General features: G+C 30.3%; 100 protein-coding genes (1 of these 100 only partly in view). 48 read left to right on the top strand and 52 right to left on the bottom strand.

Annotation, left to right across the window (positions count from 1 at the left end):
- Nucleotides 1–119: 119 nt before the first annotated feature.
- Genes Q0997_RS05440 through Q0997_RS05455 form a run of 4 tightly spaced genes read left to right on the top strand, consistent with a single transcriptional unit; the run spans nt 120 to nt 4,615 of the window.
- On the top strand, nt 120–1,589 hold the full coding sequence (locus Q0997_RS05440) for a M28 family peptidase (protein WP_299885730.1): 1,470 nt from the start codon (nt 120–122) through the stop codon (nt 1,587–1,589).
- Between the two features lie 5 nt (nt 1,590–1,594).
- Nucleotides 1,595–2,563: a pyridoxal-phosphate dependent enzyme gene (locus Q0997_RS05445; protein WP_299885733.1), complete on the top strand. Its 969-nt coding sequence runs from the start codon at nt 1,595–1,597 to the stop codon at nt 2,561–2,563.
- Entirely contained in the window at nt 2,544–3,491 is a 948-nt protein-coding gene (locus tag Q0997_RS05450) for a hypothetical protein (protein WP_299885736.1), read from the top strand. The genes Q0997_RS05445 and Q0997_RS05450 overlap by 20 nt, the downstream gene beginning before the upstream one ends.
- A gap of 5 nt (nt 3,492–3,496) precedes the next feature.
- Nucleotides 3,497–4,615 carry an aminotransferase class I/II-fold pyridoxal phosphate-dependent enzyme gene (locus tag Q0997_RS05455; RefSeq protein ID WP_299885739.1) on the top strand — a complete coding sequence of 373 codons (1,119 nt, stop codon included), beginning with the start codon at nt 3,497–3,499 and terminating at the stop codon, nt 4,613–4,615.
- Between the two features lie 379 nt (nt 4,616–4,994).
- Here Q0997_RS05455 and Q0997_RS05460 read toward each other — a convergent pair whose 3' ends face one another.
- Nucleotides 4,995–5,477, bottom strand: coding sequence for a hypothetical protein (locus Q0997_RS05460; RefSeq protein ID WP_299885742.1), 483 nt, complete (start codon nt 5,475–5,477; stop codon nt 4,995–4,997).
- A gap of 97 nt (nt 5,478–5,574) precedes the next feature.
- Here Q0997_RS05460 and Q0997_RS05465 point away from each other — a divergent pair, with 97 nt between their 5' ends.
- Together Q0997_RS05465 and Q0997_RS05470 are read left to right on the top strand one after the other, a co-directional pair.
- Nucleotides 5,575–5,748 carry a Lacal_2735 family protein gene (locus tag Q0997_RS05465; RefSeq protein WP_367180202.1) on the top strand — a complete coding sequence of 58 codons (174 nt, stop codon included), beginning with the start codon at nt 5,575–5,577 and terminating at the stop codon, nt 5,746–5,748.
- Between the two features lie 29 nt (nt 5,749–5,777).
- Nucleotides 5,778–6,893 carry an SDR family oxidoreductase gene (locus tag Q0997_RS05470; RefSeq protein ID WP_299885745.1) on the top strand — a complete coding sequence of 372 codons (1,116 nt, stop codon included), beginning with the start codon at nt 5,778–5,780 and terminating at the stop codon, nt 6,891–6,893.
- On the opposite strand, the gene Q0997_RS05475 is transcribed toward Q0997_RS05470, so the two are convergent.
- From Q0997_RS05475 to Q0997_RS05485, 3 genes are all read right to left on the bottom strand, one after another.
- Complete coding sequence (locus tag Q0997_RS05475) at nt 6,890–7,672, bottom strand: alpha/beta hydrolase (RefSeq protein ID WP_299885748.1); 783 nt, start codon at nt 7,670–7,672, stop codon at nt 6,890–6,892. The two genes, Q0997_RS05470 and Q0997_RS05475, sit on opposite strands and share 4 nt — an antisense overlap.
- Nucleotides 7,673–7,728: 56 nt before the next feature.
- Nucleotides 7,729–10,935: a two-component regulator propeller domain-containing protein gene (locus Q0997_RS05480; protein WP_299885750.1), complete on the bottom strand. Its 3,207-nt coding sequence runs from the start codon at nt 10,933–10,935 to the stop codon at nt 7,729–7,731.
- Nucleotides 10,936–11,022: 87 nt separating this feature from the next.
- Nucleotides 11,023–12,162 (bottom strand): cysteine desulfurase family protein, encoded by a 1,140-nt coding sequence (locus tag Q0997_RS05485; RefSeq protein WP_299885753.1) that lies wholly within the window; start codon nt 12,160–12,162, stop codon nt 11,023–11,025.
- A 136-nt stretch (nt 12,163–12,298) separates the two neighbouring features.
- On the opposite strand from Q0997_RS05485, the gene Q0997_RS05490 reads away from it, so the two are divergent.
- On the top strand, nt 12,299–13,249 hold the full coding sequence (locus Q0997_RS05490) for a hypothetical protein (protein WP_299885756.1): 951 nt from the start codon (nt 12,299–12,301) through the stop codon (nt 13,247–13,249).
- Here the strand turns inward: Q0997_RS05490 and Q0997_RS05495 are convergent.
- Complete coding sequence (locus Q0997_RS05495; RefSeq protein ID WP_299885759.1) at nt 13,246–13,809, bottom strand: Smr/MutS family protein; 564 nt, start codon at nt 13,807–13,809, stop codon at nt 13,246–13,248. The genes Q0997_RS05490 and Q0997_RS05495 overlap by 4 nt on opposite strands.
- The gene (locus tag Q0997_RS05500; protein WP_299885761.1) at nt 13,806–14,072 is read right to left on the bottom strand and encodes a hypothetical protein; all 267 of its coding nucleotides are present in this window, start codon (nt 14,070–14,072) and stop codon (nt 13,806–13,808) included. Before Q0997_RS05500 ends, Q0997_RS05495 begins: the two co-directional genes overlap by 4 nt.
- Nucleotides 14,073–14,212: 140 nt before the next feature.
- Here Q0997_RS05500 and Q0997_RS05505 point away from each other — a divergent pair, with 140 nt between their 5' ends.
- The 3 genes from Q0997_RS05505 (at nt 14,213) to Q0997_RS05515 (ending at nt 16,740) form a co-directional block, all read left to right on the top strand.
- The gene (locus tag Q0997_RS05505; RefSeq protein WP_299885764.1) at nt 14,213–16,015 is read left to right on the top strand and encodes a T9SS type A sorting domain-containing protein; all 1,803 of its coding nucleotides are present in this window, start codon (nt 14,213–14,215) and stop codon (nt 16,013–16,015) included.
- A 117-nt stretch (nt 16,016–16,132) separates the two neighbouring features.
- Entirely contained in the window at nt 16,133–16,399 is a 267-nt protein-coding gene (locus Q0997_RS05510; protein WP_367180206.1) for a DUF2752 domain-containing protein, read from the top strand.
- Nucleotides 16,400–16,410: 11 nt separating this feature from the next.
- Nucleotides 16,411–16,740, top strand: coding sequence for a CCC motif membrane protein (locus Q0997_RS05515; RefSeq protein ID WP_299885769.1), 330 nt, complete (start codon nt 16,411–16,413; stop codon nt 16,738–16,740).
- Nucleotides 16,741–16,833: 93 nt separating this feature from the next.
- On the opposite strand, the gene rocD is transcribed toward Q0997_RS05515, so the two are convergent.
- The 4 genes from rocD to Q0997_RS05535 all read right to left on the bottom strand — a co-directional run bounded on the left by rocD (nt 16,834) and on the right by Q0997_RS05535 (nt 19,654).
- The gene (gene rocD, locus Q0997_RS05520) at nt 16,834–18,075 is read right to left on the bottom strand and encodes an ornithine--oxo-acid transaminase (RefSeq protein WP_299885772.1); all 1,242 of its coding nucleotides are present in this window, start codon (nt 18,073–18,075) and stop codon (nt 16,834–16,836) included.
- Nucleotides 18,076–18,213: 138 nt separating this feature from the next.
- Nucleotides 18,214–18,600, bottom strand: coding sequence for a DUF6768 family protein (locus Q0997_RS05525; protein ID WP_299885775.1), 387 nt, complete (start codon nt 18,598–18,600; stop codon nt 18,214–18,216).
- The gene (locus Q0997_RS05530) at nt 18,590–19,141 is read right to left on the bottom strand and encodes an RNA polymerase sigma factor (protein WP_299885778.1); all 552 of its coding nucleotides are present in this window, start codon (nt 19,139–19,141) and stop codon (nt 18,590–18,592) included. The genes Q0997_RS05525 and Q0997_RS05530 overlap by 11 nt, the downstream gene beginning before the upstream one ends.
- Nucleotides 19,142–19,177: 36 nt before the next feature.
- Nucleotides 19,178–19,654, bottom strand: a complete 477-nt coding sequence (locus Q0997_RS05535) for a hypothetical protein (RefSeq protein WP_299885780.1) — start codon at nt 19,652–19,654, stop codon at nt 19,178–19,180.
- Between the two features lie 118 nt (nt 19,655–19,772).
- Between Q0997_RS05535 and rlmD the strand changes: the two genes are divergently transcribed.
- From rlmD to Q0997_RS05555, 4 genes are read left to right on the top strand one after another with little or no spacing between them, the layout of a single operon-like run.
- Nucleotides 19,773–21,185, top strand: coding sequence for a 23S rRNA (uracil(1939)-C(5))-methyltransferase RlmD (gene rlmD / locus Q0997_RS05540; protein ID WP_299885783.1), 1,413 nt, complete (start codon nt 19,773–19,775; stop codon nt 21,183–21,185).
- A 6-nt stretch (nt 21,186–21,191) separates the two neighbouring features.
- Nucleotides 21,192–21,707, top strand: coding sequence for a DUF6452 family protein (locus Q0997_RS05545; RefSeq protein WP_299885786.1), 516 nt, complete (start codon nt 21,192–21,194; stop codon nt 21,705–21,707).
- On the top strand, nt 21,673–22,392 hold the full coding sequence (locus tag Q0997_RS05550) for a DUF6048 family protein (RefSeq protein ID WP_299885788.1): 720 nt from the start codon (nt 21,673–21,675) through the stop codon (nt 22,390–22,392). Before Q0997_RS05545 ends, Q0997_RS05550 begins: the two co-directional genes overlap by 35 nt.
- A gap of 2 nt (nt 22,393–22,394) precedes the next feature.
- Nucleotides 22,395–22,922 carry a DinB family protein gene (locus tag Q0997_RS05555; RefSeq protein WP_299885791.1) on the top strand — a complete coding sequence of 176 codons (528 nt, stop codon included), beginning with the start codon at nt 22,395–22,397 and terminating at the stop codon, nt 22,920–22,922.
- Here the strand turns inward: Q0997_RS05555 and Q0997_RS05560 are convergent.
- From Q0997_RS05560 to Q0997_RS05570, 3 genes are read right to left on the bottom strand one after another with little or no spacing between them, the layout of a single operon-like run.
- Nucleotides 22,919–24,007, bottom strand: coding sequence for an acyltransferase (locus tag Q0997_RS05560; protein ID WP_299885793.1), 1,089 nt, complete (start codon nt 24,005–24,007; stop codon nt 22,919–22,921). The genes Q0997_RS05555 and Q0997_RS05560 overlap by 4 nt on opposite strands.
- Before the next feature lie 26 nt (nt 24,008–24,033).
- The gene (locus tag Q0997_RS05565) at nt 24,034–25,617 is read right to left on the bottom strand and encodes a sulfatase-like hydrolase/transferase (protein ID WP_299885796.1); all 1,584 of its coding nucleotides are present in this window, start codon (nt 25,615–25,617) and stop codon (nt 24,034–24,036) included.
- A gap of 60 nt (nt 25,618–25,677) precedes the next feature.
- Nucleotides 25,678–26,838: a THUMP domain-containing protein gene (locus Q0997_RS05570; RefSeq protein ID WP_299885798.1), complete on the bottom strand. Its 1,161-nt coding sequence runs from the start codon at nt 26,836–26,838 to the stop codon at nt 25,678–25,680.
- A 90-nt stretch (nt 26,839–26,928) separates the two neighbouring features.
- Between Q0997_RS05570 and Q0997_RS05575 the strand changes: the two genes are divergently transcribed.
- From Q0997_RS05575 to Q0997_RS05585, 3 genes are read left to right on the top strand one after another with little or no spacing between them, the layout of a single operon-like run.
- Nucleotides 26,929–27,660, top strand: coding sequence for a bifunctional 2-polyprenyl-6-hydroxyphenol methylase/3-demethylubiquinol 3-O-methyltransferase UbiG (locus Q0997_RS05575; RefSeq protein ID WP_299885801.1), 732 nt, complete (start codon nt 26,929–26,931; stop codon nt 27,658–27,660).
- Between the two features lies 1 nt (nt 27,661).
- Complete coding sequence (locus Q0997_RS05580) at nt 27,662–28,333, top strand: ZIP family metal transporter (RefSeq protein WP_299885803.1); 672 nt, start codon at nt 27,662–27,664, stop codon at nt 28,331–28,333.
- Entirely contained in the window at nt 28,333–28,761 is a 429-nt protein-coding gene (locus Q0997_RS05585; RefSeq protein ID WP_299885806.1) for a DUF4268 domain-containing protein, read from the top strand. The genes Q0997_RS05580 and Q0997_RS05585 overlap by 1 nt, the downstream gene beginning before the upstream one ends.
- A 57-nt stretch (nt 28,762–28,818) precedes the next feature.
- Here Q0997_RS05585 and Q0997_RS05590 read toward each other — a convergent pair whose 3' ends face one another.
- Entirely contained in the window at nt 28,819–30,309 is a 1,491-nt protein-coding gene (locus Q0997_RS05590; protein WP_299885809.1) for a PLP-dependent aminotransferase family protein, read from the bottom strand.
- Nucleotides 30,310–30,389: 80 nt separating this feature from the next.
- On the opposite strand from Q0997_RS05590, the gene Q0997_RS05595 reads away from it, so the two are divergent.
- The 4 genes from Q0997_RS05595 (at nt 30,390) to Q0997_RS05610 (ending at nt 33,444) form a co-directional block, all read left to right on the top strand.
- Nucleotides 30,390–30,908, top strand: a complete 519-nt coding sequence (locus tag Q0997_RS05595; RefSeq protein WP_299885812.1) for a DinB family protein — start codon at nt 30,390–30,392, stop codon at nt 30,906–30,908.
- Nucleotide 30,909: 1 nt separating this feature from the next.
- The gene (locus tag Q0997_RS05600; protein ID WP_299885815.1) at nt 30,910–31,200 is read left to right on the top strand and encodes a DUF1272 domain-containing protein; all 291 of its coding nucleotides are present in this window, start codon (nt 30,910–30,912) and stop codon (nt 31,198–31,200) included.
- Nucleotides 31,201–31,334: 134 nt separating this feature from the next.
- Nucleotides 31,335–31,997, top strand: a complete 663-nt coding sequence (locus Q0997_RS05605; protein ID WP_299885818.1) for a pyridoxamine 5'-phosphate oxidase family protein — start codon at nt 31,335–31,337, stop codon at nt 31,995–31,997.
- Nucleotides 31,998–32,115: 118 nt separating this feature from the next.
- Complete coding sequence (locus Q0997_RS05610; protein ID WP_299885821.1) at nt 32,116–33,444, top strand: serine hydrolase; 1,329 nt, start codon at nt 32,116–32,118, stop codon at nt 33,442–33,444.
- On the opposite strand, the gene Q0997_RS05615 is transcribed toward Q0997_RS05610, so the two are convergent.
- Both Q0997_RS05615 and Q0997_RS05620 read right to left on the bottom strand, forming a co-directional pair.
- On the bottom strand, nt 33,441–34,067 hold the full coding sequence (locus Q0997_RS05615; protein WP_299885824.1) for a hemolysin III family protein: 627 nt from the start codon (nt 34,065–34,067) through the stop codon (nt 33,441–33,443). The genes Q0997_RS05610 and Q0997_RS05615 overlap by 4 nt on opposite strands.
- Entirely contained in the window at nt 34,068–34,742 is a 675-nt protein-coding gene (locus Q0997_RS05620) for a DUF4294 domain-containing protein (RefSeq protein ID WP_299885827.1), read from the bottom strand.
- Between the two features lie 122 nt (nt 34,743–34,864).
- Here Q0997_RS05620 and Q0997_RS05625 point away from each other — a divergent pair, with 122 nt between their 5' ends.
- Nucleotides 34,865–35,953: a M42 family metallopeptidase gene (locus Q0997_RS05625; RefSeq protein ID WP_299885830.1), complete on the top strand. Its 1,089-nt coding sequence runs from the start codon at nt 34,865–34,867 to the stop codon at nt 35,951–35,953.
- 83 nt (nt 35,954–36,036) lie between these two features.
- Nucleotides 36,037–37,200 (top strand): aminotransferase class V-fold PLP-dependent enzyme, encoded by a 1,164-nt coding sequence (locus Q0997_RS05630; RefSeq protein ID WP_299885833.1) that lies wholly within the window; start codon nt 36,037–36,039, stop codon nt 37,198–37,200.
- A 6-nt stretch (nt 37,201–37,206) separates the two neighbouring features.
- On the opposite strand, the gene Q0997_RS05635 is transcribed toward Q0997_RS05630, so the two are convergent.
- Complete coding sequence (locus Q0997_RS05635; protein WP_299885835.1) at nt 37,207–38,214, bottom strand: hypothetical protein; 1,008 nt, start codon at nt 38,212–38,214, stop codon at nt 37,207–37,209.
- 198 nt (nt 38,215–38,412) lie between these two features.
- Nucleotides 38,413–40,281: a hypothetical protein gene (locus Q0997_RS05640; RefSeq protein ID WP_299885838.1), complete on the bottom strand. Its 1,869-nt coding sequence runs from the start codon at nt 40,279–40,281 to the stop codon at nt 38,413–38,415.
- 176 nt (nt 40,282–40,457) lie between these two features.
- On the opposite strand from Q0997_RS05640, the gene Q0997_RS05645 reads away from it, so the two are divergent.
- From Q0997_RS05645 to Q0997_RS05655, 3 genes are read left to right on the top strand one after another with little or no spacing between them, the layout of a single operon-like run.
- A complete protein-coding gene (locus Q0997_RS05645) occupies nt 40,458–41,009 on the top strand; it encodes an NUDIX domain-containing protein (RefSeq protein WP_299885841.1) in 552 nt (183 codons plus the stop codon).
- A gap of 18 nt (nt 41,010–41,027) precedes the next feature.
- The gene (locus Q0997_RS05650) at nt 41,028–41,726 is read left to right on the top strand and encodes a PrsW family glutamic-type intramembrane protease (RefSeq protein ID WP_299885844.1); all 699 of its coding nucleotides are present in this window, start codon (nt 41,028–41,030) and stop codon (nt 41,724–41,726) included.
- A 39-nt stretch (nt 41,727–41,765) separates the two neighbouring features.
- Nucleotides 41,766–42,395 (top strand): hypothetical protein, encoded by a 630-nt coding sequence (locus Q0997_RS05655; RefSeq protein ID WP_299885847.1) that lies wholly within the window; start codon nt 41,766–41,768, stop codon nt 42,393–42,395.
- Nucleotides 42,396–42,399: 4 nt separating this feature from the next.
- Here the strand turns inward: Q0997_RS05655 and Q0997_RS05660 are convergent, their stop codons facing one another.
- From Q0997_RS05660 to Q0997_RS05670, 3 genes are all read right to left on the bottom strand, one after another.
- Nucleotides 42,400–43,023, bottom strand: a complete 624-nt coding sequence (locus Q0997_RS05660) for a MarC family NAAT transporter (RefSeq protein ID WP_299885849.1) — start codon at nt 43,021–43,023, stop codon at nt 42,400–42,402.
- Between the two features lie 111 nt (nt 43,024–43,134).
- Entirely contained in the window at nt 43,135–44,910 is a 1,776-nt protein-coding gene (locus tag Q0997_RS05665; RefSeq protein ID WP_299885852.1) for an ABC transporter ATP-binding protein, read from the bottom strand.
- A gap of 20 nt (nt 44,911–44,930) precedes the next feature.
- Nucleotides 44,931–45,374, bottom strand: coding sequence for a DinB family protein (locus Q0997_RS05670; protein ID WP_299885854.1), 444 nt, complete (start codon nt 45,372–45,374; stop codon nt 44,931–44,933).
- Between the two features lie 60 nt (nt 45,375–45,434).
- Here Q0997_RS05670 and Q0997_RS05675 point away from each other — a divergent pair, with 60 nt between their 5' ends.
- On the top strand, nt 45,435–46,637 hold the full coding sequence (locus tag Q0997_RS05675) for a multidrug effflux MFS transporter (RefSeq protein ID WP_299885856.1): 1,203 nt from the start codon (nt 45,435–45,437) through the stop codon (nt 46,635–46,637).
- On the opposite strand, the gene Q0997_RS05680 is transcribed toward Q0997_RS05675, so the two are convergent.
- The 12 genes from Q0997_RS05680 to Q0997_RS05735 all read right to left on the bottom strand — a co-directional run bounded on the left by Q0997_RS05680 (nt 46,634) and on the right by Q0997_RS05735 (nt 61,821).
- Nucleotides 46,634–47,095, bottom strand: a complete 462-nt coding sequence (locus Q0997_RS05680; RefSeq protein WP_299885859.1) for a phage tail protein — start codon at nt 47,093–47,095, stop codon at nt 46,634–46,636. The two genes, Q0997_RS05675 and Q0997_RS05680, sit on opposite strands and share 4 nt — an antisense overlap.
- A 15-nt stretch (nt 47,096–47,110) precedes the next feature.
- On the bottom strand, nt 47,111–48,682 hold the full coding sequence (locus Q0997_RS05685; RefSeq protein WP_299885862.1) for a phage tail sheath C-terminal domain-containing protein: 1,572 nt from the start codon (nt 48,680–48,682) through the stop codon (nt 47,111–47,113).
- A 113-nt stretch (nt 48,683–48,795) separates the two neighbouring features.
- Nucleotides 48,796–49,323 carry a GNAT family protein gene (locus Q0997_RS05690; RefSeq protein ID WP_299885864.1) on the bottom strand — a complete coding sequence of 176 codons (528 nt, stop codon included), beginning with the start codon at nt 49,321–49,323 and terminating at the stop codon, nt 48,796–48,798.
- Between the two features lie 279 nt (nt 49,324–49,602).
- The gene (locus Q0997_RS05695; protein ID WP_299885867.1) at nt 49,603–49,902 is read right to left on the bottom strand and encodes a GIY-YIG nuclease family protein; all 300 of its coding nucleotides are present in this window, start codon (nt 49,900–49,902) and stop codon (nt 49,603–49,605) included.
- A 368-nt stretch (nt 49,903–50,270) separates the two neighbouring features.
- Nucleotides 50,271–50,570 (bottom strand): GIY-YIG nuclease family protein, encoded by a 300-nt coding sequence (locus Q0997_RS05700; RefSeq protein ID WP_299885870.1) that lies wholly within the window; start codon nt 50,568–50,570, stop codon nt 50,271–50,273.
- A 208-nt stretch (nt 50,571–50,778) separates the two neighbouring features.
- Nucleotides 50,779–51,849, bottom strand: a complete 1,071-nt coding sequence (locus tag Q0997_RS05705; RefSeq protein WP_299885873.1) for a proline iminopeptidase-family hydrolase — start codon at nt 51,847–51,849, stop codon at nt 50,779–50,781.
- Between the two features lie 43 nt (nt 51,850–51,892).
- Nucleotides 51,893–52,885, bottom strand: a complete 993-nt coding sequence (locus Q0997_RS05710) for a PD-(D/E)XK nuclease family protein (RefSeq protein ID WP_299885876.1) — start codon at nt 52,883–52,885, stop codon at nt 51,893–51,895.
- A complete protein-coding gene (locus Q0997_RS05715) occupies nt 52,882–53,871 on the bottom strand; it encodes a hypothetical protein (protein WP_299885879.1) in 990 nt (329 codons plus the stop codon). The genes Q0997_RS05710 and Q0997_RS05715 overlap by 4 nt, the downstream gene beginning before the upstream one ends.
- Nucleotides 53,868–55,805, bottom strand: a complete 1,938-nt coding sequence (locus tag Q0997_RS05720) for an AAA family ATPase (RefSeq protein ID WP_299885882.1) — start codon at nt 55,803–55,805, stop codon at nt 53,868–53,870. Before Q0997_RS05720 ends, Q0997_RS05715 begins: the two co-directional genes overlap by 4 nt.
- Nucleotides 55,802–57,124, bottom strand: coding sequence for a restriction endonuclease subunit S (locus tag Q0997_RS05725; RefSeq protein WP_299885885.1), 1,323 nt, complete (start codon nt 57,122–57,124; stop codon nt 55,802–55,804). The genes Q0997_RS05720 and Q0997_RS05725 overlap by 4 nt, the downstream gene beginning before the upstream one ends.
- Nucleotides 57,114–58,745, bottom strand: coding sequence for a class I SAM-dependent DNA methyltransferase (locus Q0997_RS05730; RefSeq protein ID WP_299885888.1), 1,632 nt, complete (start codon nt 58,743–58,745; stop codon nt 57,114–57,116). Before Q0997_RS05730 ends, Q0997_RS05725 begins: the two co-directional genes overlap by 11 nt.
- Before the next feature lie 7 nt (nt 58,746–58,752).
- Nucleotides 58,753–61,821: a type I restriction endonuclease gene (locus Q0997_RS05735; protein ID WP_299885890.1), complete on the bottom strand. Its 3,069-nt coding sequence runs from the start codon at nt 61,819–61,821 to the stop codon at nt 58,753–58,755.
- 307 nt (nt 61,822–62,128) lie between these two features.
- Between Q0997_RS05735 and msrB the strand changes: the two genes are divergently transcribed.
- The 7 genes from msrB to Q0997_RS05770 all read left to right on the top strand — a co-directional run bounded on the left by msrB (nt 62,129) and on the right by Q0997_RS05770 (nt 66,593).
- On the top strand, nt 62,129–62,593 hold the full coding sequence (gene msrB, locus Q0997_RS05740; protein WP_299885893.1) for a peptide-methionine (R)-S-oxide reductase MsrB: 465 nt from the start codon (nt 62,129–62,131) through the stop codon (nt 62,591–62,593).
- Nucleotides 62,583–63,122 carry a peptide-methionine (S)-S-oxide reductase MsrA gene (msrA, locus tag Q0997_RS05745; protein ID WP_299885896.1) on the top strand — a complete coding sequence of 180 codons (540 nt, stop codon included), beginning with the start codon at nt 62,583–62,585 and terminating at the stop codon, nt 63,120–63,122. The genes msrB and msrA overlap by 11 nt, the downstream gene beginning before the upstream one ends.
- 105 nt (nt 63,123–63,227) lie before the next feature.
- Nucleotides 63,228–63,716 (top strand): peroxiredoxin, encoded by a 489-nt coding sequence (locus Q0997_RS05750; RefSeq protein WP_299885899.1) that lies wholly within the window; start codon nt 63,228–63,230, stop codon nt 63,714–63,716.
- A 3-nt stretch (nt 63,717–63,719) separates the two neighbouring features.
- Complete coding sequence (locus Q0997_RS05755; RefSeq protein WP_299885901.1) at nt 63,720–64,247, top strand: N-acetyltransferase; 528 nt, start codon at nt 63,720–63,722, stop codon at nt 64,245–64,247.
- A 15-nt stretch (nt 64,248–64,262) separates the two neighbouring features.
- A complete protein-coding gene (locus tag Q0997_RS05760) occupies nt 64,263–65,825 on the top strand; it encodes a YdiU family protein (RefSeq protein ID WP_299885904.1) in 1,563 nt (520 codons plus the stop codon).
- Nucleotides 65,825–66,316: a peptide-methionine (S)-S-oxide reductase gene (locus Q0997_RS05765; RefSeq protein WP_299885907.1), complete on the top strand. Its 492-nt coding sequence runs from the start codon at nt 65,825–65,827 to the stop codon at nt 66,314–66,316. The genes Q0997_RS05760 and Q0997_RS05765 overlap by 1 nt, the downstream gene beginning before the upstream one ends.
- A 10-nt stretch (nt 66,317–66,326) precedes the next feature.
- Nucleotides 66,327–66,593: a hypothetical protein gene (locus Q0997_RS05770; RefSeq protein WP_299885910.1), complete on the top strand. Its 267-nt coding sequence runs from the start codon at nt 66,327–66,329 to the stop codon at nt 66,591–66,593.
- A 97-nt stretch (nt 66,594–66,690) separates the two neighbouring features.
- Here Q0997_RS05770 and Q0997_RS05775 read toward each other — a convergent pair whose 3' ends face one another.
- Nucleotides 66,691–69,021, bottom strand: a complete 2,331-nt coding sequence (locus Q0997_RS05775; RefSeq protein WP_299885913.1) for a hypothetical protein — start codon at nt 69,019–69,021, stop codon at nt 66,691–66,693.
- A gap of 293 nt (nt 69,022–69,314) precedes the next feature.
- Here Q0997_RS05775 and Q0997_RS05780 point away from each other — a divergent pair, with 293 nt between their 5' ends.
- Nucleotides 69,315–70,622 carry a patatin-like phospholipase family protein gene (locus Q0997_RS05780; protein WP_299885916.1) on the top strand — a complete coding sequence of 436 codons (1,308 nt, stop codon included), beginning with the start codon at nt 69,315–69,317 and terminating at the stop codon, nt 70,620–70,622.
- On the opposite strand, the gene Q0997_RS05785 is transcribed toward Q0997_RS05780, so the two are convergent.
- The 4 genes from Q0997_RS05785 to Q0997_RS05800 all read right to left on the bottom strand — a co-directional run bounded on the left by Q0997_RS05785 (nt 70,615) and on the right by Q0997_RS05800 (nt 78,687).
- Complete coding sequence (locus Q0997_RS05785) at nt 70,615–71,349, bottom strand: acyl-CoA desaturase (RefSeq protein WP_299885919.1); 735 nt, start codon at nt 71,347–71,349, stop codon at nt 70,615–70,617. The two genes, Q0997_RS05780 and Q0997_RS05785, sit on opposite strands and share 8 nt — an antisense overlap.
- 57 nt (nt 71,350–71,406) lie before the next feature.
- Nucleotides 71,407–71,979 carry a Crp/Fnr family transcriptional regulator gene (locus tag Q0997_RS05790; protein WP_299885921.1) on the bottom strand — a complete coding sequence of 191 codons (573 nt, stop codon included), beginning with the start codon at nt 71,977–71,979 and terminating at the stop codon, nt 71,407–71,409.
- 111 nt (nt 71,980–72,090) lie between these two features.
- The gene (locus Q0997_RS05795; RefSeq protein ID WP_299885924.1) at nt 72,091–77,061 is read right to left on the bottom strand and encodes a glycosyl hydrolase family 18 protein; all 4,971 of its coding nucleotides are present in this window, start codon (nt 77,059–77,061) and stop codon (nt 72,091–72,093) included.
- Between the two features lie 282 nt (nt 77,062–77,343).
- Complete coding sequence (locus Q0997_RS05800) at nt 77,344–78,687, bottom strand: serine hydrolase (RefSeq protein WP_299885927.1); 1,344 nt, start codon at nt 78,685–78,687, stop codon at nt 77,344–77,346.
- Between the two features lie 205 nt (nt 78,688–78,892).
- Between Q0997_RS05800 and Q0997_RS05805 the strand changes: the two genes are divergently transcribed.
- Both Q0997_RS05805 and Q0997_RS05810 read left to right on the top strand, forming a co-directional pair.
- A complete protein-coding gene (locus tag Q0997_RS05805; RefSeq protein ID WP_299885930.1) occupies nt 78,893–80,812 on the top strand; it encodes a transglutaminase family protein in 1,920 nt (639 codons plus the stop codon).
- A 12-nt stretch (nt 80,813–80,824) separates the two neighbouring features.
- The gene (locus Q0997_RS05810) at nt 80,825–83,026 is read left to right on the top strand and encodes a hypothetical protein (RefSeq protein WP_299885933.1); all 2,202 of its coding nucleotides are present in this window, start codon (nt 80,825–80,827) and stop codon (nt 83,024–83,026) included.
- A gap of 84 nt (nt 83,027–83,110) precedes the next feature.
- On the opposite strand, the gene Q0997_RS05815 is transcribed toward Q0997_RS05810, so the two are convergent.
- Both Q0997_RS05815 and Q0997_RS05820 read right to left on the bottom strand, forming a co-directional pair.
- On the bottom strand, nt 83,111–87,283 hold the full coding sequence (locus Q0997_RS05815; protein ID WP_299885936.1) for a GEVED domain-containing protein: 4,173 nt from the start codon (nt 87,281–87,283) through the stop codon (nt 83,111–83,113).
- A 189-nt stretch (nt 87,284–87,472) separates the two neighbouring features.
- The gene (locus Q0997_RS05820) at nt 87,473–88,840 is read right to left on the bottom strand and encodes a sodium:alanine symporter family protein (protein ID WP_299885939.1); all 1,368 of its coding nucleotides are present in this window, start codon (nt 88,838–88,840) and stop codon (nt 87,473–87,475) included.
- Nucleotides 88,841–89,015: 175 nt separating this feature from the next.
- Between Q0997_RS05820 and Q0997_RS05825 the strand changes: the two genes are divergently transcribed.
- Both Q0997_RS05825 and Q0997_RS05830 read left to right on the top strand, forming a co-directional pair.
- Nucleotides 89,016–91,328, top strand: a complete 2,313-nt coding sequence (locus Q0997_RS05825; RefSeq protein ID WP_299885942.1) for a M43 family zinc metalloprotease — start codon at nt 89,016–89,018, stop codon at nt 91,326–91,328.
- Between the two features lie 234 nt (nt 91,329–91,562).
- Entirely contained in the window at nt 91,563–94,613 is a 3,051-nt protein-coding gene (locus Q0997_RS05830; RefSeq protein WP_299885945.1) for a reprolysin-like metallopeptidase, read from the top strand.
- 75 nt (nt 94,614–94,688) lie between these two features.
- Here the strand turns inward: Q0997_RS05830 and Q0997_RS05835 are convergent, their stop codons facing one another.
- Both Q0997_RS05835 and Q0997_RS05840 read right to left on the bottom strand, forming a co-directional pair.
- The gene (locus Q0997_RS05835) at nt 94,689–95,642 is read right to left on the bottom strand and encodes a phosphoribosylaminoimidazolesuccinocarboxamide synthase (RefSeq protein ID WP_299885948.1); all 954 of its coding nucleotides are present in this window, start codon (nt 95,640–95,642) and stop codon (nt 94,689–94,691) included.
- Between the two features lie 76 nt (nt 95,643–95,718).
- The gene (locus Q0997_RS05840; protein WP_299885951.1) at nt 95,719–96,672 is read right to left on the bottom strand and encodes a PhoH family protein; all 954 of its coding nucleotides are present in this window, start codon (nt 96,670–96,672) and stop codon (nt 95,719–95,721) included.
- Between the two features lie 121 nt (nt 96,673–96,793).
- On the opposite strand from Q0997_RS05840, the gene Q0997_RS05845 reads away from it, so the two are divergent.
- From Q0997_RS05845 to dnaN, 5 genes are all read left to right on the top strand, one after another.
- A complete protein-coding gene (locus tag Q0997_RS05845) occupies nt 96,794–97,627 on the top strand; it encodes an SAM-dependent chlorinase/fluorinase (RefSeq protein ID WP_299885954.1) in 834 nt (277 codons plus the stop codon).
- 3 nt (nt 97,628–97,630) lie between these two features.
- A complete protein-coding gene (locus Q0997_RS05850) occupies nt 97,631–97,927 on the top strand; it encodes a putative quinol monooxygenase (protein WP_299885958.1) in 297 nt (98 codons plus the stop codon).
- A 25-nt stretch (nt 97,928–97,952) separates the two neighbouring features.
- Nucleotides 97,953–98,357 (top strand): hypothetical protein, encoded by a 405-nt coding sequence (locus tag Q0997_RS05855; RefSeq protein WP_299885961.1) that lies wholly within the window; start codon nt 97,953–97,955, stop codon nt 98,355–98,357.
- Entirely contained in the window at nt 98,357–100,756 is a 2,400-nt protein-coding gene (gene gldG / locus Q0997_RS05860; protein ID WP_299885964.1) for a gliding motility-associated ABC transporter substrate-binding protein GldG, read from the top strand. Before Q0997_RS05855 ends, gldG begins: the two co-directional genes overlap by 1 nt.
- A gap of 215 nt (nt 100,757–100,971) precedes the next feature.
- Nucleotides 100,972–102,090: a DNA polymerase III subunit beta gene (gene dnaN / locus Q0997_RS05865; protein WP_299885967.1), complete on the top strand. Its 1,119-nt coding sequence runs from the start codon at nt 100,972–100,974 to the stop codon at nt 102,088–102,090.
- 87 nt (nt 102,091–102,177) lie between these two features.
- Here dnaN and Q0997_RS05870 read toward each other — a convergent pair whose 3' ends face one another.
- The 6 genes from Q0997_RS05870 to Q0997_RS05895 form a co-directional block, all read right to left on the bottom strand.
- Complete coding sequence (locus Q0997_RS05870) at nt 102,178–102,516, bottom strand: DUF4870 domain-containing protein (RefSeq protein WP_299885970.1); 339 nt, start codon at nt 102,514–102,516, stop codon at nt 102,178–102,180.
- 332 nt (nt 102,517–102,848) lie between these two features.
- The gene (locus Q0997_RS05875) at nt 102,849–103,265 is read right to left on the bottom strand and encodes a DUF6691 family protein (protein ID WP_299885973.1); all 417 of its coding nucleotides are present in this window, start codon (nt 103,263–103,265) and stop codon (nt 102,849–102,851) included.
- Between the two features lie 4 nt (nt 103,266–103,269).
- Nucleotides 103,270–103,824, bottom strand: coding sequence for a YeeE/YedE thiosulfate transporter family protein (locus tag Q0997_RS05880; protein WP_299885976.1), 555 nt, complete (start codon nt 103,822–103,824; stop codon nt 103,270–103,272).
- A gap of 12 nt (nt 103,825–103,836) precedes the next feature.
- Nucleotides 103,837–105,252 carry an MBL fold metallo-hydrolase gene (locus Q0997_RS05885; protein WP_299885979.1) on the bottom strand — a complete coding sequence of 472 codons (1,416 nt, stop codon included), beginning with the start codon at nt 105,250–105,252 and terminating at the stop codon, nt 103,837–103,839.
- A gap of 78 nt (nt 105,253–105,330) precedes the next feature.
- A complete protein-coding gene (locus tag Q0997_RS05890) occupies nt 105,331–106,134 on the bottom strand; it encodes a sulfite exporter TauE/SafE family protein (protein WP_299886394.1) in 804 nt (267 codons plus the stop codon).
- 56 nt (nt 106,135–106,190) lie between these two features.
- Nucleotides 106,191–106,823 (bottom strand): Crp/Fnr family transcriptional regulator, encoded by a 633-nt coding sequence (locus Q0997_RS05895; protein ID WP_299885982.1) that lies wholly within the window; start codon nt 106,821–106,823, stop codon nt 106,191–106,193.
- A 199-nt stretch (nt 106,824–107,022) separates the two neighbouring features.
- On the opposite strand from Q0997_RS05895, the gene Q0997_RS05900 reads away from it, so the two are divergent.
- The 3 genes from Q0997_RS05900 (at nt 107,023) to Q0997_RS05910 (ending at nt 112,084) form a co-directional block, all read left to right on the top strand.
- Nucleotides 107,023–107,445: a response regulator gene (locus tag Q0997_RS05900; protein WP_299885985.1), complete on the top strand. Its 423-nt coding sequence runs from the start codon at nt 107,023–107,025 to the stop codon at nt 107,443–107,445.
- A 98-nt stretch (nt 107,446–107,543) separates the two neighbouring features.
- Entirely contained in the window at nt 107,544–110,255 is a 2,712-nt protein-coding gene (locus Q0997_RS05905) for a TonB-dependent receptor (RefSeq protein WP_299885988.1), read from the top strand.
- Nucleotides 110,255–112,084 (top strand): YfiR/HmsC family protein, encoded by a 1,830-nt coding sequence (locus Q0997_RS05910; RefSeq protein ID WP_299885991.1) that lies wholly within the window; start codon nt 110,255–110,257, stop codon nt 112,082–112,084. Before Q0997_RS05905 ends, Q0997_RS05910 begins: the two co-directional genes overlap by 1 nt.
- 6 nt (nt 112,085–112,090) lie before the next feature.
- Here Q0997_RS05910 and Q0997_RS05915 read toward each other — a convergent pair whose 3' ends face one another.
- Nucleotides 112,091–112,867: a zinc-dependent peptidase gene (locus tag Q0997_RS05915; protein WP_299885994.1), complete on the bottom strand. Its 777-nt coding sequence runs from the start codon at nt 112,865–112,867 to the stop codon at nt 112,091–112,093.
- A 110-nt stretch (nt 112,868–112,977) separates the two neighbouring features.
- Between Q0997_RS05915 and Q0997_RS05920 the strand changes: the two genes are divergently transcribed.
- Complete coding sequence (locus Q0997_RS05920; protein ID WP_299885997.1) at nt 112,978–113,634, top strand: HAD family phosphatase; 657 nt, start codon at nt 112,978–112,980, stop codon at nt 113,632–113,634.
- Between the two features lie 22 nt (nt 113,635–113,656).
- On the opposite strand, the gene Q0997_RS05925 is transcribed toward Q0997_RS05920, so the two are convergent.
- From Q0997_RS05925 to Q0997_RS05935, 3 genes are all read right to left on the bottom strand, one after another.
- Complete coding sequence (locus Q0997_RS05925; protein ID WP_299886000.1) at nt 113,657–113,920, bottom strand: hypothetical protein; 264 nt, start codon at nt 113,918–113,920, stop codon at nt 113,657–113,659.
- 322 nt (nt 113,921–114,242) lie between these two features.
- Nucleotides 114,243–115,244 carry a type I phosphomannose isomerase catalytic subunit gene (locus Q0997_RS05930; RefSeq protein ID WP_299886003.1) on the bottom strand — a complete coding sequence of 334 codons (1,002 nt, stop codon included), beginning with the start codon at nt 115,242–115,244 and terminating at the stop codon, nt 114,243–114,245.
- Between the two features lie 11 nt (nt 115,245–115,255).
- Nucleotides 115,256–115,343, bottom strand: partial view of a glycosyltransferase gene (locus Q0997_RS05935; protein WP_299886006.1) — the end only. The gene runs 407 nt beyond the window's last position; 88 of the gene's 495 nt are visible here — the last part of the coding sequence; its start codon lies beyond the right edge, outside the window — the gene reads right to left on this strand; it ends in the stop codon at nt 115,256–115,258.

Consider the following 115,343-nt stretch of genomic DNA (forward strand, 5'->3'; position numbering starts at 1 on the left):
TTGGAAAAATAAGAGAATGTCTTACGGAAACCTCCGTATACCTTAAAATCAATTCAATTTGATTTTGGTATACGGAGGTTTTTTTATTTAAAATATTATAATACTATAACACAAAGATTATGAAGAAAACAAGTATCATTTTAGGTATAATATTTATTATTATACTATCTATTATATTTTTCTTTCCAGAGGTTTTATATAATAGCGCTTTTGGTCAAAATGTATTACTAAAAATGGAAGGCGACCAAGTTGCAAAGTTCTATTTTAAGGAAAATCAAGTAGAAAAAGACACCATATATATGAAAGGGGTAATATATTCTAACACTTTAGAAGATATCTCTAAGGTTTTTAAAGCAAATCCAACAATTACTACATTAGTTATGGAAGAAGTACCTGGTTCTTTAGATGACGAGGTTAACCTTGCTGCTTCTCAAGAGATTAGAAAACATAATATTAATACTTACATTCCCGAAAATGGAATGGTTGCTTCTGGAGGAACAGATATGTTTTTAGCGGGTAAAAATCGTGCTGCTCATTCTACAGCTAAACTAGGAGTTCATTCATGGTCTGGAGGAGACCAGGCAGCATTAGATTTCCCAAAAGATCATAAAGAACACAAAAAGTATTTAGCCTATTATAAGGAAATGGATATTCCATTAGATTTTTATTGGTATACCTTAGAAGCAGCTCCAGCAGATAATATTCATTGGATGACTATAGAAGAAATTGAAAAATATAAGGTCTTAACGACTAATTCTTTTTCAGAACTTCTAGATATCCAAAAACGACTTGCCTCTAATGCTTTTAAAGGACGTGGAACTGGCGACAATAAAGAGGCTCAAGATTTAATTAAAAATTACTTTAATAAAATTGGTTTAGAGAAATTAAACGATAGTTACATAACTCCTTTCACTTTCGAAGATGAAAACACTAAAAAAGAAAGAGAAGGCGTTAATATTATTGGCCATCTAAGAGGCAGAACTTTTCCTAATAAATATATCGTTATTGGTGCTCATTATGACCATTTAGGGATTATAAATGACACTATCTATAATGGTGCAGATGATAATGCATCTGGAACTTCTGCATTATTGTATTTAGCAAACTATTTTACAAAAAACCAACCCGAACATTCTATCGTTTTTGCTGCTTTTGATGCGGAAGAACTAGGATTACATGGTTCAAAATCATTTGTAAAAGAACCTTATATACCATTAAAAGATATTAAACTATACATTAATTTTGATATGATAAGTCGGAATTTAAATAATGAAATTTATGTTGTTGGTACTTATCCATATCCTCAATTTAAAACCGCTATTGCCACTGTTGCAGAAAAAAGCTCTCTAGTTGTTTCATATGGACATGATAATCCTAATGATAAAACAAAAGATTATTGGATGTATTCATCAGATAATGGTCCTTTTTTCGAAAGAGGAATTCCTAATATTACGTTTAGTGAAGAAGATCATCCAGATTATCATAAAGCTACAGATGATTTCGAAGTAACAAATCCTGAGTTTTATATTAATTCAGTGAAGCTTATAAAAGCATTTATTAAAACAATAGATCAAAAATTTCCAAATTGAATACCATGATATCGCAAAAAGATATTGAAATAACATATAATAATATTAAAGATGGTATTAATAAAACACCTTTAATGTTTTCTCCAGAATTAAGTAAAATCTCTGGAGCTAATGTGTATTTAAAAATGGAAAGCTTACAACGTACAGGATCATTTAAAATACGAGGTGTATTAAGCAAGTTAAATTCTATTAATCAAAAAGAATCTAATAAGCCATTTGTTGCAGCTTCAACAGGAAATCATGCAGCAGCTTTTGGATATGCTTCAAAAAAAAATGGCTTTAAAGGCATTTTGTTTCTTCCAGAAAGAACAAGTACAGTAAAAATAAAATCACTAGAAGAATACCCTATAGAAAAGAGAATCTATGGAAAAAACAGCATGGAAACTGAGATTAAAGCTACTAATTATGCAAATGAAATTGGAGGTGTTTTAATTCATCCATATAATGATATAGAAATAATAAAAGGACAAGGCACTATTGCCCTTGAAATAAAAGAACAACTCCCTGAAGTTAATACAATTATGGCACCTATTGGTGGTGGTGGATTAATTTCAGGAATTGCATCTTATTATTCCAATAATGATACTATTACTATAGTAGGTTGTCAACCAGTTAATGCTTCAGAAATGTATCATTCTATAAAAAAAGGAGCTATTGTCACGCCTAGTAATTTAAAAACTATTTCTGATGCTACGGCAGGTGGAATACAACCCAATGCTATAACATTTGACATTTGCAAAAACTTGATTTCAAACTTTGAACTTATTACAGAAGAAAATATAAAAAAAGCATTAGCATTTATTATAAAAAAGCATCAAATTATTATTGAGCCAGCTTGTGCACTTACAGTATCTCCGTTATTAACATCAAAAAAATATAGAGGACAAAATGTAGTTTTAGTAATTACAGGAAAAAAAATAAACAGCAATTTACTAACAGAAATCTCACATAATTATGGTCACTATTATTCATAAAAAAGAAATAGAACAACTCATACAAGATATTGATGTTGTTGAAGCTATGGAAAAAGGTTTTGTTGCATATAGCAATGGAAATACTATTGTTCCTCCTGTTGGTGAATTGCTTTTTAAAGAACCCAAAGGAGAAACTCATATTAAATATGGCTACATTAAAAATGATGAGTATTATGTAATTAAAGTTGCTTCTGGATTTTATGATAATCCAAAACTGGGTATAGCATCCAGCCAAGGATTAATGCTACTCTTTAGCCAAAAAACTGGGCAACCAATCGCTTTCTTATTAGATGAAGGCCATCTTACAGATATTAGAACAGCAGCTGCTGGTGCATTAGCAGCAAAATATTTTGCTCCAAAAAAGATAAAGGCCATTGGTATTATAGGGACTGGTATTCAAGCAAAATTACAATTACAATACCTACAGCAACATACACCATGCAAAACGGTATGGGTTTGGGGTAGAAACGTTAAAAACATAGAGAAATTTAAGTCCAATTTGGATCATGACTTTAATATACAAATTGCAAAAAATCCGGCAGAAGTTGCTGCGCATTCTAATTTGATTGTTACCACTACTCCATCAGAAACTCCATTATTATCTTCTAAAGACATTTTACCAGGAACACATATTACGGCCGTAGGGTCCGACACTTCTAAAAAACAAGAGCTTACAAGTAATTTAGTTGCCAAAGCACATATTCTTATTGTAGATAGCATTTCGCAAAGCAAAAGCCGAGGAGAAATATATAGAGCAGTAAAAAACGGCAAATTATTACCTGAAAAAGTCTTAGAACTTGGTAATGCTATCCAAGACATATCTATACAACGAACTAGCGAACAACAAATTAGTATTGTGGACTTAACGGGAGTTGCTGTACAAGACATAATGATAGCAAAAGCTATCTATACAAACTTTAAAAAATAAATATTATGAATATTCCAATTTTTGAACTAGAAAGAGTACAATCTTTATTTGAAAACACTGTAGATTATAATTTAACAGAAAGCGGTTTTCACCCATATACATTAAATGAATTATTAGATAAATCTCAAATAGAGACACTTACAAATACCGTTTTAGGCTATGGACAAACTAATGGTTCTATCCCTTTACGAAAAAGAATTAGTGCTATGTATAATGGTGTAAATGAAGAAAACGTATTAGTTACTAATGGATCTTCAGAGGCAAACTTTATTGCTTGTCATATACTTTTAGAAAAAGGAGACGATGTTGTTATGATGGTTCCAAATTATATGCAAATATGGGGAATTGCAGAAGAAATGGGTTGTTTCCCTAAAGCTTTTCATTTAAAAGAAGAAGAACAATGGAAACCGGATTTAGCACAGCTAAAGTCTTTAGTAACACCAAATACTAAAATGATAGCACTTTGCAATCCAAATAATCCAACTGGTTATACTTTATCCAGTGAAGAAATGCAAGAAATAGTAGCCATAGCAAAAAGTGTTGGTGCATGGATTTATTGTGATGAAGTCTATAGAGGTGCCGAATTAAACGGAAAGACTATTGAAAGTTTTATAGGCATGTACGATAAAGTTATGGTTAATGGAGGCTTATCTAAAGCCTATGCATTACCAGGTTTGCGCTTAGGTTGGCTTATTGGTCCAGAAAAACATATTGCAGATACATGGGCTTATCATGACTATACTTCTATAACTGCTGGAATTATGAGCCATTATATAGGTGAGATAGCATTAAGACCAGAGAAAAGACAAGACATTTTAAATCGCAATAGGACTATGCTTAATGAAAACTTAATTGCTGTTAAAACTTGGTTAGATCAATATGGTGATTTATTTGAATATACTGAACCAAAAGCTGGAGGAATGCTCTTTATAAAATATAATTTAGACATAAACTCTACTGAATTAGCAGAATGGTTAAGAACAGAAAAAAGTGTGTTTATCTTGGCAGGAGATTGTTATGGTATGGATTACCATTTTAGAATTGGCATTGGAGAACGTAAAACATACATATTAGAAGGTTTAGAACGCGTAAAACAGGCGTTAAAAGAACGGTTTAATTTGTAATTTATACATGTAATTTACTATCTCAATAACAATTACCTTTTTATTCTGAAAATAGCATCACGTAATTTTTAATATTATGTGATGATTAGGGATTAACCTTTTAATTTTATCGCATTAGTTATTAGCTTTTTTATTATTAATATTAGATAACTTAGCCAATAAAAAAGCGGCTATAGTCATAACTAAACCTCTTAATAAGACATCAACATAACTCCAACTAAAATTAATGTAAGAGTGCGCTTTCACCGTTCTAAAGAAAAGCTAAAGAATATACTTTATAAAATATCTAATGATAAAGACATTTTTGAGTTTGGACTTGGTAGTTGTGACAGAGTAACTGAAACTGTTATGAAGCAGATAAAATAACTTATCTTATAGATTAATAAAAATTATATAATCTGGCCATACTTCTTCTTCTCTTTCTCTCTCTTCTTAACGCTCGTCGTTTTTCTCTTTTTAACTTTCTTGCAGCTACTTTTTCCTCTGACGGTATAAAAATAGAAGCTACATATGTAACTCCATTTACAATGGCAATGCTTAAATAATGTGGTATCGCAAAAAAACCTTCAAAAATATCACCAAAAGTATTACCATACTTATCTGTACAAGCTTGTCCTATATATGATTTTTTCCACCAATGTCTTGTTGCTTTGCCTGCTATACCATCTTGAGCAACTTCTACTCCTGTTATATAAACACATTTTAAATGATGCCAAGGTGTGCATTTATTCACCTGTTTTATGCCTCGATTAAATGTATTAATCGTATCATTTTTCGCAATATTAACTAAAGGTTTTTGTCCAAATACTGAAACAGTATTTAAAACATAAATCATAATTGAATATAGTATTATTCGTTTCACAGGTTATCTCTTTGGTCTTAGTATAGTTAAAAGACTTACAATTAACAAAACCTTAAATAAATTATTCCTTATTCTAATATAATTTTGTAAAAAAAAGATGATGTTTGGATTATTTAAAACAAAAAGTAAACTTGATAAGCTACATGAAGAGTATAAAAAACTCTTAGAAGAATCATATAAACTGTCTACAAAAAATAGAACAGAAAGCGATATAAAGCAAGCTGAAGCTCAAGCAATTTTAGATCAAATAGAAGTTTTACAGCAAAGTTAATTGTAACTTTGTCAAACAAAACTTAAACTATGAATTGTTTACTTACTGGTGGTACTGGAATTGTAGGAAGTCACATTATATTCGACTGGCTCAAAAAAGCTTTTATAGATAAAACAGTAAACCATTTGTTTGTACTCATTCGTGATAATGAAACAACGGCTCAAGAGCGTTTATTGTCTATTTTAAAAGCGCCTTCACGTCCAGAATACCTTAATGCCTTTAGTATTGAAGATTGCCTAAAAAAAATCACGGTAATTACTGGAGATTTAATATCTGTTAGTAAAACAATTTTAAATAAGTATGACTTTGATACTGTTATACATTGTGCTGGTTCTACAAACCTATCTAATGCTAATAAAACAGAAGATAAAGTACAAGAACAAAACGTAAAAGCAACTAAACAGTTATTAACTAATCTTCCTAAGCAAGTTAATCGATTTTTATATATAAGCACAGCTTATTCATTTGGAATTCAAGAACATAAAGTAAAAGACACTATTGCAGAATATGATGTATCGTCTTTTAGAAACCCTTATGAGAAATCTAAATTTGAAGCTGAACAATTTGTAAAGAAAACATGCGAGAATCTTAATATTTCTGCTCAAATATTAAGACCTAGTATTATTTGTGGACGTTTAATTGATGCGCCTTTTTATGAAACACCAAAGTTTGATGTTTTTTATTCTTGGCCTATATTCTTAGACAAATATGCTAAGAAATTTAAAGATGTTTTTAGAATTTGGATTGATAAGGATAGTGGACTTAATATAGTACCTGTAGATTTTGTATCGAAAGCAATTTTATATGCTGCTGAACATCCAGAAATTAAAGAACTTAATATTGTAAATCCAAAACAAATACTTCATAAAGAATATGTAGGCAATGTTTTAGAATCTTTTGCAATTAAGGATTATCAATACATTACTAAAAAACCAAGTAATTTAAATTCTTTCGAACAATTGTACTATAAGACTATTGGCTCTGTTTTTGAAAAATACGTCTCAATTCCAGATTTACAATTTGATGCACAGTTAATACTAAAATTAATTAATCAATTAAAATTAGATACCACTTTAGGTGTACATGACAATTTTATGAACTTGATAAATTTTTCGGTAGAGAAAAAATTTAGAAAGAGTTATTAAGTAATTGCTTTAATAAACTTTATAGTTTCTGTATTAAATAAATCTGGCTGCTCTACATTAACAACATGACCGCAATTTTTGACTACAAATAGCTTAGATTCTATGTGTTTAGAAACAATGCTTTTTATAGATGGCAAAAATAAATGATCTTGTTCTCCCATAACATATAACGTAGGTATTTTAATGTCTTTAGCTCTAAAAAAACGTAACAACGGATTAATTTCAGATGTTAATTTAAACCAACGAACAAACTCCTTTTGATATAATTTCTTAGCCTCATTTACAAACAATAATCGTGACTTTTTATGGTTTTTCTTTGGCATTATAACAAATGCAAAAAACTTATATAATAGCATATATGGCACCACAGATTTAAAAATAACACCCAATTTCATTAATACTTGCGATCTAAAATTAAGTTTCATAATGGCACCACCCATAATCATACTTTTTACTCTATTGGAATGTTTTTCTGCTAAGTTTCTAATTAGAATAGTACCCAAAGAAATACCAACAAAATGTGATTTTTCTATCTTTAAATGATTAATGACTTCTAAAATATCATTAGTAATCGAATCGAAAGTATATTTTGAATTAAAAGCATCTTTAAGAGCGGGTTTACTATTACCATGACCACGCAAATCTAATACTAAGACATTAAATTGCGATCCAAAACTACGTATTTGTTTATACCAAATAGATGAACTTCCTCCTGCTCCATGAACAAAAGTAACCCATTCTGTAGCTGTTTTATGTATATATGTTGTATAGTTTAACACTATTTATTTTTTTAACGAAATTACTATATTATAATCATAAACTAACTAAGAAAACGTTAAACTGGAAATTGAAAAGTAATTGTAGTGCCTTTTCCAATTTTGCTATTTACATTAATTGCCCCATTAAGCTCTTCAGACAGTTCTTTACATAGTATTAATCCTAATCCTGTACCTAATTCTCCAGATGTTCCTTCCTTCCATAAAACTGTATTATTAGAAAACAATGTTTTTTGTTGACTTTCATCCATACCAACACCAGAATCTATTACAGATATACTATACATTCCATTACTTATTTTATTTTCAACCTTAATTTCTCCATTTTCAGGTGTAAATTTAATAGCATTATATATTAGGTTTCTTAAGATAAATCTAATAATATTTTCATCATTTTTTAATTGACAATTATTATTAATCGCATTAACTAATTTAAGGTTTTTCTTTGCTGCTTTAGATTCAAATAAACTATATAATTCATCAACTATATTATTCAATGCAACATCTGCTTTCCCTATATTAACATTAGTTATTTGGTATTTAGCCCAAACCAATAAGTTATCTAATAATGCTTGTACTTTGCTTAATTCTTTTTGTATTAATCCAGTATACTCAGACATTTCATCTTCTGTAATCGCTTCATTTGTGTCTTCAAAAATCACCAATAAAGTTCCTAAATTTAATAAAGGAGATTTCATATCATGAGATACTATCGATAGAATTCTGTCTTTTAATTCATTTAGATCCTTTAATTTTTCATTAGCTTCTATAGTTTTTTCGTTGGCCTCTGCTAATGCAATATTTTTTGTTTTAATTATTTTTGTACGTGCTTCTACTTTATGTTCTAATTCAATATTTCTTTTCTTAGCTGTATTTAATTTTATTTTATAGTAACTAAAAACGGAAAGTAGTATAAATAATAAAGTTCCAGCTCTAAAATACCAACTCATATACCATGGTCCTGTTACTTTAAATTTAAAACTCGAGTAATTATTATTCCATATAGCATTACTATTAGTAGATTTTATTCTTAACTCATAATTTTTAGGTTGTAAATTGGTGAATTCTAAATACCTAATTTCACCCATTTCTCGCCATTGATTATCTTGACCAACTAATTGGTAAGCATATTTAATATTGCTAACATTATTTGCATTAATAACAGCGTAGTTTAGTAATAATCTATTTTTATATGGTACAATGACACTTTTAGAATTAAGATTATATATACTATCTTCTACCTTTATACGTGTAATTACAACCTTAGGAAAGGTACTCTCTTTTTTTATATCCTTAGGATTAAAAAACGTGACCCCATTTTTACCTCCAAAATACATGGTACCATCATTAGTTTGTGTATAGGCTTCTAGATTATAGTCATCACTTGCTAAACCATCTGCTGTGGTATAATTTTGAAACGTTTTATTTTTTGGATTAAATTGAGATATACCATTATTAGAACTAATCCAATAATTATTTTTATAATCCTTAAGCATTCCCATTGTAGAATTATTTGAAAGTCCATCTTTTTCTGTATAGTTTTCAAACTTATCTGTCTTATAAAAAAACTTATTTATGCCGCCTCCAAGTGTTGTTACCCAATAAAAACTACTATCTGGTTCTTTGTATATATGTAAAGGCTTATGATTATTTAAGCTAAAAGACTTCTTAGTGTCAGGAAGAAACCGTTTAAATGTTTTTGTATTTTTATCATAGGAATTTATGCCACCACCATAAGTACAAATCCAAATAAGACCATCTTCTCCCTGAAAAAAAGAGGTTATATGGTCGTCACTAATAGAATTTATATTGTCTTTTTCATGAACAATAGATATAAAATCATCGGTTTCTGGCCTGTAAATATTAATTCCACCACCATAAGTACCAATCCATAGTTTTCCATCTTCATCTTCAAACAAAGCTGTTATAATATTATGATTAATACTATTAATGGTATTAGAATTAGGTAAGTAACGTCTAAACGTTTCTGTTGTTTTGTCAAATTTATTTAATCCGCCACCCCAAGTACCAACCCAAAGTGTATTATTACTGTCTTCAAAAATAATACGAACCCAATCATGGCTTATTGACGATGAATTATTCTCATTATGTCTATAGTGTTTAAAACGTTTTGTTTTAGGATTATACTTATTTAAACCACCGCCAAAAGTTCCCATCCATAATATTTGATCCTTTGTTTTGTATATACAATAGACATTATTGTTACTTAATGTATTATCATCTTTTACATTATTTTTAATTGCATAAAAAGGAGTTGTAATTAATTTATTAAAACCTTTAGTGTATAAACCAACATAAAGTTCATTACTATTTCCAAAAAAGAGGCTACTCACATCATTGTCAAATAATGAGTTAGAATCAAATGGATTCGTTTTGTAATGAAAAAAAACAGCGCTCGTTTTTGAATAATACGCTAAACCTTCAGTAGCACTACCTATCCATATTCTTCCATTCTTATCTTCTGCAATTGTTTTTATTTTATTTCCAGAATCATACAAGTATTTTTCTTTATTATTCTTAAAGTTTATCGTCGTTTTAGATTTTGTATTATAAAGTAGTAAGCCATCTGTATCGGTACCAAGCCAAATATATCCTTTAGTATCACAAAGTAAACTCCATATTGTTTCACTTGGTATGATATTAGATTGTAATAAACTGTTGGAATTTAATCGATTACTATCTATAACGAAAACACCTAAATTCTCTGTAGCAATCCATAAGTTTTTCGTATTGTCCTCAGAAATCGCGCTTATTTTTGCGTTTTTTGGAATTAAGTCTACATTAGAAAAAGTTTTTGTTTCTTCATTAAATAAAAACAATCCTTCGCCTTCTGTACCAACATAAAAACGTTTATTTGAATCTTCAAAAAGAGCTTTTATAGAAAGTGTTCCTAAAGATGCTGTTGTTTCTCTAATAAAATAATTCTTAAAATTATCTTGTTCTCTATTATATTTACTTAATCCTGCTTTAGTACCAAACCATAATGTTTTGTCTTTACGTTCATAAATAGACCAAACGGAATTATCTGGTATAGAATTAATATTATCAAAATCATTTATATAAGATGTAAATTCATAACCATCAAATCTATTAATACCACCAAAATTTGCAATCCAGAGATAATTCTCCGAGTCTTGGAAAATAAAGTTAACACTACTCTGGTTTAGCCCATCTTGCTTACCATAATGAATAAATTTTTGAGATAATTGTTGCCCTGTTACTTTAATACTAAGTAACAGAAACAAACCAATATAAGAGTGGTTTTAATGTATTAACATGTTTTGAAAAGGCTATCAATCTATATACAATTTACAATTTGTAAGAGACTTATACTATAAAAATTCTTTTAATACTTCAATAACATAATCTATTTCTTCTTTCGTATTATACTTACTAAATGAAAATCGTATTGAAGGTTTTTTCATATTCTCTTCACTTAAAATTTCTGCTAAAACATGTGAGCCTTTTGTACTTCCGCTTTGACATGCACTTCCTTTAGAACAAGCGATACCTTTTAAATCTAATTGAAATAATAAAATAGATGCTTTTTCTGGAGCAACAGGAAGACAAACGCTTAACACAGTATAACTACTTTTTTCTAAATCTGCACTACTGCCATTATAAGATACTCCTGGAAAAGTTTCTGATAATGATTTTATAAAATACTTTTTTAATTCTTTTATGTATGTGCTTTCTGTTTCTAAATTATCGAAAGATTGTTTTAATGCTTCTTCTAAACCTACAATATTATGAATAGATTCTGTTCCTGCTCTATAACCACGTTCTTGTTCACCTCCATAAATTAATGGTTTTAGTCCTGAATTTTTTCTAATAAAAGAAAAACCAATTCCTTTTGGCCCATGAAATTTATGAGCACTTACTGCCATAAAATCAATATTTATATCCTGAAGATCAATTTCATAATGACCAAAAGATTGTACAGTATCGCTATGAAATAAGCTTTTGTTTGCCTTACATAAGTCACCTACTCTTTTAATATCTAAAAGGTTTCCTATTTCGTTATTTACATGCATTAAACTAACTAACTTCTTTTCAGGAGTCGATAATAAGTCTTCTAGATGTGTATAATTTACATGTCCTTCACTATCTAAATCTACATATTCAACAATAACATTATATTCTTTTTCTAATTGTTCTACCGTATGTAGCACTGCATGGTGTTCAATACGTGACGTTATTATTTTTTTTACACCTAAATCTCTTACTGCACTTCTAAGTGCTAAATTATCTGCTTCGGTACCTCCAGATGTAAAAACGATTTCCCCAGATGAAACGTTTAAATATTTGGCAACTGTTTTTCTTGTATTTTCAATTAGCGATTTAGCAGATCGTCCAAAACTATGTGTAGATGAAGGATTACCATAATATTCTCTCATTACGTCTGTCATACGCGTAACAACTTCTTCTCTTAATTGTGTAGTCGCAGCACTATCAAAATATATAGACTTCATTATTTATAAATATTAATCAAAAAGCCTATTATATCTGGCTTTAAGGCAGTAAAAATAAGTGAAATAAAATTAATTCCTTTAAGCTACGTTATCATTTATACAATTCTATTATTTTTGCTTGAAAATATACTATTCTATGAAAAACATTTTGTCCCTTTTTGTTATAGGTTTAATTCTATTTTCATGTAATGATGGTGATATTATTACAGAAGAACTTGAATTTGATGCAACATTTGATACTTGTGGAGAATTATTAGTATTTAATACTAAAACCGATCCTAATGAGTCTTTATCACTAGAAATCAACTCTCCAGTTACAACATTAGAAAGTTTATTTTTAACAGAAGTTGATGCTACTAATCCGCTTTTAGTAAATCTAGTTAATGTAGAAGAAAGTATTACTATAGGTACTATTAATAGATTTAATTACAGAACTTATGATGCCAATCCAGCTAATATTTTTTGTAACGATGTACCGGCTTCTGGTATAAATATTACCCAAGATTATACCGCAAGTGGCGGAACTGCTACTTTTACAATTAATTTAATTGAAGATGATAATGATGGTATTCCTGCAGAACTTGAAGATATTAATGGAGATGGGAATTTAGATAATGATGATACAGATGGTGATGGTTTACCTAATTATCTAGATGATGATGATGATGGTGATAATGTAAAAACAATAACCGAGCAACCAAACTATACTGAAGCTGACGGATTATCACTAGCTCAAAACTCTGATGCTACCTTGGCAAATCCTGATAACATACCAGATTATTTAGATCCTGATGATGATGGTGATGGTATTCTTACTATAAAGGAAGTAAGTGCTATTGATGATTTAAATCCTACAGATGATATTACAGATAACAATATTGGTCCAGATTATTTAAATGAAATGATAACAACTTCTTTTGAGGTTGTTACATATTCTAGCCATACTATCTCTCAAACTTTCGAATTACAATTAGTAATTACAGATTTATCATTACCTGTATTAAATCAAGATTTTTTAAATTTTGGACTACTTGAAAATGCAACAGGCATTAATCAATTTACAAGGGAAGTAACGCCTACATTCTAACCGTTAGGTTTTATACTTTGTAGTATATAAACTTCTGTAGCGCCTTGTCCATATTTTCTATAATCGGCATCGTAGAATTTAACATTGTTATAGCGACCAAAAAGGTATTGCAATTCTAATTTTAATGTGCCTTCGCCTACTCCATGAATAAATACAATTTTTTGTATTTTCTTTTTCATAGCAAACTCTAGCTTATGCCTTGCTGTATCTAACTGTAATGTTTTTTTATCGTGACTACTCATACCGCGTTCAGACTTTACCAGCTGATGGATATGCAAATCGACTTCCATTGTTGGTTGATAACGTTCTTTGGGTTTAATTTTTGGTTGCGTTCTACGTTTTTCAGATGTTTTTTCTGAAACAACTTGATTTATACTTTTATTAGAAAAGGCTTCCCGTTTCAAGGTATTATCTTCTTTCTTTACTATTTCTGAAGTACTAAAATGCAATTCGAAACCATTTGTATCTTCTATAGTAATAATATCACCAGAAACTTTAATAATTTCCCCTGATAAATCTTCATCTAATACAAAAACGATATCTCCAATTTTAAAACTCATTCTTCTTCTCCAGTAAAATAATTCTCTTTTTCTGACTTAATTGTCTTACTTGGTATTTTAGCATTTAATCTAAAACCACCAAACATCAAAAATGCTATTCCAAGTATTAAAAGCCATACATTTTGTTCTGTTTCTGCGTTAGCATATATAGCAATTGCTCCTCCAAAAATAATGGATAGATAACTTATAATATTCTTATTTTTCATTATAGCAAAATTAATAAAGATTACTATTAATCTTGTTAAATAGACTTTTAAAATCATAATATTTAGTATTTATCATTTTTTTTTGAAAAACATAAAACATAATAGCGTAAAATGAGTATATATTTGTCATTGTAAAACCGTAAATAAAATTATATATTTGCTTAGCCCAACATTTTAATATTTAAACACTTAACCCTATGAAAGCTTACTTCTCTCTCTTTGTCTTTCTTTTTTTATTAAATACTTCTTTCGCGCAATTAACAGTAAGAAATGATGCCTTCATTTATGCTACAAACGAAGTTGTTTATGTTGAAGATGAAGTAAATTTAGAAGAAGCAGATGCCTCTTTTTATTTAAGAGATGATGCTCAATTAATTCAAGGTAGTGGTACAACAGGAAACTCTGGGATAGGAAAATTAAGTGTTTTTCAAAGTGGAACTGTACATAATTGGGCATATAACTTTTGGGGATCACCTGTTGGAAATGTAGATATAAATAGTAATGGCAATAGTGATTTTAGGCCAAATACCAATTTTTATGATTGGACTGGTAATGCAGATCCTGCATTGCATCAAATTACTAGTACTGCAGCTTCTTTTACTACTGGAAATAATGGTACAACTAGCCCTTTAGTAATTTCTAGTAGATGGTTATATGCCTATAATGCTGGTGTTGATTATTATGATTGGGGACATATTGGTAACTCAGGAAATTTACCAACTGGTTATGGTTTTACTATGAAAGGTTCTACAGGCATAACAAATCAATTATATGATTTTAGAGGCAAGCCAAATTCAGGAACTATTTCTATTTCTGTTACGGCTTCTACAACAACATTAGCGGGTAATCCATATCCATCTGCTATTGACACAGCTGCTTTTATTCATGATACTAACAATAGTCCTTTAATGCAAGGTACTTTATTATTTTGGGATCATGATTTAAGTGTAAACTCACATGTTACTACAAATTATATTGGAGGTTATGCTCAATATACTATTAGTGCCGATGGAATGACAGAATCGTTTACAGATGCAATATATTCTGCACCAGATGCTAATGCTTTTCCTTCTGGTATAGGTACAACATCTACATCTGGAAAAAGAGTATATAGATACTTACCTATAGGTCAAGGTTTTTTTATTGAAGGTGTTACTGCTGGTAATGTACAGTTTAAAAACGCTCATAGAGTTTTTTATAAGCAGTCTGATTTAAATAGCGAGTTTTTTAGAACTGAAAATCAAAATAACTCTTCACAAAATAATAATAGCACTATTGTTGAATTTAATTATAATGAATTAGGATATCAAATTGTTGAAGCGCCATATAAACGCTTTAGGTTAAATATTAACTTTGATAATGCTTACACTAGACAATTATTACATAATTTTCATCCAGATGCTACAGATGATTTTGATTATGGTTTAGAGTCTAATAACTCTGAACCTGCTTCTAATGATGCATATTATATTTTAGGAGATATGCCTTATATTACTCAAGCTCATGATTTCGATATAGATTTAAAAATACCATTAGTAGTAAAAGTTGAACAAAATATGCCTATAGAAATGCATTTATTTGATGTTCAGAATTTTGGTGATCAAGATATTTACATACATGATTTAACAACAGATCTTTATTATAATTTAATAGAACAAAATTTCCAAATATTATTGGACGCAGGAGTTCATGATAATAGATTTGAAATTACATTTAAAAATGGTAGTACATTAAGTATTTCTGAATTTGAAAATAGTGATTTCTCCATTTTTCAAAATAATACACTAGCCCAATTAGTTGTTTCTAATCCAAATAAATTAGCTATTAAATCTATACAATTAATTGATGTTGCTGGAAAACAAATTATAAATAAAGTAGATCTAACTGAAGAAACTAGATATGAATTCTCAACTAAAAACTTAAGTGATGGTGTTTATATAGTTAGTGTTTCTTTAGAAAACAACGAAGTACAAAACAAAAAAATAATAGTATCTAACTAACTACTAATAATTATTACTTTTTAAAAAGCTTGCTATTGCTTAAAACTGCCTTTTTTTTGTATTCTATTTTATACTTTTGCTCATAAATTAATATAGATGAGTTTATTTGAAAATTACATGTTACCCTGTATAAACAAAACTCTTTTTGGGTTTGAATGTATGGGTTGTGGTTTACAAAGAAGTTTATATAGTTTATATCAAGGCCATTTTATTGAAGCATTTAAAATGTATCCCGCAATTTATACGCTCATTCCATTAGGTTTATTAGTATTACTATCTTTTTTTTACAAATTTAAAAACATGAATAAAATTATAAATGGATTAGCAATAGCTTCTATATTAATAATTATTATTAGTTTTATAATCAAACAATTTATCTTATAGAAACTAACAAAATGAAAAAACAACTCAATCCAACTTTAGTTTATGTATTATCCATTTTAGGCTTTGTATGCTGCTGTTTAGGAGGTGCATTTTTATCTGTTCCTGCCTATTTTATAGCTGCAAATAAAGTTAAAGATGCTCAGCTTAATCCAGAGGATTATGAAGGGGATTTACAAGCCATGAAAACAGCAAAAACTGTTGCATTGATTTCTGCAATAATAGGCGTATTAGTATTAATTAGAATTATATATGTTCTAAGTACTAATGATTGGGATGAACTGCAAAAAGTATGGGAAGATGCCATGGAACAAGCAAGGCAACAGCAAGAAGCTCAGAATTAATATAATATTACTATATAAAAAGGCGACCAACATTGGTCGCCTTTTTTGTTAATTATAGCTATCTAATAATTTGATAGTGTAATTCAAAACGATTTATTCAAATTGTTTCAATGTTTTTATAATAATAGAAACACAATCTAATAATTGTTCTTTAGTCATTACTAAAGGTGGCGCAAAACGAATAATATTTCCATGTGTTGGTTTAGCTAATAACCCGTTATCACGAAGCGCTAAACATATATTCCATGCAGTATCACTTTCTTCTGTATCATTTATTAAAATAGCATTTAAAAGACCTTTTCCTCTTACTGCATTAACAATAGATGTTGTTTCAATAAATTTAGATAATTCAGATCTAAATAATTCACCTAATACCTGAGCATTTTCGGCTAGGTTTTCATCTTTAATTACTTCTAAAGCAGCAATACCAACAGCAGCAGCTACTGGGTTTCCACCATAAGTACTTCCATGATTCCCTGGCTTAATAACATTCATGACATTATCGTTAGCTAATACTGCAGACACAGGATACGCACCTCCTGAAAGCGCTTTTCCTAAAATTAATATATCTGCTTTCACCTCTTCATGATCAATAGCTAGCATACGTCCTGTTCTAGCTATTCCAGTTTGCACTTCATCTGCAATAAACAATACATTATGTTTTTCACATAATGCTTTAGCAGCAGTTAAATAACCTTCGCTTGGTACATAAACACCAGCTTCCCCTTGAATAGGTTCTACTAAAAAACCAGCAATATTTTTACTACTAGTTAAGGCATCTTCTAAAGCAGTTAAATTATCATATTCAATTTTAATAAATCCTTTAGTGTAAGGACCAAAGTTTTTACGAGCTATTGGATCATTTGAAAACGATATAATAGTTGTTGTTCTTCCGTGAAAGTTATTTTCACATACTATAATTTCTGCTTCATTCTCGTCTATTCCTTTTACTTCGTAAGCCCATTTTCTACATAATTTTAAAGCAGTCTCTACAGCTTCTGCACCAGTATTCATTGGTAATAACTTATCGAAATTGAAGGTTTCTGTTGCAAACTTTTCAAATTTCCCAAGCATATCATTATAAAATGCTCTAGAAGTTAATGTTAATGTTTGCGATTGATTTGTCATTGCCCCTACAATTTTTGGATGACAATGCCCTTGGTTTACAGCTGAGTAAGCTGATAGGAAATCATAATATTGTTTTCCTTCTACGTCCCATACATGAACGCCTTCTCCTCTACTTAATACTACTGGTAACGGATGATAATTATGTGCTCCGTACTTGTTTTCTAAATCCATCGCTTCTTGCGATGTTAAATGTGTTAAAACAGCCATTTTAAATGTGTTTAATTGTGAATAAAAAAGCCATTCCTTCTCTACCTTTATCCTTTCGAAGACTCGAAAATTCAGCGTGGGAGAGAAATCATCCCTAAGAACTCGCAAATTACTAAATATAAATGTTGATTTAAAATGTTAATCGGACATTTTTCCTGCCAATGACGAAACTTGTAATTCTAAACGTTTCATTTCTCTTAATATAGCATTCTTATCCATTTGCATCCATGCAAAAACTTTTAACATGCTTACACCAATTAAAAACACTAGAGCTCCTAGTCCCCATTTAATTAATTCGTTAGTGATATCGGTATTAAAAAATTGCACTGTACAGTATATAAATAAGATAAAGAATACCACAGTTACCAAATTCATTAAAATTAGCAGCCATTTATTTTTTCCTTTAAAAAGCCCAAAAATCATTCCTATTACTCCTTGTTCGTCTAGATTATCATAAAACTTTGCTTCTTCTTGACTTAAAGTTTCTTTTATTAACTTGTCTATTTCTTCGATATTATTTTTCATCATTATAATTTTTTAATTGTTTTTTTAATTCCTCTCTTGCATGAAATAATCTTGATTTTACTGTACCTAACGAAGTTTCCATTATTCTAGCAATTTCTTTTAAAGAATAGCTTTCTATATAAAAAAGCTTAATAGTATCTTTTTGCTGTTGTGATAATAAATTAATTGCATTTAATAACTTCTTTTTTATTTCTGTTTTGTCAGTATACGTTTCATTAAAACTGCTTTGGTTTCTTGCATACACGTTAAGCCTTTCTATTTCTTTATTTCTTGACTTTATACTATCTAATGCCTTATAATAAACAATACGTAACGCCCAGCTAGCAAAACTATTTTCGTTATTTAAATCATTAATCTTTGTAATAATAGTCTTCCAACTATCTTGAGCGATATCTTTTGCTAAATCTGAATCTTTTACTATAAAATAAGCCTTTTCACAAAAAACTAAATGCCACCTTTTAATTAAAATTGTTAATGCTTTTTTGTTTCCTAGTTTATAGGACTCAATTAAATCTGCATCATTGTTTTTTTTTGTTTTCAAAGTATTATTTATAAGTTTAGTATATAACTATATTATTCATTTATAAAGAAAACGCAGTACACGAACCCAAAGATTGTAAGGTGTTATTTTCTTTTCTAATGAATAATAGCTTTCAACCTTATCAAAAGCATCTTCAATTAAAGCATCATGTAACCATCTTATTACTATTAACCATAACAATGTTGCTTTTTTGTAGGTAGTCATTTTAATTTCATGTATTATCTCTGTTTTATTTTCATGAATTGAATTAATTGCTAGTTGGTGCGTTCCTACAAATCCTTCAGGGCTTATAAATTGAAATGTTATACCTTGATTATTGTTATCAATAATTTTATAACGTATTCTTCCATGGCCTCCTTTACTACCAACCTTAATTCCATCTTCAAATCGTATCGCTGGCCATTGTTCATATGGCCAAATGGCATCATCTTTTGTAGATAGTGTTTTTAATAAACAGGATACTTTTTCTATTGGTTCATTAATTTTACGCCTATGAATATTTACTACTCTCATACTATAAAGACATAAAAAAGTAAAAAAGGTTCATTTTATTTCTATAAAAATGAAAATCTAATTAAAGATAATTCAAATTCCCTGTCTTTTATTTGATGCTATTATTATTTTTGCACTTATGTCGAGAAGTAAAAAAAGAAAACAATTATTTACTAATTTAGAAGTAATTGATGCAGCAGCTAAAGGAAAAACTGTTGCAAAAGCACCAGATGGGAAAGTCGTTTTTTTGCCAAATGCTGTTCCTGGTGATATTGTAGATGTACAGACCTTTAAAAAGCGAAAAGCGTATTATGAAGGTAAAGCTACTCAATTTCATAAATTATCTGATAAACGTACAACACCAGCTTGTGAACACTTTGGTACTTGTGGTGGTTGTAAATGGCAAAATATGGCTTACGAGCATCAGTTATTTTATAAACAAAAAGAAGTTACTAATAATTTAATTCGCATTGGCCATATAGAATTACCAGAAGTGACTCCTATTTTAGCTTCTAGAGAGCACTATTTTTATAGAAACAAAATGGAGTTCTCTTTTAGTGATAGCCGCTGGCTTACTCTAGAAGAAATACAAAGTGATAAAGATTTAGGTGATAAAAATGCATTAGGTTTTCATATACCTGGTATGTGGGATAAAATTTTAGACCTTAACAAATGTCATTTACAGGCAGATCCTTCTAATGCAATACGTAATAGTGTAAAACAATTTGCTATTACTAATGAATTGGAGTTTTTTAATACCAGAAATCAAACAGGTTTATTAAGAACTTTAATGATTAGAACATCTTCTACAGGAGATATTATGGTATTGATTCAGTTTTTTAAAGAGGACAAACAAAAACGTGAATTATTATTAGATTATATAGCTGAAACTTTTCCTGAAATTACGTCTTTACAATATGTTATTAATGGAAAAGCTAATGATACTATTTATGATCAAGAGGTGATTTGTTACAAAGGAAACGATCATATTTTTGAAGAAATGGAAGGCTTGAAATTTAAAATTAACGCAAAGTCATTTTATCAAACTAATTCTGAACAAGCTTACGAATTATATAAGTTAACACGAGAATTTGCAAACTTAAAAGGTAACGAATTAGTATACGATTTATATACTGGAACTGGAACAATAGCTCAATTTGTTGCAAAAAAAGCTAAAAAAGTTGTTGGTGTTGAAGCTGTTCCAGATGCAATAACTGCTGCTAAAGAAAATGCACAATTTAACGGTATTGAAAACGTTGAGTTCTTTGTTGGGGATATGAAAAACGTTTTTAATCAAGACTTTATTAATACTCATGGACAACCAGATGTTATTATTACAGATCCTCCAAGAGACGGTATGCACAAAGACGTTGTTAAACAAATATTAAACATTGCTCCAGAAAAAGTAGTTTACGTAAGTTGCAATAGTGCTACACAAGCTCGTGATTTAGAATTAATGGATAATATGTATAAAGTAACTAGAGTTCAAGCTGTAGATATGTTCCCGCAAACATTTCACGTAGAGAATATTGTACTTTTAGAAAAACGTTAATTAATTATGAAGAAAAAACTAATCTTATTATTTGTTTTTTGCCTCACACTAAGTTGCGAACGTGACGATATCTGTGCAGAGAGCACTCCAACAACTCCTAGATTAATAATGGACTTTTTAGATTTATCAAATTCTGACAACCCAAAAAGTGTTGCAAATTTTAGAGTAGAAGACGCAGACGATTCTACAAGGTTTTTACCAGATTACTCTGGATCTGGTGCTGCTACTAGTGTTATTTTACCTCTAAAAACTAATGAAAATAGTACACAATTTGTTCTATATAATGGTTATACAACAGATAGTGATGGCAATGTTACTGGAGGAAACCCAGATACAATAACTATTGAATATGGTACTGAAGAGGTTTATGTCTCAAGAGCTTGTGGGTTTAAAACCATATTTAAAAATGTAGAAGTCACTATAGAGACCGATAGTGATAATTGGATACAACTTATTCAACCTGTTAATGCAAACCAATCTATTGAAGATGAAACAACAACACATTTTAACCTATTACATTAGTAGTATTTTTAGTCTATTACTATGTTGTACTTCAATTTCTGCTCAAGAAGATACAACTGTTACAGATTCTACTAAAACAAAACAAAAATACGGTATTCGTATTGGTGTAGATGCTAGTAAATTATTAAGATCTTTTATTGATGATGACTATCAAGGTTTTGAATTAAATGGAGATTATAGGCTAACTAAAAATTTATATTTAGCAGCAGAAATTGGTAATGAAGAAAAAACAACAACCAACGATTTTTTAAATGTTACAGCAAAAGGCTCTTATCTAAAAGCTGGAGTAGATTATAATTTATATGATAATTGGCTTGGCATGGAAAACATGATTTATAGTGGATTTAGAGTTGGTACTAGTACATTTTCTCAAACATTAAATAATTTTTCTGTTTATGCGCAAGATCAATTTTGGCAACCTCAATTTAGTTCTAATGAAATTATAGAAACTAAAGGCTTATCTTCTGTCTGGATAGAACTACAAATGGGTATTAAAGCAGAAGTTCTCAATAATTTATTTCTAGGCCTTAACTTTCAATTAAAAGGAAACATTTCACAAGATCAACCAGTAAATTACGAAAATCTTTATATCCCAGGTTTTAACAAAACATTTGATAGTGGACGTATTGGAGTTGGATATGGTTACACAATTTCTTACCTTATTCCTATATTTAAAAAGGGATAATAATGCATAAAGAGGCTATAATTGAAAAATTAGAGAGCGTTCATAATGATTTAAGTCTGTGGTTAGAAAAACACGATGAAGAAAAATGGACTATTGGTCCGGAAGGAAAATGGACAACTGGTCAACATGTAATGCATTTATTACAAAGCATAAAAATGCTTAATAATGCTATGAGTATGCCTAAATTTATATTAAGATATAAATTTGGCAAAGCTAATAGAGCTATTAGAGATTTCGATACTGTCGTTTCAAGATACAATGAACGCTTATCTCAAGTTAGCAGTGATGCAATCTTCTCTCCTTCTAAAAATATGAAAGCACCAACTTTAAAAGATAAAGCTTACATCATAGATCGTATTATAGCAGAAAATAAAAAACTACAACATAAAACTAAAAAGTGGAGTGATAAACATTTAGACACTTATATACTACCACATCCTTTAATGGGAAAAATGCCTGTAAGAGAAATAGTAATGTGGACATCACATCATGTAAATCATCATTTAAACACTCTTAAAGAAAAGTATTAACGCTTATTTTTAATAAGTTTATATTTATTAACGATTTTAAAATAATACCGTTCTATTTCTCTAGTCAGCATAGCAATTAAATACGTTATTACTGTAAATATTAATAAATAGATATAATGATAAATATCATGATCTGCTTTATTAGCCATACCAATCCATGGTGTTCTTAAAAAACCATGAACAGCAAAAATATAATAAGACAAACCTCCAGTAAATAGTAAAAACTGTTTAAAATACTTTGGGCTTTTATATTTTTTAAGAAAAGTGTACAGAGCTAAAACTATTATTATAAATGTCATATAAGACAAATACCAGAAATATAAATTATAAAGACCAAGTACAAAAAGCACGATAGATAAAGGTACAAGCCATACAAATTGTTTATTTATTATTGGAGCATATTGAGCGTATAACATACCAAAAATAAAAATTGGCAAATGCCCAACAAAAATAGAATACAGGCTAAAATTTTGATATGATAAATAATCATTTAAACAAAAGATTAATATAAGGGCTATAAATGCAACAAATAATAAATTATAAATACTTCTTTTAAATAAGTTTATAAGAATAGGAAAACAAAAGTATAACTGAACAATCAAAGAGTAAAACCAAAATGGTCCATTTAAAACAAACATTTTACCGGGAATAAAATTGGCCAACAACGTGAATCTTAAAAAGAAATCTATAGCTGTAGCTTGCGTAAATTCTACCCTAAAAATTAAATACTTGTAAACAAATAAACCAATTAGAGCTATTGTAAAAACAGGATATAATCGTGATAGTCTTTTAACTATAAAACTTTTAAAATTAATCTCTTTGTTTATATAAGACTTCGTTAAACCATAACCGCTTAGAAATATAAAGAGATGTAATGCTATAAAAGGTGCTATATAAATAAATATATACCTAGGTGTGTTTAAAGGATCATTAATTAAACCAGAAATAAAGTTATTAGCTGGTTCTTCTCTATAATAAAATTCATTCTCTCCTAACATTGGAGCTATCCAATGCAGAAAATTATGACAGAACACAAAAATTATAGCAATACCCTTTAATAATGTTGAATCTGTTTTAGATAACATACTTAATATTTTTTATTTAATAAATGTTACTTCCATCTATCGTAATCTAGACTATCTTTAATCCAGCGTTTTCGTTCTTTAAAATTAATATTAAAGAGACTTCTTGATTTATCATTACCAATAAAGTCAACATTGATAATATCTGAAAAACTATAGATAAAATCTTCTGCATTATATTTTCTATTAGAATAGTTTGTTAGTGTATCTATCCTAGAATTTTTAAGTTTATATTTATCAGAAAACCAAGCAATAAAAGGGATATCGAACATTGGTTTTGAGCCTTTATGTCTATGGTGTCCAACAAAATCTATAGTATCATAGACTTCATCTCCATGATCTGAAAAATAAACAACAAAACTATTTTTATGTTGCTTTTTAACTAAATTAATAATTTCACTAATTACATAATCATTATAACGAATGGCATTATCGTATTCGTTTACTAAACGTTTTGACTTATCTGTTTTAAATTTAGTTCGTTCATTTACCCCTTTAAAGTAATTATAAGACTCAGGATAACGTTTTTTATATGTTCTATGTGTTCCAATTAAGTGGACAAAAACTAGTTTTCTTTTGCCCTTAGAAGTAATTACCTTTTCAATTTCGGGAATAAGACTTTCGTCGTAAATAGTACTAAAATAATTATCTGTAGCTAGAAACTGTTGTTGTTTTGCAGCCGTAGCAATTATTGTAGGTGTACTTTCTGTAAAGCCTACAGGTTGCTGATTTGAAATCCAATACGTATCATAATTTGCCGCATTAGCTAATTGTACAACAGAGAAATTATTTTCTGCTTTTGGATTTTTATTATTAGACAGTGTTAATGCTTTTTCAAGAGATAAAATAGTCATAACGTCTGGAGCAATCACATCATTAAAAACATACAACTCCTCTTTCATTTTTGATAGTAACGGGTTTGTTTTTCTATTATAATTATACAATCCCATATGCCATCTAGACGTCGCTTCTCCAATAATTACAATACCTATTTGCTCTTCTTTGGTTTGAGATGTAATTTTTATATCATTATTTATAGATTGCGCTAAATGTTCTTTGTAATAGTCCTTTGCGATATTATAGTCCTTAATAGATTCAGAAAGTTTTAAAACTATACTTTGTTCACTAAACGAGCGCCTTAGCATATAACCTGAAACTAAAATTAGGCCAATCAAACTAATTTGAAATGCTCTATTAGTAATACTAAAATCTAAAAAATTAAATGCTTTTTCTTTAAGTAAGGATTTAATTATTAGATAAATACATATAGAAAAACATAACATAAGAATAACTATAAAAGAGAAATTAAAATAACTCTTAAAAAACTCTGAGCTTTCTGTGGCATTTGTTTCAAAAATCACAAAAATAGATGACGCTGTAGGTTTAGTATCAAAAGTGTAATAGAAAAACAGCTTAAATGCTATAAATAAAGCTAACAACCATTGGAAAAAAACTAATAATATAGACTTTAATTTATACGATTTAACCAGTAAAATAAAACTTATACAAATAACTGTTATACAAAAAATAGCACCTAACTCTCTATAAAACGAATCTGTTTCAGAAACTAAAAAATAGCCTAAAGTAAAAAATAATAGTAACGGAAAACTCATGATTAGAGTTAAACGTAACAGCGACTTTATATGGTTTTTAATATCTTTAATCAAAAGCTTTTAATTATTCATATACTTCCCTTTTTTACTTCCTGCATACATTTCGTATTTAACTAAACGTGATTCTAACTTAGCGTTCATTAGTTTTATTTTACGAGAAGGTCTTAAACCTACATGTTTTATTGCTTCTAGATTTGAAGTAATAAACCATGCATTAGTATTTGGGTAACCTTGTTTTAAAGTATCTCCAATAGCTTTATAAAAGCTTTCCATTTCTATATCCAAACGTTCTCCATATGGTGGATTAAAAACCATATGTAACTTACTGTCACCTCCTTTTTGGGTTTTAAAGAAATCTTCATGTTTGATAGTTACAAACTCATCTAAATGTGCATTTTTTAAATTGTCTTTAGCTTTTGCTACTGCACTTGGTGATTTATCGAATCCTAATAATTTATGATGAAAATCTCTAGTTTTCTTTAACAGCGATTCTTCAATTTTTTCAAATAACTCAACATCCCAATCTGTCCAACGTTCAAAAGCAAACTCCTTTCTCATTAAATTTGGAGGTATATTACAGGCTATCATTGCTGCTTCAGCTAAAAGTGTTCCACTACCACACATTGGATCCATAAAATCACTCTGCCCATCCCAACCAGACAGCATAATTAAACCTGCAGCTAAGACTTCATTTATTGGTGCGATATTAGTTGCAGTTTTGTAACCACGTCTATGCAAAGATTCTCCAGAAGTATCTAAAGAAATAGTACAAACAGAACGATCTATATGTACATTAATTTTTAAATCAGGAAAACGTAAATCTACATTTGGTCGTTCGCCAGTTTCATCTCTAAATTTATCGACAATAGCATCTTTTACCTTTAAAGCAGTATATTGAGAATGCGTAAAGACTTTAGAATGTACTGTTGCATCAACAGCTAATGTCCCGGAAGACTTCATATATTTCTTCCAGTTCATTCTATAAACATTAGTGTACAAATCTTTTTCGCTACTTACTCGAAAAGTCTTTATAGGTTTTAAAATTTTTATAGCTGTACGCAACCCTAAATTTGCTTTGTACATAAACCCTTTATCACCAACAAAACTAACATTTCGCACACCTGTTTTTACATCTTGCGCACCTAATTGTGTAAGCTCTTTAGCTAACAACTCTTCAAAACCAAATAAGGTTTTGGCAACCATTTTGAAATTATCTTCCATTATTTTCGTCCAATAGAAAGCAAAAATACTCTATTTTTGCTCTAATTCGATACTAACTAATTTGAGATTCTCATTTTCGTGAGAAAAATTATGACAAAAGATAATACAACGTGGTATGCTTCGTGGTTTGATACCCCTTTTTACCATATTTTATATAAAGATAGAGATTATGCTGAAGCCGAAAACTTTATGACTAATCTAACAAACTACTTAAACATTCCTGAGCACGGTAAAATTTTAGATTTAGCTTGTGGTAAAGGAAGACATTCTGTATACCTTAATACACTAGGCTATAATGTTACTGGTGTAGATCTTTCTGAAAATAGCATTACCCATGCTAAACAATTTGAGAACAACAATTTACACTTTAAAGTACATAACATGTGTAAACCATTCCCAGATCAATTTGATGCAGTTTTTAATTTGTTTACAAGCTTTGGTTACTTTGATAATCTTGAAGATAATTTAAATACTATAAAAGCTATTAAAGCCGATTTAAATGATACTGGTTTTGGAGTTATAGACTTCATGAACAGCGAGTATATTATCGATAATTTAGTTGCCGAAGATATAAAAACTGTAGAAGGCATTAATTTTCACCAAAAGCGTCGTGTAGAAAATGGTTTTATAATAAAAGATATCTCTTTTGAAACTCAAGGTAAAACATATAATTTTCAAGAACGTGTTAGAGCATTTACATTACAAGATTTCGAAACACTTTTCGAACAAGCTGGAGTACATTTAATTGATGTGTTTGGTGACTATAAACTAAGTAAATACATAAAAAAACAGAGCGAACGTTTAATACTTATATTTAAATAATATGCAAAATATAGTACTTCCAATACTATCTGTCGTTTTAGGTTATCTAGTTGTTTTAGTATTAAAACCAAAGCAAAATAAAAATTTAAAACTGCTCTTAGCCTTTAGTGGTGCCTTTTTATTATCTATAACTGTATTTAGCTTCTTACCAGAAGTTTATAGTACCGATAATAATCATATTGGGATTTTTATTATGATGGGTATTTTATTACAAATCATTTTAGAATTCTTTTCTAAAGGTGCAGAACATGGACATGTACACATAGATAAAGAGGCAGTAGTTTTTCCTTGGTTATTATTTATAAGTTTAAGTATACATAGTGTTTTAGAAGGTGTTCCTATTCATGCTCACGATAGTTTAATTTATGGTATTATTATACATAAACTACCTGTAGCCATTATTTTAGCAACATTTTTTTCAGCCTCAAAAATGAGTAAAACCAAATCCCTACTGTTTCTTTTACTATTTGCTTTAATGACGCCTTTAGGCGTATTTTTATCTACAAATTTTTCTATAATAGAAACTTATTTCACAGAAATATCTGCAGTAGTTATTGGTATCTTTTTACATATTTCTACAACCATTTTATTTGAAAGTAATGAAGGTCATAAATTTAATATCACTAAACTATTAACTATAGTTATTGCTATAGTTTTAGCCTATTTTATATAATGTTTTCAAGAGAAGAATCTAAACAAATAAAACAACTATTCTGGACAAGTTTTGGCAAATCCTTTCCACGAAAATGGATTAAATATGATACCAAGATAAAAGGCTTTAGTTTTAAATTTCATTTTGATAATAAAGTCGCTTTAGTGGCTTTAGATTTAGAAGACAGCTTGGAAAATCGTATTCGATACTGGGAAAAATTACAATCACTTAAAACCATTTTAAAAGATGACTTTTTACCCGAAGCTATTTTTGAAGAAGAATACTTTTTAGACAATGGTAAAGAACTCTCAAGAATCTATGTCCAATTAGAAGAAAAAGTAAATATCCATAACAAAAACCATTGGCAACAAGTAATGGAGTTCTTTAATAAAAACATGAGTTTATTTGAAGCTTTTTTTACTGAATATGAAGATGTTATAAAATTATAACTATTAATTAAAAGCTGGCTAAAACAAATCTTAAACAGATTTACTCTCTTTATTTTATTATAATATTTTCAGCATTTTAACATCATTAAAAGCTTTCTTAAATCTATTTATTAATTCATAAATTTCTTCATCATTATATGCTGCAAAACCAATTCTTATATAATTATGGTTAAGTTTAGCACTGTCATAGCGTTGCCAATCTCCAATTTCTAATTTATATTCTTTTGCAATTTCTGCTATAGTTTCCCAACAGTAATTTGAATTCAATTTTACCCAAACTGCCATGCCTCCTTTTGGAATTTCAAATTGAAAAAAAGAACCTAATTCCGCTTTTAAAAGCTTACAAAATAAATCACGCCGTTGCTTGTAAATTTTTAACACTTTACGAATATGCCTATCCAAATCTCCAGATTTTATAAAACTTGCAAATGTTAATTCTAATAGCGCATCTCCTTGTCTATCTATAAAACCCCTTAATTTAGATGCTTCATCTACAAACTCTGTAGAAGCAATTAAATATCCTATTCTATAAACTGGAGCAATAGTTTTGCAAATAGAGCCAATATATATTACGTTTCCATTTGTATCATGGCTTGCTAATGGCAAAATAGGTGCGTGATTATAATTAAAATCGTAATCGTAATCATCTTCAATAATTGCAAAATTATATTGTTTTGCAAGATTTAAAAGATGAATTCTTCTTTTAGCCGAAAGTGTTACAGTTGTAGGATGATGGTGGTGAGAAGTTACATATACTGCCTTAATTTGTTGGTGCTTACATAAGTTTTCAATATCATCTGTTACAATCCCATTTTTATCAACCATAACGCGTACTAATTTTGCGTGTTGATTTAAAAAAGTGGAATCTGCAGACTCATAATTAGTATTTCCTACAATAATAATATCATCTTTTTGAAGTAATAATTGAGCCGACAACCAAATCCCCATTTGACTCCCTCGAGTAATCAAAACATTGTCTTTACTAATATTCAAGCCTCTAGTTGAGTTTAAATAATTAGCTAAAACGTTTCGTAAAGTAGCATTTCCATATGTAGAACCATAAGATAAATAATCAAATATGTTCTTTTTTGCTGAAATTCTTCTGTACGTTCTTGCTATTTCATTAATTGGTGTTAATCTACTATCTGAAACCCCATCGTTTAAATATATAAAGTCATCATTCTTTTTTGTGAGTTTTTTAGATAAAATACTATTCTTATAAAAAGAAAACCCAGTACTTTTCTTTAAACCAATAACTTTTGAAGAATTTATTTTTTGTTGCTGCAGTATTGGTAAATTACGAAGTACAAAAGTTCCTTTCTTGGGAATACTTTCTACCCAACCTTGTAGTAATAATTCTTCATAACAAGCAACAATTGTTTTTCTGTGAACATTTAAATCCTTAGCTAAAATTCTACTACCTGGAAGTTTCGTATTTGGTGCTAAAGTTTGATTTTTAATACATTGAATAATCTGGTTAGATAATTGTAAATACAATGCCTGATTGCTCTTTCTATCAAATTTAATACTAGTTTTAAACGGAAACATCTGGACTACTTAATATATCTATTCTGGATTATTATAACAGTCCATAAATATAGTATTTTTGAGTTATAAAAACAGGAGAAATGACAAAATCGGACTTAAAATCATCGGAATTTGACGAGTATTATTTAAGATATATTGACAAACTATCTAGTAAAACTGAGTTAAGAAAAGGCTTTGAATATGGAAAAAACACTACCATTAATTTCTTTAAATCAATCCCAAATGAGAAGTTAACATACCGCTATCAATCTAATAAATGGAGCATAAAAGAAGTACTTCAACATTTAATAGATACAGAACGTATTTTTATGTATCGTTGCTTTAGAATTGCTAGGAGAGATACAACTGCCTTGTCAGGATATAATCAAGACATATATATTAATCCTTCTAATGCAAATAATAAATCAATAGATAGTTTATTGAGTGAGTTTACAATAAATCGCAATAATTCCATTTCGTTATTAAATAGCTTAACAGATGAAAATTTATCTTTTATAGGAAACTCTAATAATTCAAAGATGTCTGCGAGAGCTGCCGCTTTTACTATTTTAGGTCATGATATTTGGCATATGGAAGTAATACAAAATAAATATTTATAATATGTTAGACTTAAGACCCAATTGCGAGCATTGTAATAAAGATTTGCCAAACACATCTACCGATGCAATGATTTGTTCTTTTGAATGTACTTATTGCAAAGTATGTGCTCTTGAAATCTTTGAAAATGTATGCCCAAGTTGTGCTGGAAATTTTGTTGAACGTCCCATTAGACCACAAAAAGAAATTGAAAAAAATCCAGCATCAACGAAGCAAATATTTAAACCAAAAAATTTAGAGAAAGCTAAATTACATTCAGATAAATTTAAAAATATTGCGCCAGAAAAAAGGTAATTAGAATTCGTCGTTATAATAAGTTACATCTATAAAAAAGATCTATAAGTTTAGATTGGCAAATGTTAGTGAATTAAATTCCTTAGTCAATATAAAAACATATGAAAATATAGTTTTCTCAAAAAAACATAAACATGCAAGACTATTCAAAATCGAAATTAAACAGAATAAAACGTGGGCAAAACAGAGCGACTTACGATGTTGAAAAAATAAACACCATTTTAGATGCTGGTTTTATTGGTTACGTAAGCTATATATATCAAGATAGATCTATAACACTCCCAATGGCATATGGCAGGAAAGGCAATAAAATTTATTTACATGGTTCTCAAGCCAATAGAATGTTACTCGCTTTATTAAAAGTAAAAAAAATGAGTATGACTGTAATGCATTTAGACGCTTTAGTATTAGCGCGTTCTGGTTTACACCATTCAGTAAATTATCGATCTGCAACTTTGTTTGGTTCTGTAAAGAAAATAGAAAACCCTAAAGCAAAAGACGCGGCTCTTCTCTGTTTTATGGAACATATGATGAAAGGTCGTTGGGAAGGAATTAGACCAATGCATCAAAAGGAATTAGATAGAACTCTAGTTTTAGAAATGACTATTGAAACTGCTTCTGCAAAAATTAGAGATGTTGGTGTTGCAGACGAACCAGAAGATTACGATTTAAACGTTTGGGCTGGTATAGTTCCTATAAAGCAAATAGCAGAATACCCAATTTCGGATGAAGGCATACCTCAAAAAATGAAAATCCCAAAACATGTTTTAGATTATTACCAACAAAAAAAAGGATAAAATTCAACTAAGTTCAAAAATTCACATCGTAATAAATAGAAATTGCTACCTAAGCACAAGTCATTAGAACTTGTGCTTTTTTTAATACATTTATACTCTATAAATGACAAAAATATTTATGAAACAAACACTTATTATTTTCTTATACGCTATTTCTTTTTTTTCTTGTAAAGAAGAAAAGAATAAAATAGCAGAGCATCAATTAACAACAGAAAACTTAAAAGAAAATATAGATGATTATTTTTCTGCACTTAATACTATTGGTAAATTTAACGGAGTCATTTATGCTTCAAAAAATAATGCAAAAATCATTAGTAAGGCATATAATTTAAAGCCTAATAACAATAGTAGTACTTATGTTTCTACAGAAAGTCAATTTGACATTCATTCTGTTTCTAAATTAATGGCTCATTATTTAATAGAAAAATTTGAACTTGAAGGCAAAGTTAAAAAGACTCAAACACTTAATGATTTTATTCCAAGTTTTCCAAATGGAGAAAAAATAACTATAGATATGTTGTTACATCATACTTCTGGTTTACCTAGAAGTTTTGATAACATTGAAGGTGATGAAATAAATTTAACCTCTAAACAAATCATTGCATATACAAAAAAGCAAAAACTAATATTTGCCCCAGGTACAGCTTCGCAATATTCTAATGTTGGCTATGAGCTTGTATATTATATTATTCAAGAGATTTCTAATAAAACCTTTGCTCAATGTTTAACCGATGAGTTATTCAAACCATTAAAAATGAAAAATTCTGGAGCGCATTTTTATACTAAAGAAAAGAACATTAAACATTTGGCTAAAAATCATGAAAAACAAGATACATTAATTACACAGGTAGATAATATTTTAAAAGATGAATTAAAAACTGCTAGAATATTCTCTACAGTCAATGATTTAAATATATTCTTAAATCACATTAATAAAGAACCTTATGCTTCATTACTAAAAACCAAAGACAATGTTATTGAAAAAAGTGGCGGTTCAGATGGCATTAGAGTTGAAATCTATACCAACCTTGAATATAATTACAACTATATATTATTAGCTAATTATGAAGAAATACCTTTTCAACAAACGGTAATTGATTTCACTAAAATATTAGAAAATAAGCCATACGATATTCCTAAAGAATTAAATAGACAGCCAATAGACCTTCAATTAAATATAATAGAAAAGTATATAGGTAGTTATTCTTTTGCAGATATGGGCAATCTAGAATTAACTTTTAAAGTTGAGGACGGGAATTTGGTTGTTTATCAAGATGGAGAAAACATTGCTATACTTAAAGCTGAAACAGAAAACACTTTTTTTGATGATCCAAAAGAACCAGAATCATTTGAATTTATTGATGATAAAAATGGGAGTTTTAATGTATTAATGGGTTGGAAAGGAGTAAAACTAAAAGGATTAAGAAATAATACTAAAAAGTTTTAAACCACATAAAAGTAAACCATAAAAAAGTGGAATACGGCACCAGCTAAAACAAAAATATGCCAAATAACATGATTATAGGGTATTTTTTCAATAGCGTAAAAAACAACACCAAGTGTATAAGCTATACCTCCAGCCATTAATAACCAAATGCCTCCAGTTTCCATTACTGTATTTAAAGCAGTATAATCTAAAATAACCAACCAACCCATAACTAAATAAAGTAGCACTGAGAGGAACTCAAATTTACCTGTAAAAAAAAGCTTTAATAAAATACCAAATAAAGCAATACTCCATACGGCATAAAACAATGGCCAGCCCAAACTTTGCTCTAAAGTGATGAGTGTTATTGGTGAATAAGTACCTGCAATTAAAAAATAGATGTTTATATGATCTGCAATACGAAAGTAATGTTTGTACTTTTCATTATCTACATAATGATATAAGGCAGAGGCCAGAAACAATAAAATAAAGGTAATACCATAAGTAACAACGCTAAAAAAACTCCATTCTGTTTTACTAGTATCTTTTAAAATAAGTAGTATTAGACCTATAATACCAAATACAGCTCCAAAAGCATGCGTTATTGCATTCCATTTTTCTTCAAATGCAGTTTGCTTACGCATTTATTCCTTCTTTTTATTAATCCACTTATTAGTAAGTTCATAAAAATCAAAGTCTACAACAGATTTTTGGCGTTTTAATAAACCATCTTGAAAATTACGCTGTAAAATGTCTTCAATCAAGTAATCTTCTTTTACATTTTCAGGATCAAACTCACGTTTTAAACTTATATTAAATAGTTTCGCTGTATTATTAAACCAAAAGGCTCGCCACCCATTTCGTAAGTTTTTAATTAACTCAAAAGTTGTTTTTCCAGTTTGACGATGCACAAGCTTTACCAAAATCTGTCCTTCTGTTCTTGTTAGCTTTTTTAATTCAGCAGAAAACTCTTCTTCAATATACTTTTGTATTTTCTTAGCGTATTTCTTTTTCTTTCGTTTGCTATCTAAAGACTCTAATCTTTCGGTTAAAGATTCCAATCTTTCTGCAGCTAATTTAGCATAAGGGTATACTTTTAGTGTTTTTCGTCTTAAAATTAAATACGTCCTTCTGTCTTGTTTATTTGCAAACTTAAGTTTATGCATAACCATAACTTCTTCTAAATCTATCGCTTCACGAGGAATAGAATCTCCTTCAATAATCATATACTCTACATGAGTAGAGTCTTGTTCTATTTCTTGTGTCTGTCCGAAAACAAGCATCGGAAAAACGATTAAAAAAGATAATATATACTTCATATAAAAAGTTACGCTAAAATCGTTCCAAAAGTTTTGTATTATAATAACAAAATTAGCAATTATGTTATTGCTAACTATTAAATAAGTGTGAATATTGTTATTTTAGTGAAAAAATATAAATAATGGCAAAAAAAAGCATCTTAAACAAAAAGTCAATGGACTTTTTAGAAAAATACCTAAATAATGCATCTCCAACTGGTTATGAATGGGACGGACAGAAAATATGGATGGATTACTTGAAACCATATGTTGATGAATTTATGACTGATACTTATGGCACTGCAGTTGGTGTTATTAATCCTAAAGCAAAATATAAAGTAGTCATTGAAGGGCATGCAGATGAAATTTCGTGGTATGTTAATTACATTAGTGATAAAGGCCTAATATATGTAGTAAGAAATGGTGGTAGTGACCATCAAATTGCACCAAGTAAAGTGGTTAATATTCACACTAAAAAAGGTATTGTTAAAGGTGTATTTGGATGGCCTGCAATACATACTAGAAATCGTGCTAAAGAAGAACCTCCAAAGCCAAATAACATATTTATTGACTGTGGTTGTAAAACTAAAGAAGAAGTAGAAAAACTTGGTGTACATATTGGATGTGTTATTACCTATCCAGATGAGTTCCATATACTAAACAAAAACAATTTTGTTTGTAGAGCATTGGATAACCGTATGGGTGGTTTTATGATTGCCGAAGTAGCGCGTTTACTAAAAGAAAATAAGAAGACATTACCATTTGGACTATATGTAACAAATGCAGTACAAGAGGAAATTGGATTACGTGGTGCAGAAATGATTACACATACTATACAGCCAAATGTGGCTATTGTAACAGATGTAACGCATGACACCACTACTCCAATGATTGATATGAAAGTACAAGGAGAAGCAGAAATTGGTAAAGGTCCTGTAATTGCATATGCACCAGCTGTACAACAAAAGTTACGTGATTTAATAACTGATACGGCCGAAGAAAAGAAAATCCCGTTTCAACGTGCTGCACTATCTAGAGCTACTGGTACAGATACAGATGCGTTTGCATACAGTAATGGCGGTGTTGCTTCTGCATTAATCTCATTACCGCTTCGCTACATGCATACTACCGTAGAAACAGTACACAGAGAAGATGTAGAAAATGTTATTAAATTAATTTATGAAACATTATTGAAGATTGAAGACGGAGAAACGTTTTCTTATTTTAAATAATTAATTAAGCTAAATTAGGCACAATACTGAATACTAATTTAAAGCCTCACTTTTGAGGCTTTTTTTATCTAAATAGCATAAATATGATTTTACAACATCAAAAAGATCTATTTGATCTCCCAGAAGACATAACATATTTAAATATTGCCAGTCAATCTCCCATTTTTAAAGCCATATACGATGCAGGTATTAATGGATTAAAACAAAAAAGCAGGCCATATACTATTACTGGTTCAGATTATTTTGAACCAGTTACTGAGCTTAAAAAATTATTTGCAAAACTTATAGAAGTAGATGATTATAATCGTATTGCAACCATCCCATCTGTTTCTTACGGTATAGCTACAGTTGCAAATAATGTAACATTAAATTCTGGAGATGAAATTTTAGTTATTGATGAACAATTTCCAAGTAATTATTACTCATGGGAAAAACTAGCAAAAAAATATAATGCTACAATAAAAACTATTAGTGCTCCAAATATAGAAACCGATAGAGTAAAACAGTGGAATGAAAACATTTTAGAGGCCATAACAGATAAAACAGCCTTAGTTGCTATGGGAAATATCCATTGGTCTAATGGAAGCCTATTCAATTTAAAAAACATTAGAAAAAAAACGACACAACATAATGCTTTACTTGTTATAGATGGTAGCCAATCTGTTGGTGCCTTACCCTTTTCTGTAAAAGACATTGCACCAGATGCGCTTATATGTGCTGGTTACAAATGGTTATTTGGTCCTTATGGTTGTGCATATGCATATTTTGGTAGTTATTTTGATAATGGAACGCCACTTGAAGAAAATTGGGGCAATAGATTGGATAGCGAGAATTTTACTGGTTTAACTAACTATCAACCTAAGTACAAACCTTTAGCAAATCGTTATTGCGTTGGAGAAAGTGGCAATTTTATTTATATAAAAATGCAAATTGAAGCCTTAAAACAAGTTATTGAATGGACACCAAAAGCCATTCAAGATTATTGTAAAAGTATTTCTGCAAAAGCAGTAGAAGAATTAAAAGTTTTAGGTTGTGAAATAGAAGATGAAAACTATAGAACGCATCATCTTTTTGGAATTAAATTACCAGAAAATTTAAATATTGCTATTTTAAAATCTGCATTAACAGAGCAAAACATTTTTGTCTCGTTTAGAGGAAATTATATAAGAATTTCATGTCATTTATATAATACTGCTGAAGATTTTAGCAAACTTGTAAAATGTATGACTTCTGTTTTAGCAAAATAGGTATTCCTAAACTGTTTTTTGTTTTCTTGAAAACAAGCTTCTAATTGTTATTATATTTAAAGGAAACTCTAACATAACGTGCGTGAGACTTAGAAATATTGACACTACAAACCCCAGCCTAAAATCATAGATATAAAAGCACAATATAGCAATCCAAATAATTAAAATAGTTACTGTTTTTTTTGTTGTTAATTGTTTGTGCCAGCCTATAATAGTCGTTTTAGAAAACCAATTTAAATAATGATAGATATAAGCAAAAGCAATAAATATTTGAATTTTTAAATCAATTTTTTCATAAAAAAAGAACCTTAAATCATCATAAACACCAAAGAGTTTAGATAGGTTAGCATTTAATACATGAAAATTATTACCAATATATCTGTTTTTTACGTCTTGAGAAAACTGATAATTAAATATATCTGTATCTAAGAACACTAGGCATAATGGCAATATTAAGACAAGAACTATATTTATTATACCATAATTAGTCTTCTTGTTCCTTGCTCCATATAACATAAAAAGAATTGTAAATAAATAAACATGTATTATTGTTGGTAATAGGACTCCATTAATTAAAATATAAGTTTCAGATGTATAAGTCCATAGAGAAAGTAAAAATGCTATTAATAAGCTAATAGCAAATGCTTTATAAGTTTTATAAAACAGTACTAAAATAGCAGAGATAAGCACAAAGAACAGTACAAAATTAGTATATCTAACTACTGTATTTGTTAAAAAGATAATAATTGATTCATTTAAAAATTTAGAAAAAATAGGCAAGCTAAAAATATAAGGAACAGAATAAATAATAGCTGCACATAAAACTAAATACTTCCAATTTTTATTAATTACAAAATAGTTTTTATCTGCTATCCAATTCGTTTCCGTTAAATAATGCAAAGGTCCTAAAAAAGCATATCCAAACAAGAACAACTCAAAAGGCAAAAAGCAAGCTAAACTAAAACTTAAAAGTATTAATACAAGATTTAGTTTATCAATGTTTAATGAATTCATGCTCTTCAATTTTATAACAATTAAGGAAAATTACATCAATAAAAAGAGGCTGTCTAAAAAATCATTATAATTTACTTTGTCAAGTTGAATCTGTCGAAACCACTATTGCTTAACAATAAGATAAAATATTTCGACAAGCTCAATATGACATAGAACTATACTTTTTAGACAGCCTCTTTTAATATTAATTAATGAATATTATCGCTTAGTGTTTAATAATTTATTAACCATAGTCTTTAATTCTTTTACTTCTTTTTCCAACGCTTCAATTCTATCGTCTTTAGTACCTTCTCCAGATTTAGACGCAGATGCAGTACCTACGTTTTCAGCATATTTAGCATGTATAGCATAAGGCACACTAACAAATGGAGAAGCACCTATAACCACATAATTACCACCACCAGAAGCATCTAATTCTACTCTTAAATTGTTTACATGCGACCAATCTATATCAGAGAATACTCCAGTAATAACAATACCACCACCAATAGTAAAACTAACGGTACCATTTGATGATGTGGTTACATTATGAATTTCTGTATATACAGTAGTATTACCAGCCGTAACATCCTGTATATTCATTCTAAAACTAACAGATTGATTTATAAGAGGATCACCATTATTATCTCTAAGTGCACTCTGGTAATTTAGTAATTCTGGTACTGCACTTGTTGCCGGACCTGCATCATCTTTACCAACTTTACCCCATTCTGAGCCTTCCCAAATGTATAATGCTAGTTCTGTAGTATCGTAAACCATTAAACCAATATCACCAGAGCTTAATGCAATTCCAGAAGCAGGAGTTGTTGCCATAGCGATACGCTGTGTTGTAGTCAATCTATTTATTAATAGTCCCTTATTTGTATCGCCTAAAGTTAACGAGGCATCAGGATTTACAGAAGAAGTACCAATACCTACACTATATCTGTTTGCAGTTGTACTACCTCCTAATAATAATGAATTAGCAACATTGTTAGTAACATTAGGACCTATAACTGCTGCGTGATCTTGAAACGTTTGGCTATTTGTCCCAATTACAATTTGTTGATCTCTATCTATAGAAGTACTCGTTCTAGCATTATATCCTAAAACTATATTATCGGTACCTCGTACTCTAGAGTTATTTCCAATAAATACATTTCTATCTGCACCTGATGTTAAAGAAAAATTTGCATCATGACCTAAACCAATATTATCGTTACCAGATCGGTTTAAAGATCCTGCAACGGCTCCTAAATACGTGTTTCTGTCTCCTCCTACTACACTAGTAGAAGACGTATCGTTGTTCCAACCAGAACCATATCCTACAAAGGTATTTAAATTTCCCTGTTGGTTTCTTGATCCTGCATTGTAACCTAAAAAGGTATTCGCTGTACCTTCCAAATTAGAATGGCCAGAACCGCCTCCAAAAAAAGAATTTGCCTGACCTGTTGTATTACCATAACCACTACCGCGAACTGTAAATGTATCTAAATCGTATCGATTAGGATTACCAAAAAAAGCATCTATAGTAACCTGTATGCCTGTATCTCCTCCTACAAAAGTATTTCCTGATGCTGTTGTATTAAATCGCCCTGCTCCAGAACCAATAAAAGTATTAGCGCCACCTGATGTATTTGAAAACCCTGTATCTTCACCTACAAAAGTATTATTAGAACCAGAAATATTATTAGTTCCAGATTCCTCCCCTATAAAGGTATTATCTGTACCTGTGTCATTATTCTCTCCAGCTTCTGCTCCTACAAATGTATTATCGAATGTTGTTGTAAAACGGCCTGCTTCCGATCCTATAAATACATTATCACTGTCATCACTAGAATTGGCACCAGCCAAAGTACCTACCATAACATTTCTAGAACCATTAACAAGAGTGCCTCCAGCACCATCACCTATAAGTGTGTTAAAATCTCCAGTAGTTATAGAAGCACCAGTTGTATAGGTTTGTTGAGCCCCTCCAGAATCGAAAGAAATCACGCTGCCTCCTAAAATTTCGTTGGCTGTTTGCGCTTGAGATAATGAATAAACTCCTAATAAACTTAAAAGGAGTAAAAATGTTAGTTTTTTCATGGTTATAATAGCTTTATGTTAATTGTCTACAATTAACATAAAAAAGCAATTGTTTTAGTTGGTAAATGTGTAGATGGACATAAACAAGCTATTTTTGGTATTATATTTTGTATAAATTGCAACATGACTTTTCTTACAATAAAGTTGGTTCATTAAAGGTTTATTTAACAACAAATATGAAAGAAGAATATATAGATATTGTTACTAGTAATGGAAGTTATACTGGAGAATCGGCACCAAAATCTGAAATACACAGTAAAGGTCATTATCATAATACTGTACATATATGGTTTTACACCTTAAAAGGCGAGATTTTACTACAACAGCGTGCTGCATCAAAAGTAATTTGTCCTTTACTTTGGGATGTTTCGGTTGCTGGACATATAGATGCAGGAGAAACTTTAAAAAGTGGAGCTATTAGAGAAATTGAAGAGGAAATAGGTTTATCTATTCCTGAAGCTCATCTTAATAAAATAGGTATTTTTGAATGCTTTCAAAGTTATCCAAATGGCATTATTGACAATGAATTCCATCATACATTCATTGCAGAATTAAAAGTAAACGTAAACCAATTAACGCCTCAAAAAGAAGAGGTTGAAGCTTTAAAACTAGTTAGTATTGAAAATTTTAAAACATTACTAGATAATTCAGAAAGTAACGGTCATTTTGTGGCATCAAATAGAAAACATTATGAGTTTGTAGTTAATAGTATTCAAAAAACACTATAATTTTTCTACATTAGTTTCATGGATTTAATTCTCTACGCACTAGCACCAATTTTTATTATCATCTTTTATATCTACTTAAAAGATAAATATGAAAAAGAGCCTAAAGGCTTACTATTAGTTTCCTTTTTATTAGGAGCAATTGTTAGTATTATTATAACAACTTTACTTTATAAAGTTTTTGATATTATAGTACCATTAACTAATAGTTTAAGTGTTTTACAACAGTTTGTACAAGCTTTTTTTGTTGTTGGTTTTACCGAGGAGTTAAGCAAATATCTTATTGTTCTATTATTTGCGCAACGCAGAAAAGAATTTAATGAACCCTTTGATGGTATTGTATACGCCGTTATGGTTTCTATGGGATTTGCTGCAACCGAAAATATTTTTTACGTTTTAGAGAATGGAGTACCTACAGCTATTTTAAGAGCATTTACTGCAGTTCCAGCACATGCAACTTTTGGTATTTTAATGGGTTATTTTATGGGGAAAGCTAAGTTTTCTAACAATAGAATAGTATTAAATCTTACCGGTTTAGCATTAGCTATTTTATTTCATGGTGCTTACGATTTCTTCTTGTTTATCGATTTTATTCCAGGTATATGGATTGGTGCATTTGTTTCACTTTTTATAGGTATATTTCTATCTCGAAAAGCAATAAAAAGACATCAAACTGCTTCACGTTTTAAAGATCTTGAAAATACAGATTCGTCCTCTTAAAGGTAATATTTTGTATCTTTAAATGTATAAACCTCCGTTATGCAAAAGAGTATCAAATACATCTTATTCTTTTTTATTATACAATCGTGTGCAACAAAAAAATATATTGATAGAGAACAATTAAAAGGTCCTATTTCTAATATCACAGAAAAGACTTATAATGTTCAAGATGAAGGAAATGTATTAGTTACAAGAAAAGAAATGCGTCTTACAAAAAATGGACGCATAAAATATTCTGAAACGTTTGATGCCAATAACAAGAAAATAGAAACGACAGAAAAAAAACTCTTCTTCGAAAAAAAATCATTTCCAGATAAAGAAGCTTATTATTGTAAAACTAGATGGAAACCTGGATTGAGAGAGCGTATAAGCTGTTACTCACAAAAAAGGTATAAGCAAAATGAAATTATAGCACATTACTTAAAAGATGGTAGAATAGACTTTATTATAGATAATTTTACGACTTTTTATAAGCACTCTTATCAATACAATAAAAATAACAAACTATTAAAAACAGTTACTATAACTAGTAATAATGCAAAACCAATAGAAGAGGTAATTATAAAATGCCTCACAAAAGACAATTATAACAATTGTACGCAAATAGAAAAAAACTATTCTAAAGCTAAAACAAAAGAGCTTATAGAACGTACATATAACTATGACTAGTCTTTTATAAATTAAAAATAGATTTTACAGAGGCGATAATATACTCTACTCCGATAGCAATAACTATAAAGCCAATAATTCTAGACAACGCATTTATTCCAGAAGCGCCTAAAAACTTCACAATAAAATAGGCACTTTTCAATACTAGATAAATAGTTAATGCTGTCAAAGTCATAGCTCCTACAATTATTAAAATATCTGTAGTGAATTTGTATTCTTGGTTATAAGTAATTAATAGTGAAATGGTTCCAGGACCAGCCAACATTGGTATTGCTAAAGGTGTTAATGAAATCGCTTCACGGGAGTGGATATCATCCTGCACCTTTTGTCGTTTCATACCTTTATGTTCACGAAATTTCCCTGTTAGTAAAGCAAAACCGGAAGACGCTATAATCATACCACCTGCTATTTTTAAGGCATTTAAGCTAATCCCGAAAAAAGATAATATATACTTCCCAGCAAAGAATGATAATAATAGAATCGCTAAGACATCAATAGCGGTCCAAAATGCTGTAATAGCACGTTCTCTTTTACTATGCTCTTGTGTTAATCCTACAAAAACTGGTACAGTTCCTAAAGGATTCATAATTGAAAATAATGCACCAAAAGCAACTAAAAATAATTCCATTGTTTTTGTTACAAAGAGACTCTTTTTACCGCTTCAAAAAGTTACTATAACTTTAAAGAACTATTATAGAATTGTAACCAAAACGCAATAATGTTAAATCAACATTGCGAATTAAATCTTAGCTTGATAAGTATACAAGTCGAAATATCTGCCTTTAGTAGCAATTAACTCATCATGATTACCACGCTCAGCAATTTTACCATTTTCAATAACTAATATTTGATCTGCTTTTCGAATAGTACTTAGTCTGTGAGCAATAACAATAGTTGTTCTATTTTTAGTTAACTCGGCTAAACTTTTTTGAATTAACGCTTCACTTTCTGTATCTAAATTAGAAGTTGCTTCATCTAGAATAATTATTTTAGGATCTGCTAGAATAGCTCTTGCTATAGCAATACGTTGTCTTTGTCCTCCAGATAACTTCACGCCTCTTTCTCCTATTAAAGTTTCTAAACCATCATCAAAACGATCTGTAAACTCATTAACATATGCTGCTTTTACTGCTGCTAACAATTGTGCTTCTGTAGCATTTGGTCTTGGGAACATAATGTTTTCACGAATGGTGCCTTCAAATAAGAATTCATCTTGTAAAACCACACCTAGATGCTTTCTGAAGCTCTTTAGTTTAACTTTCGATAAATCTTTACCATCTATAGTTATTTCACCAGACTCAGGATTTAAAAAGGTAGCAGATAATCCTGCTATAGTAGATTTTCCAGAACCAGAACTTCCAACTAAAGCAATTACAGAACCAGAAGGTGCATTAAAATCTATATTATGCAATACAGGCTTATCTTCTTCGTATGCAAAGGATACATCCTTAAAAGCGATATCTCCTTTTAAATCTTGAAGTTCTATTGTTCTATTCGTATCATCGTCTTCTGCTGCCATATTCATTAATTCTTCAGTACGATCTAAACCAGCTAATGCTTCCGTTAATTGGCTACCAATATTACTCATTTGTACAATTGGTGCGACCATGAATGCTAGTAGAAACATAAACTCTAAAAACTGACCTGAAGTAATTTCGTCTTGCATCATATAATAACCACCAATACCCATAATTCCAGCAGAAGCAAGTCCAATTAGAAAAGTTGAAGAACTCGTCATTATAGCTGTAGCTGTCATACTTTTCTTTACATTTTTAAAGATATTGTCTACACCTTTTTCAAAAACTATATTTTCTTGATCTTCAGCATTAAAAGCTTTTATAACACGTATACCTGCTAACGTTTCGGTTAAACGGCCTTTAACCTCAGCATTAATTTTTCCTCTAGCTCTAAAAATGGGGCGAATGTATTTAAAAGCCTTCAAGGCTACAAAACCAAAAACAGACAATGGAATAAATACAAATAAAGTCATCCAAAGATTGATATCAATTAGTAATTTAACAGAAATTATAGCTGTAACCGTTCCTCCAACTAATTGTACCAAACCTGTACCAATAAGATTTCTTACACCTTCAACGTCACTCATTATTCTTGATACTAATGCACCAGATTTAGTATTATCAAAAAAACTAATAGGCAATGACAATACTTTTTTTTGCACTTGAGAACGCAATTCACTAATTAAATATTGAGCTTGAATACTTAAAACTTTAGTCAATAAAAAAGAAGTGATTGCTTGAATCAAAATTGATGCAATAACAATAATAATCAATGTATATAATTGATTGTAATCTTTACTTGGAACTACTTGATCAAGCAAGACTTTACTTTGCATTGGCAAAACCAAACCAGCTAAACTACGAATAACAATAAGAATTAAGCCTATAAACACTAATTTCCTTCTTGGCCAAATAATAGTTTTAAAAGCCTGTTTTAAGGTTACTTTAGGTTTCTTCTTATTTTTTATATCTGAAGAATTGTCTTTCAGGTGCTGCATGTATTTTTTGTGTAAAGGTACTACTCTATTAAACGTCTATGATAATTTATTTGCCCTAAATGATACGCTAAATGCATCGTTAAATGCACTAAAAAATATTCTGTAGTCATCGTATCTTCATTTACGCGACGCTTATACTCTTTTTGTAAATCGGTCGCAGTTAAAGTCTTTAAGGTATTCTCAATAATTATTATAACGGCATCTACTTGCTGTAGTAATGCTTCCCTTGGAACATCTTTTAAAGAAAATTCTAAATCCCTTTGTCTTACATAACCTGTATTACCTATAGTCGCGCCAATAAAATGGTTAAGATTACCAACAAGATGTAAGCATAAATTACCTGCAGAATTAGAAATATCTTTTGGGGTAACCCAAAGATTACTTTCATTTTTATAGAGACAAATTTCTGTTTTTAATCTCTCTAAATCTCTCTTAAATAATTTTATTAATGTCTCTATGAGCATATTGATTTTTTTTATATTTTTCAATGTAAAAATAGGTAATAATTGGCTTATTTTTGCCCAATGCTAGACCGCCAACCTCTAAAAAAAGAATTTGTAGCATTAATGGCTGCATTAATGTCTTTAGTTGCTTTATCAATAGATGCTTTACTGCCTGCTTTACCTGAAATAGGTGCTACTTTAGGCGTTAAAAATCCCGCGAACAACCAATTATTAATCACCATGATCTTTTTAGGTTTAGGTTTTGGTCAATTAATTTTTGGACCATTATCAGATAGCTTTGGACGTAAATCTATGGTCTACTTTGGTTTTATCATTTTTGTTATTGCTAGTATTATTTGTGTAACCACGAAGAGTTTTGAAATGATGATTATTGGCCGTGTTTTACAAGGCATTGGATTATCGTCCCCAAGAACTATTGCCATAGCAATGATACGTGATACTTATAGTGGTGATTATATGGCAAAAGTATTATCAATTGTTGTCATGTTTTTTATTTTGGTTCCTATAATTGCACCTACTTTTGGACAACTACTTTTAAATGTTTCAGACTGGACAGCAATTTTTAATAGTAACTTAATTATTGGTTTATTAATTATAATCTGGTTTTGGCAACGACAGCCTGAAACATTGTCTAATAAAAACCGAATCCCTTTTTCTTTTAAAATTTTTATCACAGGCACTAAGGAGTTTTTTAAATATAAGGCATCTGTTGCATTTACCTTAATCTCTGGATTTATTACAGGTTCTTTTATGGTGTATTTAAGTACCTCTCAACAAATATTTCAAGAGCAATATGGTTTAGGAGAATTATTTCCATACTTCTTTGCTAGTACAGCAATCGCTGTTGGTGCTTCTACATTTTTAAATAGTCGTTTAGTAGTAAAATATGGTTCTATGCGTATTGCTTATATAGCTACAATAGCCTATGTTGTAATATCTTTACTTTACATTCTATTATACTTTAATGGTAACCCAAGTATCTATATACTTATTAGCTTTTTTATGGTTCAGTTTTTTGCTGTGGGTTTACTTTTTGGAAATCTTCGTGCCTTAGCTATGGAACCGCTAGGTCATATTGCTGGTATTGGTGCTGCTATTAATGGCTTCATATCTACAATAATGGCTGTACCCATTGCTAATTATATTGGTAGTTTTGTAAAAACCTCTGTATTACCTTTATTTATTGGCTTTTCTTTATTTGGAGTATTATCCTTTGTTGTTTTTTTATATGTAAAACAAAAACGCACTTTAGTTAAAGCCTAATTACCACCATTGCAAATAGTGAGTTTCTCATGAGCAATCTCTAGAGTATCGATAGCAACTTCATTGCCATCAGATTTTAAATCTGTACTGGTTATTTTTGTCGGCCAAGCATTATCTAATTGCCATTGTATAGTAACAGTACCGTTTTCATCTAATAGCTTAATAATAACAGTTTGTCTCTTAATTGTATTCATAGAAATTTGAGCATGCCATTCCCAAAAAGTAGCATCATTTACAAAAACACCTCTTTTCATAGTAATATTACCATACTTTACAATACCTGGCATGTTTTCTACTGAAAATAAAGCGCTATTATTTTTACGGTATTCTATAATTTGATTTTCTACATCCATTCCAGAAACCTCTTGAAATGCTACATTTTTGAGAGTGTTTCCAAAATCTACTTCAAATCTAAACTTTGGCATTGGCCAAACAGCATTTTCATTATCTACAGGCATACTATATTTTTTTAACTAACTTGATTTTGCCATTTCTTGTTGAAACGTGATAACTATAAATTCTGCTGGGCGTACTACAGCCACTTTTATAGTAACATTCATAAATCCATTTAAAAGGTCTTCAGAAGTCATTGTTGTACCTAATCCGCAGGCTACAGAAAAGGCATCTGCAGCTGTTGCTCCTTGTAATCCGCCTTCTTTCCATATAGTAGTTAAAAAACTACTTATCATTGCTTTAACGCCTTCCCAAGTGTTCTTATCATTAGGCTCAAAGACGTAAGCATGTGCGGCAAGTTTACAAGATTGCTCTATAAAAGTCATTGTTCTACGTACTGGTAAATATTTCCAATCTAAACTATTACCATCTAAAGTTCGTGCACCCCAAATTAAAATCCCTAAGCCATTAAAAAAACGAATGGCATTAATAGACTTACCAGATACTGCATCGACATTTAAATCACCTTGTTGAGATTCTGATAACCTAATAGGTAAACTAACAGCTCCAACAATAGAAGTATTTGCTGGTGCTTGCCAAACACCTTCTTGATTATCTATAGTTGTCATAACACCTGCCATTGCACCACTAGGTGGTAATATATTAGCTTGTGCAAGTACCTGTTTAATAATTGCACTATACGTTTTACTCGCATTTAATAAAGCGTTATGCCCTTGGCTAGTAGTTAACGTTTTCTTTTTAATAGTATCAATAATAGTAGCTACAGATGGATTTGGATTGTTTTCAGGGCTTAATAACGACGCTAACAAATCAATATTACCTGCAAATAGATTGGTATAATCGATATCTGTATTTTGCATAATGCTTGTTCCAATAAATGGATAATATGCCGTACCGTAATCTAAAGCATTACTTCCTGTATTATTTCTAAAAGTCTCAATATCTTTAGTATATAGTATTGGATCTGGAGTATTACCGCCTATAACATCAAAAATGCTAATAGCCGTTTGCATTTCAGTATTTTGAAGTAACATAGACTGCATTAATGTACCATTATTTTCTATTGACAGTAATGTTGCTTCTGGACAAATGTACATTGTAGGTTCTGTTTCATTTTTCAATAAAGCTAAACCAGCTTGTAACTCATTTAACTTCACATTTGGATTTACAATCTGTTCTCCAGCAGTTATAGGTTTTTTGGACGATTCTCCATACGTACCAACCGAAACAATATACGCGTCTCCGCCTCCATTTTCATAAAACAATCTAATACTGTTGTACAAATAATAAATGGTATTAGGGTCTGGAACGATACTATAATACTTACCATCAATAAGTATATAATTGCCCTTTTCTGGCTGATCCATTTGTTCTACTAAATAATATTCAGGACTGTATTGCTTTGTTGGACTTGCTGGTGCAGCTGGATCTGGATAACAATATATCGCTTGAAACTCTGCAAATGATGTGATTTTCATTGCGACATTAGTATACGACTTCCCTTCAAATAAGGCTTGCGGCGTATACCCAATAAATGCAGGAACAGCTGTTGCCACTGGAACTACAGAATTAGGAAAAGCATTTGTTTCATTTATATATACACCTGGTGATTTAATATTAGATTCAATCATAATTATCCTTGTTGCTACAACACTTTATATTAATTATTTTAGATTTTCAAATTGCATATTATATTAATATAAAACAATAGGTATATCTACTTGTTTTTATAGTAAATGTATCATCAAAAGATTCTACCATAATAGTTTAAATCTACTACTTCTCCTTTAGTTGTTCTATAGTCTTTTCTAATAGTGCCTTCTAATTCAAAGCCATTTTTTAATGCAACATGAATACTTCCTATATTTTTACTGCCTACTCTAGCTAAAAGCTTTCTAAAGCGATACGTCTCCATTAAATAATCGATAACTAAACCTGTGGCTCTAGTTATTATACCATTACCTTCATAAGCAGCATCTATAAAATAGCCTAATTCTGCTTTGGGAATATGCCAATCGATATTTTTAACATCTACCAAACCAACAAACTTGTTAGTCACCGTATTAATTATAATAAATGGAAAGTAACTTTTTTCAATAATCCGTTCTTCTATTTCTTTGCAATACAATATTGTCTCTAACAGTGTTTCTGTTTTAGACACCGTACCTGCAAAAAAATCTTCAAGTCTTCTGCGGTTAGCATCAATTAACTTAAAAAACGCTTCGCTTTCATTGGGTTTTAAAAGTTCTATTTTGTAATCGTCAAATTGCATTTATTTTAAAATTATAATATTACTATCATTCATGAGATTGCCACGTCCTACGTCCTCGCAATGACGATACATTTATGTTTTTTACTTCTAACTATCATGCTTACGTCATTACGAGCTTTTCCTTAGAAAAGCGTGGTAATCTTTTGAGTTGAAATACGATTCAAACCATTACTACTATTCATGAGATTATTCACGTATACTATTTTATTAAATCGGAATTTATGAATGCTACGCATGTGCCACGTCGTTCTTTCCATCACTCCTCGCAATGACATAAAGTTAACTAAAGTAAAACAACCATCCATCCGATAAATCATTCCATTCAGAATTCATATATGCAATGAGCTTTTCTTTATTTTTTCTATTACCTTTTTTAATTTGTTTCTCTCTAACTATAGCTTCATCTATTGAATTAAAAGCTTCAAAATAAACTAATTTATCACAGTTGTATTTAGATGTAAACCCTTTATATGTTTTATTTTTATGTTGGTATACTCTTTTTGTTAGATTAGAAGTAACACCAACATATATCACCGTATTATTTTTATTGGTCATGAAATACACATGAGATTCTTTCATTGTTTATTCTCTTCTTTACTTCTTAATACTCAGGCTAACGTCATTACGAGCTTTTCATTAGAAAAAAGCGTGGTAATCTGTTGATTTGAAATGCGGTTACAATTATTACTTCTATTCAATAGATTGCCACGTCCTACGTCCTCGCAATGACGATACATTTATATTTTTTACTTCTTACTATCATGCTTACGTCATTACGAGCTTTTCCTTAGAAAAAAAGCGTGATAATCTTTTGAGTTGAAATACGATTCAAACCATTACTACTACTCATGAGATTATTCACGTATACTATTTTATTAAATCGGAGTTCATGAATGCTATGCATATGCCACGACGTTCTTTCCATAACTCCTCGCAATGACATAAAGTTAACTAAAGTAAAACAACCATCCATCCGATAAATCATTCCATTCAGAATTCATATCTGCAATGAGTTTTTCTTTATTTTTTCTATTACCTTTTTTAATTTGTTTCTCTCTAACTATAGCTTCATCTATTGAATTAAAAGCTTCAAAATAAACTAATTTATCACAGTTGTATTTAGATGTAAACCCTTTATATGTTTTATTTTTATGTTGGTATACTCTTTTTGTTAGATTAGAAGTAACACCAACATATATCACCGTGTTATTTTTATTGGTCATGAAATACACATTAGATTCTTTCATTGTTTATTCTCTTCTTTACTTCTTAATACTCAGGCTAACGTCATTACGAGCTTTTCATTAAAAAAAAGCGTGGTAATCTTTTGATTTGAAATGCGGTTACAATTATTACTTCTATTCAATAGATTGCCACGTCCTACGTCCTCGCAATGACGATGTATTTATGTTTTTAACCTAACTATTTCATATTTCCTGCGTCCTCGCAATGACATTACTTGTTAAAACTTCCATCATCTACACTTTTAATAAAGTCTATCAAGCCTTTAAAGAATACTTTCTGGTCATCAAACTGTGATAAATGACTGCCGTTTGGGCATAATAAGAAGTCGCCGTTTTTCACTTCTTCACTAATCCATTTCATATGCTCAGGATCCATGGTATCGTGAGTCGCTCCTATAGTTAATGTAGGTACTGTTATTTCTTTAAGTCTGTCTTTTACATCCCAATTTTTAAGTGTCGCATCGCCTTTTATACCAAATTCACTTGGGCCTTGCATAGTAACATAAACCTCTGGATTAAGATGTTTAAAGGCTCTATTTATGGGTTCTGGCCATTGGTCTACTGGCATTCTAATCACGTGTTCTGTATAGTAGTTTTGAACAATTAAATCTAAGTAACGTGGATTAGCATAATCTTCTTTCTCTTCGTAACTCATAATCTCTTTAAGTACTTCTGGATCTAGTTTTGGCGCTAATACTTTGTCACTATACTCTTGATATTCTGGTATAGACGCTACCATATTAGAAATGATTAAGCCTTTTAAGTTCTTTTGGTACTTTAAGGCATATTGCATGCCTAAAATGCCGCCCCAACTTTGTCCATACAAATAGAAATTATCTTTATCTAAACCTAAAGCTATTCTCACCTGCTCTACTTCTTCTACAAAACGGTCTAAATCCCATAGCGATAAGTCTTTGGGTTGGTCGCTGTAATACGAGCCTAATTGGTCGTAGTAATAGTATTCTATATTTTCTTGCGGAAAATAGCCATCAAAACACTCGTAAATCTCATGTGTCATTCCTGGTCCACCATGTAACAACAACACTTTCATGGTTGGATTATTACCCACACGTTTGGTCCAAACTTTAAATTCTCCTTTTGGTGTGGTGATTGGTATCATTTTAATACCGCCAAGAAATTGATCTTTATCTTGTGGTTGTAAGTAGTTTTCTACAGAAGCACTAATTGTTTCTATTTCGTGTTCGTGAGTGTGTTCGTGTTCTTGTTTGCAGCTAAAACTGATTGTTAGTATTAAACTGAGAATTAAAATTTTGGTTTTCATATTCTGGTAGGATTAGAATATAAAGTTAGGGAAAAACAAGTAATCATTCTTGTAACATTATCCTTCTAGTGAATTCTTTAAAGCTAACACATCTATTTGGAGGCACAGATGCTGCTATCCAATTTTTACCTCTTCCTTTTTTAATTCCAGGATCTTTTCTTAATGGTTTATTTAATTTAACAGGCTCATCCATAAAATAATAAGTATAAACTTTATTGTCTTTATCTAACTTGACACCTCTAATCCACAATTTTATCAATTCTTGATCTTTAGAGAATTTCGATAACTCAGTACTCGTATTTGTAATTTCATGAGGCTTCATTGTTAGAGTTCCAAGAACTTTAGATAAATAACTAATGCCTTCACCTTCTTCTTGTTTGGCTTTTCTGGTAAAGTGTGGTGCGAAGTAGAGAGGAATACCAAATGTTTCAAAGCGCCTGTATACTTTATAATTTTTATACCTATCCATTTCTGTAGGATCTGAAACATCTTGTATTAATATTTCTTTTTGTTCATTCATATTGTACGTTCTTAATGCGAATTGAGAGAACTCTTTTATTAATAGGATTGCTAGGTGTTTTCTTGAGGTGTATAAATCAATAATTTCTAACCAACCTAAATAGGTTACCTCTACATTCTCAACTTTTTGTTTGGTTGAGTCTCGCTCTTGTGTGATAAAACATAAAATATTTTGTGGACACTCTGGGTTAAAATCTCTTATGTATTGTGTGCGTTGTTCTGTGACTTTGCCTTTTCTAACTTTACATTCTATAATGATGTGAAACCTATTTGGATAACTTATTTCTATATCTGTGCGGTTTCTATCGCGTTTACGTTCTATTTCAACTTTAATCTTACTAAAGTTGTTTTCTGTATTTTTTAGTTTTATACCAAGATGTTTTAAAAACGAAAACATAGCTTCTCGCTCACTGCCTAATACAAACGCAAAACCTTTAGATAAAGCGACTTCATTTTTGCCTAAAAGCGAAAATCGGTTAAGGATAGAATGGTTTTGTCCTGTTTCTTTTATGATCATTTTATCAATTTAAGTTGTCTAGCTATATCTTGAGTATATTTAGACATTGGCCTTTTACTCAACTCTTCTGGTTTTGAATAATTACCTATTAATAATCTATCAATAATTGTAGCATCAGGGAAAATTTTTGAAAATTCTTTTTCAAGAATTCTTCTATAAGTTTGAGGGTTTGCTTTAGCTTTTAAAATAAGTTCTTCTGCTACATCTTTATGATTATCGTAAACTGAATCTATTTGAAAAAGCTCATTGTGATTTTCGAGTAAATCTACATCTCCAGAATTTGACTCTAAATTTACTTTTAGACGATGAAGCTCAAACTTTACCCAATAAGCTAATACAGATTTATCCTCAATTTTAAAATTAAACAAATCAAGTTCGTCTGATGTTGTGTATAATTCAAATAAAGCTTCTTTATTTCCTTTTGCTAAGTTACAGTTTGCACAAGTTGGATATAAGTTAAAGAAAGTAGTGCATAAAAAAGGATATTTGGATTTTGGATAATAATGATCTAATTGTAGCTTTGCCAAAATCTTCTTAACTCTACGTTTTTTTTTATCATAAAACCTTTTCTCAATTGCTAACGTAGATTGAGCATTACAATACACACAAGATTTTAAATTAGAACCTGAAAGATATTCGGGAAACTCTTTTTCTCGTAAATCTTCATAACGCATAGCTTTGACAATCTCCTCATGAAACGTATATTTAGAATTTCCGAACTTCTTATTTATTTTACTAACTGCTAAAACTTTATTAAACTCTATAATGAAATCTTTCATTTCATCAGGATTTGCATTTAATATATTCTCATAATTATCAATAATTTTTCCTATATACAATTTGTAGTTATGGCTTCTTTTTCGCTTGAGCTTTTTTAATCGTTCAATAGGCAACTCAAAAGAACTCTTTCGTGTTTTTACAAATAGATTACTGTTGAATTTTTTCACAGTGTATGCCAACTCATCCGTTACTTTAATCCGCCTCATTTATTTAACTTTGCTAGTTGAACCTCCATCTCTCTGATTTTTTGAGCCAAAAGCTCCTTGTCCTTAAATAAAAACTTTTTATTATGCAAAGACTGAATCCTTTCTTGAATTAATGGTTCATCTATTATATCTATAACTTTTTGTGCTCTTGCAGGATTCCAATCTTTTAAATGTTTAATATTTTCTTCTGATTCTTCTTTCTTTTCATTGAAGGTTAAAAAGTTTATTAAATCAGTAATTAACTCCTGTGCAAACTCGCCCATAAAACCATCTTCTAAAAAGAAACTATGAGCTAGTAAATCGTGTACATTTGCACCAAATGATTTTACAGGTTTCTCTTCCTGATTAAGAATTATATTTTTCCCTTCTTTTTTATTAAGGTAGATAATTTGATTATTAGGTAAATCAGATAAGGTAATTGGGTCGTGTGTAGTAAATATAATCTGAATTTCAGATCGCAAATCTTTAAAAAAATAAGGCAAAAATGTAGTTATAGATTTAACAAAAGATTTTCTCCATTTTGGATGAAATCCCATATCTGCTTCATCTAGCAACAAAACGTAGAAATCTTTTTTTGAAATACTATTTATATCTAAATACTGTTTTTTGAAGTAATAATAAATTCTTGAATAAAAGTTTAATAAAGCAGTTTCACCTGAGCTTAAATCTCTTTCAGATGGCTCATAGCTTATTAAACCTTCAATCCTTTCTCTTTTACTAAATATTACTTCGCCTTTTTCTTTAATTCCACCATAGTATTGATCGACCTTGTTTAAAAAGGAAGTATGATACTCAATTAATTGAATAGCCTGATCATTATTTAAATAAATTGATTTTGAATTCCAATCAAAATTTCTTGTATCTCTATCATTTTCAGCTTCTAATCCATCAATTACATCAAACAAATAATTAATCATTTGTTTTGTCTCGTCAACAGGTAGTAAAGCTATTTTTTGAGAGCCAACTTGAAAATAATGCAACTCTAATAACTTAAAAAGAGCTTCTTTTGGATCTAAGTCATTTATTAATTCTGTATATTCTTTATTCGTTATTTCAAGATGACCTTCTTGCAAATACTGATTTTTTTTCTCCATTTGAATTATAAACAAGCTCAGTAAATCTTCTAACAAGTAATTTTTTAAAAGATTTTTTTGAAGAATCACATGGCTATAACCTTTAGGCCTATTTTTGTTTATCTCTCTTCCTTCGTCACTAATTAATTTATATAATGTATGAATTGCATATTGCAAATCAAATGGAGTATTATGAAAATTTATTCTATCCTTATCGTAATCGATATCTAATTTATACCTAATAAAAGAAAACCTTGCTCTTTCAAATTTAGGAAAATCAAATACTGTTTGTAATTGTATGGCGTATTTTGAAATTTGAAACTCAAATATTCGGATAGAATTTTTTGCCTTCAACCAGCGTGATAAATTCACATCCTCATTCGCAACAAATTTATTTTTAGAAGCTTCAATGTCTTCTTCCAGAATTGTGTCAAAACTTAAATCAACACCATCTAAAGGCTCTTTAAAATCTAAATATGGTGAATAATAAAGTGTTTCAATTAGATTTATATCAAGTTTCCTTTCAGTAAAATCATAACCAGCTCCCAAAGAAGGACATAATGTGTAAGTAATATTATTATCTTCTACTATGAGTATATAATCACTCCCATACCCTTTTCCTTTTAAAAAACTAATGATATATCTTAATAAAGTTGTTTTACCAGAACCATTTTTTCCAACAATTGCCGATACTAAACTCAAATTAATTTGGTCATAAAGATTTTCAACCAAACCATGATTTTCTACTCTTGTTATTCCACGAATATCTGTAAAATCATATATAAATTTACCACCAAAATTTATAGTTTGAGGCTCTTCAAAAAGGAAATTATCTTCAATATATATTGCAGCTAACCTCATACCTCAACATATTTTGCATTCTCCTCCGCAACCATACCCAACTCTTCTTTAGCCTCACCAACAGTAACCTGCCCATTCATAAGCATAGGCAACAACCAATCGCGTAACTCGGCGAGTTTTTGGTTTTCTTCTAAGTTTAACGCGACTTTATCATTGTATTGACAAAAAATAGAAGTTGCTTTATTAATTAATTCATCATTCAAAGGAAGCGCAATTTTCAATTCCATAATATCGTTATGAGATATTGAGGGATAAGCAGAAACAGATCCTACTGCAATTTGTTGAAGCCTTGCACTCACATAATCTTGTGATAAAATTTGAAATATAAAATCATTAGTAATCTTAGAATCATTACTTCTAATCTGAGCAAAACCAGTAGATGCAATTAAATTTTCAATAGGTCTTTTTATAATTCCGTAATGTAATTGATTAGGACGAACTGTAGAATATAAAATATCGTTTTTAGACACAATTCTTTGTGCTCTACTTGGAATTTTATCTCTATCAAAATCTAATTTCTGAAAAGAATCGATAACATTTTCAGTTAAACTACTTGTATCTAAATAATTGATTTTATCATATCGACTTTCTTTTGTTATATTCCATTTATTACAATCTGCAAAACCGGAAACACTCCTAACTTCCCAACCCTCCGGAATCTCGCGTTTCAATGCCTCATTATAAACCATTTTACCACCAGACGCTTTATAAGGTTTACCATTAGCATCAGGAAAATCAAACTGTACAAACCAATAATCGTAAATGGTTTTTGCAATCTCTTCTAACTCTTGGTTTATTTTGTTGTTGACTTCTATTTTGGCATCTAAATCGGATAAGACTTTAACAAGAAAATCTTGCTGTTTTCTGGAAGGAATAGGAATTGGGCAATTCCCAAACGAATTAGCATTCAAATTCCCTCGAGTACTTCCCAAGGAAAAATTTTCAACCCATTGTTTATAATGCTTTGTAATTGTATAATATCTTAAATACTTTGGATTCACTTTTTCAGGATCTAAAGAAAACTTAATCAAGAAGCCAGCAAAAGCTAATTCACCATTTTTTATTTCGTGAAAGTAACTTTTACCTGTTGAATTTCCTGTTCTTGCAAAAACTATATCACCTTCCTCTAATAGATACTTTTCAATTTGAGAATCACTAACACTTTTTTTATCTGAATCTAATAATTTTCCATCTTCTGAAATATCAGTGATTCTTAAATAACGTATTTTAGTTTCATCAAAATCTTCAGCAGATGCAGGAATACCATAAATTCCGCATTTATTTGGAAAGCATAATTCTTTTAAGGCCTTACTTTTCATAATTCAAATTTTTCAAATTATCTTGAATTTCTTTTTCCAACCTGCCGCTTTCAGCAAATAACTTTTCCAAATTGGTTCCAAAACCTTTAAGTTTTGTATTAAACTCTTCCGCAGTAATATCAACATATTCAATCTTGACTTCAAAATATTGCCCTGCACTCAACGAATAGTTTTTGGCTTCAATGTCTTCGTAGCTTACCACTACAGAAAAATCCTCTTGTGTTTCTTTAGCATTAAAAACATCTATGATTTGTTGTTCTTCAGCATCGCTTAACAAGGTCTTTTGGTTGCCATTACTGTCTTTAACTTTGCTTCCTAAATTAGAGGCATCTACCAACACAACATCTTTGGTATTGGTCTTATCTAAAAACAAAATACTCACATTGGTTCCTGTGGTTGCAAAAATGTTGGATGGCATACTTACTACGCCTGCTAGCATTTTGCTTTCTACGAGCTTTTTTCTAATCTTTTTATCAATACCAGATTGAGCTGTAATAAAACCTGTGGGTACGACAATAGCGGCTTTACCTTTTGCTGTTAAACTGTGCATGATATGCTGAATAAACAATAGATAAATGGCCATAGAATCCTTTTTCTTGGCTGGCACTTTAGGAATGCCAGCAAAAAATCGCTCCTTATTGGCTTTGCTGTCTAAATCTGCACTGTAATCGCTAAAATCTAACTTAAATGGTGGATTGGATACGATATAATCAAACTGTTCTAATTGCCCATCATCTTGTTTATGATACGGACTTAAAATGGTATTACCTTGTATAATGTTTTGTATAGAATGTACTAGATTATTTAAAATCAAGTTTAAACGCAACAAGGCAGATGACTTCTGCGAAATGTCTTGTGAGTAAATGGTACATTTATCTTCACCTATGGCATGTGCTAGATTCATTAGTAAGGTTCCAGAACCAGCACTAGGATCGTAACAGGTTACGTTGTTTACATTATCATCAGTTACTAAACATGCAGCCATAATTTTGGCTACTGCATGCGGCGTGAAATACTCTGCATATTTTCCGCCACTATTAGAATTGTAATCTTTTATTAAATATTCAAAAATGGTTGCAAAAAAATCGAACTTCTGCGTGAAGATATGTTCAAAACTAAAATTAACGAGTTTATTTACAATGGCTTTGCAAAAGGCGTCTTTATTATCTGTGACGTATTTACTTAAGTTTTCAAACAACACTACTTTTTCGCCTCCTTGTGTGAGCACCGAAAAAATATCAATATTGTCTTTCGCGACATTTAGTAAGGTCTGATCAAAAATGTCTGCAAACTTATCCTTGTTTTGTTGCACAAATAATCGTGATAATAGATTTTTAGGCGCAATACGTGCTGTATTCTCACTAATCTGCATCGTGAGTAACTCTAAATCATCATCTGAATATTTCTTAAGTGCTTTATCAAAATCATCTGCTTTGGCTAAAGTAGGTTCTAATTGTTTTAACTCATAAACATATTTGTCGTTTAAGAATTTATATAAAAATACTTGGGTGATGATTTTAAATTCGTTTCCATCATTTCCTAAACCATAATTGGCACAGACGCTTTTTAAATTGTCTATGAGTTTCTTGGTTTCCGCTTCAAATTGTACTGTAGTTGTCATATATTAGTTAAGCAACGTTGCCGTTGTATTCGTTCATGTATTCTTTTACTATGATGCTATTAATGCGTTTTACGTCTCTTGCCGTGACATCAATTTTATGTTCACGCTTAAATTGATTCACAACCAAACGCATGACCATTTTTTCTACATAGCTCTCATTTTCTAGTAATTTTGAGTTCTGTAAAATTTCGGTATCAATAGCATCTTTTAATCCTTTAAGTGCTTCAAAGAGTTTACGTTCGGTATCAGTTAAAGGATCTGTTTCCATTAAGCGTTTATGAATACGAGCGTATTTAGCATCGTAATCGTATTTAGCTCTTAATAGTTGATTTTCACGTTCTAGTTTTTTGGCTTTATCGTAAATGGCGTTTAAGGCTTTAATATTAGCTTCCATATCTTCTTTAGACACTTCGCTTAAGTTTTTCTTTTTAAATAAACGTTCCAGTTCTTCTTTTAAGGATACAAAAATAGGATCTTTTTGATCGAAGTTGCCTGCAAGCATTTCACGTGTTCTACCCAAAGTATTTTTTAGCTCATCGGCCAAAATCATTTCTTCTTCCTTCACTTTGGTAAAGGCAAAAATGACATCTTCTAACGCTGTATTTAGAATATTGTCGGTTTCAACATTATTCTCTAAAGCAATTCTGGTATTAATAAGTCCTAATCTATCGTTAGTTAATCGTGATAAAATGGTGAGCTTTCTAAAATCTAACTTTTCAAGTAATTCAAAATTACCTGATAAGCGAATCAGATTATAGAGGTCTTTGGAATTGTTGAGTGCTTTGGCAATTTTACGAATCTCTGTACGATCATTTATTTCTGAAATTTGATCTCCGAAAATTGTTGCATTGTCTGTGTCGAATCTAAAAAGAATATCTTTTATTTCCTCGATTTCTTCCTGAATCTCTTGAGGTGTTTTAAAGAGATTGGTATAATGTTGCATTTCGTCACCAAGTTCAGACTGCAGCTCGTTAAAATAATCTTGATTGGTTTTATCAAACTCTTTCTGAATATCTGCAAAGTCTACTACATAACCATACTTATGCATTTTGTAAGTTCTGTTAACTCTGGTTAAAGTCTGTAATAAGTTATGAGACTTTATCTTTCTCCCAATGTAAAGTTTCTTTAATCGTTTGGCATCAAAACCAGTCAGTAACATATTGTAAACGAAAAGTAAGTCTAGCTTACCAGCTTTAAAATCACTTACCCAATCACGACGGTCTTGTTTAGTACCAATATCATGTAAAATGACTTGTGCAGTTTTTACTTTACTTTCAGTTCTATTCTTGTCTCCATATGATGCTGATGGTTCAGCAGCTTGATCTAAAACCGCATTGGTTTGTTCAGTATATGTGTTCTGAAAGATTTCATACATCATTTTGGCTTGCTCTGAAGAATCGCAAACTACCATACCACCAATGCTATTGTCGTTCATGGAAATACGAGCTTGTTCCATATCCTTTACGATATAATCTAGCATAGGTTCTACAAAACGATGATCTGCAAACAATTTCTTCTTTTCAATATTACCTTGTAATACTTTGATGCTTTCCAAAGCTTCTTGTAGAACTAACTTGTAATTGGTTTCAATCTCTTCACGAATTAAACGTAACGTATAACCATCTTTAATCGATAGATTGTAGTAATATTTATGAATGTAGTCACCAAATAAGCTTCTTGAATTATATTCCGAGCCTAATAATGGTGTTCCTGTTAAACCGATCTTTATAGAATGCTTATCTGCCAATTCTAGATTTGCTAAAAAGCTTCCTTTTGGATTATAACTACGATGCACCTCATCCAAAAAGAAAATACGTTGTACACTTAAATTGTAATCGTTGTTTTTAATAACATCAGGATCATCTTTAAACTTTTGAATATTCACAACTGTTATTTCGGCCTTGCCTGAACTGTTATGAATAACTTCAGTCGATTTAATATCTTTACTGAATTCTTCTCGACTATTGACTTTATGAACTACCAAACCTCTAGCATTAAATTCTCTAGCCGCTTGGGTTAATAAATCCAACCGATCTACAATGAAGTAGAACTTTGGAATGATATTTTTCTTTTGGTAATAATCTGTCAAGTGTTTAACATTAAAAAATGCCAAAGCTGTTTTTCCAGAGCCTTGTGTATGCCATATGATGCCTTTTTTTACATCATTCTCTAGTTTATTCTCAATCGCCTTAGTCGCGAACAATTGCGGATAGCGCATCACATGTTTCTCTAATCCTTTTTCTTCTTCAACATATGCAAAGGCATATCGCAAAATAAATTTTAAACGCTCTCTTTGAAAAATTGAGGTTGTAATAGAATTTGTTGCTGTTTTCGGATTCTTATTTGATTGATACTCTTTGTTAGTTTTAATACTTAATAAATTGGTATCTTTTAGCACAAAGGTTTCCGTTTCATCAGAAATCGGTTGAAGTAGTTTTTCTAAATCAAAGGTTTCTTCCTCCCTAAAGAAATTGAATATTGGTTTTTTGTAATTGGTAGTGCTGTAAAAGGCACCTTCTAACATTTGTGTATCTTCATCACTATACTTCATGTTATTAGAAAACACCATGAGTTGCGTGATGTTAATGAACTTTCGGAACTTTATGTTTTGGAAGCGACGTTGCATTCTATTATGTTCGTCTTTAACTCCATTACGATTATTTGGTTTTTTGACTTCTATAAAAACTAACGGCATTCCATTGATGAGCAGAATAATATCAGGTCTAAAACTTTCATCGTCTTTCTGATAGGTCAATTCCGTAACAACATGGAATGAGTTATTATCAAAATTTTCAAAATCAATGAGTTTTGTTCCTGACTGATCAATTAATCTTTTGTAAAACGCACGACCTAGATCTTCATTTTCTAGTAACAACGAAACATCATCAAATACTTTTTGAACATCATTATCTAATAGTCCTGGATTAATTTTCTGGATTTGCTTATCAAAAATACCTCGAAATATATTCGTGCTTTCGTCCCATGAGTTATCCTTCAATGATAGGTATATGTAACCTAATTGAATTAAATGGAGTATAGAAGGTATTTTGACTCTTGAGTCTTCGTTAAATATCATGTATTATATTTAGCAAATCATATTTTTGTAAATTCAAAAAAGGTAGAGTTTAAATATAACACCTTTATTAAAACTAGTTGTTGTAATACGTCGAAAAGTTTTGGTATTTTTTTGAGTTTTTGGTAGTATTATGAGGTTACTCACGCATACTATTTCATTAAATTCGGAGTTCATAAATGCTACACGTGCCATGTCGCTAAAAAAGCTCCTCGCAATCACGTAAGCATTATACCGTTGTAATGTATCCCATAAAATTACGACAAAGCATAAAAGCATATACTAATTTAACAAAGAAAGGAACTATAGTATGCTTACTTGGAGAAATGTGATTAATTTCACAGTAAAAGGAAACCCAAAGCCTGACAGAACAGTCGAAAAAACGGAAGTCGAATGGAGAGCACTACTTACTCCAGAACAATTTAGAATTACCAGACAGAAAGGAACAGAAGCTGCACATAGCGGAGCACTTTGTAGTATTTATGATCAAGGACAGTACAATTGCGTATGTTGTAACACCGCTTTGTTTGATTCTACCATAAAATTTAGCTCTGGTACTGGTTGGCCTAGTTTTACACAACCTATTAAACCCAATGCTATAAAGTATATAAAAGATACTGCATTTGGTATGGTTCGCGTAGAGGTATTATGCAATACTTGCGAGGCACATTTAGGACATGTATTTCCCGATGGTCCAGAACCTAGTGGTTTACGTTATTGTATTAATTCTGAATCTATGCGCTTAGCAAAAAAGGAGAACACAAATGACAACTAAAAATTTACAATTAGCCACTTTAGGTAGTGGCTGTTTTTGGTGTACAGAAGCTGTATTCCAGGAAGTAAAAGGTGTTGAAAAAGTAGTCTCTGGTTATTCTGGCGGCAATGTTCCAGGACATCCAACCTATCGTGAAATTTGTTCTGGATTAACAGGGCATGCCGAAGTAATACAAATTACGTTTGATGCAAATGTGATTTCTTATGAAGAGTTGCTTATTATCTTCATGACAACACACGACCCAACGACTTTAAACCGTCAAGGTGCAGATCGTGGTACACAATACCGTTCTGTTATTTTTTATCATGACGATAAACAAAAAGAAATTGCAGAAGTGGTAACTAAAGCAGTGGCTGTATACTATGATGATCCTGTTGTAACAGAGATAAGCGCGTTAACTGTTTTTTATGAAGCAGAAACAGCCCATCAAGATTACTACAAGAATAATCAAGGACAAGGCTATTGCAGTTTTGTAATTACACCAAAATTAACAAAGCTGAGACAACTACATGCTGAAAAATTAAAATAACTTAACACCATTGCGAGCACAGTGAAGCAATCTCATGAATTGAAGCACTAACACTAAACAGATTGCTTCGTTCCTCGCAATGACATAAAAAGAAAGAGTATAGAAATGTCAAATACAAAAGAACAAGCCCAAGTATTTAAGGCTCCTGAATTTAATGTGAACCATTGGATAGATGCGAATGGAAACAAAACAGAACCAATAAAACTATCCGATTTTAAAGGGCAATTTAAAATAGTATATTGTTTTCAAAGTTGGTGTCCTGGATGCCATAGTAAAGGATTACCAGATTTAAAGACAATGGTAGATGCTTTGCATGATAATAAAAACATTCAGTTTTTAGCAGTGCAAACTGTTTTTGAAGGTCATGAAAGTAATACTTACAAGAAAATGGTAGAGACACAAAAACAATATGATTTGCAAATACCGTTTGGGCACGATGCTGGAGACGATGGAAAATCACATTCTAATATCATGAAAAACTATAAAACTGGTGGTACGCCTTGGTTTATTTTTATAGATAAGCACGACAATGTTGTATTTAGTGATTTTCATTTAAACCCAGATGCAGCTATTCAGTTTTTAAAAACATTATAATAAATGAGTACAACTATTAAACTTTATGGCACCGAAAGGTGCCATAAAACTAAGTATTATCAATCCTTTTTTAAAGATAATAATTTACCTTTCACTTTTTTAGATGTAGAACAAAACGAAATTTATGCTGAAGAACTACGTGGTCTTTATGAAAACAGGAAACTTAATTTCCCAACCATAACAATAGGGCAAAAAAAATTAAGAAACCCCAATAAGGATGAATTAGAAAAATGGCTAAACAAATTAATACCAAGTAGATTGAATATAGTTCACGAGAAAGACAATAAGCGGTTTATATTAGATATTAATGGAGACATTGCTAAAATAGATTACCAATTACGTGATAATAAAATGTACCTTATTCACTCTGAAGTGCCTTATAATTTAAGAGGTCAAGGTATTGGCAAAATTTTAGTAAAAAAAACGTTTGAACAACTAACTAAAGAAGGTTACAAAGCTATCGCTGTCTGTAGTTATATAAAAGCTGTGGCTTCACGAAGTGAAAAATGGAGGGATATTATAGAACATTAAGTAGAAAGTAAAATAATGCAACTTAAAATAAAAGATAGATTTAATAAAGAATTACCCGCAGATCCAATTCTTGTAAACACGAGACGTCAGGTTGAAAACGCTTGCTTTTCTTATGCTGCGCCAAAGACTACAGCACAGCCGGTATTGCTACACGTTTCTCCAGAAATGCTTTTAGAATTAGGATTAAAAGAAGACGACACCAAAACCGAGACTTTTCTAAATGTATTTACTGGCAATAGCATATTACCAAATACTAAGCCATATGCTATGTGTTATGGAGGGCATCAATTTGGAAATTGGGCTGGACAATTAGGAGATGGTCGTGCTATTAATTTAGCAGAAATAGAGCATAAAAATAAGCATTGGGCAATACAATTAAAAGGCGCTGGCGAAACACCATATTCTCGTACTGCAGATGGTTTGGCAGTATTACGTTCCTCTGTACGTGAGTATTTATGTAGCGAAGCCATGCACCATTTAGGCGTGCCAACTACAAGGGCTTTATCGTTAGCTTTATCTGGCGATGATGTAATAAGAGATATGCTTTACGATGGTAATGCTGCATACGAAAAAGGAGCTATTGTTTGCCGTGTGGCTCCAACCTTCGTACGCTTTGGGAATTTCCAGATATTAGCTGCCAGAAATGATAAAGAGACATTAAAAACATTAGTAGATTATACCATAAGACATCATTTTTCTCATTTAGGATCACCTTCTAAAAAGACCTATTTACGGTTTTTTGAAACCGTACTAGATAGCACTTTAGAAATGATTATTCATTGGCAACGTGTTGGTTTTGTTCATGGTGTAATGAATACAGATAACATGTCTATTCTAGGACAAACTATAGATTACGGACCGTATGGCTGGTTGGAAGGTTACGACCATAATTGGACGCCAAATACAACAGATAGCCAGTTTAAACGCTATCGTTTTGGGGCACAATTAGAAATTGGCCATTGGAACTTGTACCAATTAGCAAATGCTTTATATCCTTTAATTGAAGAAGCTGAAGGATTAGAAAACATTTTGAAATCTTACAATGAAAAGGCTAAAACACAATATCTAACTATGATGCGAAGTAAATTAGGCTTGTTTTCTGAAGAAGCCAGTGATATTGAATTAATTTTTAGTTTAGAAGACCTCTTGCAATTAACCGAAACAGACATGACTATCTTTTTCAGGAATTTAAGTGATTTCTCTATAGAAAAACAATCTGAAGGATTAGACATTATTAAAGATGCTTTTTATGTTATTAATGACGTCTCTGATACTATTAGATTAAAATGGAAGTCTTGGTTTGAAAGCTATACAGAACGTTTAAAAAAAGAAACTGTTTCTTTTGAAGACCGTAAGAAAAAAATGAATCTAATTAATCCGAAATATGTATTGCGAAATTATATGGCGCAATTAGCGATAGATGATGCTAATAAAGGAGATTACAAATTAATAGACGAGCTATTTCAGTTACTTAGAAAACCGTATAATGAACAACCAGAAAACGAAAAATGGTTTGCAAAACGCCCAGATTGGGCAAGACATAAAGTTGGGTGTTCTATGCTATCCTGCAGTTCGTAATGTTTGAATTAACTAAAATAGCCTTTGGAGGCGGTTGCCATTGGTGTACAGAAGCTGTTTTTCAGTCTTTAAAAGGTGCTATAAAAGTAGAACAAGGTTTTGTCGCTTCTGTAGATGTCAATAATAGTTTCTCTGAAGCTGTAATAGTACATTTTCAAGCAAAAGATATTAGCTTAAAAACGTTAATAGAAGTACACTTATTAACTCATAAAAGTACTAGTAATCACTCTATGCGAGAAAAATACCGTTCGGCAATTTATACTTTTTCAGCAGCACAAGAAAAGCAGGCTTTAGATTTGCTTGATTATTTTCAAACAGAATTTTCTAATCAGATTATAACGCAAGTGCTTCCGTTTTCAGAATTTAAAGCCTCCAATGATGCTTTTCAAAACTACTATTTAAAAGATCCAGAAAAGCCATTTTGCAAACAATTTATAAATCCGAAATTAGATGTTCTTAAGAAAAAATTCTCTGAGCATATTAACATATAAAACAACAACTATGAGTCTTATAAATAACATTAAAAATTACTTCAGCAAAAAAGAAAACAATCAAGAAACTGGTATAGCTCCAGAAGGAATTTGTCCTAACTGTTGGGGAAAACAAGAATGGGATGGACAATATTATAAATTCATAAAAGGAGAAAATGGAAATCCTAGTACTGAAACCTATAATTCTTTTGTACAAGATGTAGCCAGAAAACTTGATAAAATTAGTATCCATAAGGATACTTATACTTGCGAAACTTGTAATGTAAAATATAAATAGCATTAAATATATTTTCAAGTCATTTTATAAAGTTTAATAAAAAAGCACAACCTAAAATAAGTTGTACTTTTTATTTATAACCTAAGACAACTTAACATCATTTTTTCGGAATCAAACGATTCAAATCGTTAGTTACTTCTTCTTTTTCTAGCCTAGCTTCCAAAGATCGGACAGCAATACGAGATAAATAACGTCCTAATGGAATAATAGGCTCTACTTCTCCTTCTGTTATGCTAATCATTGCTTTATGTTCGTTTATTTCTGTACGTTTAGATTGTACATTACATAAATTACTAAAGCTTTTCTCCATTTCTTTTGGATGTGCAAATGTTGCTTTAGCTATCATACCAGCTGGAGCAGTTAATTGGCTACTATATTTTATTGCTGTTGCATCCCATGGTGCTTCGTAATTAGAGATTAGTAAATGTTTTATTTCATATTTACCAGTTAAACTAGTATCCTTTTCTATTTCTTTTACTAAAGCAGCTGTTAATCGCCTTGTAACAGTTCCACCAATATTATCGTAATAACCTGCATCTCCAAACTGTCCTGCGCCTTTAATTCTAGCTACAGGACTTAGATAAGGAAAACGTGCATTCATAGACATTGCTGTAGAACGTTTTATCATTTTATCTGGTTTGTGGTATTGCCCTAAAAGATCTACAAAAACTGCCATGTTATTAGTATCTCTATCTGTTTTGACAGGACTTATTATAAAACGTTGGCCAGACTGCAAATGGGTTGTATTTGTAATAATTAATGGTTTTATATAAGTATTTGATTGTATTGCAGGCATCATCTCTAAATAGGCTTCTCCTAAAGGATTAGTATTTTCGTATTTAAATACTTTTTTAAACTGATTTTCCCATTCTTGATCTAACAAAGCACCACGATCTTTAAACACACCTATATCGGTAATATTTTTAAATAAATCTCTGCCCATAATACTAGCAACTGAGGTTGATAAATAATCTTGATTATAGATATCGCTAGCACGATATTGTACATTGTTAGTTATAGAATCGAATTTTAATTTAACAGTACTCTTACCTTCTTGTAAGTTATAGGCTTGTGTATAAAACATATTATTACCTACACCGCCACCAGATGCTCCTGTCATAGAGAATAAATACTTTTTAAAATAGTCTGGATTACGATCATACAAATAACTTTGCACTAAAAAAGACCATAAACCTGCTCTAGAACCGCCACCTTCGGCTGCTACTAGTATTATTGGAAACCGTTCTCCTGATTTTTGATTTAATATGTCGGTTTTTCGGTCGCTAATCCATTGTTTAACATAGGTATTTAATTCTAAACGGTTATCTGGAGAAATATTACTTGGTACTGTACCTGCATCATAGTGTGAAAAATCGACTTTATTCGCCGTCCAAACCGAAAGAACAACACTTACTATTAATACTAAACCTAATAACGGTATATCATTTCTATGGCCAATAAGCTTAATAAGGTTTAAAACAGTATAAATTCCAATAATACATACCATAACGATAGATAATGGTGTGATTATTTTTAAAGCTTGTGGATTAAAAAACAGTATAACATAAGCGATAAATGCGCACACTACCAATACAATAATTAAGTAAACACCAATGTACTTTTTAAATTTTAAAATGTATTTATTATAAGATATTGAAACAATTAAGAAAAAGGTAGCTAACAATAATAAAGAACAGAAAAAGTATTTTGTATCTATCTTCGCACCTCCATTATTTAAAGCTCCTAATAATAATATTCCTGTAATACAAAGCATTGCAATTACAATTGGCACATAAGTAAACCACTTTATAGGCTTAGCCCATTTTGTTAGTGCATTTACGAGTCTTTGATTGAGGCCAAAAAACAATAAAATTATAGCAATTAGTAAGCCCCAATTACCGCCTATAATAATATCTTCTCCATATATTTTTTGAAACGTATTATTTACTGCAAAAGCGGCAATTAAAATTAGAATAGTTCCAAGAATTTTTGGAAACAAACGTTTAATATACTCTGCTTGAGTTTCATGAAACTCCTGAGATGCACTAAATATAACACCTCTCTTTTCTTGTTGCTCTATATAAATCTCTTTACCATCTTGTGGTATTTTAAACATAGGAGATTTATGACTAGTACCTATTTCATTTTCCGCACTAAAATCATTTGTAGTTGGAGGATTATAATACGAGTTTATTGTACTAATTAAAAAGGCTAAAACACTTAGAGATGAGAAGAAGATAAGAACAACTAACCAATCGTATTTTGCTTGGTTTATTACAACAATAAGATCATTAATTTGCGGTACAATCCATAACAAAAGATAAATAACCGTTATAAGCGTAATAGAAATAATGTGGTTACTAATTTCATTTAAGATCAGTTTTAAAAAATTTTGATCGTTTTGCATTTGCTTTTTGACAGATGGCATAATGGTTTTTTGATTTTATAGTTAAAAAATAGCGCTATTAAATAGTATAAAACAACCAAGAAAGCACAATAGTTTTATCCAACTATTATACTTACTAAGTATCTACATAGTATTATGTTCTAGGGAAGAGTCTATATAAAAGTAGTAAAAAATGAACGTATTTATAATAAATAAATAAGAAAATTCTGAATTAATTTAATAAATACATTGTTAAATAATTACTATGATTTATTATTAACTAAATTTGAAAAGACTATAAATTAATAAGAGTTTCACTATCGTGAAAACTATATATGAAGAACAATAAAAAAATAGGTTTAAGTTTATCTGGTGGTGGCTATAGAGCTACCATTTATCATTTAGGAACGTTAAGAAAACTTCGTGAATTAAATGTTTTAGACGCTGTGGATGTAATTTCTACAAATTCTGGAGGTTCTATTACTGGTGCTACATATGGTATACATTTAGATGACTTTGATACTTTTGAAAAAGTTATTAGAAAAGGGGTAAAACGTAGTGTTATTAAAGGGGTATTTACGTCTTGGCGTTTTCTATTGGTATTTTTGTTTCTTTTAATTTGGGTTGGTAACATCGTTTACCTTTTATCCCAAGGTCATGCATGGAGAAGTTTTGGTCTATTATTTACATTAATAGCTATTTTACTTTACTTCCAATTTAAACTATTCCCTATTAGTAAACTAAATGAACGCATGTATAATAAGTTCTTTTTTGGTGGAAAATCATTATCTGCGTTATCCTCTAAAGTTAGATTTGCTATTAATGCTACAAATTTAGAAACTGGTCGGTTATTTACATTTTCAAATACCACTATGGGAGATTCTGTTTATAGCTATCCTGAAGATGAAGAAAAAAGTGAGCCTGTCTATTTTAAGGCAAAACACTTCCCTATCGCAAGAGCTGTTGCTGCATCTACTTCTGTTCCGTTTGTATTTACACCAATAAATATAGGCAAAGAATATTTTAAAGACCCAAATGATTATAATCGTATAAAACCTAGATTAGTAGATGGTGGTGTTTACGACAATCAAGGTGCACATAAAATAACACAAATTAAAAGCGCTTATGGTACTCAAGTAGTTATTATTAGCGATGCAGGTAATATAATGCCTTTTAAAAATACTTATAAAAACACATTGACACTTTTAATTAGAACAAGTAATGTTTTTATGAATCGTATAAAAAATTTACAAATGGTTCAATATTTATATGAAAATCATAAAACTTATAAACGTGAGATTGCCTACCAATCTTTAGGCTGGGATATTGAAGATTCTATACCAAAATTTATTGAAGGTATAAAAGACGGTATTATTCAATCTGAAGTTTTAAAATATCACAATATTACTAATCATGATATTATAAATAAAAAATGGGATCTTATAGAAACTAAACTTAAAACAAACATTGGCTATAGTACAATAGTAGAAAATGCTAATACAAAGGAACAATTAGCCATTGCAAGACGTGTGAAAACGGGATTATCACCTTTAAAAGATGAACAAATTAATGCCTTAATAAATCACGCTTCTGTATTAACCGAACTACAAGTAAAACTATACTGCCCTAGTTTATTTAACTAGCAGTTTTTTTAAGTTTAATAATTCTAAGTTTATCTAAAACGACCATAATACAATAGGTAATATCAATCTCATGCCATTTTACACCAAAATTAGCACGACCAGAATGTGTATGATGGTTATTATGATAACCTTCACCCATCATTAAAAAATCGAATGGTAGTAAGTTTTTAGAAGTATCATTTACTTTAAAGTTTACATAACCATAAATATGAGCAAACCAGTTTATAATAACACCATGAATTGGAGCCATTAAAAAGGCAACTGGTAAAAACAACCATTGCCACCATGCTGTCGCAAAAACCACAAAGAAAACAGTGTATAACGCACACCATGTTAACCTAGATATTCTTGAGCTAGCAAACTTATCGAACACTTCCCATTGTGGTACGTTTTTAGTGAATTTATCTGCTACAGCAATTCGTTTTTTATTAATGTCTTGATATATATTTTTTGTACGCCACATCATAGAAAATACATTCGCATCGTATTTAGGAGAATGTGGGTCTTTTTCTGTATCTGCATAAGCATGATGCATTCTGTGCATAACTCCATAACCGTAGGCACTTAAATAATTAGAGCCCTGAAATACCCAAGTTAAGAAAAAGCATATTTTCTCCATAGCCCTAGACATAGTATAGGTTTGGTGTGCAGCATAACGGTGTAAAAAGAAGGTTTGAAAGAACAATCCTGAGTACCAAAGTATCACCATTAATATTAAAATCTTCATAGTCTTTTGCTTTTCGCAAAGGTCTAAAGTCTTAATGGTATATAAAATGAACCGAGGTTAAGAAATACGCTTTCTAATACGACTTAATGCTTGCGCAGTAACACCAATATAAGACGCTATGTATTTTAGTGGGATTTCTTTAATTAAATTAGGGCGATCTTCAAATAGATTAAGGTATCGTTGCTCTGCCGTTTCATTTAATAAAGATTGTTCTCGCTTAGATTTTATAAGATATAAACGTTCTGAAGATAAACGACCAATTACATTACCCGCAAAACTCTTTTTGTACACTTCTTGTAAATCTTGATATGAAATACTCCAGATTGACATATCTGTTAAAGCTTCAATTTGATGCGTTGATGGTTTGCGTGTTAAAAACGAATCGTATGCACTTATATATTCATTTTTAAAACAAAAACCGAAAGTAATCTCTTTGTCTTCATTCTCTTTAGGTATTACGAATCTTGCAATCCCTTTTTCTATAAAAGAAATATAATTTTCTGTATCACCAACTTCAAGAATTAAACTTTTCTTTTTAAAAACTCTATTCTGTAATTTAGACGAAAACAGATGCCAATCTTCATCACTAATAGCAACTGTTTTCTCTATGTATTCTCTAATGTTTATCATTCTATATATTGTAATACAAAGAACGTTATTTAATTTATAGCTTATTGTTATAAATTAATCAATTTTAGAGATATTCCTTTTTATAAAAATTTAGATAACTATAGTTTTTTTTTAATCATTAGCGCCTTCTGGTAATCTTTGCAAAAACAAAAATGTAGGTGTTGGTGGACCTCCAAATATAGAATTCGATGGATTATTAAATATATTATTTCTAACATATAATAGATCGCTTGTAGTTCCTGAATACAGTGTTTCTCCATCCATATTTATATCTGTTCCTAAATAACCAATAGAAGCATAATTAGCCACTGGTGGACCTCCAAACACAGAGTTATTTGGATCGTTAAATACTTGACTTCGTATTGATGTACTTTCAGAGAAAGTACCAGAATAATTTAAACGTCCATCACCATTAGAGTCTCCTGCCCACATTCCAACTTTACCAGCAAACATACCAAATGTAGTTTGCGCATCTGTACCAAAGGTTATTTGATTATTAGCATCTGTAAAATCTATAACATTGGCTACACTATTAAGAGCAACAGTATTAGTAGTCATTACTGCTAAATGATTATAATGTCTTATAGCCACATAATAATTTCCTGCTGCTTGATTAAAACTTAATGGCGATGTTCCATCTGTAGCGACTATATCTCCATCACGTTGCAATAAACCACTCTGTCTTTCTACAATTATTGTGTTATTTCCAGAACTTCTTAATTCTACTTCTACCCAATCTACTATTGCATTTGCACCAGTGATATTAAACACGGAAGCATTGCAAGTTGCTGGAGACGATGCATAAGGACTAGTGGTTGGTATTATACCTGCAACTCTTAAATCATCACGCATTAAACTCTCTTCTCCAGTGTTTGGATTAATTGCAGATCCTTGCAAATAGATTTTTGGAAGTGCCCCTAATGTTGAATTTAAATTGAAATAATTAGAATAACTATCTCCAAATTCGTTTGCTGAAGCACAACCACTAGCAACATCCCAATTTACAGACCAGGTCATAACTCCTCTTAAATTTGGATGATTTCCGTTTTGTAAACTATAATTCCTTCCAGTAAAATCTGTCCCGAATCTTAAATAGTCTAATGCTTTAATCGTTTCTGAAGGTTGTAAATATCCTCCAGCTGGAGCAGCAGCAGGACAAGACGGAATACCAACCATTATTTTAGATGCTGGTAAGCCAGGAAAGTTAAATCCGGTTGTTGATACATTAAAACCCGTAATTAACATATCTGTCATTGCTGTTAAAAAATCTGGGGTAGCTTGTGCATAAGCTGTTCCATCTAAAGCATTTACAGAACCTGTATTATATAATTGCACCATAATAAGATCTAATTCATCTCTTAAATTATGAATTACGGGTAAAAATGCGCCAGCAATACCGCTATAAGTAGAATAGCCTACTTGAACGTAGAATGTCTCTGGAGCACAGGTCATTATAAAATTGTTCCCATAATGTTGTTTTAGCTCCTTAAAAGCATCTACAACATTTTTTAATTTAGGATATGGAGCAAGTGATGAATAAGAAAAATCTGTTAGTGCTCCAGCTCCAAAATTCATTGAACCACCTTCGAAGTCTAAATCTATACCATCAAAATTATACTCATCAATAATGTCTTTAAGTCCTTGAACAAATTCATTTTTTTCTGCAACCGTACTTAACTCTACATGTCCATTCTGTCCACCAATAGAAGCTATTACTGGCACACCTTGACTTCTTAATACGTTAATGTCATCTTTTAACAGTTGACTATCAAATACTCCATTTGTTAGATATCTATTAGAATTTATAGTTAATTGTGGAGTATATCCATTTTGTCCAACAGTTTCTATAAAAGAATACATTACAACATTGTATTTTGTATTCTGTATTTCATTAAAATACAAGAATGGAGCATTTGCATTCTCCCATGAATGGGCATAACCTAAAACAATATTTCCACTAGGTAACGTTGTGAATATAGAATCAATAATATTTAAAGCCTCATTTAACGTAGAGAAATCATTATCATTATCAACTGCAGTAATTACCATTGGATAAGTTTGATAACTTGTAGGTATAAAATTATAAGTATAGGTATTATTAGCACCAGCTACCATTGTTTCTGTAATTCCATTAATAGTTATGGTTACCGATGCAACTGTACCATCAGAATCTGTAACTGTTACTTGTATAGGAATATTTTGCAAACCTCCATTTTGATTAATCGTAGTACTAGCTGGAGAATCTAAAATAATTAATGGTGAGATATTTGGACAATTTATTCCAGAACATATTAGAGTAAAGGAAAACGTTTCTGTTACACTAGTACCATTAGAGTCTAGTGCAGTTACTGTTAATGTATGGGTATTTCCAAAATCTGAATTTATTGGTGTCCATACACCAGTATAAATATCATTTACATTAGTATTTGTTATTGTTGTACCATCTACATCAAACGTAACAGTATTAATCGTTGTACCGTCATTAAACGTTAATCCTATCATAGCCTCTAAATTTACAGAGGCTCCAGGTGCTATAGTTACCGTAGATTGATTTGGTTGATTAATTGTAATCTCTGGAGATACAGGTTGTGAATTAAAATTATATTCCGTCGCTACCGAAGGCACTGGTATATTTGTAATATCTGTTGGTAAATATACTATCCCATTATTTTCATAATCATTTAATTTTAATGATGAAATAGTTGCATAACCATCTAGTTGTGTTTCAGTATAAAAGTACTCGCCTTGAGCATTTGTAGTCGCATTTAGGTTTACATATGGATGTGAAGCATCTGTCCAAGGCATTATTAAAGACACTACAGCTCCAGCAATTGGAGTACTCCCACTTTTAACAGTACCATATATTAAGCCTAAGTTCTGGGCAAAATCATACACTTTATCTTCATTAAGTGAAATAGCTTGTACATTAGCAGGTAAAAAACTAATATTACTTAAAACTGGAGTAACAGTATAATCATAACCCGCTGGAATATTAGCAATTGAGTAATTACCTGAAGCATCAGAATCATTAGAAAAACTTTGTCCATTACCAGTAACTGTAATTGTTACATTTTGCATAGGGTTTGCTCCTTGAACAATATTACCACTAATAGTATGCATACTTCTTGTCACTGTTAACTCTTGATTCGCTTGATTAGCTATAAGATTTGTATATGTTAATACAGTAGATGAGTAAAAGTCTTTTTCGGCAGTAACGATATAATCATTTCCTCCTATAACAGAATTAAAAGCATAATTACCATCGGTAGACGTTATTCTATCCAACTCCGCATCTGTAATAGCATCTTTTAAAATAACATCAACATCTGTAAACAACACGTTGTTTTCTTTAACAGATCCTGTAATGGACACTAACTGATCTGACCCAGTAATATCTACAACTTTATCTGAATTAAATTCAAGAGCATTATATACTATACTACTTGGCAAAAAGGCATAATTAGTTAAAGCGTAAGTAATAGTATAGGGAACATTACCTGTTTTATTTGAAAAAATAACTTGGCCAGTAGCATTAGAGTTTAATGTTTCTAGCACTACTCCATTGCCATCTTTTAATTCTACCACTACTGCTGATAATGGGTTATCTGATGCATCTTTAAAGTTTATTGTAATATCATAATCTGCAAGTTGCAAAGAGTTGTCAATTGTATTAAGAAGACTATGACTAGAATTATTTCTCGCATCTTGTGAGAGCTCCCATATCATAACACCTCCTAAATTCTTAGAAAGCGCATATTTCACTTTTAAATCTATAGATTCATTATCATCATACGATATAAATTTATTAGATGTTGCATTGTATAAATATGGCACTTTAGCAGTATCATCCCAATATCTAGTCCAACCACTTGCAGCTGCAGCAGTAGATACCTGCAAAGGATTTGTAGCATTTAAATAATGGTGTGTATTAGAACCAATACCCTGAAATAAATCGCAAAACTCTATTGAACCCGAGTTTTCACAATTTACAGAGTCCCAAGTACCTTGTGGTGCTTGAGGATTTGTACATGCTAAATTATTTACTCTTGGAGCTGCTTCATACAAACCAGGTAAACCAGGCACTGCTCCAGTTGTAGCTACACCTTCAAATAATTTACCATAAAAAGGAATTCCCATTACTAATTTATCTGTAGGGACTTGCATATCATTTATATATAATCCAACAAGACCATCTAATACTTGATTTGGATTTCCTACACCTCGATTTAAAGGGTCTTCTGGATGATCTCCACCATATAAAGGTGCGTTATAGCATGTTTTATCAAACCAATTTCCACCAAAGTCATACCCGAAAAAAGTAACAAAATCACAGAAATCGAAAACATTCTCTGTAACGCCATGCATAGATTCTGTTCCTGGTCCTACATGAGTTGGCAATAAATTTGAAACATTATTACCTGCAGCCATAGAAATAATTTTATTCTGCATATTATTAGCATCAAAAACTGATCTCATTTCTTTTAATAAAAGCACAAGATTTGTATGGTCATCTGTATAATGAGGCTGTGCAGGGATTAAAACACCACCAACAGACTCGGTACCATCAATTCCACCTTCTACAGGAAACTCCCAATCTAAATCAAACCCATCAATCCATGGATGAGTTGTCATAAAATCAACCATGCTTTGAGCTAAAGTCGTTCTTGCATTTACAGACTTTGCTATATCTGGAAAGGCTTGAGATTTTGTCCATCCACCTAAAGAAATAACAACTTTTAAATGGGGATAGCTTTGTTTTAATAGTTTTAAATCTCCAATATTTCCTTTTACAGGATCATCAAAAGCATGTAGTCCACTTTCATTATGCTGAAAATCTGCATAATCATCTAACGTTTGAATATAAGCAGAATCTGTTGCTGCATTATATTTTGTGTCAAAAAAGGCATATAATAAATGTGTTAGTTTATCTGCTTCAATATCTAAAACATTATAATCTCGGGCATAAATAGCCCATTGTGCGTAATAACCAATAACCATTTTATTGTGTTGTGGTTGGGTTTGTGCATCAATTTGAAAAATGGAAATGAAGGCTATAAAACCATAGAGGGATAGTTTTTTCATTGGTAGTTTTTTATTGATTTGGTTTTTCTGAAATTTCCATTTAAATTAAATTAATTCAATTTCTTTTTTCAAAAAATTAGACAGTCAACATTAATTTATCGACAGACAACCTTGTTTTAACCATTTACGTAAAAAACAGTTGTTTTAATTGTAACAACAATTATCTATAAACGAATACACCAAATCAAAAACTATATAAAAGCATCAAAACTTTTAATTATAATTATTTAAGTAACTACTCCCATATTTTACTATTAATTTTAGATTAACAGCTAAGACATTTTATTCAATCTTTTTTCCTGGAATGGTTCTTCCGTTTTGGAATAAAGTCATAGTATCGATTTCACCTTCAGCATTTGCACTAAATTCTATTGTTGCTTTTACTACTTTGTAATAAAATGTATTCTCATCTGAAGCATAAATTTCAAATTGTGATTGTCCTGTTGCTTGTGCAAATAAATGTCCATCTTTTGTAGTAATTACTATATTAAAATTAGGAGCTAATTCATACTTCCCAACATAAGTTTCAAGAATCTCTGGAGCAATAGTCTTAGCTTTTTTGATTTCTTTTAAAGGTTTTGACATGCCTAATAAATTAAAACCAATTGTTGCAATGTTTTCAGTAGAATTAGTTAAAACCACTACTCCTTTTTGCGTTCCTTTTATAAATGCTGTAAAGGAATTATAACCTCCAGTTTGTCCATTATGCCATATAATATTATTATCATAATGCCATCCTAAACCAATCTCAAAATCACTAGTTTTATCTTTGAAAGCAGATTGATGACTTAATTGCATTGCATGATACAGTTTAGTCTTATTTACTCCCATATTTGCTTTTAAAAATTTCACCATATCGTTTGCTGTAGAACGAATTCCTCCAGCACCACCAAGCGTTATAATATCCCAGTTAGCAACTTCAATTGTACTTACATGACCTTTTGCTAAACGTTTTTTCATAGCCTCTGTAAAAGTTATAGCTGTATCTTTCATTTCTAAAGGTTTCGCGATAGTTTCTATAACTAATTCTTCGTATGTTTTTCCACTTTGTAATTCTAAAACATGTCCTAACAAGCCCATACCAAGGTTAGAATATTCATATGTAACACCTATATCTCTAGTTAATTGGTAATTAGAAAGGAATGAGTACAATTGTTCGTATGTATAGTCTGCAAAAGGATTATTTTGATCTTTTGGCGCAAAATTATTTGGCATTCTTGGCAAAGCTGATGTATGGGTTGCTAAATCTTTAATTGTAATAATTTTACCATTTCTTGAAGGTGTTTTCACAGTTTCCGGAAGATATTTAGAAATAGGATCTTCTAAACTTATTTCTCCTTTCTTTATTTTATTGGCTAGAAGAATTGTAGTAAAAACTTTAGAAATAGACCCAATCTCAAATACCGAATTTTCGTTAATCTTAGTTCCATTATCTACTGCAGTTTTTCCAAGACTATAATATTCAACGCTATCTCCTTCTACTAATCCAACTATTACACCTACATTGAAGTCATTTTCAACACGTGCTTGAATATGGTCTTTTATATTTTGGGGAATTTTACTGTCTTGCGCATTGATAGAAAACACCATCAAAAACACACCTAATAATACTACGATTTTTTTCATAATAACTATATTTATATTACTGCTGTTTTATTATTAATTATAGATACTTGTAACTTATTTTAATATGACGCTACTTATATAAAAATGTTACTGAAAAAATAATTTTAATAACTATATATTTTGGATATAATGTGAAAAGTATTGATTTTCAGTTTCCGTAATAAATATTCACTATTTTTGACGCCCTTTAACTATTTAACCTACTATGAAAAGTATTTTAACAGTATTACTAACACTTTGCGTTTTATTTTCCTTTGCTCAAAGAAAAACTGAAGCCACTCCTGAAGATATATCTAAAGCAAAAAAACTAAAAATTACCTATCCAAAAGATGATGTTATTATTTTAAATAATTTTGAAACGATTTCTTTTAACAAAAATAAAAAAACAGAAAAAATAACTGTTTCTCATGAAAACAAAGAAGAACTTCTTAATATTAGTGCCAGAGCAGATATTCAAAAATATGTGAGTTACACTGGAGAGTCTATTGTTAAAGAAATTAATTTAAAATATAGAAATAAAAAAACGACACATGACCGTTTTATAGACGAAGCTATTTCTGATAATGATTTATTTCATCATGATGCTAGAGTTAAATATGCAAATGTTAGTTTTCCTGTGCAAGGCTATAAACTTCTTTTTGATTCTAAAAAACAGTATAATGATATAAAATACTTTACAAGTATATATTTTAATAAAGAACAGCCTATTATTAATAATGAAATAAAGATTATAGTTCCTGAATGGCTAAATATCGAATTTAAAGAACTTAATTTTGAAGGCTATAACATTGAAAAAAAAGTAACTTCAGACAAAAAAATAAAGTCCACAATCATTACTTACATAATTAAGGATTTAAAAAGTAAGTATGATGAAGAGCAATCACCTGGGCCTAGTTTCATTTATCCTCATTTATTAGTACTTGCAAAATCTTATAAAGATTCTGATAAAGACATTTCTTTATTTAAACAAACTAAAGATTTATATGGCTGGTATAAATCTTTAGTGAATAAAATGGAAGAAAATCCAGAAGCTCTCAAAGAAATTGTATCTACACTTACTAAAGATTTATCCAGTGATGAGGAAAAAATTAAAAACATCTATTATTGGGTACAAGACAATATAAGGTACATAGCTTTCGAAGATGGTATTGCTGGATTTAAACCAGATGAATCTCAAAATGTATATAGAAAAAAGTATGGAGACTGTAAAGGTATGGCTAACTTAACAAGACAAATGTTAAAATTAGCAGGTTTTGATGCCAGATTAACATGGATAGGAACTAAACGTATTGCTTATGATTACTCTACACCAAATTTATCTATAGACAACCATATGATTTGTACTTTATTTAAAGATGGTAAAGCCATTTTTCTTGATGGCACAGAAAAGTATAATTCATTTGGAGAATATGCTGAACGGATACAAGGAAAACAAGTTTTAATTGAAGATGGTGATAATTTTATCTTAGATAACGTTCCAAAATCTCAATCTATAGCAAATAAAGAAACTTATACATTTAATGCTAAAATAGAGGAAAACACGCTAAAAGGTAATGTTGAAATGTCTTTTGATGGCGAAAGCAGGGCATCATTTTTATATTACTTTAATACTATAAAAAATGATAGAAAAGAAGATGCTATAATGTATTATCTAAATAATGATGATAAAAACCTTACAGTAACAGATGTTGAAACTTCAGATTTATCTAATAGAGATAACACATTATCTATAAAATATAATTTAGTTCAAAAAAACACTGTTTCTTCTTTTGGAGATGAAATCTATATTGATTTAGATTATAAAAAAGAGTTTGATAAATTTCAATTTGAAGAAAGAAATACTGACTATTTATTTTCTTATAAAAAACATATTAACTCTATTATTACGCTAGAAATTCCTGCGAATTATAAACTTAGTGAAACACCTAAAAATATAAATATAGACACTGAAAATTATACTGTAAATGTCTCTTTTCAACAAGACGGTAATATTTTAAAATATAAAAAGACTTTTATTTTAAAAAATGCTGTGATTAAAACAAATGATTTTGAAAATTGGAATGAGACAATGCAAAATTTAAATTCTATATACAATGAACAATTAATCTTAACAAAAGTTAAGTAGCAACCTAATTATATGATATCAAAAATAAAATTGCCTAAACATTTAATGTTTTTAATGTTTTTTATTCTAGTAGCTACCAACATTACATATGGTCAAAAGAAAAAAAACAAACCTACTATAAGTGATAAAATATGGAATACAACTACAAAAAATAAAATTAATACGGTACCAGAAAAATGGAAAGGAGAATCTGCTGTATACTTGTCAAAATCCTTAAATTATACTTACAATAGGCCTCATAATAGTATAGAATATACTAAAATTGTTAACCATAGAGTAAAATTATTAGATCAAGCAGCCGTTTCAGAATTTTCAGAATTTAAATACCCAAAAGATAATAGTTATGTTGCTTATGGAACAAGTAAAGTAACAAAAACAATAACTATAGGAGTAAAAATTATAAAACCTGATGGTAAAGAAGTTATTGTAGATACAGACGAGTCCATTGAAGGAGAAGATTATAACAAAATAGCTATACCCAACTTAAAAAAAGGAGATATTATTGATTATTTTTTTCACACTAATGTGATTTTAGGAGAAAATGACCTTTATCACTATGAACCGGTTGAAATTCTTATACCGGACGATTACCCGATATTAGATTATAAATTTGTACTAAATACAGAAAAAGATTTTTTTATCACATTTGGGACATATAACAATGCCCCTAGTTTAGAAAAAACAACTCCTGAAGCTGGAAAAAAACGAGATAAAAAAAGGAGATATATTTTTAATCTTAAAGATGTTGAAAAAATTGATTCTAATAGATGGTTTTTTCCTTATGTTGAATTACCAGCTTATAAATTTCAAGTAAACTTTGCTAGAACTGGAAAATATGAAAAACGTGCTTATGCGTTTATTCCTGAAGAGTCGGGAATGATAAAAGATAAAATAATTAAAGAAGACATTTTTAATTTTTATGAAGATAAATTTAGACCGGTAGGTAAACTTTCAGAAGTTAAGAAATTTTTAAAAGACAAAACATTCACTTCAAATGAGGAAAAAGTAAAAGCTGTTTTTTATTATATAAGACACGCCTATTTCACCAATTATATAGAAGCAATATTAGCTTATCAAAGTAAAATCATGATGAATTCATTTGCCTATTATGGTAAGAATCCAATCTTTTTTCAAGAAGATCAAGAGTTTATAAAGTTTTTTGCTGCCTTTTTAAAAGATGAAAAAATAGATTATGATATTTTAATTGGGACCAAGAGATATAATGGTACTCTTGAAGAATTGTTGTTAGAAAGCAATATAGATTTCCTCTTAAAAGTTAACACAGAAACTCCTGTATTAGTCCAATCATTCAATCATTTTTCTAATGTAAATCTTATTGACCCATTATTAGAAAACACAAATGCTTATGCATTAAAAGTTACAGATAGAAAGTACATAGAAAATATAGAAACCGTAAAGCTTCCTAGTACTACAGACAAAGAAAACAATTCAACAAATAAATTAAATATTAATTTCACCAATGATTTTTCTAGTATTAATGTGAAAAAACAATCTTACTACAAAGGTCAAAGTAAAATAAATGAGCAAAAGAACCGACTTAATTTTTATGATTACATATATGAGGACTATAAAAAATTTAAAACTAAACCTTTAATAGACCGCATTAAAAGAAAAAAAGAAAAAGCCAAATTTAAAAAGGAATTTGATGCTGTAATATCTAAATCTAAAGACGATCAAAAAGAAAACTTTGAAAATATTATAAATAGCGAATATGATATAAAAGTTAAAAATTACAATTACAAAATAAACGAAACAGGAAGGTTTGATAAGAATGAAGCTTTCATTTTTTCTGAAGAATTCTCTATAGATAATGATTTAATAAAAAAAGCTGGTAAAAACTACTTATTGGAAGCTGGTAAATTAATTGGTGGGCAAGTAGAGATTAAAGATAATGAGAGAGCACGTAAGAATAATATTTATATGACTTATGCACGTTCTTTTGATAATAATATCACTATTAGCATTCCAGACGGCTATACTGCTCAAGGACTTGAAAAATTTAATATTAATATTGAAAACGAAACTGGTGGTTTTAATAGTAAAGCTGTTGTTAAGGATAATATGATAACCATAACAACACATAAATACTATAGTAATAATTATGAACCAAAAGAAAACTGGTCAAAAATGATCGATTTTTTAGACGCAGTTTATCAATTTACTCAAGAAAAAATATTATTTAAAAAATTATAAGTATAAAAAAGAGCCAGTATTTACTGGCTCTTTTTTTATTAAATTAAATATAACTTCAAGGTTTAAAAAAGCTACTATTTTTAGCTAGTGGACGACTTTTTTAACTTTCTCTTTTCCGTTATTAAGCGTAGCTTTAATTAATAATACATTATTAGTTTTATTGATATTATCTAAACTAATTGTTGACAGATTAATGTTATTAAAACTGAATAACGTTCTTCCTATAACGTCATATACAACAATATCTTTAATAGTAGATCCTGCAGTCACATTAATAACATTGTTTTCTAATTCTATTATAATTTCTGAATTCTCAATTACATCTTCAATTATTACTGAAGGATCTTTATAACGTAAAACAAAACGATTATTTATAATATTACTATTAGCTGTGAATATATATGGGCTATTTAAAAGATTATGTAGGGTACCTGTCTCTAAGTCTTCAATAAAAATGTTTTGCGTTCTATTTTCAAACAATCCATCTAATTTATTGATACTAATTGTATGCGCTCCTTCTTCATAGATAGACAAACCTAAAGCCACTGTATCATCATCATTAAAAGGTAGTTTCTTTCCTTGTATTACCATTTTTTCTTCTTCAATAAGGGAGTAAAAACTTTGAGAGTTAATTGACTTGTTAGTGTAAGCGTCATACAATCTATCTTTTTCATTAGTAGCATTTTCAACATAACCAATTAAAACGCGGTTTAACAAACCAGAAGGTGCAACTAAATCTAACCAAATTCTATGTTTTTCAGTATCATTTTGATTAGTATTATTAGCTCTATAAAATTGATTATTATTATAAGTTCTATCTCTTAAACTATTATTAAAAGTAACTGTTTCATTAGTACTAGCAGTCGATTCATTCATAAACACAAAGAAGCCTTGTCCTGCAGCAATTTCACCATTGAAACCTGGCGGTGTAGATCCAGTAGAGTTATAAGTAATATAATCTAAGCTACTATAGTTATAAACATAATCTGAATAAAACGGATCTGGATTAGCAGCACTAGGATCTATCAAGTGCGCCCATAAATAAACAGCGCCATCAATATTTGTATTGAGTGTCATAAAATCATCAGCATCTATGGCTGAAGGATATGGATTACCAATTAAATTCCAATTATCATCTTGATTTGTCACTAATGTAGAACTCGGGCCCATGTAATCTGCTCCCGTATAAGTACCTCTACTTATAGGCATTAAAATCTCTCCATTGTTAGCAATTCCAATGAATGTTGCCGTATAATCTTGTGGTGTCGAGGTATATGTACTTGGTCCTCTAACGGCATAACCTTTACCTGCACTCATGTTTCCACTTGCACTAGCCCAATTACCAAAATTATTAGCTATTGTTGGTGTCCATTCCCAAATTAAACTGGCAGGAGTATTTGGAGAAACAGAAAGTATAGGAAAAGCATTTACTGGAGACGACCAATATACATAGTCTAATTTATTAATATTAGTCACTCTATCCATCGTTATATTTCCAACGTTATTTACATCATTAACTTGAATAATACTTCCATCATCTTCCACAAATAAATCTCCATTATTCGCTATAGAAATAGCATCTACAACTGATAAGGTACAATCAGATTCAATAGTTAAATTTGCATCATCCTCAATTAATACACTCAATGCATCACCATCAAAAAGACTAGAAATAATAGGATCGTTTGCAGTTACCGGTATTTGTACACAATCTGTATTAATAGGAACTCCAGATGGCGTCCAATTCGCCGCTACTGCCCAATTAGAGCTAGTACTTCCATTCCATATTTTACTTGGTAGGATTGTAACCGTCGTTTCATCAGTTTCAATTAAAGTAGAGCCATCACATAATGTATATACTACTTCTGCGGTATAAGTTGTTGTAGATGTAGGATTTACAGATATAGTATTTGTATTTCCTAAAGATGCTCCAGAAGTTCCTGAACCTTCGTACCATGTTAATTGAGTAATTGATGTTCCTGCAGGTACAAAACGCCATGCTTCATTAGTTACAGTCCAATCTGCATCTAAACCATTTCTACCGGGAGCAACAACTGCTTGTGTAGCATCATCATTTTGAATGCCAACTATAGCATTACCATCATTCCAAGTGCCATCAATATTTTTTTCTTCTATATATACTTCAATAACATTTGTATTTTCATACAATACTATCATTCCTGTATATAGAATAGAGTTATCACTATACATAGGAACATCATGCCAGGATGCGACTAGGGCTCTACAACCTGTATTAAGGGTTATTAATTCCCAACCTACTTCTCCTCCAACACTTGGATCGATATCATGATAAACCCCATAAATAGTATTAGCAAATAAAGCATTTGCAGTACTTGGCAAATCATTACTAAACTGATAACCTGTACCACTGCCAGGTGTAGAAATATCAAAAGTAATTATACCATTAGACCCTATTAATACTTCATTATATGTATTACCATAAAAACAAAAATCAAACGGTAGGTTAACTACTGGAGACCATACATCATCACTATTTACACTTACAGGGTTAATAAGACATTCATATTGATATGGTGGTGCATAAGCAATAGACTCTACATTATAAGTAGAAGTATCTCCTAAATCTAGAAACGTTGCTTCTAAATCAATATTAGAAGACGCTGCGCTACAAGCTATAGAAGCAGGATCTACTCCATTTAATCCTAAACCTCCAGATACTACAGATGGACACCCTAAAGTCGTTGTTCCTGTTCCTGGGCCGATAGCACAGTTAGGAACATATAAATACGTTGGGCCTACCCATACTCCATCACCTGTACCTCCACAATTTGCACGTACCCATACATAATAATCACCAGTTACTAAACCTGTTAAATTAGCTGTTGTTATTCCAGCAGCTGTACTACCTGTTGGAGTATCTGTTGGATTAGGTGCTAATGTACTAGTAGTAACATAATAATCATATCCATTAGAAGGTACTGGTGTTCCTTCAGTCCAACTTATAGTCGCTGTCGTTTGAGAGGTTGGTACAGCTGTTATCGAAGTAGGATTTCCCGAACAAGGTAAAGCAGAGGCTACATTAAATGTATAATCCTCGGTTTCACTATAAGTAATAACTCCACAGGCAACCGGATCAGAATCAAAATAGTCGATACGAATACGCATCCTATGGTCTCCTATACTAGCAGAACTAGGCACTGTAAAAGTTCCCGTATTACTTGCATTATAACCTCCAGAAGCAAATACTTTTTCATCTGTATTATTAAAAGTAAAATCATCATTCCAATCAACCCATATATTAAATCCATGAGTACCTCCAACAAAATCTGAAGAAAAACTTATACTCCCGTCATTAACTTGGCTTACAGATGCTGCGGTAAAGTTTCCATATCCACTAGTTGAATAACCAGATCCATTATTAGTTATATTAGCAATACCTCCTGAGGTAGAAAAATTATCTATATAATTAGTAGAATTAGAGCTTGTTGAAAGACAATATCCTGTAGAAAAAGAATATACTGATGTCCATGAACTAAAACCATTAGTATCACAATCACTTCTAACATATAAATAGTAAATTGTATCTGCTGTTAAACCTGTAATGTTTTGAGAAGTGTTAGTTGTTGGTGTTCCTGCTCCAGTTGGTGGTGTAGAAACAGTAGATAATACATATTGATATCCATTAGAAGGAGCTATGCTTGGAGCTGTCCAATTAATAGTTGCAGATGTTAAAGTAATATTTGTAGCAGCATCTACAGTAGGTGCTAGACACACTAGACCTACAGCACAAATGTCGAAAGTTCCATTATTATTATTTCCTGCTTCCCAAAAACGAACATAGAGTGTATCTCCAGGTGTTAAACCCGTTCTATATATATATGGCATATTACCATTTGCACTACTATTATTATTACATTCTAAGAATGTTAAACTAGAACATGTACCAGAGTATAGTGCCATACCTCCATTTATAACAACTCCTGTATTAGTATCTAAAGTTATTTCTCCATTTGCTGGAACAACCACAGAGAACCAAACATCTCCTCCTTGGTAATTTGCACATCCAGGATTAGCTATACCACTATCTGTAGCTGTAGCATTGGTATATGTCGAGAATACACATGTCGAATTCTGACTTAGAGGAATCGCAGTACAAGGTGTATCATTCGATGGTGGTAAGCCCTTATCTATTAAGCTATATGCATTACTAAAAGTGGTAAAAAAAACGTAGGTTAATAAAGTTAAAATAAATTTAACTTGGTAAAAATGATTCATAGAGATAGGTGGTGCTATTAGTTGATTGTAATTTACAAATATTCTCTTAATAAAAAGTTAAAATATTGAATTATTGTAAAAATAAACCGATTAAACTAACTTTATTATAGTTAAAATTACAAAATTGAATATTCATTCGTTAAAAAAAGATATTTTTTTAACATAATAATTCCTACTCTACAACCAATACTATTTAAGTTTCATAAAGTAGCTTTTAGCCTCTTTCAATACTTTTGGAGCTAACAATATAGTCGCTAACATTGTTGGTATTGCCATTAGAGCAAAAACACCATCAATTAAATTTAACATTAAACTTAAAGATGTCGTAGCCCCAAGAATAATACTAATTATATAGAAATAATTAAAATAATGTTTATTATGTGCTCCAAATAAAAATGACGCACATTTCATTCCATAGTACGAATAGCTAAATAATGATGAAATACTAAACACTGCAACACATAGCATCAATAAATATTTCCCTCCATATGGAATAGCTTGAGCAAAAGCCGATGCTGTTAAGCTTACTCCATTAGCATCACTAGTTTGCCAAACTCCTGTAACCAAAATAGCTAAAGCAGTTAATGTACAAACTATTAATGTATCTATAGCTGGGCCAAGCATAGCAACTAAACCTTCACGAATAGGCTCGCTTGTTTTTGCAGCTCCATGTGCCATTGGAGCTGTACCAATACCTGCTTCATTAGAGAAAGCACCTCTACGAATGCCTAAAAGAATTAATCCTCCAAGAATACCTCCAAAAAAAGAATCGCCTTTAAAATTATTTGCAGCAAATGCATCGGTAAAAATAAGTTTTATATAATGTGGTACTTCAGAAAAATTTATAAACAGTATAATTAATACTAATATAAAGTATAAAATCACCATGCTTGGTACTAATTTAGAAGCTACTTTACTTATTCTATTTAAGCCTCCAAGAATTACCAAAGCAGTAAGAAAAACCAAAACTAACCCAATACTCAAATTCGAGAAAAAAGATATTTTAATTCCGTTTGGAGTTAATACAATATCATTTATTGCTTGTGTTAACTGATTAACATTAAAAACAGGTAGAACACCTATTAAGCCGGAAAAACAAAAGAAAGCTGCCAATGGTTTCCAATGCTTACCCAAACCTTCAATTATAAAATACATTGGACCGCCTTGGATATCTCCATTACTATCTTTACCTCTGTACATAACTGCTAAAGAAGATGTGAAAAATTTTGTACTCATTCCAATTATAGCACTTATCCAAAGCCAAAAAATAGCTCCAGGGCCACCTATTGCAATTGCTACCGCTACACCAGAAATATTTCCCATACCAATAGTTGTAGATAAAGCTGTTGTTAAAGCTTGGAAATGTGTTATTTCACCTGGATCATCTGGATTGTCATACTTACCACGTAACACCTGAATGGCATGACCTAGGTACCTAAAAGGTAAAAACTTTGAATATATTATTAAAAATATCCCACCACCTATTAATATAATTAGTAAAGGTAAACCCCAAACAAATGAAGCAAAATCAGAAATAAATTGGTCTAGTTTTTCCAAAAGTTATGTTTTTATAAATGTAACAAAATGAATAGTTAATATTACAAAACATTTTTCCTCTTTCTATAATTTAATTATTAGAATATAACAATATGGTAATCTTTTATTAATAAAAGTAGGGTGTCACTCATTTTAGATGTTAATATTATATTATAACCATAAAAAATATCTTAAAATGAGATTAAAATTATCTTTACTATTGTTATTATTTAGCATTACAACAATTATTAATGCTCAAGAACGTACGTGTGGTATGGTTGAATATATGCAGGAAAAAATGAAAGATCCTGAATATGTTAAACAATATCAGAAAACTCAAGCAAAATTTAAAGCTCAGTTAGAAAAGAATTTAGCAAATAAATCTTCATCAAGAATGATGGATCCTATTATTATTCCAGTTGCAGTCCACTTCCCTAGTGGTGTGGAATCAGATAGAGCTTGTTTAGAAGCTTTAGCTCAAAATCAAATTGATATTTTAAATGCAGATTTTAATGGCACTAATGCAGATATTTCTAACTGGACAGCTGCACAACCATACTACCCAGGAGTTTCTACTGGTAATGCAAATTTTCTATTTTGTATAGCAACCATGAATCATCCAACAGGTATAGATCCAGATATGGTAGAAGGTGGACCAGCAGTAACTATTGGGTATAATTTTGGAAGTGGTAGCGAAACAGATCCAGCTTGGGGTGGTTATATGAACTTTCTTGTAAAAGATATTGGTGCCGGATTATTAGGTTTTTCTCCTTTTCCTGGGAATGTAGCTGCAGGACAATCTGTAACCATGAATTTAGGCGCTTTTGGCTCTGGGGCTGGATGTCCAAATTCTGGTATAGTCCCTGGCGCTCCTTATGATTTAGGTAGAACAGTTACACATGAATTAGGTCACTTTTATAATTTAGACCATACTTTTACAGGCTCTTGTTCGTCTGATGATGGTATTGCAGATACTCCAAATCAAAATGCTTCAAGTGGTGGATGTCCTGCTTTAGGATCTCAAGCGGGATGTGTTTCTGGTGAACAAGTATTATTTCAAAGTTATATGGATTACACCAATGATGCCTGCATGTTTATGTTTAGCTCAGGTCAAACAGATGTTGCAAGAGCTTTAGTAATGTCTTTAGAATCTACTTTTAAACCAAATGTAGTATCATGTAGTGCTGCTCCTGATTTTAACCTTACAGCTGCAAATACTTCACAAAATATATGTACACCAACTAATGAAGTAACCTATTCTATTAATTATGTAGCTACTGGTGGTAATACAGATACAACTACATTTTCTGCAACTAATTTGCCAGCTGGAGCAACTGCTTCTTTTAACCCTGCAACATTAAATGCAGACGGAACAACGACATTAACAGTAAGTAATTTAAGTGGTGTAGCCACTGGAAATTACGCTATAACTATTACTGGAACTGGAGTTACAACAAATACAATAAATGTTGATTTAGGTGTTGAGGGAGCTGCTCCATCTATTCCTACTCTAACTAGCCCTTCTAATGGGGCAACTGGAACAAGTATAGTAGTAAATTTAGATTGGAGTCCAATTGCCAGCGCAACTAGTTATACTGTTGAAACTGCAACCGATTCTGGTTTTACTACAAATACAACCTCTGATACTGTTAACAGTGTTGGATTTAATACACCAACTCTACAGGAAATGACGCAATACTTTTGGAGAGTAAAATCTATTAATGGCTGCGGGGAATCTACTTACTCTTCAGTATACGATTTTACTACAGCTTCTATTTCATGTAGTACATATAACTCTACCCAAAACAATATTAACATTCCTGGTACTGGTAATAGTGCGCATGTTATAACTTCTACAATAAATATAACTGATGATACAACTATAACAGATCTAAATACAACAATTAATATACAACATATTTGGGCTGGTGATATGGAGTTAATGTTAACTTCTCCTGCCGGAACTTCAGTTATTATGTTACCAAATAGTTTATGCGATGATGGTACAGATGATATAGCTGTAACCTATGATGACCAAGCTGCTGGGCCTGTATCGTGTAGTACTACTGCCCCATGTGTAGGAGGCACTGCTCAACCTAGTAATCCTTTATCTGCTTTTAATGGAGAGAATACTATTGGTGATTGGGTATTAACCGCTACTGATGGCTATCCATCTGCAGATGGTGGTGAGTTCTTAAATTTCTCAATTGAAATTTGTGGTGTAACATCTGCTTTGAGCGTTGATGAATTTAGTATAAGTAATTCTATTAAATTATGGCCAAATCCATCTAATGGAGATATAAACATCTCATTTAATACTCAAAATAATGACAATGTTAATGTAAGTCTTTATGATTTAAGAGGCCGTATTATTAACAAGCAATCTTTTAATAATACGCCAGGAATATTTAATAAAACTATACAGTTTGGAGACTTAGAAAGTTCTGTTTATATATTGAGTGTAGAAAATGGAGGACAAATAATTAACAAACGAGTTATTATAGAATAATATAAAAACATTATAACCAGATTAAAAAAAGGGCTCCTATTGGGAGCCCTTTTTTTAATCTGGTTATATATAATTCTAAATAAAAAACACTAAACAATAAATTAAACTTATATATAAAAAATAGGGTAAACTAATTCTTAAGTGTTACTATATTATCCATGAATGAAGTAAATATAGAAAAATCTCTTATGGCTTATATTCATGATATTTATTTAACCAAAAACATAATAATAAATGAATTTAAAAATTACTTTTTCAAGTTTTTTCTTAGTTATGTTTAGTCTTATTGTTACTGCACAAGATGGCATATGGACTAAAACGACTTTCAAAGAAAACACCAATGGCATCTCATTAAAAAACCTAGACAAGGATAACTCTGAAGTTTTCCAATTTAATATAGAAGGTTTCAAACAACAACTACAAGGTGCACCATTAAGAAATGCATCTCAAGGTAGATCTAATACCATTGTTTCTTTTCCAAGTATAGATGGTAAAATGCAAGAATTTAGAATTGTAGAAACCCAAATTTTCTCTTCTAACGATAATGCTGCAGACCATCCAGGAATTAAAACATATTTAGGATCAAGAGTAGATAATTCAGGAACTAGAGTAAGATTTAGTGTAACACCTTTAGGATTAAAAGGAATGATTTCTGAACCAGGAAAAGAAATGGTTTATATTCAACCAGTTACTAAAGTGTCTAATGGACAATACCTATTATATAACAGAACAGCAAAACTTAACTCTTCTGAAACATTTGAATGCTTAACAGAAGATATAGAAATCACTAAGCGAATTGTTAGTAGCGAAGTATCTAGAGATGCTAACGATCAATTATTAAGAACTTTTAGAATGGCTTGTTCTGTAACTCAAGAGTATACAACTTTTTGGGACGATGGCAATGCAGCTAATGGAGATGCTAGAGCTGATGCTTTAGCACAAATGGTTTCAACTTTAGATAGAAATAATGAAGTATTTGAAGTAGATATGGCGATTACATTTGTTTTAGTTGATACAGCAGATGATCCAGCTTTAGATTTAGTATATTCAACAACAGTTCCAGATCCATATGGAACAAATTATAATGGAGACCTACAAGCAAATTTAACAGCTACAGTTGGAGAAGCAGATTATGACATTGGTCATTTATTAGTATTTGCTGGAAATAATGGTAATGCCGGATGTATAGGTTGTGTATGTGAAAACGGAAAAGGATCTGCTTTTTCTGCTCACCAGTTTACAGATAATGATGGCGGTCCATATATGGCAGACTTTTTTGATATAGATTATGTACCGCATGAAATTGGTCATCAAATGGGAGCTAATCATACTTATTCTCATGTTAACGAAGGAACTGGAGTAAATGCAGAACCTGGTAGTGGAACAACTATTATGGGATATGCAGGTATTACAGGGCCTAGTGATGTTCAAGATCATAGTAATCCATATTTTCACTATTATAGTATCACGCAGGTATTAGACAATGTTGCTAATGCTCCAAACAATTGTGCAGTAACTACAGCAATAACAAATAATCCTCCAGTAGCAAATGCAGGAGCAAATTTTGCAATTCCTAATGGTACAGCTTTTATATTAAAAGGAGCTGCAACAGACCCAGATGGAGGAGATACTTTAACGTATACTTGGGAACAAATAGATAGTGGCACTGTTCCAAATACTGTTTTTGGACCAACAAATACTGCAGGAGCAATGTTTAGATCTCGTCCACCGAGTACTTCACCAGATAGATATATGCCAATATATAGTAGAGTTTTAGCTGGAGAATTAACTGAATCTAATCCAGTTGAAACTGTTGCAAATACTTCTTGGGAAACAGTATCCACTGTAGCTAGAACATTAAATTTCGCATTAATAGTAAGAGATAGATCAGAAGCTGGAGGCGTTGGACAATCACCTCAAACAGATTTTGATGAAATGGTTGTAACTGTTGAAGGAGGAGCTCCTTTTACAGTAGTGACTCCACCAGCTTGGGGAAGTGGAAGTTCTCAAAATGTTATATGGAATGTAGGGTCTACAGATAATGCAACGATTAATTGCCAAACTGTAAATATTAAATTTTCTACAGATGGAGGAGCTACTTTTCCTACTACATTAGTAACAAACACACCTAATGACGGAACAGAGTCTATAACTGTTCCTGCAGTGGCAGATACTAGTAATGCAAGAATTTTAGTTGAAGCTGCAGATAATATTTTTTATGCATTGTCTGAAACATTTGATATTTCAAGTGCGCCTTCATTTGCTTTAAATAATACAAATGGCGCTCAAAGTGCATGTGGTATAGATTCGGTATCATATGATGTTGATTTCTTTACTGTAAATGGTTTTTCTGAGACTACAACTTTTAGTGCTACTGGAAATCCAGCAGGATCTACTGTTGTGTTTTCTCCAACAACATTGAATGCAGATGGAACTACAGTTATGACTGTTAATGGTTTAATGGGAGCAACAGCAGGAGATTATACTATTGTAGTTACTGGTATGTCGGCTTCAGAAACTAAGACAGTTGATGTTATGCTTACAGTTGTAGATGGACTGTGTGCAGCTGCAGCAACTAATGCTGACGATGACAGGATTACTAGAGTAATATTTAACACCATTAATAATGTTACTTTAGATGCAAGTGCAGATGATCCTTATCAAGATTTCACTTCTATTTCAACTGATGTTGAAATAGGTTCATCTCATGATATGACAGTAAATGTTAATACTAATGGTGATTTCCCATATGTAATAAGTGCTTGGATTGATTGGAACCAAAATTGTATTTTTGATGCAAACGAGAAATATAATTTAGGAACGGCTGCAAATGTTGTTGATGTTGCAACGAGTGACTCTCCTTATACTATAATGGTACCTGCTGATGCAATTCTAGGAACGACTACTATGAGAGTCAGGATGGAAAACACACTATCTGACATAGATAGTCTTACACCATGTGGAACTGGTTTTTGGGGACAAGTAGAAGATTACTCTGTAAATGTTACAGATGCTTTAAGTGTTGATGAATTTAGTCTTAATAACTTAAGTATTTATCCAAACCCAAATAATGGAGCGTTTAATGTTAAATTTAATACTACATCAAGCAATATAGATGTTGCAGTATTTGATATTAGAGGACGTTCAATTATTAACAACTCTTATAATACTACTTCTGGTGAATTTAACAAAGCAATTAACCTTGGTAATGTTGAATCTGGAATGTATTTATTAAATATTGATGATGGCTCAACAACTATTACAAAGAAAATTATTGTAGAATAATTTATTTAAGTAATTAGAAAAAAAGGGAACTCATTAATAGTTCCCTTTTTTTTATACAAGATTTAAATTTTAAAGCTATTTAGCTAAATAAACTTCGACATTATTATTTATTCGTTCTTGAATGTTAGAGACATCTGCTTTAATAAATTTTTCACCCATAATATTCTCGTATAATTCAATGTAGCGCTCACTAACAGTTTCTATATATTCATCACTCATAAAAGGCACAGTTTGTCCTTCTAATCCTTGAAAATTATTAGCTATTAGCCATTGACGCACAAATTCTTTAGATAATTGCTTCTGCGCTTCTCCTTTATCTTGACGTTCTTGATAACCTTCAGCATAAAAATAGCGTGAAGAATCTGGAGTATGAATCTCATCTATTAAAACGATTTTCCCTTCTTTTGTTTTTCCAAACTCATATTTAGTATCAACTAAAATTAAACCACGAGATGCAGCTATTTCTGTACCTCTTTGAAATAATTTACGTGTATAATCTTCAAGTATTATATAATCTTGTTCACTAACTATACCGCGTTTTAAAATATCTTCTCGAGAAATATCTTCATCATGATCTCCCATTTCTGCTTTCGTAGCTGGTGTAATAATAGGTTTAGGAAACTTATCATTTTCCTTCATACCATCAGGCATCTCAACACCACATAATACTCTTTTACCTAATTTGTATTCACGTGCAGCATGACCAGACATATAACCCCTAATTACCATTTCTACTTTAAATGGCTCACATAAATGACCTACTGCAACATTAGGATCTGGTGTTGCTGTTAGCCAGTTAGGGACAATATCTTCAGTTTGCTCCATAAATTTGGTAGCAATTTGATTAAGAATTTGTCCTTTATAAGGTATTCCTTTTGGCATAACAACATCGAAAGCACTTAGCCTATCTGTTGCCACCATTACCAATTCTTCATCATTGATATTATATACTTGTCTTACTTTTCCTTTATAGACGCTTTTTTGGCCTGTAAAGTTGAAATTTGAATCTGTTATTGTGTTATTAGCCACGAATTCAATAGTTTTAGTTGTGTGTTTTATGTTTCCTATAATTTTAGGAAGTGCAAAAATATTGATTTGTTATAAACTACTCTACGTTTTCTATATTTTTATATGCAGCAATCACTTTCTTAACCAATTTATGACGAATCACATCTTTATCATCAAGAAAGACCATGCCAATACCATCAATATCTTTAAGTACTAAAAGTGCTTCTTTTAATCCCGAAATAGTACGACGTGGCAAATCTATTTGTCCTGGATCTCCAGTTAATAAAAATTTAGCATTTTTCCCCATACGTGTTAAAAACATTTTCATTTGAGCATGAGTCGTATTTTGTCCTTCATCAAGAATCACAAACGCATTATCTAATGTTCGACCACGCATAAATGCTAATGGAGCAATTTGAATAGTACCATTTTCTATATACTGCGCTAGTTTTTCAGGAGCAATCATATCTCTCAATGCATCATAAAGTGGTTGCATATAAGGATCTAATTTTTCTTTTAAATCACCTGGTAAAAAACCAAGATTCTCTCCTGCTTCTACAGCCGGTCGTGTTAAAATAATACGCTTAACTTCTTTATTTTTTAAAGCTTGAACCGCTAATGCAACACCTGTATATGTTTTACCGGTTCCAGCTGGACCAATTGCAAAAACCATATCATTTTTACGCATTAGCTCTACTAATCTACGTTGGTTAGCTGTTTGTGCTTTTATAAGTTTCCCATTAACGCCATGAACTATGGTTTCTCCACTTTTTTCACTAGTAATATAATCATCACTACTTTGGCTTGTTAATACGCGCTCTATAACATTTTCATCTAGCTTATTATATTTCGCAAAATGTTTGAGTAACATAGTCAGTCGTCTATCAAACTCATCAAGTAATTCTTCTTCACCAAAAGCTTTAATTTTATTACCTCTAGCTACAATTTTTAATTTTGGAAAATACTTTTTTAAAAGTTTAATATTTTCATTTCCAGCTCCAAAAAATTCTTTTGGAGTGATTTCTTCAAGTTCAATTATGATTTCATTCAAATGGCAAACGTTTTAAGTAAATTATCTATTCTATTTTATTAGATTTGTTCTGTGCATTAAACTTAATAAAGTTACACAAATTTTAGTCGCTTTAAACCAAAAAAATATCAACAATTACTAAATGGCAATTATCACATTAACAACAGACTTTGGTGAGAAGGATCACTTTGCTGGTGCGATAAAAGGAGCTATTTATAGTGAATTGCCTGATGTAAAAATTGTTGATATCTCTCACTCTGTATCTCCTTTTAATATTCCTGAGGCTGCATATATTATTCAAAATGCATATAGCAGTTTTCCAAAAGGCACAATACATATTATTGGAATAGATGCAGAAATTAATGAAGAAAACAAACATATAGCGATTAAATTAGACGATCATTATTTTGTTTGTGCGAATAATGGCATTATGAGTATGATATGCTCTGAAATTTCTCCAACAGAAATTGTAGAGATAAATATTCATGATAAGATTGAAACCAGTTTTCCTGTTCTTGATGTTTTTGTAAAAGTTGCTTGCCATATTGCTCGTGGTGGCAAACTAGGTATTATAGGAAAAACTATTGGTGAAATAAAACCAATAAAGAACCTTGAACCTTATGTAAATGATGAGAAAACTCAAATTATTGGAAGTATAATTTACATCGATAACTACGGAAATGTAGTAACCAATATTAGAAAATCTTTTTTTGAAGACATACAAAAAGGACGGCAATTTGAAGTCTCAGCTAGAAACCATAAATTTAAAAAGATACATTCAAAATATAGTGATATTGTTAATTTTGAAATACCTGAAGAGAATAGAAATGATGAAGGTCGAGGTTTAGTAGTCTTCAACTCATCTCATTATTTAGAAATTGCAATTTACAAAGGAAACACCAGTAATATTGGTGGTGCCAGCTCTTTAATGGGATTAAAACTTAGAGATACAGTAACTATTAATTTTATAAAGTAAATTATGTTTGTACGAATTGTAAAAATGAGTTTTGCTGAAGAAAATATTGAACAATTTCTTACTAATTTTGAAACCGTAAAACATCGTATTCGCAATTTTGAAGGCTGTCAATTTCTTGAATTATATAGAGATAAACACAATACAAACATCTTTTTTACGTATAGCTATTGGAATACCGAAACCGATTTAAATAATTATAGACATTCTGACTTATTTAAAGGTGTATGGGCACAAACAAAACCAATGTTTAATGCTAAACCTGAAGCCTGGAGTGTGGATAAGCTAGTTACTTTAAGTTAAAGCAAGAAGAACTCATTAAAATAATATGCTTGGTAAAGCGCATTTATATATAGGAATATTAATCGTTATTATTTTTCTTTTAACGGGTCAATATATGCATCATGAATATGACCATTTAAAGAATATGGAATTAATGAATAGAGCTTTATTTAGAGCTGGTCATTTATATATTTTGTTATTCGGTTTAATTAACACCTCATTAGGAGCCTACTTAGTGCTTGCAAAAAACAAAACACTTAAAAAGATTCAAATATTTGCTTCTATAATAATTTTTATAGCAAGTTTTCTTGTTATATATGGATTTTTCATAGAATTACCGACAGAAGAAATAGAAAGACCTTTAACACGCTTTAGTCTTTATATGATATTTTTTGGTGTTGCTATTCACGGTTTAATATCTTTGATAAAAAATAATTCTAAATTAACATAATGTTCGCATTACTAAAAAAAGAAATCAACTCATTTTTCGCTTCTCCAATAGGTTATATGGTGATTGCCATTTTCTTATTATTAAATGGTTTGTTTTTATGGCTTTTTAAAGGAGAATTTAATATTCTAAACTATGGCTTTTCAGACTTATCGTCTTTCTTCTTATTAGCGCCTTGGATTCTTATTTTCTTAATTCCTGCTGTTACTATGCGAAGTTTTAGCGACGAGAAAAAACAAGGCACTTTAGAATTATTATTAACCAAACCTATCTCACATTTACAAATTGTTTTAGGTAAATATTTTGGTGCTTTCTTACTTATTCTATTAGCTTTAATTCCAACACTACTTTATGTATACACAGTTAACCAATTAGGAAAACCTATAGGTAATTTAGATTTTGGAAGTACTTTGGGTTCTTATTTTGGTCTACTATTTTTAGTAGCTGCGTACACTGCTATTGGCATCTTCTCCTCTACTCTAAGTGATAATCAAATTGTAGCTTTTATTATTGCCGTTTTTTTGTGTTTCTTCTTTTATGTTGGTTTTGAAGGTTTAGCAGATTTCACAGCTCCTTTTATTGAAAAACTAGGGATGAGTTCTCATTTTAAGAGCATGAGTCGTGGTGTTTTAGATACTAGAGATGTTATTTATTTTTTAAGTGTAACGGTATTCTTTATATTTCTTACAGTAAAACGTATTAATAATGAAGGTTCAAGCCCAATAAACAAAACGTATTTATTACTAATACCATTAACGTTAATTATGATAAATATTTTTATCAGTTCTAAATGGTATGGTCGTTTCGATTTAACTTCAGATAAACGTTATACACTAAATAAAGCTTCATTAAATGTTGTTAAAGATGTAGATTCTCCTATTCTAATAGATGTGTTTTTAGAAGGAAACGATTTTCCTTCAGAATTTAGGCGATTACAAACTGAAACCAAACAATTATTAGAAGAGTTTTCAGCTTATAACGACAATATAAAATTCAATTTCATTAACCCCATTGAAGATGAAACCACAAGAGATAGAAACATTGCTCAATTAACAGAACGAGGTTTAACACCTATGCAGTTAAGTGTTCAAGAAAATGGTAAACAATCCCAAGCTATAATTATTCCTTGGGCTTTGGCTAGCTATAATGGGCAAACTGTTGAAATTCCATTAGTTAAATATAAAATAAATGCTAATCAGCAAGAATTAGTATCTAATTCTGTACAACATTTGGAATATGCGTTTGCAGATGGTTTAAGTAAATTAGTAAACCCTAAACGTAGAAAAATAGCTATTTTAAAAGGCAATAATGAACTTGCAGATATTAAGATTGCCGATTTCCTTAAAACTTTAGGCCAATACTATTACATAGCACCTTTTACATTAGATAGTGTTGCATCTAATCCTCAAAAAACATCAAAATCGTTAAATACCTATGATTTAATTATAGCGGCAAAACCTACTGAAGCCTTTTCTGAAGAAGAAAAGTATGTCCTTGATCAATACACAATGAATGGAGGAAAAAGCTTGTGGCTAATTGATAAAATGGCGATGGAAAAAGATAGCCTATTTAATGCTGAAGGAAAAAACATTGCTGTTCCAAGGGAATTAAATCTTACTAATTTCTTTTTTAAATATGGCGCTCGTATTAATCCTTTATTAACCAGTGTTAAAAGTCAAAATATAGGAAGAATCACATTAGAAACTGGGCAAGATGAAAGTTTGAAACTACAACATTTTCTATGGCCTTATTCTCCTTTAGCGCTTAGCGATGTTAAACACCCTATTACTAATAATTTAAACTTTGTTAAATTTGATTTTGCTAACCAAATAGACACGTTAAAAAACAACGCTATAACAAAAACTATTTTATTAAAAAGTGATAGACCAAGTCGTTTAGAAGGAGCGCTATCTGAAATTAATTTAGCTTTTGCATTAAAAGAACCAGATTCAAGATTATTTACAGAAGATAGACAAAACTTAGCTGTATTATTAGAAGGTGAATTTACTTCTGTTTATAACAATAGAGTAAAACCGTTAAAATTAGCAGATGATAAAACTAAAAGTCCTGCAACTAAAATGATTATAATTGCCGATGGTGATGTTATAAAAAATGATTTAGAAAAAGGGAGACCAACTAGTTTAGGTTTTGATAAATGGACTAAAGAAACATATGGTAACAAAGAATTCTTACTCAATTCTGTTAATTACCTTTTAGACGATGACGGACTTATAAACATTCGTAGCAAAGAAGTAAAAGTAGCTTTTCTAGATCAAACAAAAATTGCTAAAGAAAAAACAAAATGGCAAATCATTAATATTATACTTCCTTTATTGATTCTAGGGCTATTTGGTTTTATTTTTAACTTTTTAAGACAACGTAAATACTCAAAAAAAGCTTAGACAAAACTTAAAAAAAGGAACACATTCGCAGTAATTTCTTGTTAATAAGTTTGTTTCAGTTTTAAGTGGTTAAATAATATATTTGTAGTAATTAATTATTCGGAATATATCGGCCAATTCATAGATGACATATTCATAATTCTGAGTTTATAATTTATAATAATCTCATAAATGAATACAATAATTTGTCTTCTAACAAAAATATAAAAGACCAAATGAAATTTATAGTATCAAGTACTTATTTACTAAAACAATTACAAGTTTTAGGTGGAGTTATAAATAGCTCTAACACTTTACCAATTTTAGATAATTTCCTTTTCGATATTGATAATAACAAATTAATTGTATCGGCAAGTGATTTAGAAACTACTATGTCTTCTACATTAGACATAGAAAGTGATAGTAAAGGTAGTGTTGCTATTCCTGCTCGTTTACTATTAGATACTTTAAAAACGTTTCCAGAACAACCACTAACCTTTACAATTGAAGAAAATAATACAGTTGAGATTAGTTCTAATCATGGTAAATACGCTTTAGCTTATGCTGATGGAGCAGAATTCCCTAAAGCTGTAGCGCTAGAAGACCCTAGTTCTACAACTATTGCTGGAAATATTTTAGCTACTGCAATAAGTAAAACCATTTTTGCTGCTGGTAATGATGATTTAAGACCAGTAATGAGTGGTGTGTTCTTTCAATTTTCTACAGATAATTTAACCTTTGTAGCTACAGACGCTCATAAATTAGTTAAGTATACTCGTGAAGATGTTAGCGCTTCTCAAGTTGCAGAATTTATTATGCCTAAAAAGCCTTTAACATTATTAAAAGGTATATTATCTGCTAGTGATGAAAATGTAACCATAGAATATAACGATTCTAATGCAAAGTTTACTTTTGAGAATACAATTCTTGTTTGTCGTTTAATTGATGGAAAATATCCTAATTATGAAGCGGTAATACCAAAAGAGAATCCTAACAAACTTAGTATTGACCGTACGCAGTTCTTAAATTCTGTGAAGCGTGTTAGTATTTTCTCAAATAAAACAACACATCAAATTCGCTTAAAAATAGCTGGAGCAGAACTTAATATTTCTGCAGAAGATATAGATTACAGTAATAAAGCAGAAGAACGTTTAACTTGTGATTACCAAGGTGATGATATGCAAATTGGTTTTAATTCACGCTTCTTAACAGAGATGCTAAATAATCTTAATGCTAGTGATGTACAATTAGAAATGAGTATGCCTAACAGAGCTGGGATTTTAACGCCAGTAGATGGTTTAGATGAAGGCGAACATGTTACAATGTTAGTAATGCCTGTGATGCTAAATTCTTAATGAATTAAAAACATTTCTACTTTATAAAAAATAAAAAACGCGTACTTTTCAGTACGCGTTTTTCTTTACCTTTTAAAAGATCTACAACTAACTAATAAAATTAAAAGATAAAGGATAATGTGGTTCTTCTCCATTACTAACTTTAATAGCATTTACAATTGGAAATATTATAGCTATTAACCCAAGTACTATAAAACCTAATAAGCCTAAGCCAAATAATAAGATTAAAGGAACGCATATAATACAATATACAATTAAACTTAATTGAAAATTAACGATGCTTTTACCATGAGCATCCATTCTATATATTTCATCTCTTTTAGTTAACCATACCACTAATGGCACAATTAAACTACCAAAGCCTACTATTAAAGTCACTAATTGACTTAAATGCGTGATTACTAATAATGATCTATCTTCTTTCATTTCTCTTGATTATTTTATATCAAAATAAAATGTGTTCACCAAAAAAAGGTTCGGTTTATAACATTCTAAAATATTGATTGTTACATATATGACGCACAATCTTTTAAAACGTTACAAATGATTTATAAAAATATATAAAGAGAAATAAATTATTGATTCGAAAAGTGCTCATTGATGAGCACTTTTCTGCTATCAATCAATTAATAAAATAAATAAGGATAACTTCTTTTAAATTTGAAGCTTTTATTTTATCTATTGCCAATATACATATAATGCTTAAACCTATATGTAACTATAGTTACATATTAAGTTATTAAAGAAGTAAAACACTATTAATGTGGTAATTTATTTTTGATAGCACCATAAACAAAGGTACCTAAAAGCGCTCCAATAATTAGCACTAAAATACTTGGTAAGCCAGTTCCTAATAAAACATACATTGGCCCTGGACAAGCTCCTGCTAATGCCCAACCTAAGCCAAAAATAATGCCTCCAACAAAATACCTTATAAACCCTTTATTTTTTGGAGTGATGATAATAGCATCTCCATTAAAATCTTTTTGTTTAGAATATTTTATATAGTGTACAATTATAATTCCTAGAACTACAGCAGATCCAATAATACCGTACATCTGAAAGCTTTTAAACTGAAACATTTCATATATACGAAACCAAGAAGCTACTTCAGATTTGATAAATAATATACCTAAAAATAACCCAATAAAGAAAAAGGATAAAAACTGTTTCATATAATTAAAAAATTAAAGGGAATAAAAAATGAATCATTACTAAACCACCTACAAAAAAACCTATCACTGCTATTAACGACGGTATTTGTAAATTACTTAGTCCAGAAATAGCATGACCAGAAGTGCAACCTCCAGAATATCTCGCTCCAAAACCTACCAAGAAACCACCTAATAATAAAATAGAAAACCCTTTAATAGTCATTAAGCTTTCTAAGCTAAAAATTTCAGAAGGTAAAAAAGATGTATTTGCACTATTTATACCTAATTCTTGAAGCTGAACCACTACATCTTGATTTATTTGCGGTGCATTAGGAGATAAAAACTGAAGTGCTATATAACCACCTGTAATTACACCTAAAACGACATATAAATTCCATTTATTAGCTTTCCAATCAAATTTAAAAAAATCGACATATTTACCAGCTCCAGCCATAGAACACATTGTTCTTAAGTTTGAAGACATACCAAATTTTTTACCCAATTTTAAGAGTAAAAACATAATTAAAGCTATTAATGGCCCAGAGACATACCAAGGCCAAGTATTATAAATTAAATCCATAAAAAGGTCATATTATTTTTTTAAAGTGGAAGGACATATAAAATCTGAAACAGGAATACCAGCTTTCTTAATTGCTCCCATGCCACCTGCAACATCAATTAGATTATGAATACCTCTACTTTTTAATATTGAAGATGCAATAACAGATCTATAACCTCCAGCACAATGCACATAAAATGTTTCATTTTCAGGAAATTCAGCTAAATGCGAATTTAAATTATCTAAAGGAGTAAAATTAGCATTTTCTATATGTCCTGCTATAAACTCACCTTCTTTTCTAACATCAAAAATTGGAATAGGACTCTTTTCTATTCGATTTTTAAATTCCTCTGCAGAAATAGATATCATATCATCTATTTCTTTACCAGAATTTTTCCAGACATCAAAACCTCCTTTTAAATACCCTAAAGTATTATCGAATCCTACACGGGATAATCTCGTTATTGCTTCTTCTTCACTACCTTCATCTACCACTAATAAAAGTGGTTGTTTAACATCTGCAATTAAAGCGCCAACCCATGGTGCAAAACCACCTTTTAAACCTATAAATATAGAACGAGGAATGTGCCCTTTAATGAATTCTGATTGATGACGAACATCTAAAATTAAAGCTTCTGTTTCATTTGCTGCTACTTCAAACTCCTCTGGAGATAGCGCTTTTGTTCCTTTAGCTATAATAGCATCAATATGCTCGTATCCTTCTTTATTTAATTTTACATTTAATGGGAAATATTTAGGCGGTGGCAATAAACCATCTGTAACTTCTTTAACAAATTCTTCTTTCGTCATATCTGCTCTTAAAGCATAATTCATTTGTTTTTGATTACCTAAAGTATCAACTGTTTCTTTCATCATATTTTTACCACAAGCAGAACCTGCTCCATGACCAGGAAAAACAATAACATCGTCACCCAAAGGCATTATTTTAGAACGTAAACTCTCAAAAGACAAACCTGCTAAATCTTCCATTGTCATATCTGCTGCTTTTTGAGCCAAATCTGGACGACCTACATCTCCTAAAAACAAAGTATCACCACTAAAAATAGCATGATCCTTTCCATTTTCGTCTTTTAATAAATATGTTGTACTTTCCATGGTGTGCCCTGGAGTATGCAAAGCAGTAATTGAAACTTTACCAAGTTTAAAAACCTGCTTATCTTTAGCTATTATTGCCTTAAACGAAGGGTTTGCAGTGGGACCATAAACAATTGGAGCTCCAGTTTCTTTAGATAAGGTTAAATGACCAGAAACGAAATCTGCATGAAAATGTGTTTCGAAAATATATTTAATTTCGGCATTACTCGCTTTAGCTTTTGCTATATAATCTTTTACCTCACGTAATGGATCTATTATAGCTACTTCTCCTTCACTCTCAATATAATATGCGCCTTGTGCAAGACATCCTGTATAAATCTGTTCTATTATCATTTCTATTATTATCTTATTTTTTTACTTAGCAAAATTAACTCAATTTATTAGTTTTTTAAGCAACCTTTGTTACAATTACTATTTTATAAAAAATTCCATGTAAAATATAAAAACAGCCATAACTAAAATAAAATATCCAAACCCTATTTTAAGTTTTTTACCATCAATAAAGTTACCTATATAACTTCCTATAAAAATACCTACTAAAGAAAGAGTCGAAAAAGTTAGCAAAAACTGCCAATCTATTTCCATTATTAATGCATCTCCTAAGAAAAAACCTAATAAAGATTTAAAAGCTATTATTATTAAAGAAGTACCAACTGCAACTTTCATTTTAACGTTGGCCAAAATAACTAATGCTGGGATTATTAGAAATCCGCCACCAGCACCTATCAATCCAGTTACAGCCCCAACAATAATACCTTCAATAAAAATAAGAGGGTAATTGTATTTTACACCACCTTTTACTTTTCTTTCTTTTTTATTTTTCAGCATTGATATTGCAGCTGGAATCATTAATGCTGCAAACAAACCAAACATAGCCATACGTCTAGTAAATTGAAAATCATTAATATAAAATAAGGTGTTTGGTAATATTGGCACTACATAATATCTAACAATAGTAACCCCAATAATTGCTGGTACACCAAATACAATTGCTGTTCTCCAATCGACATAACCTTTAAAATGTTGTTTTATTCCTCCTAAAAGTGCACTTACACCAACTACAAACAAAGAATACGCTGTAGCCGATTTTTCATTGATTGAAAATAAATAAGCTAAAATTGGAACTGCTAAAATAGAACCACCGCCTCCAATGAGGCCTAAAAAAACACCAATGAGTAAGGCTCCTAGGTAACCAAAAAATTCAATCATTTTTATTAAATAAGTATTTATACAAAAATAACTAGTGATTTATAAAATGACTGTAACTATTGTTACAAGTCTAATATTTTTATAGCATTACGATACAATTCTATTTTATTATTTTTCTCTAAAGCTTTTAATAATCTTGAAATTACAACTCTAGACGTATGCATATCGTTTGCAATCTCTTGATGTGTTGTTTGGAGTGTATCATTATGATTTACTTTAGCTTTATCTAGTAAATGTTTAAATAATCTTTCATCCATTCTTAAAAAAGCAATATTATCTATAGCATCTAACATTTCCATCATACGGTCATGATAACTTTGCAAAATATAGTTTTGCCAACTTTTATATTTACCCATCCATTCTCCCATCTTTTCAACTGGCACCATTATAAGCTTAGTATCCGTTTCTGCTACAGCTCTTACTTCACTTTTTTTTTGCCCCATACAACATGTAATAGTCATGGCACAAGTATCTCCCTGTTCTATAAAATAAAGAATTAATTCATCTCCATTTTTATCTTCTCTTAAAACCTTTATTGCTCCATTAAGTAATAATGGCATTGCTTTAATTTGTTGACCAATATCCATCAACATCACATCTTCTAAGATTTCAATATAACTTCCAACATTTAAAATCTCTTGAAGTAACTCTTTTTCAAATAAATAACCATAATGCTCTTGTAAATCTTTCTCCATAAAAAATTACTAATTGAAACTTTATCAAAGCTACTAATATTATAGTTAATACTATCATATACATAATTTGATGATATAGATTACGTAATTACACACAAAAAAGTGTTTTAATCGATTAAATTCACATTTTATCGTTTATTAATAATAAAAAAAGTTACATTGTAGAACTGTAAGCTAAGTAAACTACTTTTATAAACTTATGAAGAATAAAATTGAATGTGTATTACTGATTGATGATGATAAGGTTACAAATTTTTACAATAAAAAAGTTTTAACCAAGCATGAAGAGTTTAAAGAAATTATTGCGGTAACTAGTGGAGAAAATGCATTAAAGCATCTAACAGAAGCATCAAAAGGGTTATGTTTAAAACCTAATCTGATTTTTTTAGATATAAATATGCCTGCAATGAATGGATGGGAATTTATCTTAGAATATAACAAATTAGATAAAAAATTCACCAAGGATATTAAATTAGTAATGCTAACAACTTCTAACAACCCTGATGATTACAAAAGATCTAAAGAAATAGAAACTGTTAATGATTTTATAAATAAGCCTTTGTCTATTGATTTATTAAGTAATTTAATTGAAAATCATTATGAAAAAAAAATAACGTATTAAATTATTTTTTTCCAATTTGGTGCTATTGAAAATTTAAACCTAAACTTTTTTATAAACTAGTAAAATAATACATTCTACCCTATAAAGTTGCTATTACTATGTTATCCCTTAAACCTTTACACTTATTACTATTAATACTTTCCTGTAGTATATCCTTTAATGCTTTTTCGCAAAACAGAGCAATAATAACTGGTACTGTGTCAGACCAATATGGAATTTTACCTGGAGCAAAATTAAGTATTGAAGGTACTAATTATAAAACAACAACAGATGTTAATGGTGTTTATATTTTTAATTTAGAAGAAGGAGATTATATTGTAGCTGCAGAATTTGTTATGTACGAATCTAAAACTAATTCTGTAAGTGTAAAAGTTGGAGATACCGCAACTTTAGATTTTTTATTAGAAACTGGATTCTCTATAGATGAACCAGTATCTTTAGGTTCAAGAGCGCAACCTCGTTCTCTTTTAAAAACCACTGCTCCAGTAGATATTATTTCGCCACAAGAAATTACTAACGCCTCTCAAATAGAACTAAGTCATATACTACATTATCTAGTACCATCATTTCATTCAACAAACCAAACTATTTCTGATGGAACAGATCATATTGATCCTGCCACGTTAAGAGGTTTAGGCCCAGATCAAGTATTAGTATTAATAAACGGTAAACGTAGACATAATAGTTCTCTATTAAACGTTAATGGTACTGTTGGTCGTGGTACTGTAGGTACCGATTTTAATGCTATACCTGTAGCTGCTATTGAAAGAATAGAAATTCTAAGAGATGGTGCAACTTCTCAATATGGATCTGATGCTATTGCTGGTGTAGTAAATATTATATTAAAAGAACAAATAGAAGTTATAAATATTGATGGTCGATATGGCATGAACACAGAAGGTGATGGAAAAGCTGTATATATGGGAACCAATTTTGGTTTAAAAGTTGGCAATAAAGGCTTTATAAATGTGACAGCTGAGTATAGAAATCGAGAAGCTGTTAATCGCGCAGGTGGTTATACTGGTAGTGTTTATTCTACAGATGCTACTCAAGATCAAACCTTAATTAATGAAAATAACTTCTTTAATACAACTGGATACGATAATAATAGAATAATGGAAATTGGTAGCGCGCAAACAGAAAATTTAGCTGTTTTTTTTAATAGTGAATTACCTTTATCTGATACTTCTACATTCTACTTTCATGGTGGTCGTAATTACCGTGAAGGAAAAGCAAAAGGCTTTTTTCGTTTACCAAAAGATGAAGATCGCGTAGTGTTAGAATTATTTCCGAATGGTTTCTCTCCTCAAATTTTAACAGATATTCAAGATGATGCTATTGTTGCTGGTTTTAAAGGAGTAAAAAATGATTGGGATATTGATTTTAGCCATTCTATAGGAAAGAACGGTTTAGATTATACTGTTAATAATTCAAATAATGCCTCTTTAGGTGTGGCTTCGCCTCGTACTTTTTATTCTGGTGGTTTTAAATACAAACAAAACACATCAAACTTAGATATTTCTAGAACTTACGATTGGCTTAATGGAGTAAATATTGCATTTGGTGCAGAACTTAGAGTAGAAAATTATGAAATTATAGCAGGAGAAGAAGCATCCTACGCTAATGGAGGAAGTACTTATATTGATGCCAATGGAGATGAACAGCCAAGAATACCGGGAGCTCAAGTTTTCCCTGGCATTCAACCAGAAAATGAATTAAACAGATTTAGAACAAACTCATCTGCCTATATAGATTTAGAAACGAATATTAATGAAAAGTTATTAATAAAAACTGCTGCACGATATGAGTCTTATAATGACTTTGGAGGACAACTAATTTACAAGTTATCTGGTAGATATAGATTAAATGATAAGATTAGTTTAAGAACCGGTTACTCTACTGGTTTTAGAGCACCTTCATTACATCAAGTCTACTTTCAAAATATAAGTACTCAATTTATTAATGGAGACATTGTTCAAGTTGGTACTTTTAATAATGAAAGCGCCGTAGCATCAGAAGCTTTTCAAATTGAAAAGTTAAAACCTGAATTATCTAAACATTTTAGTGCAGGTTTTAGCGGTAAGATTAAAGAGCATTTCACTTTTACTTTCGATTATTATTATATTAAAATTAAAGATCGTATAGTATTATCAGGGCGTTTTGCAGATGGTTATGAAACTATATTAGAACCTTTTAATGTAGGTGCTGCTCAATTTTTTACTAATGCTATAGATTCTAAAACAAATGGCTTTGATGCCGCTCTTAACTATAGAACAGTAATTGCAGATGGTGAATTTAATGCTTCTTTTGGTGCTAATTTCACAAAGACAAGAGTAGATGGACCAATTAAAGTTTCAGAATCACTTGCTGGTCAAGAAAATGTATTGTTTAATAGAGAAGAAATTGCCAGAGTAGAAAGTTCTCAGCCAAATTTTAAAATGAATTCAATTCTGTCTTACAAGATTAATGATTTTAAAGTACAAATGGGTAATACTTATTTTGGAGAAGTACAATTTATTCATCCAAATGATGGTAATCCTAATAATTGGGTAGAAAACGAATTAACAGGTAATGTAGAAACTCGTGATCAAACATTTTCTTCAAAGCTATTAACCGATTTAGCATTATCATACCAGGCCAATAAAAATATAAAATTAACGTTTGGAGGTAATAACATATTTAATGTTTATCCAGATAAGCATAAACATTCTGCTAACATAAATAATGGCAATTTTGTGTACAGTAGACGTGTACAACAATTTGGAGTTAATGGTTCTAACTATTATTTAAGAGCTCTTATTAAACTATAATGAAAAAAACCTTTCCCTCAAATTATAAATTCCTCATATTATGTCTTTGGATTGCTTTTACATGTATTCCTAGAATTGGACAATCGCAAAACACAAGTAACGAGCAAGTAAAACGCTTACAACGTGCTATTTTTATATTTAATTTTGCTGAACAAGTTACTTGGCAAAATCAAAATAATATTACAGATTTTAAAATTGGTGTATTAGGCCAAGACCGTACGTTTATTGATTTAAAATCACTATCTCAAAAGCGAAAAATTAAGAATAAACAAGTAACTATTGTATGCTTTAATAGTGTTAAAGATGTTGCAAATGTTCAATTGTTATATGTTAATCAAGCACAAAATTTTGATATTGACTATATATTAAATAAAATTAGTGGTAAAAACATCTTATTAGTTAGTGAAGATTATAGTTATAAATCATCTATGATTAATATGGTTAATGTTGGAGATACTTTTGAATATGAAACAAATGAAAAAAATATCTATAGAGAAAACTTCACTACAGCAAATTCACTACAATCACATGCGGTAAGTTCATCTGAAAAATGGAAGAAATTATATAAAACTACCGAGGCTTCATTAGAAGAAAGCAAAAAAATAGAAGCCGAAAAGCAAGCAGAAATTGACGAGAAAGAAAAAGAACTTGATCGTAAAACAAAAGCTTTATTATATAAGGATGAAACTATAACTACTCAAAAAGATAGTATTAACAGCATTTCTAATATAGCAAAAAAAAGAGAAAAATGGATACAACTTTTATCTTCTGAAAGTGATTTACAACAACAAAAGTTAGAATCAAAAATAGCTTTAGAGCGTGAACTTGAAGAAACTATTTTATCTCAATTAGCTATTGTAAAAGCTCAAGAAAAAAATATAAGAGACAGTGAATTAAGACTTAAGCAACAAACAGATAGTATTACTAAACAAAATGCTACAATTAAAAATAATGCTAAAGCTCTAGAAGCAAAGAACGAAAAGATTTCAATGCAGAATAAAATCAATTACTTATTGATTGGTTTATTTACGTTATCCCTAATTGGAGCCTATTTATTATACAGAAACATTAATAATAAGAAAAAAATAGCGCAAACATTAAAAGAAAAAAATGCAGCTATAACAAAACAATCTTTTGAGTTAGAAGCAAAAAATAACGAATTAGAACAGTTTGCTTATATCGCTAGTCATGATTTGAAAGAGCCTTTAATTACTATTTCTAGTTTAATAGATATACTTGTTGAAGATTATGGAACTAAGTTTGATGAAGATGGAAGAATGAGTCTAAACTTTGTAAAAGATTCTAGTGATAGAATGAAGCGATTAATAGATGCCATTCTTGCTTATTCACGTCTTGGAAAAACTAAAGAATATGGTACCGTGAATTGTAACACTGTAATAGACACATTAAAAGACGATTTGCAAAATGTTATTACTAGAACCAATTCTAAAGTTCAAGTCACAAACCTTCCAACTATTAAAGGCGCCGAATTGGAAATACGTTTATTGTTTCAAAACTTAATTAGTAATGGAATTAAATTCACTAAGCCAGATATAGATCCTTTAATTGAAGTAGATGCCAAAAAAGTTAATATAAAAGATATTGAGTATTGGCAATTTACAGTAAGAGATAATGGTATTGGTATCCCGAAAAAGCATCAAGAGCGTATTTTTTCAATTTTTCAACGTTTACATTCACGTGAAGAATATGAAGGCACAGGTATTGGTTTAGCCCATTGTAAAAAAATTGTAGAATCTCATGGTGGCAAAATATGGTTAGATTCTGAAGAGCACATTGGTACAACCTTCTTTTTTACAATTCCCGTGTAAGATTGATTAATTAGTAGGTTTTGACTGTTGAAAACAAAGCGATAACATTTTATATAATTCTGGATGTTTAGCTTTGAATAGTTTTGGTCTTTCAAAGAAATATTCTGAAGCTACAGCAAAAAATTCTGCCTGACTAGTTCCTCCATATTTTCTAATATCTGAATTATCACTATTTATAGCTTCCATTTCTTTATGCATTAATTCCAACCATGGTGCTATAAATTCTTTACCAAAAAATCGTTCAGGAATACCGTCTGTACTGCCATCCATTTTATCTAATAAATGAACAAATTCATGCACTGGCGTGTTATGCTTGTCGGTTTTATTATTAAACGCTTTTCGTATAGCTTTTTGTGATAATATCATTTGATTTTCAAAACGTCCAGTTCCAATCATACCCAATATTTTTCGATTTTTATTGTGTTTAGAAAACTCCAAATCCTCATTAAAAGTATCTGGATATACAATAATACCTGTAAGATTATTATAACTCCAATTAGGAAAATTAAAAACAGGTATAACACCACTAGAAGCAATTAATATTTTATCAAGGTCTTCAATGTTAGTTTTTACACCTTCTATATGTATTTCGCTTAAAAAAAGCATTATCCGATTTCTAAAAAGAAGTTGGTCTTTATCTGATAGTTTATCATAAAACAATACTTTTTCTTTTAAAATGGCATGCCAATGCTTAGGAAAAGGTTTGACTTTCTTTGGTTTTATTTTAGTAAAAGAATACACAACAAAAACAACTAATAGAATAAAAAGGACTATATAAATCATATAAAAAATATCTCAGCGCAAAATATTGCAATTGAAAGAGAGAAAAAAATTTACATCTTATAAAAAGAAGTACTTTATAATTATCTTCGCTCAACAAAAAAGAAAAATAAATGTTGAAAGCTGTTTTATTTGATATGGATGGTGTTATAGTTGATACCGAACCACTACACCACAAAGCATATTATATGATGTTTAATGCTTTTAATATAGAAGTATCTAAAGAATTATATGAATCCTTTACGGGACAATCTACTATTAATATATGTCGAAAACTATGTGATATTTTCAATTTAGAAAATAATCCTGAAGAGTTAGTACAAAGTAAACGCAATAGCTTTTTTAGTTTATTTGATAACGATCCTAGCTTACAACTTATAGATGGCGTTTTAGAGTTAATTAAAGATTACTATTCTAATGGTTTGACTCTAGTTCTGGCTTCATCTGCCTCGATGTTTACTATAAATAGTGTATTTACTCGCTTTGAATTAGATAAATATTTTAAATCAAAAATTAGCGGTGCAGATTTAAAGGCCTCTAAACCTCATCCTGAAATTTTTGAAAAAGCTGCCGAATTAGCTGGCTATAATAGAAGTGAATGTATTGTTATTGAAGATTCCACTAACGGTATAAAGGCTGCAAAAAGCGCAGGTATCTATTGTGTAGGATATGATAGTTTAAATAGTAAAAATCAAGATTATAGTTTAGCAGATATAGTAGTAAACGATTTTAAGGATATTGCCTATAATAAAATCAATGCTAAACTTTAGATTGCTTTTATTAGATTAAAAGCTAAGAATTTAATGGTGCACTTAAATGATTTTTAATATCATTTTGTATAATTTTTATAGCTTCCATAATTTTATGTTCATTACTTGGAGCATTACTATTGTTCATTGCATTAACAAAACATTTGGTATAGCTAGACACATATTCATCAATTTTTTCTTCACTCACATTTTTCTTTCCTTCAACCACAATAAATAAAATTAGCTCGTGAATTATTTTCTTTAAATCTGAAATATTAACTATATCATTCATATTCTTAGTATTCATCAAATAATTCACATTTCTCCTATAAAAATAAAAGGATTCAATAAACAAGATCCTATTTATTATTATTGAATAATAAGTAAAATTATTAATTAGATATTTACAATAATTAATGGCTTACTAAATGACATTTTTTAATTTCAGAATTATCATTTAAATCTTAGGGATTAAGCACATAATAAATGTCAGAATAATATATTGTAATGATCTATTTACAAAAGAAGTAAAAAGAAGATATCGACTAAAAACCTATTTCAAGGATAAAAAGCTATTTTACGTGAATTGAAAAAATATTTTGTAAGATAAAACTTTCTTTTAAAGATACTTAAGATGCTATTAGCACACATTGCACTAATCCATTATTAATATAAATTTCTAATAGTTTTGCATTTTGAGAGTTGAAGGCTATTTCTTCAGCTTTTGCTGGTAACAATACTGTCTCCCCAATTTTTAAATTTTCGGTATAATAACCAGCTGTAATATCTACTTCTCCTTCTACACACATAAAAACTACAAACGAATCTAAATTAGAATAGTCTTTCGCTATATGTTTTGTAATATTCATTACGTTAGTTGTAAAATATTCACAATCTACCAGATTAGTACTCTTATTTGGTTTTATAGTATACTCTGCTTTACCATTAGAATCGAAAATCTTGGTCGCTTTTTCTGCTAACTGTGTATGTAATTCTCTTTTTTCACCATTACTATCTTTTCTATCCCAATCATAAACACGATATGTAATATCTGAGGTTTGCTGTATTTCTGCAGCTAATACTCCAGCTCCTATAGCATGTATTTTACCTGCTGGAATAAAAAAACTATCTCCTTTTTTAACCTTTTCTCTATTAAAAACACTATCTACATTATTAGAATTAATATGATGTAACATTTTTGGACTCATATTTTTATCTTTTAATCCCAAAACAATGTCTGCATTATCATCACTATCCATAATGTACCACATTTCTGTTTTACCAAAACTATTATGCTTCCTTTTTGCCATAGTATTATCTGGATGTACCTGTACAGATAAATCTGTTTTTGCATCTAAAAATTTAATAAGAAGTGGAAAATTATATCCAAAGTTTTTAAAATTGTCTATTCCCAGTAAATCAGATTCGTGATTCGTTATCAAATCTTTTAAATTCATTCCTTCATATTCACCGTTATTAACTGTAGAAATATTTCCATTAACATCTGAAATTTCCCAGCTTTCGCCAACATTATCTTTTTCTGTAGTTTTACCTAAAAGATTGGCTAACTTATTTCCTCCCCAGATTTTTTCTTTTAATATTGGATTAAATTTTATTGGATATACTTTCATCTTTTTAGGTTTTATAGTTTACTTAACTTTTGTAGTTCTTGAAACTTATTATTTATTTGTATGTCTTTTAAATAATCTAATACAGAGAATATACTTTGA

The sequence above is a fragment of the uncultured Lacinutrix sp. genome, assembly GCF_947500325.1.
In the GTDB taxonomy this organism is placed as follows: domain Bacteria; phylum Bacteroidota; class Bacteroidia; order Flavobacteriales; family Flavobacteriaceae; genus Lacinutrix.

Coding starts and splice junctions, on each gene's coding strand:
- Q0997_RS05440 (WP_299885730.1), top strand. CDS start 120: ATGAAGAAAACAAGTATCATTTTAGGTATAATATTTATTATTATACTA.
- Q0997_RS05445 (WP_299885733.1), top strand. CDS start 1,595: ATGATATCGCAAAAAGATATTGAAATAACATATAATAATATTAAAGAT.
- Q0997_RS05450 (WP_299885736.1), top strand. CDS start 2,544: ATGGTCACTATTATTCATAAAAAAGAAATAGAACAACTCATACAAGAT.
- Q0997_RS05455 (WP_299885739.1), top strand. CDS start 3,497: ATGAATATTCCAATTTTTGAACTAGAAAGAGTACAATCTTTATTTGAA.
- Q0997_RS05465 (WP_367180202.1), top strand. CDS start 5,575: ATGATGTTTGGATTATTTAAAACAAAAAGTAAACTTGATAAGCTACAT.
- Q0997_RS05470 (WP_299885745.1), top strand. CDS start 5,778: ATGAATTGTTTACTTACTGGTGGTACTGGAATTGTAGGAAGTCACATT.
- Q0997_RS05485 (WP_299885753.1), bottom strand. CDS start 12,162: ATGAAGTCTATATATTTTGATAGTGCTGCGACTACACAATTAAGAGAA.
- Q0997_RS05490 (WP_299885756.1), top strand. CDS start 12,299: ATGAAAAACATTTTGTCCCTTTTTGTTATAGGTTTAATTCTATTTTCA.
- Q0997_RS05495 (WP_299885759.1), bottom strand. CDS start 13,809: ATGAGTTTTAAAATTGGAGATATCGTTTTTGTATTAGATGAAGATTTA.
- Q0997_RS05500 (WP_299885761.1), bottom strand. CDS start 14,072: ATGATTTTAAAAGTCTATTTAACAAGATTAATAGTAATCTTTATTAAT.
- Q0997_RS05505 (WP_299885764.1), top strand. CDS start 14,213: ATGAAAGCTTACTTCTCTCTCTTTGTCTTTCTTTTTTTATTAAATACT.
- Q0997_RS05510 (WP_367180206.1), top strand. CDS start 16,133: ATGTTACCCTGTATAAACAAAACTCTTTTTGGGTTTGAATGTATGGGT.
- Q0997_RS05515 (WP_299885769.1), top strand. CDS start 16,411: ATGAAAAAACAACTCAATCCAACTTTAGTTTATGTATTATCCATTTTA.
- rocD (WP_299885772.1), bottom strand. CDS start 18,075: ATGGCTGTTTTAACACATTTAACATCGCAAGAAGCGATGGATTTAGAA.
- Q0997_RS05525 (WP_299885775.1), bottom strand. CDS start 18,600: ATGAAAAATAATATCGAAGAAATAGACAAGTTAATAAAAGAAACTTTA.
- Q0997_RS05535 (WP_299885780.1), bottom strand. CDS start 19,654: ATGAGAGTAGTAAATATTCATAGGCGTAAAATTAATGAACCAATAGAA.
- rlmD (WP_299885783.1), top strand. CDS start 19,773: ATGTCGAGAAGTAAAAAAAGAAAACAATTATTTACTAATTTAGAAGTA.
- Q0997_RS05545 (WP_299885786.1), top strand. CDS start 21,192: ATGAAGAAAAAACTAATCTTATTATTTGTTTTTTGCCTCACACTAAGT.
- Q0997_RS05550 (WP_299885788.1), top strand. CDS start 21,673: ATGAAACAACAACACATTTTAACCTATTACATTAGTAGTATTTTTAGT.
- Q0997_RS05555 (WP_299885791.1), top strand. CDS start 22,395: ATGCATAAAGAGGCTATAATTGAAAAATTAGAGAGCGTTCATAATGAT.
- Q0997_RS05560 (WP_299885793.1), bottom strand. CDS start 24,007: ATGTTATCTAAAACAGATTCAACATTATTAAAGGGTATTGCTATAATT.
- Q0997_RS05565 (WP_299885796.1), bottom strand. CDS start 25,617: ATGAGTTTTCCGTTACTATTATTTTTTACTTTAGGCTATTTTTTAGTT.
- Q0997_RS05570 (WP_299885798.1), bottom strand. CDS start 26,838: ATGGAAGATAATTTCAAAATGGTTGCCAAAACCTTATTTGGTTTTGAA.
- Q0997_RS05575 (WP_299885801.1), top strand. CDS start 26,929: ATGACAAAAGATAATACAACGTGGTATGCTTCGTGGTTTGATACCCCT.
- Q0997_RS05580 (WP_299885803.1), top strand. CDS start 27,662: ATGCAAAATATAGTACTTCCAATACTATCTGTCGTTTTAGGTTATCTA.
- Q0997_RS05585 (WP_299885806.1), top strand. CDS start 28,333: ATGTTTTCAAGAGAAGAATCTAAACAAATAAAACAACTATTCTGGACA.
- Q0997_RS05590 (WP_299885809.1), bottom strand. CDS start 30,309: ATGTTTCCGTTTAAAACTAGTATTAAATTTGATAGAAAGAGCAATCAG.
- Q0997_RS05595 (WP_299885812.1), top strand. CDS start 30,390: ATGACAAAATCGGACTTAAAATCATCGGAATTTGACGAGTATTATTTA.
- Q0997_RS05600 (WP_299885815.1), top strand. CDS start 30,910: ATGTTAGACTTAAGACCCAATTGCGAGCATTGTAATAAAGATTTGCCA.
- Q0997_RS05605 (WP_299885818.1), top strand. CDS start 31,335: ATGCAAGACTATTCAAAATCGAAATTAAACAGAATAAAACGTGGGCAA.
- Q0997_RS05610 (WP_299885821.1), top strand. CDS start 32,116: ATGAAACAAACACTTATTATTTTCTTATACGCTATTTCTTTTTTTTCT.
- Q0997_RS05615 (WP_299885824.1), bottom strand. CDS start 34,067: ATGCGTAAGCAAACTGCATTTGAAGAAAAATGGAATGCAATAACGCAT.
- Q0997_RS05620 (WP_299885827.1), bottom strand. CDS start 34,742: ATGAAGTATATATTATCTTTTTTAATCGTTTTTCCGATGCTTGTTTTC.
- Q0997_RS05625 (WP_299885830.1), top strand. CDS start 34,865: ATGGCAAAAAAAAGCATCTTAAACAAAAAGTCAATGGACTTTTTAGAA.
- Q0997_RS05630 (WP_299885833.1), top strand. CDS start 36,037: ATGATTTTACAACATCAAAAAGATCTATTTGATCTCCCAGAAGACATA.
- Q0997_RS05635 (WP_299885835.1), bottom strand. CDS start 38,214: ATGAATTCATTAAACATTGATAAACTAAATCTTGTATTAATACTTTTA.
- Q0997_RS05640 (WP_299885838.1), bottom strand. CDS start 40,281: ATGAAAAAACTAACATTTTTACTCCTTTTAAGTTTATTAGGAGTTTAT.
- Q0997_RS05645 (WP_299885841.1), top strand. CDS start 40,458: ATGAAAGAAGAATATATAGATATTGTTACTAGTAATGGAAGTTATACT.
- Q0997_RS05650 (WP_299885844.1), top strand. CDS start 41,028: ATGGATTTAATTCTCTACGCACTAGCACCAATTTTTATTATCATCTTT.
- Q0997_RS05655 (WP_299885847.1), top strand. CDS start 41,766: ATGCAAAAGAGTATCAAATACATCTTATTCTTTTTTATTATACAATCG.
- Q0997_RS05660 (WP_299885849.1), bottom strand. CDS start 43,023: ATGGAATTATTTTTAGTTGCTTTTGGTGCATTATTTTCAATTATGAAT.
- Q0997_RS05665 (WP_299885852.1), bottom strand. CDS start 44,910: ATGCAGCACCTGAAAGACAATTCTTCAGATATAAAAAATAAGAAGAAA.
- Q0997_RS05670 (WP_299885854.1), bottom strand. CDS start 45,374: ATGCTCATAGAGACATTAATAAAATTATTTAAGAGAGATTTAGAGAGA.
- Q0997_RS05675 (WP_299885856.1), top strand. CDS start 45,435: ATGCTAGACCGCCAACCTCTAAAAAAAGAATTTGTAGCATTAATGGCT.
- Q0997_RS05680 (WP_299885859.1), bottom strand. CDS start 47,095: ATGCCTGTAGATAATGAAAATGCTGTTTGGCCAATGCCAAAGTTTAGA.
- Q0997_RS05685 (WP_299885862.1), bottom strand. CDS start 48,682: ATGATTGAATCTAATATTAAATCACCAGGTGTATATATAAATGAAACA.
- Q0997_RS05690 (WP_299885864.1), bottom strand. CDS start 49,323: ATGCAATTTGACGATTACAAAATAGAACTTTTAAAACCCAATGAAAGC.
- Q0997_RS05695 (WP_299885867.1), bottom strand. CDS start 49,902: ATGAAAGAATCTCATGTGTATTTCATGACCAATAAAAATAATACGGTG.
- Q0997_RS05700 (WP_299885870.1), bottom strand. CDS start 50,570: ATGAAAGAATCTAATGTGTATTTCATGACCAATAAAAATAACACGGTG.
- Q0997_RS05705 (WP_299885873.1), bottom strand. CDS start 51,849: ATGAAAACCAAAATTTTAATTCTCAGTTTAATACTAACAATCAGTTTT.
- Q0997_RS05710 (WP_299885876.1), bottom strand. CDS start 52,885: ATGATCATAAAAGAAACAGGACAAAACCATTCTATCCTTAACCGATTT.
- Q0997_RS05715 (WP_299885879.1), bottom strand. CDS start 53,871: ATGAGGCGGATTAAAGTAACGGATGAGTTGGCATACACTGTGAAAAAA.
- Q0997_RS05720 (WP_299885882.1), bottom strand. CDS start 55,805: ATGAGGTTAGCTGCAATATATATTGAAGATAATTTCCTTTTTGAAGAG.
- Q0997_RS05725 (WP_299885885.1), bottom strand. CDS start 57,124: ATGAAAAGTAAGGCCTTAAAAGAATTATGCTTTCCAAATAAATGCGGA.
- Q0997_RS05730 (WP_299885888.1), bottom strand. CDS start 58,745: ATGACAACTACAGTACAATTTGAAGCGGAAACCAAGAAACTCATAGAC.
- Q0997_RS05735 (WP_299885890.1), bottom strand. CDS start 61,821: ATGATATTTAACGAAGACTCAAGAGTCAAAATACCTTCTATACTCCAT.
- msrB (WP_299885893.1), top strand. CDS start 62,129: ATGCTTACTTGGAGAAATGTGATTAATTTCACAGTAAAAGGAAACCCA.
- msrA (WP_299885896.1), top strand. CDS start 62,583: ATGACAACTAAAAATTTACAATTAGCCACTTTAGGTAGTGGCTGTTTT.
- Q0997_RS05750 (WP_299885899.1), top strand. CDS start 63,228: ATGTCAAATACAAAAGAACAAGCCCAAGTATTTAAGGCTCCTGAATTT.
- Q0997_RS05755 (WP_299885901.1), top strand. CDS start 63,720: ATGAGTACAACTATTAAACTTTATGGCACCGAAAGGTGCCATAAAACT.
- Q0997_RS05760 (WP_299885904.1), top strand. CDS start 64,263: ATGCAACTTAAAATAAAAGATAGATTTAATAAAGAATTACCCGCAGAT.
- Q0997_RS05765 (WP_299885907.1), top strand. CDS start 65,825: ATGTTTGAATTAACTAAAATAGCCTTTGGAGGCGGTTGCCATTGGTGT.
- Q0997_RS05770 (WP_299885910.1), top strand. CDS start 66,327: ATGAGTCTTATAAATAACATTAAAAATTACTTCAGCAAAAAAGAAAAC.
- Q0997_RS05775 (WP_299885913.1), bottom strand. CDS start 69,021: ATGCCATCTGTCAAAAAGCAAATGCAAAACGATCAAAATTTTTTAAAA.
- Q0997_RS05780 (WP_299885916.1), top strand. CDS start 69,315: ATGAAGAACAATAAAAAAATAGGTTTAAGTTTATCTGGTGGTGGCTAT.
- Q0997_RS05785 (WP_299885919.1), bottom strand. CDS start 71,349: ATGAAGATTTTAATATTAATGGTGATACTTTGGTACTCAGGATTGTTC.
- Q0997_RS05790 (WP_299885921.1), bottom strand. CDS start 71,979: ATGATAAACATTAGAGAATACATAGAGAAAACAGTTGCTATTAGTGAT.
- Q0997_RS05795 (WP_299885924.1), bottom strand. CDS start 77,061: ATGAAAAAACTATCCCTCTATGGTTTTATAGCCTTCATTTCCATTTTT.
- Q0997_RS05800 (WP_299885927.1), bottom strand. CDS start 78,687: ATGAAAAAAATCGTAGTATTATTAGGTGTGTTTTTGATGGTGTTTTCT.
- Q0997_RS05805 (WP_299885930.1), top strand. CDS start 78,893: ATGAAAAGTATTTTAACAGTATTACTAACACTTTGCGTTTTATTTTCC.
- Q0997_RS05810 (WP_299885933.1), top strand. CDS start 80,825: ATGATATCAAAAATAAAATTGCCTAAACATTTAATGTTTTTAATGTTT.
- Q0997_RS05815 (WP_299885936.1), bottom strand. CDS start 87,283: ATGAATCATTTTTACCAAGTTAAATTTATTTTAACTTTATTAACCTAC.
- Q0997_RS05825 (WP_299885942.1), top strand. CDS start 89,016: ATGAGATTAAAATTATCTTTACTATTGTTATTATTTAGCATTACAACA.
- Q0997_RS05830 (WP_299885945.1), top strand. CDS start 91,563: ATGAATTTAAAAATTACTTTTTCAAGTTTTTTCTTAGTTATGTTTAGT.
- Q0997_RS05845 (WP_299885954.1), top strand. CDS start 96,794: ATGGCAATTATCACATTAACAACAGACTTTGGTGAGAAGGATCACTTT.
- Q0997_RS05850 (WP_299885958.1), top strand. CDS start 97,631: ATGTTTGTACGAATTGTAAAAATGAGTTTTGCTGAAGAAAATATTGAA.
- Q0997_RS05855 (WP_299885961.1), top strand. CDS start 97,953: ATGCTTGGTAAAGCGCATTTATATATAGGAATATTAATCGTTATTATT.
- gldG (WP_299885964.1), top strand. CDS start 98,357: ATGTTCGCATTACTAAAAAAAGAAATCAACTCATTTTTCGCTTCTCCA.
- dnaN (WP_299885967.1), top strand. CDS start 100,972: ATGAAATTTATAGTATCAAGTACTTATTTACTAAAACAATTACAAGTT.
- Q0997_RS05870 (WP_299885970.1), bottom strand. CDS start 102,516: ATGAAAGAAGATAGATCATTATTAGTAATCACGCATTTAAGTCAATTA.
- Q0997_RS05875 (WP_299885973.1), bottom strand. CDS start 103,265: ATGAAACAGTTTTTATCCTTTTTCTTTATTGGGTTATTTTTAGGTATA.
- Q0997_RS05880 (WP_299885976.1), bottom strand. CDS start 103,824: ATGGATTTAATTTATAATACTTGGCCTTGGTATGTCTCTGGGCCATTA.
- Q0997_RS05885 (WP_299885979.1), bottom strand. CDS start 105,252: ATGATAATAGAACAGATTTATACAGGATGTCTTGCACAAGGCGCATAT.
- Q0997_RS05895 (WP_299885982.1), bottom strand. CDS start 106,823: ATGGAGAAAGATTTACAAGAGCATTATGGTTATTTATTTGAAAAAGAG.
- Q0997_RS05900 (WP_299885985.1), top strand. CDS start 107,023: ATGAAGAATAAAATTGAATGTGTATTACTGATTGATGATGATAAGGTT.
- Q0997_RS05905 (WP_299885988.1), top strand. CDS start 107,544: ATGTTATCCCTTAAACCTTTACACTTATTACTATTAATACTTTCCTGT.
- Q0997_RS05910 (WP_299885991.1), top strand. CDS start 110,255: ATGAAAAAAACCTTTCCCTCAAATTATAAATTCCTCATATTATGTCTT.
- Q0997_RS05915 (WP_299885994.1), bottom strand. CDS start 112,867: ATGATTTATATAGTCCTTTTTATTCTATTAGTTGTTTTTGTTGTGTAT.
- Q0997_RS05920 (WP_299885997.1), top strand. CDS start 112,978: ATGTTGAAAGCTGTTTTATTTGATATGGATGGTGTTATAGTTGATACC.
- Q0997_RS05925 (WP_299886000.1), bottom strand. CDS start 113,920: ATGAATACTAAGAATATGAATGATATAGTTAATATTTCAGATTTAAAG.
- Q0997_RS05930 (WP_299886003.1), bottom strand. CDS start 115,244: ATGAAAGTATATCCAATAAAATTTAATCCAATATTAAAAGAAAAAATC.